At 70.8% G+C, this 88,596-nt stretch carries 73 protein-coding genes, 1 other RNA gene and 5 pseudogenes (1 of these 79 cut by a window edge); 37 read left to right on the top strand and 42 right to left on the bottom strand.

Annotated elements, in window-relative coordinates; all coding sequences use genetic code 11:
* Nucleotides 1–286: 286 nt before the first annotated feature.
* Together ACWD1U_RS06605 and ACWD1U_RS06600 are read left to right on the top strand one after the other, a co-directional pair.
* Nucleotides 287–1,306 (top strand): ATP-binding cassette domain-containing protein, encoded by a 1,020-nt coding sequence (locus ACWD1U_RS06605; protein ID WP_451104990.1) that lies wholly within the window; start codon nt 287–289, stop codon nt 1,304–1,306.
* Nucleotides 1,303–2,118, top strand: coding sequence for an ABC transporter permease (locus tag ACWD1U_RS06600; protein ID WP_451104988.1), 816 nt, complete (start codon nt 1,303–1,305; stop codon nt 2,116–2,118). The genes ACWD1U_RS06605 and ACWD1U_RS06600 overlap by 4 nt, the downstream gene beginning before the upstream one ends.
* Before the next feature lie 20 nt (nt 2,119–2,138).
* Here the strand turns inward: ACWD1U_RS06600 and ACWD1U_RS06595 are convergent, their stop codons facing one another.
* Nucleotides 2,139–5,453 (bottom strand): BTAD domain-containing putative transcriptional regulator, encoded by a 3,315-nt coding sequence (locus tag ACWD1U_RS06595; protein WP_451104986.1) that lies wholly within the window; start codon nt 5,451–5,453, stop codon nt 2,139–2,141.
* 489 nt (nt 5,454–5,942) lie between these two features.
* On the opposite strand from ACWD1U_RS06595, the gene ACWD1U_RS06590 reads away from it, so the two are divergent.
* Nucleotides 5,943–6,743 (top strand): site-2 protease family protein, encoded by an 801-nt coding sequence (locus ACWD1U_RS06590; protein WP_451104984.1) that lies wholly within the window; start codon nt 5,943–5,945, stop codon nt 6,741–6,743.
* 19 nt (nt 6,744–6,762) lie between these two features.
* Here the strand turns inward: ACWD1U_RS06590 and ACWD1U_RS06585 are convergent, their stop codons facing one another.
* From ACWD1U_RS06585 to ACWD1U_RS06575, 3 genes are all read right to left on the bottom strand, one after another.
* Nucleotides 6,763–6,942: a hypothetical protein gene (locus ACWD1U_RS06585; RefSeq protein ID WP_381043243.1), complete on the bottom strand. Its 180-nt coding sequence runs from the start codon at nt 6,940–6,942 to the stop codon at nt 6,763–6,765.
* A 74-nt stretch (nt 6,943–7,016) separates the two neighbouring features.
* Nucleotides 7,017–7,736: an NADPH-dependent F420 reductase gene (gene npdG / locus ACWD1U_RS06580; RefSeq protein ID WP_451104982.1), complete on the bottom strand. Its 720-nt coding sequence runs from the start codon at nt 7,734–7,736 to the stop codon at nt 7,017–7,019.
* 33 nt (nt 7,737–7,769) lie between these two features.
* Entirely contained in the window at nt 7,770–8,843 is a 1,074-nt protein-coding gene (locus tag ACWD1U_RS06575) for a sialidase family protein (protein WP_451104981.1), read from the bottom strand.
* A 118-nt stretch (nt 8,844–8,961) separates the two neighbouring features.
* On the opposite strand from ACWD1U_RS06575, the gene ACWD1U_RS06570 reads away from it, so the two are divergent.
* Nucleotides 8,962–9,564, top strand: a complete 603-nt coding sequence (locus ACWD1U_RS06570) for a hypothetical protein (RefSeq protein ID WP_451104979.1) — start codon at nt 8,962–8,964, stop codon at nt 9,562–9,564.
* A 70-nt stretch (nt 9,565–9,634) separates the two neighbouring features.
* Here the strand turns inward: ACWD1U_RS06570 and ACWD1U_RS06565 are convergent, their stop codons facing one another.
* Nucleotides 9,635–9,865: a hypothetical protein gene (locus ACWD1U_RS06565; RefSeq protein WP_451104977.1), complete on the bottom strand. Its 231-nt coding sequence runs from the start codon at nt 9,863–9,865 to the stop codon at nt 9,635–9,637.
* Nucleotides 9,866–9,923: 58 nt separating this feature from the next.
* On the opposite strand from ACWD1U_RS06565, the gene map reads away from it, so the two are divergent.
* Nucleotides 9,924–10,781: a type I methionyl aminopeptidase gene (gene map, locus ACWD1U_RS06560; protein ID WP_451104975.1), complete on the top strand. Its 858-nt coding sequence runs from the start codon at nt 9,924–9,926 to the stop codon at nt 10,779–10,781.
* Between the two features lie 157 nt (nt 10,782–10,938).
* Nucleotides 10,939–11,586 carry a biliverdin-producing heme oxygenase gene (locus ACWD1U_RS06555; RefSeq protein ID WP_451104973.1) on the top strand — a complete coding sequence of 216 codons (648 nt, stop codon included), beginning with the start codon at nt 10,939–10,941 and terminating at the stop codon, nt 11,584–11,586.
* Nucleotides 11,587–11,956: 370 nt separating this feature from the next.
* On the opposite strand, the gene ACWD1U_RS06550 is transcribed toward ACWD1U_RS06555, so the two are convergent.
* Entirely contained in the window at nt 11,957–12,601 is a 645-nt protein-coding gene (locus ACWD1U_RS06550; RefSeq protein WP_451104971.1) for a PhzF family phenazine biosynthesis protein, read from the bottom strand.
* 105 nt (nt 12,602–12,706) lie between these two features.
* Here ACWD1U_RS06550 and ACWD1U_RS06545 point away from each other — a divergent pair.
* Nucleotides 12,707–13,149: pseudogene (locus tag ACWD1U_RS06545) on the top strand (FTR1 family protein); the annotation flags it as partial.
* Nucleotides 13,112–14,104: a hypothetical protein gene (locus ACWD1U_RS06540; RefSeq protein WP_451104970.1), complete on the top strand. Its 993-nt coding sequence runs from the start codon at nt 13,112–13,114 to the stop codon at nt 14,102–14,104. The pseudogene ACWD1U_RS06545 and the gene ACWD1U_RS06540, both read left to right, overlap by 38 nt.
* A 24-nt stretch (nt 14,105–14,128) precedes the next feature.
* Here the strand turns inward: ACWD1U_RS06540 and ACWD1U_RS06535 are convergent, their stop codons facing one another.
* On the bottom strand, nt 14,129–14,863 hold the full coding sequence (locus ACWD1U_RS06535; protein ID WP_451104968.1) for a bifunctional DNA primase/polymerase: 735 nt from the start codon (nt 14,861–14,863) through the stop codon (nt 14,129–14,131).
* A gap of 209 nt (nt 14,864–15,072) precedes the next feature.
* Here ACWD1U_RS06535 and ACWD1U_RS06530 point away from each other — a divergent pair, with 209 nt between their 5' ends.
* Nucleotides 15,073–15,939, top strand: a complete 867-nt coding sequence (locus ACWD1U_RS06530) for a glycerophosphodiester phosphodiesterase (protein WP_451104966.1) — start codon at nt 15,073–15,075, stop codon at nt 15,937–15,939.
* Here the strand turns inward: ACWD1U_RS06530 and ACWD1U_RS06525 are convergent.
* Entirely contained in the window at nt 15,909–16,550 is a 642-nt protein-coding gene (locus tag ACWD1U_RS06525) for a TetR/AcrR family transcriptional regulator (protein ID WP_451104964.1), read from the bottom strand. The genes ACWD1U_RS06530 and ACWD1U_RS06525 overlap by 31 nt on opposite strands.
* Nucleotides 16,551–16,656: 106 nt before the next feature.
* On the opposite strand from ACWD1U_RS06525, the gene ACWD1U_RS06520 reads away from it, so the two are divergent.
* The gene (locus ACWD1U_RS06520) at nt 16,657–16,863 is read left to right on the top strand and encodes a DUF6243 family protein (RefSeq protein WP_451104962.1); all 207 of its coding nucleotides are present in this window, start codon (nt 16,657–16,659) and stop codon (nt 16,861–16,863) included.
* A gap of 161 nt (nt 16,864–17,024) precedes the next feature.
* Here ACWD1U_RS06520 and ACWD1U_RS06515 read toward each other — a convergent pair whose 3' ends face one another.
* The 3 genes from ACWD1U_RS06515 to ACWD1U_RS06505 form a co-directional block, all read right to left on the bottom strand.
* A complete protein-coding gene (locus ACWD1U_RS06515; protein WP_451104961.1) occupies nt 17,025–18,029 on the bottom strand; it encodes a small ribosomal subunit Rsm22 family protein in 1,005 nt (334 codons plus the stop codon).
* A gap of 324 nt (nt 18,030–18,353) precedes the next feature.
* Nucleotides 18,354–19,550 (bottom strand): serine hydrolase domain-containing protein, encoded by a 1,197-nt coding sequence (locus ACWD1U_RS06510; protein WP_451104960.1) that lies wholly within the window; start codon nt 19,548–19,550, stop codon nt 18,354–18,356.
* The gene (locus ACWD1U_RS06505; protein ID WP_451104958.1) at nt 19,481–20,800 is read right to left on the bottom strand and encodes a multidrug effflux MFS transporter; all 1,320 of its coding nucleotides are present in this window, start codon (nt 20,798–20,800) and stop codon (nt 19,481–19,483) included. Before ACWD1U_RS06505 ends, ACWD1U_RS06510 begins: the two co-directional genes overlap by 70 nt.
* Nucleotides 20,801–20,885: 85 nt before the next feature.
* Here ACWD1U_RS06505 and ACWD1U_RS06500 point away from each other — a divergent pair, with 85 nt between their 5' ends.
* Together ACWD1U_RS06500 and ACWD1U_RS06495 are read left to right on the top strand one after the other, a co-directional pair.
* Nucleotides 20,886–21,920 carry a Gfo/Idh/MocA family protein gene (locus tag ACWD1U_RS06500; RefSeq protein WP_451104956.1) on the top strand — a complete coding sequence of 345 codons (1,035 nt, stop codon included), beginning with the start codon at nt 20,886–20,888 and terminating at the stop codon, nt 21,918–21,920.
* A gap of 112 nt (nt 21,921–22,032) precedes the next feature.
* Entirely contained in the window at nt 22,033–22,791 is a 759-nt protein-coding gene (locus ACWD1U_RS06495) for an SDR family oxidoreductase (protein ID WP_451104954.1), read from the top strand.
* 276 nt (nt 22,792–23,067) lie between these two features.
* Here the strand turns inward: ACWD1U_RS06495 and ACWD1U_RS06490 are convergent, their stop codons facing one another.
* The 3 genes and pseudogenes from ACWD1U_RS06490 to ACWD1U_RS06480 form a co-directional block, all read right to left on the bottom strand.
* Nucleotides 23,068–24,210, bottom strand: coding sequence for a D-alanyl-D-alanine carboxypeptidase family protein (locus ACWD1U_RS06490; RefSeq protein ID WP_451104952.1), 1,143 nt, complete (start codon nt 24,208–24,210; stop codon nt 23,068–23,070).
* A 74-nt stretch (nt 24,211–24,284) separates the two neighbouring features.
* Nucleotides 24,285–24,398 (bottom strand): annotated as a pseudogene (locus tag ACWD1U_RS06485) (aldo/keto reductase); the annotation flags it as partial.
* A 6-nt stretch (nt 24,399–24,404) separates the two neighbouring features.
* Entirely contained in the window at nt 24,405–24,731 is a 327-nt protein-coding gene (locus ACWD1U_RS06480; RefSeq protein ID WP_451104950.1) for a nuclear transport factor 2 family protein, read from the bottom strand.
* Between the two features lie 158 nt (nt 24,732–24,889).
* On the opposite strand from ACWD1U_RS06480, the gene ACWD1U_RS06475 reads away from it, so the two are divergent.
* Nucleotides 24,890–25,447 (top strand): DoxX family membrane protein, encoded by a 558-nt coding sequence (locus tag ACWD1U_RS06475; protein ID WP_451104948.1) that lies wholly within the window; start codon nt 24,890–24,892, stop codon nt 25,445–25,447.
* A gap of 56 nt (nt 25,448–25,503) precedes the next feature.
* Nucleotides 25,504–25,887, top strand: a complete 384-nt coding sequence (locus ACWD1U_RS06470) for a MazG-like family protein (protein WP_451104947.1) — start codon at nt 25,504–25,506, stop codon at nt 25,885–25,887.
* A 566-nt stretch (nt 25,888–26,453) separates the two neighbouring features.
* On the opposite strand, the gene ACWD1U_RS06465 is transcribed toward ACWD1U_RS06470, so the two are convergent.
* The 4 genes from ACWD1U_RS06465 to ACWD1U_RS06450 all read right to left on the bottom strand — a co-directional run bounded on the left by ACWD1U_RS06465 (nt 26,454) and on the right by ACWD1U_RS06450 (nt 31,132).
* Nucleotides 26,454–28,196 carry an HNH endonuclease gene (locus ACWD1U_RS06465; RefSeq protein ID WP_451104945.1) on the bottom strand — a complete coding sequence of 581 codons (1,743 nt, stop codon included), beginning with the start codon at nt 28,194–28,196 and terminating at the stop codon, nt 26,454–26,456.
* Between the two features lie 35 nt (nt 28,197–28,231).
* On the bottom strand, nt 28,232–29,449 hold the full coding sequence (locus tag ACWD1U_RS06460) for a hypothetical protein (protein ID WP_451104943.1): 1,218 nt from the start codon (nt 29,447–29,449) through the stop codon (nt 28,232–28,234).
* Entirely contained in the window at nt 29,449–30,870 is a 1,422-nt protein-coding gene (locus ACWD1U_RS06455; RefSeq protein ID WP_451104941.1) for an N-6 DNA methylase, read from the bottom strand. The genes ACWD1U_RS06460 and ACWD1U_RS06455 overlap by 1 nt, the downstream gene beginning before the upstream one ends.
* A 73-nt stretch (nt 30,871–30,943) precedes the next feature.
* A complete protein-coding gene (locus tag ACWD1U_RS06450; protein WP_451104939.1) occupies nt 30,944–31,132 on the bottom strand; it encodes a hypothetical protein in 189 nt (62 codons plus the stop codon).
* A 326-nt stretch (nt 31,133–31,458) separates the two neighbouring features.
* Between ACWD1U_RS06450 and pglW the strand changes: the two genes are divergently transcribed.
* Together pglW and pglX are read left to right on the top strand one after the other, a co-directional pair.
* Nucleotides 31,459–36,153, top strand: coding sequence for a BREX system serine/threonine kinase PglW (pglW, locus tag ACWD1U_RS06445; protein WP_451104937.1), 4,695 nt, complete (start codon nt 31,459–31,461; stop codon nt 36,151–36,153).
* A gap of 75 nt (nt 36,154–36,228) precedes the next feature.
* Nucleotides 36,229–39,954: a BREX-2 system adenine-specific DNA-methyltransferase PglX gene (gene pglX / locus ACWD1U_RS06440; protein WP_451104935.1), complete on the top strand. Its 3,726-nt coding sequence runs from the start codon at nt 36,229–36,231 to the stop codon at nt 39,952–39,954.
* Here the strand turns inward: pglX and ACWD1U_RS06435 are convergent, their stop codons facing one another.
* The gene (locus tag ACWD1U_RS06435; RefSeq protein WP_451104934.1) at nt 39,955–40,623 is read right to left on the bottom strand and encodes an ATP-binding protein; all 669 of its coding nucleotides are present in this window, start codon (nt 40,621–40,623) and stop codon (nt 39,955–39,957) included.
* Nucleotides 40,624–40,815: 192 nt separating this feature from the next.
* Here ACWD1U_RS06435 and ACWD1U_RS06430 point away from each other — a divergent pair, with 192 nt between their 5' ends.
* The 5 genes from ACWD1U_RS06430 (at nt 40,816) to pglZ (ending at nt 50,537) form a co-directional block, all read left to right on the top strand.
* The gene (locus ACWD1U_RS06430; RefSeq protein WP_451104932.1) at nt 40,816–41,700 is read left to right on the top strand and encodes a helix-turn-helix domain-containing protein; all 885 of its coding nucleotides are present in this window, start codon (nt 40,816–40,818) and stop codon (nt 41,698–41,700) included.
* 35 nt (nt 41,701–41,735) lie between these two features.
* Nucleotides 41,736–41,897, top strand: a complete 162-nt coding sequence (locus tag ACWD1U_RS06425) for a DUF397 domain-containing protein (RefSeq protein ID WP_451104930.1) — start codon at nt 41,736–41,738, stop codon at nt 41,895–41,897.
* Between the two features lie 146 nt (nt 41,898–42,043).
* Nucleotides 42,044–43,489, top strand: coding sequence for an ATP-binding protein (locus tag ACWD1U_RS06420; protein WP_451104928.1), 1,446 nt, complete (start codon nt 42,044–42,046; stop codon nt 43,487–43,489).
* 192 nt (nt 43,490–43,681) lie between these two features.
* Nucleotides 43,682–47,608: a BREX-2 system ATPase PglY gene (pglY, locus tag ACWD1U_RS06415; RefSeq protein WP_451104927.1), complete on the top strand. Its 3,927-nt coding sequence runs from the start codon at nt 43,682–43,684 to the stop codon at nt 47,606–47,608.
* 34 nt (nt 47,609–47,642) lie between these two features.
* A complete protein-coding gene (gene pglZ, locus ACWD1U_RS06410; protein ID WP_451104925.1) occupies nt 47,643–50,537 on the top strand; it encodes a BREX-2 system phosphatase PglZ in 2,895 nt (964 codons plus the stop codon).
* A 52-nt stretch (nt 50,538–50,589) separates the two neighbouring features.
* On the opposite strand, the gene ACWD1U_RS06405 is transcribed toward pglZ, so the two are convergent.
* Entirely contained in the window at nt 50,590–51,642 is a 1,053-nt protein-coding gene (locus tag ACWD1U_RS06405) for a CBS domain-containing protein (protein WP_451104924.1), read from the bottom strand.
* A 7-nt stretch (nt 51,643–51,649) separates the two neighbouring features.
* Nucleotides 51,650–53,458, bottom strand: a complete 1,809-nt coding sequence (locus ACWD1U_RS06400; RefSeq protein ID WP_451104922.1) for a GmrSD restriction endonuclease domain-containing protein — start codon at nt 53,456–53,458, stop codon at nt 51,650–51,652.
* A 258-nt stretch (nt 53,459–53,716) separates the two neighbouring features.
* On the opposite strand from ACWD1U_RS06400, the gene brxD reads away from it, so the two are divergent.
* A complete protein-coding gene (brxD, locus tag ACWD1U_RS06395; protein WP_451104920.1) occupies nt 53,717–55,021 on the top strand; it encodes a BREX system ATP-binding protein BrxD in 1,305 nt (434 codons plus the stop codon).
* Nucleotides 55,018–57,147, top strand: a complete 2,130-nt coding sequence (locus ACWD1U_RS06390; protein WP_451104919.1) for a DEAD/DEAH box helicase — start codon at nt 55,018–55,020, stop codon at nt 57,145–57,147. Before brxD ends, ACWD1U_RS06390 begins: the two co-directional genes overlap by 4 nt.
* A 42-nt stretch (nt 57,148–57,189) precedes the next feature.
* On the opposite strand, the gene ACWD1U_RS06385 is transcribed toward ACWD1U_RS06390, so the two are convergent.
* From ACWD1U_RS06385 to ACWD1U_RS06320, 14 genes and pseudogenes are all read right to left on the bottom strand, one after another.
* The gene (locus ACWD1U_RS06385; protein ID WP_451104917.1) at nt 57,190–57,972 is read right to left on the bottom strand and encodes a hypothetical protein; all 783 of its coding nucleotides are present in this window, start codon (nt 57,970–57,972) and stop codon (nt 57,190–57,192) included.
* Nucleotides 57,973–58,020: 48 nt separating this feature from the next.
* A complete protein-coding gene (locus ACWD1U_RS06380) occupies nt 58,021–58,485 on the bottom strand; it encodes a hypothetical protein (protein ID WP_451104916.1) in 465 nt (154 codons plus the stop codon).
* Nucleotides 58,486–58,505: 20 nt separating this feature from the next.
* Nucleotides 58,506–59,783 carry an MCE family protein gene (locus ACWD1U_RS06375; protein ID WP_451104914.1) on the bottom strand — a complete coding sequence of 426 codons (1,278 nt, stop codon included), beginning with the start codon at nt 59,781–59,783 and terminating at the stop codon, nt 58,506–58,508.
* Nucleotides 59,780–61,099, bottom strand: coding sequence for an MCE family protein (locus ACWD1U_RS06370; protein WP_451104912.1), 1,320 nt, complete (start codon nt 61,097–61,099; stop codon nt 59,780–59,782). The genes ACWD1U_RS06375 and ACWD1U_RS06370 overlap by 4 nt, the downstream gene beginning before the upstream one ends.
* A complete protein-coding gene (locus ACWD1U_RS06365; protein WP_451104910.1) occupies nt 61,096–62,211 on the bottom strand; it encodes an MCE family protein in 1,116 nt (371 codons plus the stop codon). The genes ACWD1U_RS06370 and ACWD1U_RS06365 overlap by 4 nt, the downstream gene beginning before the upstream one ends.
* Entirely contained in the window at nt 62,208–63,368 is a 1,161-nt protein-coding gene (locus tag ACWD1U_RS06360; RefSeq protein WP_451104908.1) for an MCE family protein, read from the bottom strand. Before ACWD1U_RS06360 ends, ACWD1U_RS06365 begins: the two co-directional genes overlap by 4 nt.
* The gene (locus ACWD1U_RS06355; protein WP_451104906.1) at nt 63,365–64,402 is read right to left on the bottom strand and encodes an MCE family protein; all 1,038 of its coding nucleotides are present in this window, start codon (nt 64,400–64,402) and stop codon (nt 63,365–63,367) included. Before ACWD1U_RS06355 ends, ACWD1U_RS06360 begins: the two co-directional genes overlap by 4 nt.
* On the bottom strand, nt 64,399–65,640 hold the full coding sequence (locus tag ACWD1U_RS06350; protein ID WP_451104904.1) for an MCE family protein: 1,242 nt from the start codon (nt 65,638–65,640) through the stop codon (nt 64,399–64,401). Before ACWD1U_RS06350 ends, ACWD1U_RS06355 begins: the two co-directional genes overlap by 4 nt.
* Nucleotides 65,641–65,648: 8 nt before the next feature.
* Nucleotides 65,649–66,464 (bottom strand): MlaE family ABC transporter permease, encoded by an 816-nt coding sequence (locus ACWD1U_RS06345; RefSeq protein ID WP_451104902.1) that lies wholly within the window; start codon nt 66,462–66,464, stop codon nt 65,649–65,651.
* Between the two features lie 3 nt (nt 66,465–66,467).
* Nucleotides 66,468–67,238 carry an MlaE family ABC transporter permease gene (locus ACWD1U_RS06340; RefSeq protein WP_451104900.1) on the bottom strand — a complete coding sequence of 257 codons (771 nt, stop codon included), beginning with the start codon at nt 67,236–67,238 and terminating at the stop codon, nt 66,468–66,470.
* On the bottom strand, nt 67,235–68,182 hold the full coding sequence (locus ACWD1U_RS06335; RefSeq protein WP_338778093.1) for an ABC transporter ATP-binding protein: 948 nt from the start codon (nt 68,180–68,182) through the stop codon (nt 67,235–67,237). The genes ACWD1U_RS06340 and ACWD1U_RS06335 overlap by 4 nt, the downstream gene beginning before the upstream one ends.
* A gap of 187 nt (nt 68,183–68,369) precedes the next feature.
* Nucleotides 68,370–69,470 (bottom strand): RNA polymerase sigma factor, encoded by a 1,101-nt coding sequence (locus tag ACWD1U_RS06330; RefSeq protein WP_451104898.1) that lies wholly within the window; start codon nt 69,468–69,470, stop codon nt 68,370–68,372.
* Nucleotides 69,471–69,524: 54 nt separating this feature from the next.
* Nucleotides 69,525–70,556: a lytic murein transglycosylase gene (locus ACWD1U_RS06325; protein ID WP_451105046.1), complete on the bottom strand. Its 1,032-nt coding sequence runs from the start codon at nt 70,554–70,556 to the stop codon at nt 69,525–69,527.
* A gap of 212 nt (nt 70,557–70,768) precedes the next feature.
* Nucleotides 70,769–71,518 (bottom strand): annotated as a pseudogene (locus ACWD1U_RS06320) (LacI family DNA-binding transcriptional regulator); the annotation flags it as partial.
* Nucleotides 71,519–72,233: 715 nt separating this feature from the next.
* Here ACWD1U_RS06320 and ACWD1U_RS06315 point away from each other — a divergent pair.
* The 7 genes from ACWD1U_RS06315 (at nt 72,234) to ACWD1U_RS06285 (ending at nt 77,491) form a co-directional block, all read left to right on the top strand.
* Nucleotides 72,234–72,359 carry a hypothetical protein gene (locus tag ACWD1U_RS06315; protein WP_451104896.1) on the top strand — a complete coding sequence of 42 codons (126 nt, stop codon included), beginning with the start codon at nt 72,234–72,236 and terminating at the stop codon, nt 72,357–72,359.
* Nucleotides 72,353–73,429 carry an HD domain-containing protein gene (locus ACWD1U_RS06310; protein ID WP_451104894.1) on the top strand — a complete coding sequence of 359 codons (1,077 nt, stop codon included), beginning with the start codon at nt 72,353–72,355 and terminating at the stop codon, nt 73,427–73,429. The genes ACWD1U_RS06315 and ACWD1U_RS06310 overlap by 7 nt, the downstream gene beginning before the upstream one ends.
* Nucleotides 73,426–74,631 carry an MFS transporter gene (locus tag ACWD1U_RS06305; RefSeq protein WP_451104892.1) on the top strand — a complete coding sequence of 402 codons (1,206 nt, stop codon included), beginning with the start codon at nt 73,426–73,428 and terminating at the stop codon, nt 74,629–74,631. The genes ACWD1U_RS06310 and ACWD1U_RS06305 overlap by 4 nt, the downstream gene beginning before the upstream one ends.
* Before the next feature lie 89 nt (nt 74,632–74,720).
* A complete protein-coding gene (locus ACWD1U_RS06300) occupies nt 74,721–75,884 on the top strand; it encodes an adenosylhomocysteinase (RefSeq protein ID WP_451104890.1) in 1,164 nt (387 codons plus the stop codon).
* 439 nt (nt 75,885–76,323) lie between these two features.
* Entirely contained in the window at nt 76,324–76,584 is a 261-nt protein-coding gene (locus ACWD1U_RS06295) for a hypothetical protein (RefSeq protein ID WP_451104888.1), read from the top strand.
* A 9-nt stretch (nt 76,585–76,593) separates the two neighbouring features.
* The gene (locus tag ACWD1U_RS06290) at nt 76,594–77,064 is read left to right on the top strand and encodes a hypothetical protein (protein WP_451104887.1); all 471 of its coding nucleotides are present in this window, start codon (nt 76,594–76,596) and stop codon (nt 77,062–77,064) included.
* Entirely contained in the window at nt 76,952–77,491 is a 540-nt protein-coding gene (locus ACWD1U_RS06285) for a hypothetical protein (protein WP_451105044.1), read from the top strand. Before ACWD1U_RS06290 ends, ACWD1U_RS06285 begins: the two co-directional genes overlap by 113 nt.
* Before the next feature lie 62 nt (nt 77,492–77,553).
* Here the strand turns inward: ACWD1U_RS06285 and rnpB are convergent.
* From rnpB to ACWD1U_RS06270, 3 genes and pseudogenes are all read right to left on the bottom strand, one after another.
* An RNA gene (gene rnpB / locus ACWD1U_RS06280) (RNase P RNA component class A) lies at nt 77,554–77,970 on the bottom strand.
* A gap of 115 nt (nt 77,971–78,085) precedes the next feature.
* Nucleotides 78,086–78,802 (bottom strand): annotated as a pseudogene (locus ACWD1U_RS06275) (DMT family transporter); the annotation flags it as partial.
* An 82-nt stretch (nt 78,803–78,884) separates the two neighbouring features.
* On the bottom strand, nt 78,885–79,715 hold the full coding sequence (locus tag ACWD1U_RS06270) for a helix-turn-helix domain-containing protein (protein ID WP_451105042.1): 831 nt from the start codon (nt 79,713–79,715) through the stop codon (nt 78,885–78,887).
* 120 nt (nt 79,716–79,835) lie between these two features.
* Between ACWD1U_RS06270 and ACWD1U_RS06265 the strand changes: the two genes are divergently transcribed.
* The 4 genes and pseudogenes from ACWD1U_RS06265 to ACWD1U_RS06250 form a co-directional block, all read left to right on the top strand.
* On the top strand, nt 79,836–80,591 hold the full coding sequence (locus ACWD1U_RS06265; protein ID WP_451104885.1) for a MerR family transcriptional regulator: 756 nt from the start codon (nt 79,836–79,838) through the stop codon (nt 80,589–80,591).
* Nucleotides 80,588–81,166, top strand: coding sequence for a hypothetical protein (locus ACWD1U_RS06260; protein ID WP_451104883.1), 579 nt, complete (start codon nt 80,588–80,590; stop codon nt 81,164–81,166). The genes ACWD1U_RS06265 and ACWD1U_RS06260 overlap by 4 nt, the downstream gene beginning before the upstream one ends.
* 44 nt (nt 81,167–81,210) lie before the next feature.
* Nucleotides 81,211–81,993, top strand: coding sequence for a peroxide stress protein YaaA (gene yaaA / locus ACWD1U_RS06255; protein WP_451104882.1), 783 nt, complete (start codon nt 81,211–81,213; stop codon nt 81,991–81,993).
* 16 nt (nt 81,994–82,009) lie between these two features.
* A pseudogene (locus ACWD1U_RS06250) lies at nt 82,010–82,269 on the top strand (keto-deoxy-phosphogluconate aldolase); the annotation flags it as partial.
* On the opposite strand, the gene ACWD1U_RS06245 reads toward ACWD1U_RS06250, so the two are convergent.
* From ACWD1U_RS06245 to ACWD1U_RS06235, 3 genes are read right to left on the bottom strand one after another with little or no spacing between them, the layout of a single operon-like run.
* Nucleotides 82,244–83,656 carry a bifunctional RNase H/acid phosphatase gene (locus ACWD1U_RS06245; protein WP_451104880.1) on the bottom strand — a complete coding sequence of 471 codons (1,413 nt, stop codon included), beginning with the start codon at nt 83,654–83,656 and terminating at the stop codon, nt 82,244–82,246. The pseudogene ACWD1U_RS06250 and the gene ACWD1U_RS06245 sit on opposite strands and share 26 nt — an antisense overlap.
* 19 nt (nt 83,657–83,675) lie before the next feature.
* Nucleotides 83,676–84,419 carry a zinc ribbon domain-containing protein gene (locus ACWD1U_RS06240; RefSeq protein ID WP_451105041.1) on the bottom strand — a complete coding sequence of 248 codons (744 nt, stop codon included), beginning with the start codon at nt 84,417–84,419 and terminating at the stop codon, nt 83,676–83,678.
* Nucleotides 84,416–85,270, bottom strand: coding sequence for a Nif3-like dinuclear metal center hexameric protein (locus tag ACWD1U_RS06235; protein ID WP_451104878.1), 855 nt, complete (start codon nt 85,268–85,270; stop codon nt 84,416–84,418). Before ACWD1U_RS06235 ends, ACWD1U_RS06240 begins: the two co-directional genes overlap by 4 nt.
* A gap of 199 nt (nt 85,271–85,469) precedes the next feature.
* Here ACWD1U_RS06235 and ACWD1U_RS06230 point away from each other — a divergent pair, with 199 nt between their 5' ends.
* The 3 genes from ACWD1U_RS06230 to ACWD1U_RS06220 all read left to right on the top strand — a co-directional run bounded on the left by ACWD1U_RS06230 (nt 85,470) and on the right by ACWD1U_RS06220 (nt 88,397).
* Nucleotides 85,470–86,699, top strand: a complete 1,230-nt coding sequence (locus ACWD1U_RS06230; RefSeq protein ID WP_451104877.1) for a hypothetical protein — start codon at nt 85,470–85,472, stop codon at nt 86,697–86,699.
* A gap of 96 nt (nt 86,700–86,795) precedes the next feature.
* Nucleotides 86,796–86,960 carry a hypothetical protein gene (locus ACWD1U_RS06225; RefSeq protein WP_451104875.1) on the top strand — a complete coding sequence of 55 codons (165 nt, stop codon included), beginning with the start codon at nt 86,796–86,798 and terminating at the stop codon, nt 86,958–86,960.
* Nucleotides 86,961–87,182: 222 nt separating this feature from the next.
* On the top strand, nt 87,183–88,397 hold the full coding sequence (locus ACWD1U_RS06220; protein WP_451104874.1) for a polysaccharide pyruvyl transferase family protein: 1,215 nt from the start codon (nt 87,183–87,185) through the stop codon (nt 88,395–88,397).
* A gap of 37 nt (nt 88,398–88,434) precedes the next feature.
* Here ACWD1U_RS06220 and ACWD1U_RS06215 read toward each other — a convergent pair whose 3' ends face one another.
* A protein-coding gene (locus ACWD1U_RS06215) for a class I SAM-dependent methyltransferase (protein WP_451104873.1) crosses the window boundary here: on the bottom strand, nt 88,435–88,596 show its final stretch. Its footprint extends 615 nt past the window's final position; 162 of the gene's 777 nt are visible here — the last part of the coding sequence; its start codon lies off the right edge, out of view; its stop codon occupies nt 88,435–88,437.

The following is an 88,596-nucleotide window of genomic DNA, read 5'->3' as shown; positions in this document are numbered from 1 at the left end:
CAGGTCGCGTGGCCTGGTGCCGTGCATCGCAAGGCGCCGGAGTGCCCTGGTAGCGGAGCTACCTGGGCATTTCGGCAACGCGGCGAGGCGCGGTGCCAGGCCACGCGACCCGGGCGGGCATAGTGCAAGGACCCCTAAGCCGGCGCCGCTCTCGCGGAGGTGGTTGCTCGCCGTAGGGGTTCCTCAAGTGATGGTTGCGGTGGTCGTCGGCTGGTTGTCTGTGGTGTCGGCGGTCTGTCGGTGGCCTGTCGGTGGATTGTCGGTGGGCCCTGACACCGTCAGGGCCATGACGCGAATCGACAAGAACACCGGCGGCGCCGCTGTCACCGTGCGGGGGCTGGTGAAGCACTACGGCGAGACCAAGGCACTGGACGGGGTCGACCTGGAGGTGCGGGAGGGCACTGTGATGGGGGTGCTCGGGCCGAACGGGGCCGGGAAGACGACCCTCGTACGGATCCTGTCCACCCTGCTCGCTCCCGACACGGGCCGGGCCACAGTCGCCGGCTACGACGTCGTACGGCAGCCCCGGCAGCTGCGGCGGGTGATCGGCCTCACGGGACAGTACGCCTCCGTGGACGAGAAGCTCTCGGGCTGGGAGAACCTGTACATGATCGGGCGGCTGCTCGACCTGCCCCGCAAGGACGCGCGCAGCCGGGCCGACGGGTTGCTGGAGCGCTTCTCGCTGACCGAGGCGGCCAAGCGGCCGGCGGCGACCTACTCCGGGGGCATGCGGCGGCGGCTGGACCTGGCGGCGTCGATGATCGGACGACCGGCCGTGCTCTTCCTGGACGAGCCGACCACCGGGCTCGACCCGCGCACCCGCAACGAGGTGTGGGACGAGGTGAAGCGCATGGTCGGCGACGGGGTCACCGTGCTGCTCACCACCCAGTACATGGAGGAGGCCGAGCAGCTCGCCTCCGAGCTGACGGTCGTCGACCGCGGCCAGGTCGTCGCAGGCGGGGCCATCGAGGAGCTGAAGGCGAAGGTCGGCGGCCGGGCGCTGCGGATCCGGCCGGCCGATCCGACGCATCTGCGGCCCCTGGCCGCCGCGTTGGACGAGCTGGGCATCACCGGGCTCGCCACCACGACCGTGGACGCGGACCGGGGTGACGTCCTCGTGCCGATCCTCAGCGACGAGCAGCTGACCGCCGTGGTCGGCGCGGTCACCTCGCGCGGCATCACGCTCTCCGCCATCACCACCGAACTGCCCAGTCTGGACGAGGTGTTCCTGTCCCTCACCGGCCACCGCGCCAGTGCCCCGCAGGACGCCGTGCCCGCCGAAGACCTTCAGGAGGCCGCCGTATGAGCGCCGTGACCGTCAACGACGCCGAGGGCGACGCCCGTATCCCGCTGCGGGGCCACCTGCGCCACACCGGGGCCCTGATCCGCCGCAACCTGCTGTGGATCCGCAAGGACCCGGAGTCGATGGCCGACGCGCTGCTGATGCCGGTCATCTTCACCCTGCTGTTCGTGTTCGTCTTCGGCGGTTCGATCGGGCAGGCGCTGGGCGGCGGGCAGGACCAGTACGTGCAGTACGTGATCCCCGGCATGATCGCGATGATGAGCATAACGCTGTCCCAGGGCGTCGGCACCGGCTTCAGCCAGGACTTCAACTCCGGTGTCATGGACCGCTTCCGGTCCCTGCCGATCGGGCGCGGTTCGGTGCTGTTCGCGAAGATCTCGGTGGAGCTGCTGCGGATGCTGTTCGCGACCGCCGTGCTGATGATCGTGGCCGTCGCGGTCGGGTTCGAGATCACCAACTGGCCGGGGCTGTTCGCGACCGTCGCCCTGTCCACGGCCTTCGCCTCGTCGATCATGTGGGTGTTCCTCACCCTGGGCGTCATCCTGAAGAACGCGCAGTCCGTGCAGGCGATGGGCTTCCTGGTGCTGTTCCCGCTCCAGTTCGGCTCGTCGATCTTCGCGCCGACGACGTCGATGCCGGGCTGGTTGCAGGCGTTCACCGACTACAACCCGCTGTCGACACTGGCGGACGCCGCGCGCGGTCTGATGGTGGGCGGGCCGGTCGCGCACGACCTGTGGGTGACGCTCGGCTGGTCGCTGGCGATCACCGCCGTGATGGCGCCCGTCGCGATCCACAAGTTCCGCACGAAGAACTGACCGGACGGGCCGGATCCGCGTCACAGCAGGGCGGTGGCCTCCTCGGGGGAGAGGCCCCCGCCCTCCGCGTACGCGGTCTCGTACGCCGGGTCGCCGAGCAGCGCCCGGGCCTGCCGCTCCGCCTGCTCGCGGGTCTCGCGCTCCTGCCGCTGGGCGACATGGCCGGGCGGCAGCAGGGCGTCGGCGGCACCGAGGCAGCGGGCCGCGTCCTGGGCGCGGTGCCCGCCGTCGAGGCTGGTCAGGGCTCTGGCGCCGAGGGCCAGGTACACCGCGCGCATCTGGGGTGCGATGGCCGCCGAGAGCGGGTCCCCGGCTCGCTCCAGTGCCTTCCGCGTCCGGTCCAGGCAGGCCTCGTGTCGGCCCTCCGCGGCGTCCAGCCACGCCTCCGCCCCGAGGATGAACGAGTCGAAGACGATGAAGTGGGCGATCCGGAAGTCCTCGCGCAGCCGCCGCAGTTGCTCGCGCGCCTCGGCCGTGCGGCCCGTCAGGCCCAGCCGGCCGGCGAGGAACAGGCGGGCTGCGGGCATGGCCCCGCTGTGCGAGTCCTCATGCTGGGCGATCACCTCGCGCAGCAGCCGCTCCCCACGCTCCCCCTCTCCCGCCTCCAGCAGCGCGCTGCCGAGGCGGGCGCTGAGCACGGCCGCCTGGGCGCGGGCGCCGAGACGTTCGGCGTGGGCGATGGCCGCCTCGTAGTCGGCGGCGGCCCGGATGTAGTGGCCCTTGCGTTCGTGGGCCTCGGCGCGGGCGGAGAGGGCCTCGGCGGTGCCCCAGGCGTCGCCGAGTCGCCGGTAGATCTCCAGCGACTCGTCCGCGTCCCGGGCGGCGTCGCCCGCCCAGTCGGTGCGGTTGGCGAGGAAGTTGGCCCGCATCTGCAGGCCGGAGGCCAGCTCCCATTCGAAGCCCGGGGTCTGCCGGCAGGTGCGGATGGAGGCGTCGATGACGGTCCGCAGCCGGTCCATGTCGCCGGTCAGCATCACGGCGAAGAACCAGAGCAGGCCGGGGAGCCGGCAGTTCTGCGGCAGGCCCGGTTCGTAGGTCCGGGCGATGGTGCGCAGCTTCTGCTGCGACCGCGGGTTCTGCCAGGCCTCCAGTTCGGTGTCCATGCAGGCCAGATGGGCCAGATGGATCCCGCGCCGGGCCTCCCGCAGGATTTCGCCGGTCATCGGGGGCGGGGCGTCGGTGCAGCGCCGCCACACCGGGGCGGCGCTGCGGACGGGCTCGGTGAAGGGGTCGGGACCGAGGGCCATGACCTCGCGGCACCAGTTACGGGTTTCGATGCGCAGGTCGCGCATCCGCCAGTACCAGACGAGGGACAGGGCGAGGCACAGCGCTTCCTGTTCGTCGCGCAGGGCGACGGCGTGACGCAGGGCGGTGCGCAGGTTCTCGTACTCCCGCTCCAGCCGGCGGATGGCGGCGAGCTGACCGGAGCCGCGCAGCAACGGGTCGGTGGTACGGGCGAGTTCACGGAAGTACCTCAGGTGCGCGCGCTCGGCCTCGGCACGCTGCCCGGACTCGTCCAGCCGTTCGGCGGCGTACTCGGCGACGGTCTCCAGCAGCCGGTAGCGCATCTCACCGTCGGGCGACTCTCCGGGCGGCGCGGCCACGACCAGGGACCGGTCGACGAGCGAGCCCAGCGCCTCCAGGGCGACCGGGCCGCACACCGCCTCGGCGGCGGGCAGGTCGCAACCGCCCGCGAACACCGACAGCCGCCGCAGGACGTCCCGTTCGTCCTCGTCGAGCAGGTCCCAGGACCAGTCGACGACGGCTCTGAGGGTCTGCTGGCGGGGCAGGACGGTGCGGCTGCCGGAGGTGAGGAGGCGGAAGCGGTCGTCGAGCCGGTCGGCGATCTGGCGCGGGGTGAGCATCCGCAGCCGGGCGGCGGCGAGTTCGATGGCCAGGGGCAGGCCGTCCAGGCGCCGGCAGATCTCGGCACAGGCCTCGGGGTCGTCCTCGACGCGGAACCCGGGCCGGGCCGCCGCGCCCCGGTCGGCGAGCAGCCGCAGCGCGACCGGCTCGGGCAACGGCTCCACCGGGCGCAGCAACTCCCCCGGAACGCCGAGGGGTTCGCGGCTGGTGGCGAGGACGGTGAGGTCCGGGCAGCGCTCCAGCAGTTCCTCGGTGAGCCGCGCGGCGGCGTCGGCGACGTGCTCGCAGTTGTCGAGGATCAGCAGCATGCGGGGCCTGGAGCAGTGCTCGGCGAGCCGCTCGACGGGGTCGTCCAGCCGGTCGGCCATGGCGGCCCGGATGCCCTCGGCGCCGGCGCTGTACAGCACGGTCTCGCGGGCGCCGACGGCGGTGAGCACGGCCTCGGGTACGGCGCCCGGGTCGTCGACCGGGGCCAGTTCCGCCAGCCACACCCCGCCGGGCATGACGTCCCGCACGGTCTCGGCGGCCTCCTGCGACAGGCGCGTCTTCCCGGCGCCGCCGGGCCCGAGCAGGGTGACCAGCCGGGCCACCGCGAGGTCCTCCCGGATGGTCTCGATGTCGGTTTCGCGGCCGATGAAGGAGGTGAGCCGGGCACGGATGTTGCCGGGGGCCGGGGTGGCCGTCGGGGCCGGGGAAGCGGCAGCGGGGCCGCTCCCCTGGGGGCGGGTACCACAGCCGTCCGGCGCCTGGAGCAACTCCAGATGCAGCGCGCGCAGTTCGGGCCCCGGATCCGTGCCCAGCCGGTCGGCGATGAGCCGTCGCACGTCCTCGTAGGCGGCGAGGGCCTCGGCGGTGCGGCCGGCGTGGCGCAGGGCGCGCAGGCGCAGGGCCTGGAGGGGCTCGTCCAGAGGGTGCTTGTCGCACAGGGCGGTCAGTTCCGGCAGGGACTGCTCCGCCTGGCCCAGGGCGAGGGCGGCGGTGTGCCGGGCGCGCAGCGCGTCCAGGCGGCGGGCGTCCCGGCGGGCGGCCTCGGCGGTGCGGTCGGGCAGGTCGGTGAGGACCGGGCCGCGCCACAGGGCGAGGGCGTCGTCCAGGACCACCGCGGCCTTGGCGGGGTCGCCGTCGGCCAGGGCCCGCAGCCCCTCCCCGGCCAGCCGCTCGAAGCGGTGCAGGTCGATGTCGTCGGGCGCGGCCGTGAGCCGGTATCCGCCGTCGACGGAGGCGACCGCGTCCGCCCCGAGCGCCCGCCGCAGACGCCCGATCAGCGCCTGCAGCGCCCCCGGTGCGTCGGCGGGCGGATCCCCGCCCCACACCTCGTCCACGAGCATCCCCACGGGCACGGTGCGTCCCGCCCGCAGGGCGAGCACGGTCAGCAGTGCACGTAATCGCGCCCCGCCGACCGTGACGACCGTGCCGTCGGTGCGGAGCGCCTGCGTGGTGCCGAGGATGCGGTAGCGCACGGGGTCCATTGTCTCCGTTGGTACGAGGGCAGGTCACGGCGGTCGAGGACGCGCCGGGCGTTCACGGACCGGCGGCGGTGAGCGAGACGCGGCCGGGCGGGTGCCGGGACCGGGCAGCTGCGGCGGGCCCGGTCCACGAGGCGAGCGGCCGGGACGGGACGGGGCGCGGTGCGTCGGCCGGTCACTGTACTCGGCCCCGGAGGCCGGGCCACGCGATCAGGACGGAAACACCCGGCCGGGACGCCGGGCACCGCGCAGCAGCCGGTCGCGGTCCCCGGCCCGCTCCGTCCACCGGGGCGCCGTTCACCCACGCCGCCGCCCCGGCCGGGCCGGCCGGCCGCGGCCCCCGCAGCACTCCATCTGCCAGTCCTCGTAGATCACGTGCCAGAGCCCCATGCCTCCACCCTCTCCGGAACCGACCGCCCCGCGCGAGACGTTTTCCCCCTGCGCCCGGTACCGTCGGGCCGTCCCACCGCGTGTCCGAGACCAGGGAGTCCGATGACCACCGTCACCAGCCGCCACAGCGAGCGGCGGATCAGTCCCGTCTTCGTCGGGATCCTGGCCGTGACGGCGGTCACGGGATGGGCGACCTGGACCGGGTTCGCGGAGCAGCCCGGAGTCGCCGTGTTCCTGTTCGTGACGGCGGCGTGGATCGTCTCGCTGTGTCTGCACGAGTACGCGCACGCGCGTACCGCCCTGCACAGCGGCGACATCTCGGTCGGCGCGAAGGGCTATCTGACCCTGAACCCGCTGAAGTACACGCACGCGCTGCTCAGCATCGTGCTCCCGGTGATCTTCGTGATCATGGGCGGGATCGGTCTGCCCGGCGGCGCGGTGTTCATCGAGCGCGGGCGGATCCAGGGGCGCTGGAAGCACAGTCTGATCTCGGCCGCCGGTCCGCTGACGAACGTCCTGTTCGCCGTCGTCTGCACCGCGCCGTTCTGGCTGGACGCGCTGGACGGCGTGCCGAGCGACTTCCGGTTCGCGCTGGCGTTCCTGGCGCTGCTCCAGGTGACGGCCGCGCTGCTGAACTCCCTGCCGGTGCCGGGCCTGGACGGCTACGGCGTGATCGAGCCGTGGCTGTCGTACGGCGTCCGGCGTCAGGTGGAGCCGTTCGCTCCGTTCGGTCTGCTGTTCGTGTTCGCGCTGCTGTGGCTGCCCGCGGTGAACGGCGCGTTCTTCGACGTGGTCGACGCGATCCTGAAGTCCCTCGGGATCAGCGACTTCGAAACGTACTGCGGTCAGGCGCTGTACCGCTTCTGGCAGGGCTCGAACGAGTTCTGCTCGGCCGCCCCGTGACGGATCAGCCCGTGACGGATCAGCCGGTGACGGACTTCTGCTGCTTGGCGCGCTTGACGTAGTACCAGCACATGTTGGACGACAGGCCCGCCAGCAGCACCCACACGATCCCCAGGAAGCTGCCCCGCGTGAAGGAGACCACCGCCGCGGCCACGGAGAGGACGCAGACGATGAGGGCGTAGAGGGCAAGGCGGGGCATGGCGGTCGGCTCCTGTCGGGGGACACTGCTGGCACTGCTGGTGCCGTCCAGTGTCCCCCATGCGCCTCACCGGCTCACACGTCGGTCACTCGGAGCCCCGCGTGCGCCTTGTAGCGGCGGTTGACGGAGATCAGGTTCGCCACCAGGGACTCCACCTGGTGGGCGTTGCGCAGCCGGCCGGCGAAGACGCCGCGCATGCCGGGGATGCGCCCGGCGAGGGCCTGGACGATCTCGACGTCGGCGCGGACCTCGCCGAGCACCATGACGTCGGTGTCGATCTCGTCGATCTCCGGGTCCTGCAGCAGCACGGCCGACAGGTGGTGGAAGGCGGCCGTGACGCGGGAGTCCGGCAGCAGGGCGGCGGCCTGCTCGGCGGCGCTGCCCTCCTCCGGCACGAGCGCGTAGGCGCCCTTCTTGTCGAAGCCGAGCGGGTTGACGCAGTCGACGACGAGCTTGCCGGCCAGTTCCTCGCGCAGGGACTCCAGCGTCTTGCCGTGACCGTCCCACGGCACGGCGACGATCACGATGTCGCTGCGGCGCGCGGTCTCGGCGTTGTCGGCGCCCTCGACGCCGTGGCCGAGCTCCTCGGCGGCGGCCCGGGCCCGGTCGGCCGCCCGGGAGCCGATGATCACCTTCTGCCCGGCCTTGGCGAGCCGGTAGGCCAGGCCCTTGCCCTGCGGCCCGGTCCCGCCGAGCACCCCGACGACGAGTCCGGAGACGTCGGGCAGGTCCCAGGGGTCCTTGGCGGGGGCCTTCTGGGCGTTGTCGGTGACAGCACTGTCGGTAGAGGTCATGGCCCAGACTCTACGTCCGCCGCGGTCATCGGCTCAGGTCAGCTCCGTCACGGGCACCCGCCGGAAGGTGATCGTCTCGTAGGCGCCGAAGTCGCCGGTCTCGTACAACAGCCCCACGGTGCCGGCGTCGATGCGTACGAGGTCGGAGTACGCGGCGGGCAGGCCGTCCACCGGGTACGCCGGTCGCCAGGTGGTGCCGCCGTCGGTGGAGACGCGGATCGTCATCAGGGCGCGGAAGCCCGGGTCGGCGGGGCCGGAGTACAGGAGCAGGTCGGGGTCGCGGAGCCGGAGGACGGCGGCCTGGCACACGGGAGCGGTGAGACCGGCCTGCGGGCGGAAGGGCTTGAGCAGGCTCTGACCGCCGTCGGCCGAGTGGGCGTCGGCTCGGGTGCCGGGCGAGGGGGAGTCGTTGCGGGTGTTGAAGTACACCCGGCCGTCGGGCAGTTCGGCGGCGGTGGTCTCGTTGGCGTTGATGTAGCCGTCGGTGTCGTCGTCGACGTAGCCGATCCGCCAGGTCACGCCCGCGTCGTCGCTGAGCAGGCAGTGGCCGCCGTTGTACTTGCCCTCCGTGCCGTTGTCGGCGCCGGTGGGCGGCAGGGAGTGGTTGGCGGGGACGACGATCCGGCCGGTGCGCAGCCGGAGGGCGTGGCCGGGGGTGGTGGCGTACCAGCGCCACTCGGGCCGCTTGGTCTGCCGGGTGATCTCCCTGGGCGCCGACCAGGTGAGGCCTTCGTCGTCGCTGTGCTGCACCCACACGCGGCGTCCGTCCGCCGCGGTCACCTTGCCCCGCCGGATGGCGTCCTCGGTGGCGAGGGCCCCGTTGCGCACGTGCACGAGGAGGACGCGGCCGGTGTCGAGGACGACGGGGGCCGGGTTGCCTGCGAGGGCGTCGCCGTTCTCCGCGGCTACCTGGAGCGGTCCCCAGGTGCGGCCGCCGTCCGTGGAGCGCTTCAGGACGATGTCGATGTTCCCGAAGTCGTCCCGGGAGCCGACCCGGCCCTCGCAGAAGGCGAGCAGGGTGCCGGTGCCGGTGGCGACGACGGCCGGGATGCGGAAGCTCGCGTAGCCCTCCCGCCCGGCGCGGAAGGGGACGCTGGTCTCGGTCATCGGCAGGTTCCTCCGGTCGTTCGACGACGGAACGGGTGACCGGTCCGCCTACCCAGGCCGGGCGAATGCGGGATGAACTCCGCGTCACGAGTGACCCGCTGCGGCAGGATGCGGGCGCATGGATGCGGTACGGGTCGCGCTGCTGCGGGAAGTGCTCGCCGGGACGGAGTGGCTGGGGGCCACGCGGCGGTTCGCCGGGGCCCTGCGGGCATCGGTGGTGCCGCACGGGGGCGGGCTGCTGCTGGTCGGCACGCCGGAGTACGAGCCGTGGCATCTGGCGGCGCACCTGGTGGACGAGGCCGCCTGGTCGGGCACGCCGGAGCTGGCCCCGACGCTGGTGCGGCACGATGCGCGCCCCTCTGATCCGGCGCACCTCGCGGTCGGTCTCGGCCGGCTGGAGGCGGCCCGGCGCGGCGAGACACTGCTGGTGGTGACCCCCGAGGCCCCGGGCGCCCCCCTGCTGGAACGGGTCTTCGACGCCCGCCGCGCCGGGGCGACGATCCTGACGCTCGGGCCCGGCCAGGGCGAGCTCCCGTCCATGTCCCACGAGACGCTGGCGGTCCCCGACGGTTCGGAACTGGACCTCGACACGGTCCAGCACCTGGTCAGCGCGGCGGCGGGCGAGAACGCCGTGCCCGCGCCGCGGGGGCGCCGCCGCCTGCGGGACCGGGTGGCGAGGCTGGTGGAACACCTGACGGCCCCGCCGCCGGCACGCTGGTGACGCCGGGACACGACCCGGGCGTGACGACGCCCGGGGCGGCACCGGCCGCGGTCCCGGGCGTCCGGACGGGTCAGGTCTCCTCGCGGCCGCCCGCCGGGGCGTCGTGCCACTTGGGGTCGTTCTCCCACTGGAGGTTGCGTTCGCGGGCGGTCGCCATCGCGTGTTCGGCCTCGGTGCGGTTCGCGTACGGGCCGAAGCGGTCCTTGTTGGGGCACTCCGGCCCCTCCTCGACCTTCTTGTGCTCCAGGCAGTAGTACCACTCGCCCGGCTTGCCGACCGTCCGCTTCTTGAACAGGGCCATGACCAGCTCCTCTCGCCACCGACATGTTCCCCCACAGCCGCTGGTTAGACTCGCTGGCATGTCTGGCCAGTCGCTGCTCGTCCCTGGGGAGCTGTCCCCCATCCGTTCCGTGCCCGGAAACATCCGCCGCCCCGAGTACGTCGGCAAGCCCGCGCCGACGCCGTACACCGGACCGGAGGTGCAGACGCCCGAGACGATCGAGGCGATGCGCCTGGCCGGCCGGATCGCCGCCCGGGCGATGGCGGAGGCCGCGAAGCTCATCACCCCCGGGGTGACCACCGACGAGCTCGACAAGGTCGCGCACGAGTACATGTGCGACCACGGCGCCTACCCATCGACCCTCGGCTACCGCGGCTTCCCGAAGTCGCTGTGCACGAGCGTCAACGAGGTCATCTGCCACGGCATCCCGGACTCCACCGTCCTGCGCGACGGTGACATCGTCAACCTCGACGTGACGGCGTACATCGGCGGTGTGCACGGCGACAACAACGCCACCTACCTGGTGGGCGACGTCGACGAGGAGTCGCGCCTGCTGGTGGAGCGGACCCGGGAGTCCCTCGACCGGGCGATCAAGGCGGTCAAGCCCGGCCGGCAGATCAACATCATCGGCCGGGTCATCGAGTCGTACGCCAAGCGCTTCGGCTACGGGGTGGTCCGGGACTTCACGGGCCACGGCATCAACTCGTCGTTCCACTCGGGCCTGATCATCCCGCACTACGACAGTCCGCACGCGACGACGGTCATCCAGCCCGGGATGACGTTCACGATCGAGCCGATGCTGACGCTCGGGACACACGAGTACGACACGTGGGACGACGGCTGGACGGTCGTGACGAAGGACCGGAAGCGGACGGCGCAGTTCGAGCACACGCTGGTCGTGACGGACACGGGCGCGGAGATCCTCACGCTGCCCTAGCGCCCGGCGTACGCCGGTTGACGGGCCCGCTCTCCTCGGAGGGCGGGCCTTCCTCATGAGCGCCCCGGGTTTTTACCGACACCGCGTCGGGAAGTGTACCGACAACCGATCGGCGAGGTCAGTCGACTCAGGTAGTCCGACCACAGGAAGTTGACCCATGGATTCCTTCTCGACGCTCATCCGGACCGCCTCCCGCGAGCAGCACGAGGAGGTCAGGGGCTCGACCTTCATGAGCGACCTGCTGGGGCACAAACTGGGGGTCGACGCGTTCGCGCGCTACACGGAGCAGCTGTGGTTCGTGTACGACGCGCTGGAGTCGGCCGCCGAGCAGCTGGCCGGGGATCCGGTGGCCGGCCCCTTCATCCGCCCGGAGCTGTTCCGCATGGCCGCGCTGGAGCAGGACCTGGAGTATCTGCGGGGCCCCGGCTGGCGCGCGTCGGTCAGTGCCCTGCCGGCGGCGCGGCAGTACGCCGAGCGGATCACCCACTGCGTCCGCACCTGGCCGGCCGGCTACGTCGCCCACCACTACACGCGCTACCTCGGCGACCTCTCGGGTGGGCAGATCATCCGCGACACGGCCGAGAAGGCGTGGGGTTTCCCGAGGAAGGGCGACGGCGTCCGCTTCTACGTCTTCGAGCAGGTCCCCAACCCGGCCGCGTTCAAGCGGGGTTACTGGGAGCTACTGGACGCGGTGCCCGGTGACGAGCTGGAGCGGCAGCGGATCGTGGCCGAGTGCAAGCGGGCGTACGGGCTGAACAACGCGGTGTTCCAGGCGCTGGGCGAGGAGTTCCCGCTGTCGGCGTAAGGGGTCCGGGGCTCTCTCGCGCACGGCGAAGCGCGGTTCCGGCTCGGAAGAGCGTCGGGCCTGGCCTGCTCGGATGTCGAACGGGCCGTTGCGGCGGACCGCGCCGCCCAGTCGATGTCGGCGGTCTCGGCCTCGAGCTCACCGGCGTACGGCCCGCACGCCACGTGGTGGTCGTCGCGGTACCCCGTGCCGTCGTCGTCGGCGGCCGTCGCCGCACCTGTGGCGGTGACGGCGGCGGTCAGGGCGGCTACGGCCAGAGCGGATCGCATGCGCGTGAGAATCCCCCTGCGGTGGTCGGTCACGCCCGGAGGTCCCCGTTCGGCACCGCGCACGCACGCGGATCCACCCCTACGGCCGCGCTCCGCCCGGGTCAGCGTTCGAGGTGGACCCGGCCGCCGACCTCGGTCCATCCGCCCGGCTGGGGCGCGGTGAGGATCTGCGAGCCCGCGCCCTGGGTGATGTTGAGGGCCCGGCCCAGCCGGTCGGTGAGCAGCAGGGCCGCCGCCCCGGTCGCCTCGTCCTCGTCGATGCCGTCACCCCGGCCGGGGAAGGCCCGGGCCCGGATCCGCCCGGCGGGCTCGTCCTCCCACGCCCAGGCGTACACCCACTCCCCCGGCGGCGGCACGGGCAGGTCGTCGACCTCGGCGGCGCTGCCGAACTGCCGCAGGGTGCGCGGGGGCACCCAGTCCGCTCGCGCCTCGATCCAGCAGAACTCCCCGTCCTGCCGGGTGCCGACCACCCCTGCGGGGGTGACCAGTTCGGGCACGTCCAGCAGCCAGGCCGTGCCGACGCAAGGGTGCCCGGCGAAGGGCAGCCGCAGGGTGGGCGTGTAGATGTCGATCACACCGCGCTCGGGGTCGTCGACGAACACGGTCTCGCTGAACCCGACCTTGGCGGCGAACGCCTGCCGGTCCTCCCGTTCGGGCATCACGGACCCCTCGCGGACGACCCCCAACTCGTTGCCGTATCCGCCGTTCGGCCCGCAGAAGACGCGCAGCACGTCGTAGTCAGTCACGGGGGCATTCAAGCACCGAGCGGGTGACCGCCGAGCCCGGGGCGGCGGGGACGGAGGAGCCGGGGGGCAGGACTTGTCCTGGTACCCGGTACGGGCAGCCGCCCGGCGAAGTTCTTCACGTACACCGGCGGGATGCTGGTCGTCGTGGCGGCGGGCGTCCCGGCCTACGGCTTCCACGACCTCCAGGAGGCCGACTTCCTTCCCGGCCTCACCGACAAGGCCTTCGACACCTCCGGCACGATCCCTCCGGACAGCTGGTACGGCACCCTGCTGAAGGGCGTCTTCGACTTCCAGCCCGACCGCACCACTCTCCAAGTCACGGTACGGGCGCTGTACTTGATCCCGACCCTGGTCCTGTTCCTCGCCCCGGCACGACCACGACGACACCGGTGGGTGACAGGGTTTGACGGCGTCACCGCCGAGGCTGCGCGCACGGCACCCCACCCCGGCCCGGCCGCCGGGGGCACCCGGTAGGGTTCGCCTCCGGAAAGGGGAAGGTGAAGGAACCCGATGAGCAGGGATCGCGACCCTCGAACGCTCCGCAGGCCCGCCCGGAGCGCCCTCATAGCAGCCTCGGTGACCGCTTTGTCGCTGACGGCCAGTGGATGCGTCGTCGTGCACGGCGAACGGGAGATCCTCCCGTCCACCACCCGCGCCGAAGCCGCCAAGGCACTCCAGGAGTTCACTACCGCGTACAACGACGCCGACAAGGCCTACGACGGCTCCCTGGACGCCGACCGCACCACCGGCGCCCTCGCCGACATCGACTCGGCCCGCCTGAAGGCCGGCAAGGCGAACAACCCGGACGGCAACCCGAACCACACCCCGCTGAAGCTGACGGACGCGAAGTTCACGATCCCGAAGAAGGCCGGCTGGCCCCGCTGGTTCCTCGCCGACGCGGCCGGCAACAAGGGCGGCTCCGCCCGCTGGCTGCTGGTGTTCACCCGCAGCAGCCTCGACGACCCGTTCCAGGTGGCCTACCTGACGCTCGTCGCCCCGGGCAAGGTCCCGCAGTTCGAGAAGGACGCGGACGGCTGGGCGGAATCCGTCCCCGTGAAGGCGACGGACCTCGCCACCGACCCCGGCGAGCTGAGCCGGTCGTACTCGACGTACCTGCAGAGCGGCGGAGAGACCTTCACTGACGGTCCGCACACCAGCCAGTGGCGTTCCCTGCGCCAGAAGAACGCCAAGAAGCCGGGCATGGTCACCCAGTACATCGACGAGCCGCTGACGAACGGCGACTACGCGCCGCTGGCGCTGCGCACGACGGACGGCGGGGCGCTCGTGTTCTTCACCACGCGGCACTACGAGAAGCAGACGGCCCACGCGGGCACGTCGGTCCCCTCCCCGAACAAGGACGTCCTCGCGCTGACGAAGGGCGAGATCAAGCAGTCCCTGACGATGGAGTTCGTCTCGAACGAGGTGGCGCTGGACCCGAAGGGCCCGGGCAAGGTGACGATCCTGGGCAGGATCCAGGGCCTGACGTCAGCGGAGGGCTCGTAGATCGGGCCCCCGTTCGGGAACACCTCAGTGGCGCGGGGGCCAGCCGGCCCCCGCGGGGCCGGTCTCCTCCACGGCATACCGCGCACAGACCTCCGTGAGCGCCTCCAGCAGGGTCAGCGGATCCGGCAGCGGATGCTCGGGCCCGCGCACCCACCGCACGGACTGGTCCTCCCCCGGCAGCCGGGCCGGCGGTACGAGGACGTAGGAGCCGCGACAGTGCCAGCGCAGCCCGGGGTGTTCGTCCATCGTCTCGGGGTGGCAGTCCAACTCGCAGGGCCACCACTCGTCCTCCTGCTCGGGCGTACCGCGGGTGAGCGTGAAGAACAGCATGCGGCCGTCGTCGCTCTCGGCGACGGGCCCGACCTCGACGCCCTCGGCCAGCAGCCGCTCCAACGCGTCGCGACCGGCATCGAGGGGCACGTCGAGGACGTCGTGCACCATGCCGGTCGCGGTGATGAAGTTGGCCTGCGGCTGATGGCGGGCCCAGCGCTCGATCTGGGGGCGATCGGTGGTGGACTGCGTCTGCCAGGCGAAGGACACCGGGTGCCGGGCCGGGGTGGGACAGCCGACGCGGTCGCAGGAGCAGCGGTATCCGGCGGGGTGGGCGGCGGGCGCGAGGGGCAGTCCCGCGTCGGCGGCGGCGAGCAGCAGGTCCTCACGGCCGCCGTCCCCGGCGGTCTCCTTCGGCCGGCGTCCGGCGCGCAGCCACTGGGTGAGTTTGCCCTGCAGGCCGGTCCGGCCGCCGAACTCCGCGCTCATCTATCCCCTCGCCTCGCCGTCGTGCGGAACAGCATGCCCTATGGTCCCATCTTCCCGCGCACCGGGGGGCCAGTGCCCACATCCGGGGCATGAGGGCCGAGACTCGTACCGGTGGGGCGAGGCATATGCCCACGGGACGAGGTGTACTCCGCACCGTGATCGGGTGTCATTGCCCGCTTTGCCAGGACATGGCGCCCTACCGTGGTCGCATGGTCACATGGATCGCGCTGATGGGCCTGGCCTCCGCGGTGTCCGTGGTCTCACTGACCCTGACGGGACCAGGCGGTCGCGCTCCGGCCCCGCTGGAGTGGGGCGCGGGCCCCCTGACGGTGGCGGCGCTCCCCCGGATCACCTACGTCGCCCACCGCGGCGGCGCCCGTGAGGTCCCCGAGAACAGCATGGCGGGGCTGATGACCGCCTACGCGCGCGGGACGGCGCAGGTGTTGGACTTCGACACCCGGCTGCTGCGCGACGGCACACCGGTGGTGTTCCACGACGAGACCCTGAACCGCACCACCTACCTGGGCGGCGAGGTGTCCGGCCTGGACGCCCGGGAGTGGCGGGGCGTACGGCTGCGCCCGAAGGACGCGCTGCCCGGCAGCTGGCGCTCGGAACGGCCGCCGACCGTGGCCGAGGTGCTGGATCGTTTCGGCGGGCGGATCGTGCTGATGCTGGAGGCGAAGGACCCGCGCGGTCTCGACCGGCTGGCCGCCCTGATCCGGGCCCGCGGCCTGACCCGCTCGGTGTTCGTGAACTCCAACGACCCGGAGGTGGCGCGCCGCGTCCACCGCCTCGGCCTGCTCACGCAGTTGTGGCGCTCGGCGCGGCAGCTGCGCACGGACCGCCCGGAGCGCTGGCGGCCGTTCGTGGACCTGCTGGACGTGGACCACCGGGCGCGCGACGCGGATCTGCGGCGGGCGGTGAGGTCGGGCATCCCACGGGTGTGGGCGCACACGGTGGTGACGGACGCGCAGCGGGACCGGGTGCTGGAGCTGGGCTGCGACGGGGTCATCACGGACGCGCCGGGGCGCCTGGCCCGGGCCGCTCAGCGGGGCGCGAGGCCGTACAGGGCGTAGTCGACGAGGGTGTCGGTGTACTCGTAGGAGATCGGGCCCGTGCGCTGGAGCCAGCGCTGGGCGAGCGGGGAGATGAAGAACTCCAGGGCGATGCGCGGGTCGATGCCGGGGCGGACCTGCCCGGCTTCCTGTGCGGCGCGCAGCCGGCCGATGTAGAGGTCGAGCGAGGGCTGCATCAGCTTGGCCACGAGCTCGCGCCCGAGCTGCTCGTCGACGACGCCCTCGGCGGCCAGCGCTCGTGAGGGCGCCTCGAACCTCGGGTCGCGCAGTTGGTCGACGGTGGCGCGCAGGACGCCCTTGACGTCGGCGGCGAGGTCACCGGTGTCCGGGAAGGCGTACGGCACCGGGCCCGCCTCCCGCACGGACTGCTCGGCCAGGTCCAGGAACGCCTCCATCAGCACGTCCGCCTTCGACGGCCACCACCGGTAGATCGTCTGCTTGCCGACGCCGGCACGGGCGGCGATGCCCTCGATGGTGGTCTTCGGGTAGCCGACCTCCACGACGAGCGCGAGGGCGGCGTCGTAGATGGCGCGGCGGGACTTCTCGCTGCGGCGGGTGGAGTCGGGTGCGGGCTTGCCGGGAGTGGACCGGGCGGACTTCTGGACGGCCATGGGACGAACTTATCAGGTTGACAAGACGGAGCGTCTCGCGAACAGTGATGCCGACACACGAGACGAACCGTCTCGTCACGGCGAGGATGCGGGGAAGGAGCCCGAGATGGCCCGAGGCGGAGCCGGAAACATGCTGGGGGTCGGCGGATCGCGCCGGAACCTCGGCCGCGAGGCGCTGCGCGGCGGCGGCCGGGGCGGCCCGGTCGGCGGCGGTCTCGATCCGCAGGCCCAGAAGCGCGAACTGCTGCGCACGCTCCGGGAGAAACGGCAGCGGCAGCGCCAGGAGGGTGGTGCGGGCGACCGGTCGTCGTAACCTCCCCGCCCGGGAGAGACCGTGCCCCCGCGGCGGCCGCACGGGCGATCCTGCTGCGCCGCGCCGACCTGGTCGCCGCTACGAGGCCTGGGCGGCGGCAGCCGGCGACACCTTCCGTATCGCCGGCAGTGCCGACCAAGCCCTCGGTATCGCCGTCGGTCTCAGCGGAACCCGGCCGGGGGGTCGCAGGGCGGCCAGGCGTCTCCCCAGTCGGCGTCCCGTGCGGCCTTGTACAGGTCGCCGTGGCGCTTGGTGACGGTGGTGCGGCGCAGGGACGGTTCGGTCTCGCACAGGTCGAGCAGGACCTGGCCCTTGCGGATCTGGGGGCGCCGGACGACTCGGGAGGAAGCCTGTTCGACGGGGAAGCGGGCGGCGGCGACGTAGCTGAACTTCTCGTCCTCGTAGGCCAGGGAGCCGCCCTTGACCTGGCGGTGCAGGGAGGAACGGCTGACCCGGGCGGAGAAGTGGCACCAGTCCGTGCCCGGGGCGATGGGGCAGGCGGCGCTGTGCGGGCAGGGGGCCGCGATGTGGAAGCCGGCGGTGACCAGCCGGTCGCGGGCCTCGATGACGCGGGCGTAGCCGTCCGGGGTGCCTGGTTCGACGATCACGACGGCCCGGGCGGCGGCCGCCGCGGCGTCGACGAGGGCGGTGCGGTCGGCCGCGGTCAGTTCGTTGAGGACGTAGGAGACGGTGACGAGATCAGTGCTCTCGAGGGTGAGCGCCGCTCCGATCCGAGAGCGCTGCCACCGTACGTCCCGCAGGGCCGGGTGCGCCGCGGCGATCTCCCGGCCGAGAGCGAGCGCGGGCTCGGCCCAGTCGAGCACGGTGACGGGCCGCTCCCCGTCCCAGGTCGCGCTCACGGCCCAGGCGGCGGCCCCGGTCCCGCCACCGACGTCGGTGTGCCCGCCGGGCACCCACGCGGGCACGGTCTCCGCGAACGCCTCCAGCGCCGACCGCACCGCCTCGAAGGTCGCGGGCATCCGGTAGGCGGCGTAGGCGGCGACGTCGGCGCGGTCGCGCAGGATGGGAGCGTCGGTCGGGGTGGCCCCGCGGTAGTTGGCGATCAGCCGCTCGACCGCCTGCGAGGCCTGCCGGGGCGGAAGACCGTCGAGCAGACCGGCGAGGGCGGCGCGGAGGGATTCGGCCGGGGGTGCGGGGACGTTCACCCGGCGATTCTACGAGGGGCGGATCGAGAGCGACGCGTCGCCGAGAGAGCGACGTCCGCGGTCGTGGGCGCCGCTCGCGGTGGAGGCGCTGAGAGCGGAGAGCAACGCTCACCGTGGCAAGCAACGCTCACCATGGAGAGCCACGCTCGCCGTGGCAAGCAAGCTCACCATTGAGGGCACCCGCCCACCTTCATGAGCATCGCTCAGCCTCGTGAGCGGTGCTCACCCTCATGAGCATCGCTCAGCCTCATGAGCGGTGCTCTCACCACTCTCCGCCGAGCACGCCGCTCACCCGAGAACGCCGCTCGCCCGAGAGCCCCGCTCTCACATCCCCCTCACGGCCCGAGCCACCCGTGTCCCCGCCGCCGCCCTCGGCGCGCTGTCCGGGCGTCGGCGGCGGGGGTGGACCGCGTTCGTGAGGAGGATCAGGAACGTGTCCGTCGCCGGGTCCAGGACGAGGGACGTGCCCGTGAAGCCCGTGTGGCCCGCCGCGCCGCGACCCGCCAGGTCGCCCATGAACCACGGCTGGTCGAGGGAGAAGCCGAGGCCCGGCGAGGTGAAGAGGAGCTCGACGAAGTCGGGGCCGAGGATGCGGGCGGGGCCGTAGGAGCCGCCGGCGAGGAGGGTGCGGCAGAACACCGCGAGGTCCCGGCCGGTGGAGAACAGGCCGGCGTGGCCCGCCACACCTCCGAGCGCCCAGGCGTTCTCGTCGTGCACCTCGCCCCGCAGCATCCCCCGGTCGGCCTTGGCCCACGGCCGCCGCTGGTCCTCCGTCGCCGCGGCACCCGGGCACGGCCCGAAGTCCGTCGCCCTCATGCCCAGCGGCCGGGTGATGCCGTCGCGGAAGAGGACGTCGAGCGTGCGGCCCGTGACGCGTTCCAGGACGTGCTGGAGCAGGAGCATGTTCAGGTCGGAGTAGCGGTACGCGCCGGGCGTCCCGGTCGGCGGCTCCGCCTGGAGCACCGCGAGTCGCTGCCCGTCGTCGGCGCAGTCGTACAGCGGGAGTTCGGGCCGCAGCCCGGAGGTGTGGGTGAGCAACTGCCGTACGGTGATGCCGTGCCGGGCGGCGGCCGTGAAGTCCGGCAGGTACGCCCCCACCTTCGCGTCGATGCCGAGTGTGCCGCGCTCGATCTGCTGCACGGCGGCCACGGACGTGAACAGTTTGGTCAGGGACGCCAGGTCGAAGGGCGTGCCGACGGTCATCGGGACCCGCTCCTCGGCGGGCAGTTCCACGCCGGCGTCGGTGGCCTCGTCGTAGGCCGCGTAGCGGACGGCCCAGCCCGCCGCCTCCTGGACCGCGATCACGGGGCCGCGTCCGACGACCAGGACCGTGCCCGGCGCCCAGGGACGCTGCCCGGTGGTGAGGACGTGGACCTCCCGGACGAGCTGCCGCAGCTCCGCGGGGTCGAGTCCGGCCCGCTCCGGCGTGCCGTCGCGCAGTCTCGGTGCGCTCAGCTCTCCGCTCCCTCCTCCGGGGCCGCCGCGCTCGCGCGCCTGCTCTCCGTCTTCCAGGGTCGGCACATTCCCATGAAGCAGGCCAGTGCCACCAGTGCGGCGGCCAGTTGGACGACGGCCATCGGGAGGGCCGTGTCCTCGCCGGCGACGCCGACGAGCGGGGAGGCGACCGCGCCGATGAGGAACGAGGACGTGCCGAGCAGGGCGGAGGCGGAGCCGGCTGCGTGCTCGGTGCGCATCAGGGCGAGCGCCTGGGTGTTGGGCAGGGTGATGCCCATGGCGGACATCAGCACGAACAGCGCGGCGGCGACGGGCGCCAGACCGACCTCGCCGAACACGCCGAGGGACATCAGCAGCAGCGCGGTCGCGGCGGTGATGACGATGGCGAGGCCGATCGCCAGCACCCGGTCCAGGCTGACCCGGCCGACCAGGACCTTGCCGTTGATCTGGCCGACGACGACCAGCCCGATCGAGTTGAGGCCGAACAGCAGGCTGAAGGTCTGCGGTGAGGCGCCGTAGATCTCCTGGATGACGAACGGGGACGCCGAGATGTAGGCGAACAGCGCCGCGAAGGAGAAGCCGCCGGTGAGGGTGTAGCCGGCGAAGGAGCGGTCGGCGAGCAGGGAGCGCATCGAGCGCAGGGCCTCGCCGACGCCACCGCTGTGGCGCTGCGCGGGCTCGAGGGTCTCGGGCAGCTTCGCCCAGACCAGGGCGGCGATCAGCACGCCGATGACCGTGAGGACGGCGAACACGCCCCGCCAGTCCGTGACGCGCAGGACCTGTCCGCCGATCAGCGGCGCCACGATCGGGGCGACCCCGGAGATCAGCATGAGGGTGGAGAAGAACCGGGCCATGGCCATGCCGTCGTAGAGGTCGCGGACGACGGCCCGGGCGATGACGATCGCGGCGGCGCCCGCGAGGCCCTGGGCCAGCCGGAAGACGACCAGGAGTTCGACGGTGGGGGCGAGCGCGCACAGGACGGTGGCGGCGACGAAGACGGCGAGTCCGGCGAGCAGCGGGCGGCGGCGCCCCCACCGGTCGCTCATCGGCCCGACCACGAGCTGTCCGAGGGCCATGCCGGCCAGGCACGCGGTGAGCGTGAGCTGGACGGTCGCGGCCGGCGCGTGCAGGGAGCGGGTGACCTCCGGCAGGGACGGGAGGTACATGTCCATCGCCAGGGGCGGTACGGCGGTCAGGCTCCCGAGGAGGAAGGTGACCAGGAGCCCGGTCCGGCGGCGCGGTGCGCGGTCGGGCCGCTCGGTCCCGGCTGCGGCCTCCTGCGCGGTGCTCGATATGGACGCCCCACCGTCGGGCATGAGTCCCTCCCTCTGCGAGTCGATCGCCACCTATGCTCTCAGCTCGTACGGAGTGCTCGGGGTCACGAGGCGGAGGCGGGGCGGAATGACGGCGGACACGGTGCGGTGGGGGATCCTGGCGACCGGCGGGATAGCGGGCGCGTTCACCGCGGATCTGATCGACCTGCCGGACGCGGAGGTCGTGGCGGTGGCGTCCCGGTCCGAGGAGTCGGCGAAGGCGTTCGCGGAGCGGTTCGGGATCCCCCGGGCCTACGGCGACTGGAACGCGTTCGCGCAGGACGAGGACATCGATGTCGTCTACGTCGCCACCCCGCACACGGCGCACCGGACCGCCGCCGGTCTGTGCCTGGCTGCCGGGCGAAACGTGCTGTGCGAGAAGCCGTTCACGCTGAACGTGCGCGAGGCGGAGGAACTCGTCGCGCTGGCGCGGGAGCACGGGCGCTTCCTGATGGAGGCGATGTGGATGTACTGCAATCCGCTGGTGCGGCGGCTGAAGGCGCTGGTGGACGACGGAGCGATCGGTGAAGTGCGCAGTGTGCAGGCGGATTTCGGGCTGGCCGGGCCGTTCCCGCCCTCGCACCGGCTGCGGAACCCGGAGCTGGGTGGCGGTGCGCTGCTCGATCTGGGCGTGTACCCGGTGTCGTTCGCTCATCTGCTGCTCGGGGAGCCGTCGGACATCACGGCGCGAGCGGTGCTCTCGGACGAGGGCGTCGATCTCCAGACGGCAGCGGTGCTCTCGTGGGAGAGCGGCGCTCTCGGTTCGGTGCACTGCTCCATCGTGGGCGGTACGGCGACCTCCGCCTCGGTCACCGGCTCGAAGGGCCGCATCGACATCGAGCACGGCTTCTTCTTCCCGGACCGTTTCGTCCTGCACCGGGACGGCCGTGATGCCGAGGAGTTCGCGGCCGACCCGGCGGACGGGCCCCGCAACAGCCTGCGCCACGAGGCCGCCGAGGTGATGCGCGCCCTGCGCGCCGGTGAGACCGAGTCCCCGCTCGTACCGCTCGACGGCACGCTCGCCGTGATGCGGACGCTCGACACGATCCGGGGCCGCGTCGGCGTCCGCTACCCGGGCGAGGCCCCGGACGAGGACCTCACGGCGCAGCTCACGCCGGCCTGAGCCCCTGCTCTTCCATCTCCCTCACGTAGGACACGGCCGTCGTGACCGGCATCCACTGCCGCGTCACGTACGGCACGGTCCCGGAGCTGCCCCTCCCGTACGCTGCGGGCCCATGCATACGAAGCGAAGTGGAATCGCGGTGGTGACCGGGGCGGGCTCCGGCATCGGCCGGGCGGTCGCCGTGGAACTGCTGCGCGCGGGCTGGTCGGTGGCGCTGGCCGGCCGGCGCGTCGGGACGCTGGAGGAGACGGCGGCCCTGGTACCCGAGGGCGCGGCTCTGGCCGTACGGACGGACGTCTCACGCCCCGAGGACGTCAGTGCCCTGTTCGCCGTCACCGTCGAGCGCTTCGGCCGGGTCGACCTGCTGTTCAACAACGCGGGCACGTTCGGGCCCGGCGGCGTGCCGGTCGAGGAACTGCCCTACGACGCCTGGCGGCACGTGGTGGACACCAACCTCAACGGGGCGTTCCTGTGCGCGCAGGCGGCGTACCGGCAGATGAAGGAGCAGGATCCGCAGGGCGGCCGGATCATCAACAACGGCTCGATCTCCGCGCACGCACCCCGTCCGCACTCGGTGGCCTACACCGCGACCAAGCACGCGCTGACCGGCCTGACCAAGTCGCTGTCGCTGGACGGGCGGCCGTACGGGATCGCCGTCGGGCAGATCGACATCGGCAACGCGGCCACCGACATGACGGCCCGTATGCAGACGGGAGCCCTGCAGGCGAACGGGGAGGTCGCCCCGGAACCGGTGATGGACGTCTCCGACGTGGCCCGCACGGTGCGGCACATGGCGGAGCTGCCGCTGGGGGCGAACGTGCAGTTCGCGACGGTACTGGCCACGGCGATGCCGTACGTCGGACGGGGCTGAGCCGGCCGCGGCGGTAGTCAACGCGTCAACCTACACAAGCGGAATGCCAACCTCCGGACCATTGCGGCCGGTCGGGCGCTTATGCTCAACTCTCCTGCACCAAAGCTTCACACTTGGGGCAGAGGGCTTCCGTCGGCCACCTCCAGGGGGAGGCGGCAGTCGTTCCACCACACCGGGTGGGGGTGGACCCCGCGTGGGATCGCGGAGTACGCACCGGTGGGCGTGGAACGACTGCCGCGCACGTCGAGGACCGGCGCCGCACGGCCGGTGGGGACGTCATGCGCGGTGCCGTCCCGTCGCGGGTCCGGGTGCCCTGCGCCGGCGCAGCGCCCAGGCCCCGCCCGCCAGGAGCGCGACCGCCGTGCCGGCGCCTTCCACCAACCGCCCCGCCGAGGGGCCGTGGGTGGCCGCCCCGGCGGCGACGGACCCTCGCGTCGCTGGCGGCCCCGCCCCGTGCCGCTCGCTCACCGGCTCGACCAGCATCCCCACGGCCGGCGCCGACGCGCGGTGCGCGAAGCCCCAGTCGAGCAGGGCTGCCGCCTCCTCGTAGACGGCGTCGAGCCTGTTGCCGGGGTGCATGACCGTGACGAGCAGGGTGCGCCCGCCGCGCCTGGCGGCTCCGGTGAAGGTGTTGCCGGCGTGGGTGGTGTAGCCGTTCTTGACGCCGATCAGCCCCGGATACGCCCGCAGGCCCCACGCCCCGTCCAGCAGCCGGTCGGTGTTCTGGATCTGGAACGCCTTCCTGCCGCCGGCCGGGAAGTCGGCCGTTCTCGTACGGCAGTAGGCGCGGAAGCCGGGGTCGCGCAGCCCGTGCCGGGCGAAGAGCGTCAGGTCGTACGCCGAGGACAGCTGCCCCGGGTGGTCGAAGCCGTCCGGGCTGACCACGTGTGTGTCCAGGGCCCGGAGTTCCCGCGCCTTGGCCTGCATCTCGGCGACGGTTCTCGCCACACCGCCGTTCATATGGGCGAGGACGTGCACGGCGTCGTTCCCCGAGCGCAGGAAGACGCCCTGCCACAACTGGTCGACGGTGTACGTGGCCCCGGCCCGGATACCGACGAGGCTCGAGCCCGCCGGGACGCCGGCGAGGTCGGCGTCGGTGACGGTGTGCCGGCTGCTCCGCGGGAACCGGTCGAGCACCGTGTCGGCGAACAGCATCTTCAGCGTGGACGCGGGCGGCAGCCGCCGGTGCGCCCGGTAGGCGGCCAGCACCTCACCACTGTCGTGATCGGCGACGAGCCAGGAGCGGGCCGTGAGCCTCCCGGGCAGTCCGGTGGTGCTGCCCACCTGCACCGCGTCGCGGGCGAGGCGGTCGCCGCCGATCACGGTGCCGGCGGCGGAAGCCGGTACCGCGGCGGCCACCGGGGCGGCCAGGGCGAGGGCGAGCACGGAACGTCTGGACAGCCGGGCTGAGTCACGCATTCAGCGACGTTACGAAGCCGAACCGCGCCGGCGTGCACGGAACGTTCAAAGACTGGCCCAAGGTCACGCAAGGGTCACCTTCCGAGCAGCCGGTCGACCTCGGCCAGCTGCTCGCCGGTCAGTGCCCCCTTCTCCAGTGCTCCCGCGTTCTCCTCCGCCTGGACGACCGAACGGAATCCGGGGACGGGGTTCTTTCAGGCCTGGCCGGTCTCGAAGCGGGAGATCCGGCCGTCGTCGTCCACGGTGAAGCTCCACCGGGTGCGCATCTCGCCCCAGGTGTCGTTGTTGTAGCGGGCGATGAGGCAGCGGCCGCCGTTGGACTCGTTGTCGACCTCCAGGTGGCCGTGCGAGGAGAAGATCTCCCGGTCGACCCAGTCGGCGAGGTCGCGGTCCGTGCCGTCGTCCGCCATGGTCGCGCCCGGCGCGAGGAGTTCCATGAAGCTCCCGCGGTCGTGGTTGTTCACGGCGGCCACGAAGGCACGGACGGCCGGATCGCTGAGGCGCGTGGTCTGAATCGTCATGCGAGCCAGCCTCGTCCCGGCCCCGCGCCCGCGCCACCCGTGCCACCCGAACGGCGCCCCGGGCGGCTCCGCCGGGTGTCGCCCGCGGCCGGCGGTGCGACGGTGGAGACGCGACGAGGAGTGTCCTTCTGTCCCTGCTGTCTGCTCCGGGAGACGACGTGAGGCGTGACGACCGACATGATCTGGGCCTGCTGTTGCTCCGCCTCGGGACGGGCGGTGTCCTGGCAGCCCACGGCGTGCAGAAGCTCTTCGGCTGGTTCGGCGGGCACGGCATCCAGGGGACCGGCCAGTTCATGGAGTCCGTCGGCTACGTCCCCGGCAAGGCGAGTGCGACGGCGGCGGGCCTCGCGGAGACGGGCGGCGGCGCGCTGCTGGCCCTGGGCCTGGCAACCCCCGCCGCGGGCGCGGCGGCGGCCGGCGCGATGGCCGGCGCGGCGGCGGTGCACGCCCCGAACGGCTTCTTCAACCAGGGCGGCGGCTACGAGTACGCGGCGGCACTCGGCCTCACCGCCGCGGGCCTGGCCGTCACCGGCCCGGGCCGCCTCTCCCTGGACCACGTCCTCGGCCACGCGGCGAACCGGAGCTGGATGATCCCGGCGGCGTTCGCGGCGACGGCGGCGGGGACGGCGGCGGTGGTGGGGGCGCGCGCCCGGCGGCTGCGGAAGGCGAAGGAGGGCGAGCAGGACCCGCTGTTCGAAGAGGAGTACATGGAGTAGAGCGGGACCGGGAGAGGCAGGGGGCACTGTCGTACCCACGTGGCACGCTGCCCTCCATGAGCGATCACACGCCGCCCGCGCCCGAGCTGTGGGCATCCGTCGACACCCTGTGGGAGTGGCTGGACTCCCACCGCCCGATCGAGGGCCGCGAGGGCATGCTGCTGCGCATCCTGAAGCTGTCCGAGGAGGTCGGGGAGGTCGCCGAGGCGGTGATCGGCGCGACCGGCCAGAACCCGCGCAAGGGCGTGACGCACACCTGGGACGACGTGCAGGCGGAGTTGTGCGATGTGGTCATCACGGCGTTGGTCGCGCTGCGCACGCTCACGCCGGAGGCGCGGGAGGTGTTCGAGCGGCATCTGGAGCGGGTACGGAAGCGGTCGCTGGCCCTCGGCACCGCGGTGATCCGAACGACCCCCATGACCTCGTCTGGCGGGCCCTGAACGCGAACGCAGCGAAGACGATCCGGCCGACGCCGTCCGGGCACTGCTGAGCCTCGCTCGGTCGGCCGCCAGCAGAGCCGTCGCTACCCTCGCCGCCCACGGCACGACGGCCGGCCACTGGGTGTTGGTTTACGGTGTTCCACCACGTCGTCTGCGACGGATGGTCCCCCTGTCGTGGCCGTCACCAACTGGCTGAGCCCCCCGTGCGACGGACAGAACGACCTTGTCCCGCCCGCGCCCAGCGCGAACCGCCTTCACCGCGACCGCTCCGACATCGTCGGCACCCTGCGTGATGCCGTACTCCTGCGCGCCCGACTCGACCAAGCCGAAGCCTTCAGCGACCTGGTGAAGCAACTCGACGATCACGGTTCCGGCGGCAGACGACGGCACCGGACATGCTGGTATGCCGATGGACTCGCAGTCCGCGCCTGTAGCGCTGACCTGCTGGGCCCGGCCCTCCGGTTCTTCGCGACCGCCCGGCGACCGCGAGGCTGCCGCCCACCGAGCCCTTGTCGATATCCAAAGCGGTGGTCTGAAGGGTGCCCGTCACCAGGTCGGTCACCTTGTCATGGGTGGGACGCGGGAAGAAGCACATGTGATCCGTGCACTGCGCTGTAGCGGTTCCTTCCGCAGAGTCCTCGGTGGTACTCGACGTACTGCTCGTCGATTTCGTGTTCGGCGTGGCGTCGCAACGTGCCGATGAGCTCCTCGTCCTTGCTCCGCCGTATGTTCCAGTCCTCATCGATGAAGATGGCCAGCGTGTCGAACTGAACGTGGTGATTGGGGCACAGGCACAGCAAGTTGGATAGCGTGTCCGGTCCGTTGTGCGGGTTTCCGAGCCCTCTTATGTGCGCAGCCTCGCTGTAGTGGCTGAAACGTGTCTCCAGCCGGAGCCCACACACCTGGCACTGATGCCGGTGAAGCATTTTGACCCTGTCCACCAGACGCTGGTCCCTGCCGGGGCGCGACACCACAACCTGGCGGCGGCCCTCATGCCGAGCGGACCGCCCACTGCCCTTGCGGTCATCGTCATCCGCGCCGCTGGCGTGCGCGTACCCGCCCAGGCCGACTCGTTCCAGAAGTTCCTCCTGGTCGACATCCTTGAGATAGGTGGTACACAGCAGGCCGATCGCTTCGGCACGGGCCAGCGGCTGTCGCAGAAGTCGCGCCGCCTCCCGCCCGAGCCCGGCCCGAGCCCCCGACTCGACGGAGGCTGCGATCGACACCGGATCCCGGCGTTCCGAACCCTCCCGGCGTTCGGAACCCTCGACTTCCCACAGCCCGCTGCCGCAGAGGTGCCGGAACGGATACTCGAGTGACACCGTTACGTCTGGCGAGCCGAACTCCTGCAAGATGGGTTCGAGATGTCGCTGGTAGACGTCCGAAGGCGCCAGACGACCCTGCCCTGACACCAGGCGGCCGATCGCCCACAACAGAGTGAGGGATCTGTGGCGGGTGGGTCGCCCCACCGCGACATCGGCGTGAAGGGTTCCCAGTGCACGCAGGAGGTCCCCCCGCCCCATCCTCGCCACGGGAGCAACGAGTCCTTCACCACTGCTGGGCCGCCCCGCTTCGGCAGGTGCCCCTCCGCCGAGTTTTCCGTCCAGCAGAGCCAGGTGGCGACGGCGCTCCGCGGCCCTGACGAGGGTGAGGCTGCGCAGCGGCGGCGTCATCGCCAGAGCGGCCAGGAGCGGTTCCGCCGGCACCTCGAACTCGTCGACATCGCCCAGAGCCATGATGTGCTCCCAAGTGCTGCCAGTCTCCTCATCGACCCCCCAGACCGCCGCTGCCAGGTCACGGTTACGGAGGAGTCCCAGGATCCGGGCCTTGGCGACGAAGGTGTTCTGCGCGTAGAAGAGGACCTCGTCGCCGACTTTCCGGTCGCGGAGCGCGACGGCCTTGGCATTCCCCGTCTGCTGGGTGGGGGTCGAACCCCACAGCCGTGCCACCCCGTCGGGGAAGATGCGGCTCAGTTCCTCCGCGTGCGCTCCGAGTGCATGGTCGTACTGCGAGAGCCGGATGCCTCTGCGGACCGAGTGGTCGAAGTGTTGTGGACCGCGCATCCGGGCGCCGCCTCGCGGCTGCAAAACCCATTGGACCGAGTCGGACCCGATATGCCCGCCCGAGCCCCCTGGGCGCCGACCGCTCATTCCCGTACTGATGTCGAACATGGTCTGATCACCGTGGCCGTTCCCCATGGTGATCAGGTTTTCACATAACCAGGAGCCCTGGTATGGGACTTGGACAACAGCCGCGCCCCGAACAGGGTTCGTCAGCACCTTCACCCTCATGCTGAGCCGGTCGATCAAGATGATGTCCTGTGGACGCCCGCTGGCAGTTCACGTCAGGAGGGAGATGTCTCGGACAAGTCACCGGAGAGGAAACGTCCGAGCAACTGTCCTCGCACTCTGCCCAGTTTCTCGCTTTCCATCTGAGCGATGCGCGACCTTTCGTGCAGGCGTTCAGCGAGCTTCGCGAAGTGCTGACGGACCTCCCGCGGAGGCCATCTCAACGTGGTCGCACCAAGTACTCGCCGACTGATTTCCCGGCCGGCCGATCCCTGGGCCGCAGCAGCCAGTTCCGCACTGCGAAGGCGGATGTCATGCAACAACCAGTATGCGTCCGCCGCTGAGGAAGGTCTGAGTACGAGGACATTGCGGCCTGGGATGACCGGGCCTGCGCACATGACAGCCCGGACACCGTCCTCCCGGGAGGCCAGCAGAAGGGACTCCGGATCGCACACGGCCCCTGCCTGATCGGAGCGAATGCGGTTCTCCGTCCTGTACAGACGAGCCGAACCGCTCTGCAGGACATCTGCGGGAGCCACGAAGGTGATGCCTTCCGACGCGGGCATGTCCTGGTGATCCGGGTGTGGACGTGGCGCTACGCCTGCTTGCATGGTCACCAGAGTTCCCAATGGGTGTTCCGGCCAGTCTGCGCCGTAGCGCGTTTCAGCGACGAACCGCGCCTTGGCCAACGCCGTCGCAGAGTCGGAGATCCGATGGTTCGTCAAAATCTTCTCATCAAGCAGTCGCACCCCCCGCAAGAACGCCGAACGGGGTCCGGCGGGAGGCAGAGGCACCGGCAGGTCGCGCAGCACCGCCAGACCCAGCGTCCGATGCAGCGTGGATCCCGTGGCCCGCCGCTCGCACCAGTCACGCACTTCCGGCGACCCGAGCCACACATGGAGCCATGCCGCGTCGTCGGGCTCCATCACGCGGATGATCCCGATGGTCCTGGCCGCGTTCCAGCCGTGGAACGCGGGCGATACGACCGCCGTGTCGCCCACGCGTCCCACGAGGACAACGACGATGTCGCCTACCGCCAGCTGGCTGCGCTTGTTGGCTTCGTGGACGGGGCGGCTGATCCTTCGCGGAGCGACCGGGTGCAGGATCCCGTCCTGTACGTCGGCGGCCCGGATCATGCCCACTCCGTCTTCCGCGTGCTCGCCGGGGCGTGTGATGCCGTATCCGACGACATGCACGGTCGGCAGGTCTCCCAGCGGCAGTACACGCCAGCCGGCGGGAAGACGACTGAGCCGCCGTTCCAACAGCTCTGCCATCACCACCCCCTCAACAGTTCGCGCAATTCGTCGTCGAGGCGACGGGAGGTGGCGAAAAGTTCGAGCAGTTCGTGAGTCAGTCGGGCAGCCTCTCCCTCGGCATCGGCGGACACGAGTTCGGCGGGGGGTGCGCCCACATGGTGTGAAGGCAGTACGTCGTGGTCCTTCGAGGCGATCTCGGTCACCGACACCGACCTGCACCAGCCGGGTTCGTCCTCATACCGCGTGCCGTGTGGTGCCCCGCGCCAGGCCGCGTAGGTCGCAGTGATGCGCTCCCTGGCCTCGTCAGGCAGGGTGCGTCGTCCTCGGCCGATCGTGGCGGCGGTCTCGCGGGCGTCGATCAGCAGGATCTGTCCCGAGCGGTCGGTATGCCCCCAGGTCTGATGAGGCTTCTTGGTCCTGCTGAAAAGCCACAGGCTGACCGGGTTACGGACGTGCGGGACAAGGCCGGCGGGCAGTTCGACCACACAGCTGAGGAGGTCGGCCTCCACCATCCGGGCACGGATGCCGCGCTCGGCCGGCTTCGCCGTGGTGGCGGCGCCCGTAGGGAGAAGGAGAGCTCCGCGCCCGGCGGGGCTCATCTTGCTCGCCACATGCTGCGCCCAAGCGAAGTTGGCGTTGCCTGCTGGGGGCATGCCGTATGCCCAGCGGTGGTCGTAGTGGGAGTAGCCACCTTCGTCCCATCCGGACTGGTTGAAGGGCGGGTTGGCGACAACCACGTCGAACGCCTTGTCCCGGAACCGGTCGTCGGTCAGGGTCGACGAGGGTCCGTCGAGGCGTGCGTATGCGTCGTGCACGGCGAGGTTCATCGCCGCGGCCTGCATGGCAACCCGGCTCGCGTCCTGTCCGTACAGGCCCAGTTCGCGGGTCCGGCCGCCTCTGGCTTCGACGTACTGGTGGGCCTGCAGAAGAAACCCTCCCGCTCCGCAGACGGGGTCGTAGACCGACTCCCCCGTGTGGGGCTCCAGCAGTCCGATCAGTAGACGGGTGATGGCCTGCGGCGTGTAGTACTCGCCGCCCTTCGCCTTCGTCTGTGTCAGCTCCAGGCACGCCTCGAAGAGCTTTGCCGTGTCGCGTGCCGCGGCCACGCAGTCGATCAGCGGGGCCAGCGCGTGCCTCCTGACGCCCTGAAGACCGGGCGGCCCTTCCAGCCGGAGGTACTCGTGCTCCCAGTACCGGAGGCCGCGCTGACACTCCGACACGACTTCGTAGGCGTCCCAGTCCCATGGGGCCTGCCGGATGCGGTCCCACGCCTCCGCGGCACCTCTGCGCTCGCCCCACTCGTCGGCACGTTCGGCGTCGGCCTCGTGGCGGAGGAGGATCAGGAGCATGAGGAGGAACAGAGCGTCCTGAGGTGCCAGCGCCCCGCGCAGGGCGTCCAGCGCCCGCTTTGGTGACAGACCGCCTGACGCTTTCTCCACTCTTGACTCCCGCCTGCGCATGTATGCCCGAGAGACCTAACGACCCCGGTCCGCCCATCATGCCTGGCTGGGCTCATTCGGGATGCACGTAGGTCACGGCCATGAAGGTCACGGTGAAGGCCGCGACGAAGACGCCCCCGCCCAACATCACGGCATCGTCCACGACGTTCGTACGCGCCAAACGCCAGAAGGCTGCCGTCAGCCCGCAGATCACAGCCACCGCCACGGCGAACGCCACCCTGCGAAAGCGCTTCCGATCCATTCCCCGTTCTCCTCCCATAAATTGCCAAAGCAGCACAAACTAGCGGGCGGCGGCCCTCGCCCGTCCTCGCCTGCACCACAGTAGCTCATGCAGCAGTCCGCTTGTACGCGTTACAGCAGTCCGTTTGGTCAAGCTCTCACGCAGCATTAGTAGCGCCGAATGCTGATTCACCACTTCCAAAGCGAGCTCGCCGAACAGACCCGTGGGCGCCAAGCCCTTTCTGACCCCTGCACCCCCGTCCTCCCGCACCGCTACGATCTCTCCGGGGGCTTTTGCTCGCTGAGCAGCAGCAATCGGTACAGAGCGACACGAAGCGGGGATGACACATGCGGGACGGCCGGTGGACCGCGGTCACCGACTCCGAGTTCCAGCATGAACACCGGGGCCTGGAGGCCATCCGCGAGAAGCTCCCGGACAACGACCCGTGGCGGGCCTGGTCGAACTTCACCTTCACGGCCCACACCGGTCACGTCAGGGAAGTGGACCTGCTGGTGATCGCCCCGGGCGGGGTCCATCTGATCGAGCTGAAGGACTGGCACGGCTCCGTCGAGTCCCGCAACGGCACCTGGCTGCAGACCCAGCCCAGCGGCCGGCAGATCCCCCACGGCAACCCGCTGCACCTGGCCAACAAGAAGGCCAAGGAGCTGGCTGCGCTGCTCAAGCAGCACGGCGAGAAGGTCTGGGTCTCGGAGGCCGTCTGCTTCACCGACTCCTCCCTGCGCAACCGGCTGCCCGCCCACGACCGCAACGGCGTCTTCACCGTCCACCAGCTCACCGAGATGCTGAAGGAGCCGCCGAAGGACGAGTACCGCCGGATCGATGCCGCGCGCTCGCGCCGGATCAAGACGGCCCTGGAGCGCATCGGCATCGCGCGCAGCGACGCCGAGTACAAGGTCGGTCCGTATCTGCTCAGCCGGAAGTCGTTCGACTCGGGCCCGACCTGGGCCGACTACCTGGCCCAGCACAGTGAGCTGCCGGAGGCCGCCCGCGTCCGTGTCTATCTGCGCGAGCGGGGCTCCGACGCCGAACTGCGCGCATCCGTCGAGCGCGCCGCGCGCCGTGAGGCCGCTGTACTGCGCCACTTCCGGCACCCCGGTGTCGTCCAGCTCAAGCAGTACGACCCCTCCGGGCACTCCGCGGGCCCCGCGCTGATCTTCGACTTCGATCCGCGGACCCTGCGCCTGGACGAGTACCTGATCCAGTACGGCGAGAAGCTGGACATCCTCAGCCGGATGGCGCTGGTGCGCCAGCTCGCCGAGACGGTGCGCTCGGCGCACGGCCGGCGGATCTTCCACCGCACCCTGGCGGCCCGCGCGGTCCACGTCATCCCGCGCGGCCGTACCCGCCGGGGCGACGCCGAGAGCGAGACCGGCGCCTGGTCCAGCCCGCACCTGCAGATCTCCGACTGGCAGGTCGCCGTCCAGCGCAGCTCCGAGCACGGTGTGGCCGGCAACGGCGAGCGGTTCGCCCCCACGACCTTCTCGCGCGCGGGCGCGCATCTCGCCGAGGGCGCGGACCCGTATCTGGCCCCGGAGCTGACCGCGCTCAGGCCCGACCCGGTCGCCCTGGACGTGTACGGACTGGGCGTACTCACCTATCTCCTGGCCACCGGCAGGCCCCCGGCCGCCAGCCAGGCCGAACTGGTGGCTCGCTACGAGGCGGGCGAGGGCCTGCGCCCCAGCTCCGTGGTGGACGGCCTCTCCCCGTACATCGACGAGCTGGTGCAGGCGGCCACCGCCTACGACGTCTCCACGCGGCTGTCGTCGGTGGACGACTTCCTGGAGATGCTGGAGGTCGTCGAGGCGGACCTGACCGAGCCTGCGACGACCGAGGCCCCTCGCCCGGCCGAGCCCGAGAAGGATCCCCTGGACGCTGTCGCGGGCGATGTGCTGGCGGGCCGCTGGGAGGTCAGGCGCCGCCTCGGTACGGGCTCCACGAGCCGCGCGTTCCTGGTGCGGGATCTGACCGCCGGCCCGGATGTGCGCTTCTCGAAGTCGCTGGCGGTACTGAAGGTCGCGACGTCGGACAGCCGCGGCGAGGTGCTGCGCCGCGAGGCCGAGGTCCTGGGGCGGCTGCGCCCGGACTCCCGCGTGATCCGGCTGGTCGAGCCGGAGCCGCTGCGCATCGGGCCCCGCACGATCCTGGTCATGGAGTACGTCGGCGACGAGCGGGAGGAGGGCTCCGAGCCGTCCGCACCGGGCGCGAAGCGTCGGCGCCGGGAGGAGACGGTCGCCCGGCAGCTGCGCGAGTTCGGCCGCCTGTCCGTGGACCAGCTCGAGGCGTACGGGGACTACCTGTTCGGCGCGGTGGACTTCCTCGAGGGCGAGGGCGTGTGGCACCGCGACATCAAGCCGGACAACATCGCGATCCGTATCCGCCCGAACCGCACCCGCGAACTCGTGTTGATCGACTTCTCGCTCGCGGGCTACCCGGTGAACGAGACCGCGGCGGGCACGGACGGCTACCTGGACCCGTTCATCGGCACGCTCACCGACCGCTCGGTCTACGACGCGCACGCCGAGCGATACGCCCTGGCCGTCACCCTGCACGAGATGGCGTCCCGGGAGCTCCCCGTGTGGGGGGACGGCAAGGTCTCTCCGCGCCAGACCGCCCCGGAGAAGGAGCCGTACCCGAAGATCGCCGCCGACGCCTTCGACCCGGCGGTCCGGGACGGCCTGGTCGCGTTCTTCCAGAAGGCCCTGCACCGGGACGCCTCCCAGCGCTTCCCCGACCTCAAGCCGATGCGGGACGCCTGGAAGAAGATCTTCCTCGCCATGGACGAGGCGAAGCCCTCGTCCCGCCGCCCGTCACGGCATGCGGCGCCACCCGCACAGGGCGAGGCGGCGCAGTCCACTCCGGATGCCGCCATCCCGGAGGCCGAGGAGGAGAGCGCCGAGCAGCAGCGCGAGCGGCTGGCGGAGCGCGTCGACCGGGACACCCTGATCTCGTCGTCCGGCCTGAGCCCGGCCGCGGAGTCGTTCGTGTACGGCCTCGGCGTCAACACGGTCGGCGAGTTGCTCGACTACAGCCAGCGCCAGCTCGTCAACGCCCCCGGTCTCGGCGCCAAAACCCGCAAGGAGGTCCTGGGCCGCATCAAGCAGTGGCGGCTCAAGCTCGCGGAGAAGCCCGCCGCGCCGCTCACTCCCGAGGGCCGCAAGGCAGCGAAGGAGGAGCTGTCGGCCGCCGAGGCCGCGGCGGCCAGTGCGGTGGCGGCGAACGGCGGTGCCGGTGCGGATTCACTGCCGGAACGCGCGCTGCGCAGCGTCAGCCTCGACACCCTCGCCACGGTGTTCGTGCCGCCGCTGCGCAAGGACGGCTCGAACCGCAACGAGTGCGAGATGGTACGGCTGCTGCTGCGCCTGCCCAACGAGCAGGGCGTACTGCCGTCGGAGGTCGGCGTCTGGCCGACGCAGACGGACGTCGCGCACGCGCTCGGGCTGTCGCGGGGCCGCATCCCTCAGATGCTGAAGAACCAGCGGACCCGCTGGAAGAAGCACCCGGCGGTACGGGCGCTGCGCGCCGAGGTCCTGGACCTCCTGCACGACCTGGGAAGGGTCGCTTCGGCGGCGGAGATCGCGGACGCGCTGACCGTGCGGCGCGGCACGCAGCTCCAGGAGCGCGATCAGCGCCGGGCGCTGGCCCTGGCCGCCGTACGGGCCGTCGTGGAGGTCGAGCAACTCGTCCCGGAGGAGGCCGAGTTCCAGCACGCCCCGAACCGCGACGCGGCCGACGAGAGCATGGGCGCGGGCCTGCTGGCGCTGGAGGTGTGCGCGGATGACGCGCCGGACACGCCGTCCGCGCCGGGCCTGCTGCACTACGCCCAGCGGCTCGGACGTATCGCCGACGGCATGTCGGAGCTCGACACCCTGCCGACGGCGGCGACCGTGGTGGCCGAGCTGGGCGCCGTACCACCGCCGAGTGCGGCGGTGCAGTGGGACGACCGGCGCATGGTGGAGATCGCGGTTGCCGCCTCCCGCCACGCCGCCGCGACGCCCCGCCTGGAGATCTATCCGCGCAAGCTGCCGCTGGTACGCGCGCTGCGCCTCACCCAGGCCGGCCTGGTACCGCTCATCCCGGGGATGCCGGAGGCCGAGCAGCCGGGTCTGACGGCCGACGCCGTCCACGAGCGGGTACGGGCCCGCTTCCCGGAGCTGCTGAACGAGCGCGGCGGCCGTGCCCTGCCCACGGGCGGCCCGCTGACGAAGGCCCTGCGGGAGGCCGGCTTCGACTTGGTGCTGTCGACGCGCAAGAGCACGGGGACGCTGCGCTACCTGCCGAGCAACCCGGACGGCGCGTCGATCTACCTGTCGTCGGACGCCCGACGACAGCCGACGGGCACCGTCTCCGCGCACCGCTACTCCGACGACCCGGAACTCGCGGCGGCGGGTACAGCCGAGGACCGGTTGAAGGCCTCGGCCCGGCGGGACGGCTTCCGCGTACTGACGGTGCCGACGGAGTGGGCGCGGGATGCGATCGACGAACTCGGGCGGGAGGACTTCGCCGGCGGGGCCGTCGTGGTGTCGGTGGCCGAGCTGTTCATGCGGGCGCTGCACGAGTTGGTCGACCCTCGGCCCAAGCCCACCTGGGAGACGATCCTGCGGGCGGATGTGGCGAAGGCCGGGACGCCGGGGGCGATGAAGTTCGCCGAGTACGCGGGGACGGCGTGGGGACTGGTGGAACCTCGGATCGGGGAACTGCTGGTGCCGGGGGGCGCGGACTCTGGGAACAGTGACGGCGGGGGCAGGTCGGCTGCTCCGTTGCTGCTGACGGACGCCGGGGTCTTCGCCCGGTACGACGCGATGGGTGTACTGGAGCGGCTGGCGGAGCGGTCGCGGGGTGGTGGCCGCGCGCTGTGGCTGCTGTGTCCGCAGAGCGACCCGGCCCGGCCGCCGCGGCTGGGGACGGCGGCTGTGCCGTACCAGTCGGGGCTCGGTGAGTGGATCGTGCTGAATGAGTTCTGGGTGCGGAACGCGCACCGCGCGAAGCCGGAGAGGGCCGGGGCCGGGGGCCTACGGGGATGACGCGCTGAGCGCGTGTGCCGCATGTTTCGGAGCCGCTCGCGTGTGGGTGGGGATGACGACAGGAGACGTGACCAAGTGATCGACCGCAAGTCCAAGGCACTGCTGACGGACCTGATCAAGCAGGTGAAGGCGGTCGAGGTCGACCTCGGCCAGCAGGTAGGGGACGGCGAGACCGTCCTCAAGCCGCTGCGCACGGAGTACGGCAAGCTGCAGAAGGCCGACCCCAAGGGGAGCCCGAAGTGGGAGGTCTGGCTGGAGGAACGGCTGGCCGAGCTGCCGGAGGAGCGTGCCGAGCGGGTACGGGCGGCGGAGGCGGTCGCTGGGCGGCTGCGGGCCGAGTACGACCAGGCGTTCAAGCTCGGTCGTACGGGGGCGACTTGGAGCGCGTGGCTGGACGAGCGGGTCACGCAGGTCGCGGTGGCGTGGGTGCTGGGCACGGTGTTCGTACGGTTCTGCGAGGACAACCGACTGATCCCGGAGCCGTACCTCACGGGCCCGGATGCCGAGCGGCGGGATCTGGCGGAGGCCCGGTACCGGCAGTACGTCGAGGAGGAGCAGGACCCGACGTACCGAGGGTGGCTGGAGCGGGCGTTCGCGGAGCTGGGCTCCGGGCAGGCCGGCAAGTTGCTGTTCGACAAGCGGCGCAACCCGCTGTACCAGATCCCGGTCTCGCACGACGGGGCGCGGGCGCTGGTGGAGTTCTGGCGGGAGCGGCGGGAGGACGGGGAGCTTGTTCACGACTTCACCGACCCGCTGAACGAGGACGGGACGAAGGGGTGGGACACGCGGTTCCTGGGTGATCTGTACCAGGATCTGTCGGAGGCGGCCCGGAAGACGTATGCGCTGCTCCAGACGCCGGAGTTCGTGGAGGAGTTCATCCTCGACCGGACGATGAACCCGGTGGTGCGGGAGTTGGGCGGGCGCTTCGGCGAGCTGAAGATGATCGACCCTACGTGTGGGTCGGGGCACTTCGTGCTGGGCGCGTTCCGGAGGATGGTGCGGCTTTGGGCTGAGCGGGAACCTGGGCGGGATGTGCATGAGCGGGTGCGGGATGCGTTGAATTCCGTGCACGGGGTGGACGTCAATCCGTTTGCGGTGGCGATTGCTCGGTTCCGGCTGCTTACCGCCGCGATGGCGGCGGCGGATGTACGGACACTAGCGGAGGCTGGGCGATACGACTGGCCGATCCATCTAGCGGTGGGCGACTCGCTGATCAAGGCCAGGCAGCTTGAACTGACTTTGATCGGCGAGGATTCGGGGGATCCGCTGGCAGAATTCGCGTACGCCACGGAGGACGTGCATGAACATCCGGGGATTCTGGAGCAGGGGCGGTATGACGTAGTGGTGGGGAATCCCCCTTACATCACAGTCAAGGACAGGAAGTTGAATGGGTTGTACCGCGACCTATACGCCTCCTGCGCAGGAAAGTATGCACTATCCGTTCCATTTGCTGAACGATTCTTCCAGCTGGCGAAGGTCGGAGAACCTGATGGCCGAGGGTACGGCATGGTCGGCCAGATCACCGCAAACTCCTTCATGAAGCGGGAGTTCGGGAACAAGCTGATCGAAGAGTACTTTGCGCACAAGGTTGAGCTGACGGAGGTTATTGACACCTCAGGGGCTTACATCCCGGGACATGGCACGCCCACTGTTATTCTGGTAGGCAAACGCCGAATCGGCAGTGGACGTTCCGAGACCATCCGTACGGTTCGTAGCGTTCAGGGCGAGCCTTCAGCCCCAGAGATCCCGGAACGGGGACACGTGTGGCGAGCTATCGTTGCGCAGATAGACGACCCGGGCTCCGTCAGCCAATGGGTCTCTGTGGATGACTTGGATCGCCCCCGCTACTTCGGGAAACAGCCTTGGATTTTGGCCGACGGCGGCCTTGAAATGGTAGAGAAGCTCGCCGGTAACTCGGTGCAACCCCTAGCGCGCAAGTCGGCAGCCATTGGCATGACAGCACTTACCCTCGAGGATGACGTATTCCTCGTGCCTGAAGCAGTGTCGTCACGGCTCGAATTCAAGGATGACTGCGTTCACCTCATTAACGGTGACGAAGTTCGCAACTACTCCTTCAGCTCACCCCAGTACGTAGTCATGCCCAGAACATGGGACGGTCGCGAACGGGAGCTCAGCCCAGAGGCGGTACGTTATCTCTGGCCCTATCGAACCAACCTGCGGCGACGCCTCTACTTCGGCAAGATCCCAGAAGAACGCGGACTCCGCTGGTTCGACCTAGGCATGTTCTTTGCGGATCGTCACCGCGAACCCCTTTCGATCAGCTTTCCGTCTGTTACTACGCACAACCACTTCGTGCTGGACCGCGGTGGAAAAGTATTCAAGCAGTCCGCGCCGGTGGTCAAGCTGCCGAAGGGAGCGAGCGAGGAGGAGCACCTGCAGCTACTCGGAGTACTCAACAGCTCCAGTGCATGCTTCTGGCTCAAGATGGTGAGTCACGACAAGGGCATTCGCGGCGAGGGTGGAGGTTTCACCAGCGACGCTTGGGAACGTTTCTACGATTTCACCGGGACCAAGCTTCAGGAATTCCCACTCCCTAGGTCCTTCCCCACTGTTTTCGCGACGACCCTCGACGGTTTCGCACAACAGCTCATTGCGGTCACGCCGTCAACACTTGCCACTGAGACAACTCCCACCCCCTCTGCTCTCCGCGATATTCGCGGTAAGTGGCATTCTATTCGCGCCCGCATGATCGCTCACCAGGAGGAATTGGACTGGCAGGTGTACTCCCTCTACAACCTGCATTCCGAAGACCTCCGCGCGCCCGAGACCGACGTTCCCGAACTCGCCCTCGGTGAGCGGGCCTTCGAGATCGTGCTCGCTCGGCGGGTCGAGAAGGGTGAGGCATCCGACGAGTGGTTCAAGCGGCATGGGTCCACTCCCATCACCAAACTTCCCAACCACTGGTCCGACGCGTACAAGGAAACCGTCCAGAAGCGCATCGACGTCATCGAGTCGTCCCGCGCCATCGGCATGGTCGAGCGCCCCGAGTACAAGCGCCGCTGGGCGACGGAGGGTTGGGACGCACTCCAGGAGAAGGCCCTGCGCTCCTGGCTGCTCGACCGCATCGAGAACCGCGAACTCTGGTTCCAGGACGGCCAGCCAACGGTCCTCACCCGTGCTCAGCTCACCTCCGCACTCGCCCTCGACGAGGACTTCGTCTCCGTCGCCGAGCTGTACGCCCCCCGCAAGGAGCTGGCGACCGTCGTCGCGGATCTCCTAGCCAACGAGCACGTCCCCTTCCTCGCCGCCCTGCGCTACAAGCCCACCGGTCTGAGGAAGCGCGCCGACTGGGAGCACGTCTGGGATCTCCAGCGTCAGGAAGACGCCGCATCGGACGAGCCCGCCAAGCGGAAGATTCGGGACTCCATCCCCGTACCGCCGAAGTACACGTCTGCCGACTTCCTCAAGCCGTCCTACTGGCGCGCCCGTGGAAAGCTCGACGTTCCGAAGGAGCGGTTCATCTCCTACGCCACTGGCCCGATCTCCGGCACTCCGGACCTGTTCGGCTGGGCGGGCTGGGACCACCGTGAGCAGGCCCAGGCCCTCAGCACGTACTTCACGAACCACGACGAGCTGTCCGACGAGCAGATGACCCCGCTGCTCGCCGGCCTCCTCGAACTCCAGCCCTGGCTCAACCAGTGGCACGACGAGTTCGACGCCCTGTACGGCGGCTCCCCCGCGGCCTTCTTCGCGGGCTACCGAGCGACCAAGCAGGGCGAACACGGCCTGACCGACGACGACTTGCGCGCCTGGCGTCCCGGGAAGCCGACCAAGGGCTGATCACCCCGGCGTGCCCTCCCTTCTCTCCTGCGCGGAGGGCACGCCATCGACCCGCACGGTCAACGCTTCGGCCGCGTGTACCCGCAGCGCCGGGCCCTCGTCCAGTCCGAGTACAACGGCGAGTCCACCAGCCGCGTACGGCTCAGTGCGCACCGTACGGACAGTGCGCCATTCACCCAACACTCGCACTCGCTGCCCAGGTCGCACCATGACCGCCGCGACCTCCCGCCCCACGGGCTCGACCACGAGGTCCGGTGCCTTCAGCTCGGCCCACACGGTCTTCCCGATCCCACCCGCGCGCTCGTCCACTCCCCAGCGGTGAGCCAACGCCTCCACGAGCAACAGCCCGCGCCCGCCGGTCTCATCGTCACCAGGCGCCTGCACTTTAGGCCTGCCTGAGCCCGCGTCGCTGACTTCCAGCCGCAGCAGCCCGTCCGTCTGAAACCGCGCGATCCGTACACCCACTTGTCGGTCACTCGGCACACGTACACGCAGCGCATTGGTCACCAGCTCCGAGAGGATCAACTCTGCGCTGTCCAAAACGTCCTGGGCAACGCCCCAGTTTCTGAGTACGGCGTGCAGCATGGCGCGAGCCCGGGGAACGCTGGCGCGACTGCGCGGGAGCCGACAGGTGATCTCGTTGATGGATACGCTGGCCTGCTTGGTCATGGCGACTCCCGAGGGTTCGACGACGGTGGCGAAGTCCCCGCATTGCAGCTTCGGTTTGCGCTGCGTGCTCCTTCATCAGACTGAACGCCCAGAGACTCAACTCGCAACGTTGACAGGTGAACTTGAGGCCTTTCTCATCCTTTCGAGTGAGCTCCAGACGCAAGAGGACGCGACTCTGCTACAAGAGAGCTCATGAGCATGCGCGGTACGACCGACCGACCTTCCACCGTTCTCGGGCGACAGCTGGGCGACGAGTTGCGCAGGTACCGAGAGGCAGTGGGCCTGTCCACGACCGAGGCCGCGGAGGCACTCGACTGCACCAAGGGCAAGATCAGCCGCATGGAGAACGGCCGAGTCCTGGTCCGCACCCCAGATGTAGTCGCCTTGCTGCACGCGTATGGGATTACTGACCCCGAAACTCACGAGCGCCTCACCGTCCTCACGCGAGCGGCAAATCGCCGACGTCGCCAAGGCTGGTGGCACCAGTACGGGTCCGTACTCGGTGAGACCTACCGCGACCAGATCGAGATGGAGGCCATCTGCGACAGCATTCGCACGTACCAAGTCCAGTTGGTACCGGGGCTCTTGCAGACCGCAGAGTACGGACGCGCGGTAACGGTCGCATCGCGTGCCTGGCAGACGGCCGAAGAGATCGACCAGTTCGTTCAGGTGCGGCTCGCCCGACAGGAACGGCTCACCGGCGATGACCCCTTGGAGTTCTGGGCCGTACTCGCCGAAGGGGTTTTGCACCAGCAGGTCGGAGGGCCAAGCGTCATGCGCGATCAGCTCGACCACCTGGCGCGTATCGCCGAGCAGCCCAACATCACCGTTCAGGTGCTGCCGTTCTCGCACGGGGCCCACTCCGGTATGTTCGGGCCGTACCTGCTGTTGAGCTTCCCGCAGATGGCATCGCTCGACCTCGTTCTGACAGAGACGCCGACCGGCAACATGTGGATGGAGCAGGAGCCTGAAGTCGCGCACTACCGCGCGCTCTTCGACGACGCGCGGACGAGGGCACTGCCGCCTGCGGAGTCGCTCTCGCTGATCCAACGTGTAGCCAAGGAGTATCAGTCATGAGCCACAAGCCTGGTATATCGCCGAGCGTAGAAGCGATGTGGCGGACGAGTAGCTACAGCGGCGGACAGGGCGACTGCGTCGAAGTCGCCCACAACATCCCCACCCTCATCCCCGTCCGCGACAGCAAGCGCCCCGCCGGCCCAGTGATCGCCTTCGCCCCCCACGCCTGGCGCACATTCATCTCCCACCTGAGCTGAACCTAGCCACCTCAAGGCCAGCCCGCCCTTCACTGCCTTCCGTCACCCTTCCGCTCATCACTCACAGTCACCAACTCAATACTCGGATTCTCCATACTATGGTTCACTTGAGTATGTTCAACGCGAGCAAGCTCGAAAGGTGACCCATGCCAGGCTTCGTAGGCCGCACATCCGAGCTGGCCACGCTGAACCGCCACCTCGCCTGGGTCCGCGACGGCCGAGGCGACCAGCGTGGCCGGGCCCTGCTCCTGCGCGGCCGACGTCGCGTCGGGAAGTCGCGGCTCGTCGACCTCTTCTGTGAGCGCGCGCAGGTGCCCTACGTCGTCCACCAGGCCACCCGAGGCGAGGACGCCCAACGGGAACGGGCCCGCTTCCTCGCCGAGGTCCGGGACTCCTCCCTGCCCGACACCACCCTCCTCGCCGGCATCACCACCGTCGCCGAATGGGACACCGCCCTGCGCCAGCTCGCAGCCGTGCTCCCGGACGACTCCCCCAGCATCGTCGTACTCGACGAGCTGCCCTGGATGCTCGAAGGTGATCCGGTCCTGGAGGGCACCCTGCAGACCGTGTGGGACCGGGTGCTGAGCCGGAAGCCCGTGCTGCTCATCCTGATCGGCAGCGATCTGGCGATGATGGAGCAGCTCTCCTCCTACGGCCGCCCCTTCCATCAGCGAGGGGTCGAGATGGTTCTCGCGCCCCTCTCCCCCTCCGAGGTCATGGCGATGACCGGGCTCCCGGCCGCCGACGCCTTCGACGCCCACCTGATCACCGGCGGCCTGCCCCTGATCTGCCAGGAGTGGCAGGAAGGCGAGAGCCGCACCGACTTCCTCTCCCGCGCCCTCGACGACCCCACCTCCCCCCTCCTCGTGTCCGCCGAGCGGGCGCTCGCCGCCGAGTTCCCGACCGCCCTCCAGGCCAGGCACGTACTGTCCGTGATCGGCAGCGGCGAGCGGACCTTCGGGACCATCGCCGCGAAAGCCGGGGCGGCCGACCGGCCGCTCCCGCCCGGCTCGCTCACCCCCGCCCTGCGCACCCTCGCGGACAAGCGGCTCATCGCCGTCGACACCCCTCTCTCCACCCACCCCGGAGACCGCGACCGTCGCTACCGCGTCGCCGACCCCTACCTCCGTTTCTGGCTCGCCTTCCTGGAACAGGGCATCCCGGAGATCGAGCGCGGGCGCAGCCGGATCGTGGCCGAGGCGGTCGAACGCGGTTGGACCTCGTGGCGCGGGCGGGCGATCGAACCTGTCGTACGGGAGTCCCTCGCCCGGCTGCTGCCTGACGACACGTGGCCGCACGTGAGAGAAGTGGGCGGCTGGTGGCCCCGCACCAACAACCCCGAGGTCGACCTCGTGGGGGCAGACCGGGCACCGGCGCGCGAGATCGGGTTCGTCGGCTCGATCAAGTGGCACGAGCGCGGCTCCTTCGACCGTCGTGCCCTGGCAGCGCTGGCTCGTGACGCCCTGGCCGTGCCCGGTGCCGACGAGGACACTCCCCTGGTCGCGGTTTCCCGCTGCGGGTTCTCGGTGGACGGGCTGGCGGCGACGTACGGGCCCGAGCAGCTGATGGAGGCCTGGGGGTCCGCTGCGTGAGCTCCCTCCCCCATGTCAGACCCGCCCGATACGATCGAAGGCCGTCCCCACTCGTGTGAACAGCGGCGGACGGTGCCTCCGGGGCAGCGTGCGGTGCTGGGCATCGCTCGCCGTCCCGGTCGACGGGGGACGCGCCGCGCTGCCCGGTGGACGTAGACGTAGTACACGGAAAACAGGAGACGCGAGACACAGATGGCCCCGACCGCCGCCACAGCCCCCCTCCTCCGCGATGTCATCGACATCAAGACGTCCATCTCCACGTCCGACTTCGTCCTGAAGCTGGCCGAGGCCGTCACCAAGGAGGGCGCCGAGCGGGCGCTGCGGGACTACGTCGTCACCGAGCGTCTTCTCGAGAACTTCGACGAGGCGCTGAGTCTGATCAAGACCGCGCTGGACGGGCAGACGTCGAAGGCCGCGTATCTCCACGGCTCGTTCGGTTCCGGTAAGTCGCACTTCATGGCCGTGCTGCACGCCCTGCTCCGGGGTGACGAGGCCGCACGCGCCCGGACCGATTTCGATCCGGTGCTGGCCAAGCACGAATGGCTGAGCACCGACGGGAAGAAATTCCTGCTGGTCCCGTACCACATGCTCGGGGCCAAGTCCCTGGAGCAGCGGGTGCTCGGCGGGTACGTCAGTCATGTCAAGGCGCTGCACCCCGAGGCGCCCACTCCGCAGGTCTACCGGACCGACTCCCTCTTCGCGGACATCCGCGCGCTGAGGGATCGCATGGGCGACGACAAGTTCATCGAAGGGCTCGCCGGAGCCACGGCCGACGACGAAACCGCCGATGCCGACGACGAGTGGGGCGACTCCTTCGCCTGGACCCCGGCGCTCCTCGACACCGCTCTCGCCGCCGAGGAACTGGACGGCGCCGAGGTCAACCTCAACCTGGTCAACCCGACCACCCCGGCCGAGCTGCGCGCCAAGCTGGTGCACGACGCGAGCACCAGCTGGTTCCCCGGCTTCGCGAAGAACGCCGCCGAGGACGAGCACGGCTTCATCTCGCTCGACGCCGGCCTCGCCGTCATCGCCGAGCATGCGAAGTCGCTGAAGTACGACGGGCTGATCCTGTTCATGGACGAGCTGATCCTGTGGCTCGCCAACCGCATCCACGACCAGAAGTTCGTCTCCCGCGAAGCCGACAAGATCACCAACTTCGTGGAGGGCGCCGACTCGCGCCGCGCCATTCCGATCGTGTCGTTCATCGCACGGCAGCGCGACCTGCGGGAGCTGGTCGGCCAGGAGGTGTCCGGGGCGGCCGAGACAGCGATCCAGGACAGTCTCAACCTGGCCTCCGGTCGCTTCGACAAGATCACTCTGGAGGACCGGAACCTCCCGCAGATCGCCCACGCCCGTCTCCTGAAGCCCAAGGACGCGGAGGCAGCCGCCAAGCTCGACGCGGCGTTCGCGAAGATCAAGCGGGTCGGGCCGCAGGTGTGGGATGTGCTGCTGGGCTCCGACGAGGGGACGACCGGTGCCGACGAGGCGTCGTTCCGGCTGACGTATCCCTTCTCGCCCTCGTTCATGGACACGCTGGTCCACATCTCCTCGGCGCTGCAGCGCTCGCGCACCGGTCTGAAGCTGATGGGCCAGCTGCTGGCCGACCATCGCGACGACGCGACGCTGGAGCAGCTCATCCCGCTGGGCGACCTCTACCCGGTCATCGCGGACGGGGGCGACAGGCCCTTCGTCGACAGCCTGAAGGTGGAGTTCCAGGCCGCGGACAAGCTGTACCGCACCAAGCTGCGGCCCTATCTCCTGGCGATGTACGACGTCACCGAGGAGGACATCGAGCGCTACCGCCACCGCCGCGAGACCGTGACTGAACAGGGGCTCATCCAGCGGTGCAAGGCGTTCGTGGGCGACGACCGGCTGATGTGCACGCTCCTTCTGTCCGCGCTGGCGCCCAGCGTGCCCGCGCTGCGGGACCTGACCATCCGGCGGCTCGCGGCCCTCAACCACGGCTCGGTCATCTCCCCCATCCCGGGGGCGGAGGTCGGCGCCATTCAGTCGAAGGTCGACGAGTGGGCGTCGCGCTTCGCGGAGATCAAGCCCACGGGGACCAAGGCCAACCCGGGCGTACGGCTCGAGCTGGCCGGCGTGGACGTGGACTCCGTCATCGCCAATGCCAACGTCAACAACAACCGAGCCAACCGCCGCTCTCTCGCCAAGCGACTCCTCGCCGAAGAGCTGGGCATCGACCTCCAGGAACGGCTCACCGCGGACGAGCTGAAGTTCGTCTGGCGCGGCTCGAACCGCACGGTGGAGGTCGTCTTCGGCAACATCGCCGACCACGACGACCTGCAGGACCACGAGTTCGCCCCCAGCCAGGACGGGCTGTGGCGGTTGATCATCGATCTGCCCTACGACGAGGGCGAGTACGGGCCGCGCGAGGACGCCAACCGCATGGCCGACCTCCGTCGTCTTCCCGGCAATCGGCCACGGACCGTGGGGTGGATTCCCACGCATCTGTCCACTGGCCGCTTCCAGGACTTCCAGCGGCTGGTCGTCATCCACTACGCACTCGCCGACCAGCGGCGCTTCGACACCAGCTACGCCCAGCATCTGAACGCCGACAACCGGGCCCGTGCCAAGGCGCTGTTGGAAGACCAGCGCGAGACGCTCACCAAGACCGTGAAGGCGGCCTTCAAGCAGGCCTACGGCCTCGCGGCCAAGAAGCCCGGCGATGTGAACCCGGACTTCAACGGCCACCTGGAACCGCTGCCCGACGTGCCGGATCTGCGTGTCTCCATCGGGCAGTCCCTGCATGACGCGGTCCGGCACGTGGCGGGCAAGCTGTTGGCCCACCAGTTCCCCGCGCACCCGGACTTCGACCCCGACGGCACGGGGACCGTCGTCAAACTCGCCGACGCGCGGACCGTGTTCGGGCACATCCGCGACGCCTCAGAAGCCGGTGACCGGCAGGCGGAGATCCCGGGCAAGGAACGCGACCTCATGCGGCGCGTCGCCACTCCGCTGGGTCTCGGCCAGCAGAAGGAGGCGTACTTCCGGCTCTCCACTCGCTGGCCGGAGCACTTCGCCCTCCAGGCGCGCGGCGAGGCCGGCCCCGGTGATCTGAGTGTCAGTCGGCTCACCGAGTGGATCGACCGTCCCGCGCCGATGGGCCTGGAGCCGTTCCTCGCCAACCTCGTCATCGCGTCGTACGCGGAGATGGACGACCGGGTCTGGGTACGGGCGGGTGCGCTGCTCGATCCCTCGCCCGAACTGTCGGCGATCAAGCCGCAGGACGCCCTGCGTTCCCAGCCGTTGCCGGAGGAACACGTCTGGGAGGAGGCTGGACGCCACTACTGGGAGATCTTCGGTGAGGAGCCGCCCAGGCTCCGAAGGGGCCGGATGGTCGGGCAGTTCGCCCGGCGGATCACGGAGCGGGCCCGCACGTACCAGCCGCACGCGGCCGATCTGGTGGCGCAGTTGGAGAAGCACGCGACGCTGCTCGGCCTGGACGGCACCGACGAGTCCGGCCGACTGGCGATCGCCCGCCGGGCCCGGGACCTGCTGGACGAACTGCGCGGGCTGGATCAGGGCGCGGCCGGCGGTTCCGCGGCGGCCAAGCAGGTCATCTCCGCCTTCGCCGGCTTCGATCTCGGCGACGTGCCGACGAGCCGCTACGGTGCGTCGATCAAGCAGGCCGAGGCCGTCGCGGCTGCCTTGGCCACCGCGGCCTGGGACATGCTCAAGCTCGCGCCCAACTACGGGCCGCAGGGCGAGGCGGTGCTGGAGGAGTTGCGCGGCGCGGCGCGTGTCGATCAGCGCACCAAGGACCTCAAGGAGGCGCTGCGGGAGGCACGGCGGTCCATCGTCGCCGTCATCGAGCGCAGCCAGGCACACACCACCGACCCGCGTCGGGCGTACGCCGCGCCCACGCCGACCGAACCTCTCACCAAGCCCGACGCGATCAGCCTGAACAGCGACACCAGCCAGCCGCCCGTGCCCTCCACCCACCCTGGCACCGACAGCGGACGACGTGCGGGACGCCGCTCGGGCGGGGGCCGGACCACGGCTTCCCGTGCGCTGGCCGAGTTGCACGCCGACCTGGCCGAACTGGCGGCTGCCGAGCCCGACGCGGAGATCGAGATCAGCTGGCGGGTCGTGGAATGAGCGGGACGCGGCGAGCGAAGAAGGTGCGGGAACAGTGAGTACGGCGGCCGTGACCACCACCAGCGCGGTGCGGCTCAACGCCGCGACCATCACCCAGTACCTGGCATCGCAGCCCGGTCTCGGGCCGGGCAAGCGCCGGGTCGTACTGCTGCGCGCCGCGCCCTCCTGGGACTGCCCTGACGAGCTGCCCTGGGGTGAGCAGCGGCGGGCCAAGGTCGCGGCGGCACCCTCCCCTCTCGGCGTGTACGAGCTGCTCCTCGCGCACCAGAAGCCGTCGGCCACCGGTCCCGATGTGCTGGTGGTACTCACCGACCGAGAGGAAGCGGAGCTCGGACCCGATCTGCTGGCCAAGGTGCACCGGCAGCGGGTCAACGCCGTCGACACCTGGGACGTCGTACGGGAGGCGTTCGGTGCGAGCCGCTCGGACCACCGGCTGTTCGAGGAGAACTGGGCTGCCGAGGCGCTGCTGGACGCCGCTCCCCCGCACGGCGGATGGCCGAAGCTGGCGGGCGGTGTCCTGTCGCGGCATAAGGCGCTGTCCTCGCTCGCCCTGCGCAGGCTGGGAATCGGCCGCTACGACCCGGACGCGGAAACCGCCCGCGTCACAGCGGGCGGTGGTGATGAGCTGGACATCCACACCCTCCTGCGATGGTCCCTCGTGCCTGGCGGTCCTGAACGGCTCCTGGCGCTGCGCGCGCCCGAGCGGGCCGGGCTCGTGCAGTTCCTGGGCGAAGAGGAGCAGGCCGGACGCGCGGGGCAGGCCCTGCTCGCCCTCGTGACGGCGGAGCACGGGCCGGACGCCGTCGCGTTCGGACTGGTCTGCGCTGCGCTGTGGGGACACGCCGACGCCACGGCGGACGCGGAGGACTACCGGGCCCGAGGACGGGCCGAGCGCTGGTTCGGAGAGGAGCCGCCCGCCGAGGGTGAGCACCTGGACGCCCTCGCGGCGGCCTTCGGACGGTCCTGCGAGGAGTTCGTCTCCGCACTGCTGCTGACGGGACGGTCGGACAGCGACGAATCGGCGGCAGAGGCCCGGCGGCTGACCGGCTCCGTGCTCGACCGGGCGGCCGCCCTCGCGCGCCAGTTCGGAGCGGAACGGGCTGCAGGGACGAGTCCCGTACTGGCGGCAGGACTTGAAGCACGTTTCACGGCTGCCGGCGAGGCGCTGTCCAACGGCGCCCCCGAGCGCATCTCGCCCGCGGTGAAGGCCCTCAGCGAACACCGGCTCGCCCGGGATCCCGACAACAGTGTCCGTATCGAGCGGGTGCGCATGGCGCAGCGGCTGGCGCGTTGGCTCGCGACCGACCCGCCGGTGGAGACCGACACAGTGGCGGATGCCATCGCCCGTCACGTCACCGAGACGGGCTGGGTGGACCTGGCGCTGGAACACATCGAGTCGGGAGGTGATCCCGATCCGGCGCTGCGGTCCGCGTACGACGCTCTGTGCGCCTTGGCGCGCGAGCGTCGGCGCGAGATCGACCGGCACTTCGCCCAGGTGCTTGCCGCACGGTCGGCGACCGACCGTGGTCCCGGCTCGATGCTGGCCGTGGAAACCTTCCTCCCCGAGGTCGTCGCCCCGGTGGTGAAGGCCGGAGAGCGGAGAGTACTGCTCCTCGTGCTCGACGGGATGAGTGCCGCCATCGCCGCCGAGCTCGGCGAGCACCTGCGCGACCACTGGGTCGAGTACGACCCGTTGCCGGGAGCGAAGGGCACCCCACGGCGCCGCGCGATGGCAGCAGCGCTCCCCACCATCACGGCCGTGTCACGGACCTCTCTCTTCGCCGCGCGACTGATGAAGGGCACGCAGGCCGACGAGAAGAGGCTGGTCCCCGCTCACCGCTTCTGGGGCGGGGAAGACGTGGCGGTCTTCCACAAGGACGATCTTCGCGCCGAGAGCAGTGGGGAGCCTTTCGGGCCGGACCTGCACGACGCGCTCGTCGGCGACCGTACGCATGTTGCGGTGGTCCTCAACACCGTGGACGACCGGCTGGCCTCCGAGCAGAAACTCGGCGACGGTGCCTGGCGCCTGTCCGACATAGGCGGGTTGCGAGCACTGCTTCGGTCTGCCGCGGACCAGGGCCGTGCGGTGATCATCACCAGCGACCACGGCCATGTCATCGACCGGCGGGCGGCGCGGGTCGACGCCGGGGATGTGCGGTCCGCCCGGCACCGTGCCCCCGGCGGACCGCTCGCGGAGCAGGAGATCGTGCTGACGGGGCCTCGGGTTCTCGACCCGGAACCGGAGAGCGAGATCGTCGCCCTCTGGGACGCCGACTCCCGATACACGTCTCGCAAGGCCGGCTATCACGGCGGCGTATCGCTGGCCGAGTTCGCCATCCCGGTGCTGGCGTTCCTGCCCTTCGGAGCGAAGCCGCCGAGCGGCTGGCGGGAGCTGGGCGACCAGCGGCCGACCTGGTGGTCACTGACCCAGCAGAGGGAGAAGCAGCCGCCACGGGCCCACGCCGCCGCGGTCTCGGCACCTAGCCCGAAGAAGTCGCCCAGGAAGGCCAAGAGCGAGGCGGAACTTGCGAAGAGCCACGAGGCGCTGTTCGATGTGGCGTTGGTTCCCTCGACGTCCGAGGACGGTGCTCTGCTTTCCGCAGCCAGTGTGTCTCCAGAGGGTGCCTTGGTCGACGCCCTCCTGAAATCCGAGGTCTTTACGGCTCAGGTGCAGCTGTTGGCCCGTAAACCGGACCTCGCTCGGGTGGAAAAGGCCGTACACGCCCTGCTGGACTCGGGCGGCACCCTGCCGATGACCGCTCTCGCCCAGCGCGTCGGACTCCCCGCGAGCCGGCCGGCCGACGGCTTCGCCGCCGTACTCCGGCAGTTGCTCAATCACGACGGTGTCCAGGTACTGGAGACACTGCCGGACGGGCGGACCCTTCGGTTGCACACCGGACTGCTGCGGGATCAGTTCGAGTTGAGCTGAGCGGGAACAGTGGAGCCGACCCCGGAGTGCCCGGGGCCGGCTTCACCGAGCGTCAGGTGAGCTGCCGCAGCAGCCCCACGAACTGGCGCAGTTCCTCGCTCCGCTGCGGCGCCAGCGGCTCGGGCCGGAAGTGCGCGATCTGGTTGCGGATCTCGCGCACCCGATCAAGCTGGTGCACGAACTGGATGCGGTTCACCCCGGCCCAGCCCAGGGTCTGCCAGTTCTGGTCGGCCGCGGCGCACAGCGCCTCTTTGCGGTTTCCCTGCCTGGTGCGCTGATCACCGTCGAGCAGCATCACGTACTGGCCGAACATGAGGTCGGCGATCTTCCCCGTTTTCCTGTCGTTGGCCTGGACGGCACGGATGGCGTCCTCGTCGAGCTTCGCGCCAAGGCACTTACGCAACCGGAACTCGATCTCGCCGATGACGAAGAACGGCCATGCGGTCGCGTCGAAGCGCTGGGTGATGTCCGCTGCGGTGACGATGCCGCTGATGCGGCCGTTATGGGCTCTCACCAGCACGTATCCGTGCTCGCAGACGTTGGGGAGCATGGCGAAGAAGTCGTCGTGGGCGTGCGCGACCGGCGGGTCCTCCACGATCGCGTTGGCCAACGCGGCGTCCGCGCCCGTGGCGTACATCTTGGCCACCGAGCGCCAGGTGACGACGCCGGACACCGTGTACCGGTCCTCCAGGACCGGAACCTGGGAGTAGTTCTTCGTGTGCATGATGTACGTCGCCTCGGTGAGGTCCGAGGCAGGGGTGACCGAGTCGACCCCGGCGTGGGCACACGGCAGGTCTCCGATCCGGAACGGCTGCGCGGGCAGCGCACCGGGCAGCAGCCCGGCCTCGTCCTCCTGCTCCTCCTCGGCCGTGTCCCCCTGCTCCGCTGTTGCGGATTCCTGGGCGACGATGTGGATCTCGGACTGGCTGCCGCAGGTGGCGAAGTACGGCAGGGTCGCGAGACCGAGATCCTTCAGCCTCTGCTCGATGACCAGGATCGCCTGGTCGTTGCGGAACCGGGTGTTGAAGCAGGTCAGGAGTTCGACGAGGGGTATGCGGCGGCCTTTGAGCGCAAGCAGTTCGTCATCAGAGGGGTTCCTGAGCACGACCGCGTCACCCGGCCTTCGCGTCGCGGAAGACGGTGCGCTTGCCCATGGCTGACATGACCAGCTCCAGCAACTGCTTGGACCTGCTCGCGTAGAACTGCTCGAAATCGCCCGAGTGCAGCGTGGCCGGGTCGATGAGATGAGTGCCGATGACGTCGTCGAACCACTCGGGGCGCATGCCCGACTCGAGGGCGAGCGTCTTGAGGTATCCGGCGGGAGATCCGGTCATGCTCTTGCTGGCCCGCAGCGACAGAGGTGTCTTGTTGATGATCGAGTTCGCCCTGTTGCTGTAGTCCGGGTGGTTCTTGTCGATCCACGCCTTGGGGAAGATCTGTCGAACCTCCACGCTGTACTCGGCCAGGCGCGCCGCGTTCAGGGGCGCCTCGGTGAAGTACCAGTCCACCGCCCCCTGCTTGACGAGAAGGGCGTAAACCCCCTTGTAGGCGGCGCTGTTGCGTGTGCTCAGGGTGTCCAGCCGGTCATCGAGGAAGGCTGCCTCGGCGATGGTGTCGGGGACCACTTCGGCGTTGCCCCGCAGACGTTCGACGAGTTGTTCCACATCGCGGGTGAAGCGGCTCTCCGTCGAACCGCCGTACATCTCGCCGAGCACACCGCACCAGTACCACCGGGTGAGCAGTTCGTCGGCCGACTCGGTGTCGGTCTCGTCGCCCAGGATGGTCCGTACAGCGGCCAGCGGTACGAGCTGGGTGCGATACGGCAGGTCGGGTGCCCGCACGATGCACTGCTGCTCAAGGAAGGCCCCCACCCACTCGAAGGCCTCCGCCACGCGCGGAGCGAGCGAACTGAAGTCGGCGAGCGGCAGTTCCAGCAGGTCACGGCGCTTGCACGAGACCGCGGCCCGCGGCTCCTGCCGTTTGCGCTCCCAGGTTCGGACGAGCGCCACGGCCTGGAGGAAGTCACTGCTGCTGAGCCCGTCCTCGACGCCGGCCTCCATGCGTCCGAACACGGGGTACGACGCCGTCAGGCCCTTCTTGATGTCCAGCCACACGTCGGGGAGCTTGAAGTAGTCGCCGTGCCGGGCCAGGTACTCCTGGTTGCCCGCGTAGGTGGCCGTCAGCAGTTCGAAGACGTTGAGCGGCACACCGCCGGTGTTCACCCGCTCGAACACGGCACAGACCGCGTCCATGGTCGTCGAGGCCGCGAGCTTGATCATCGGCACCTGGAACGACTGCATGCGGCTGAGCACGTACTGCTGGAACTGCCCCCACAGCCCCCAGTTCGTGACGTCGACCTTGACGAACTCCTGGTGCCAGGCGTTCACACGCTGGGTGTCGAACACGAAATGGAGCGGGAAGTAACCCGCGGCGCACTCCCCCTCGACGGTGGTCAGGTCGATGGTGTCCCTGCGGTTGAAACCGGTCTTCAGGATCCGGTCCTCGGGCACGGACACGATGGCGTCGTCACGGTCGGCCGGCGACCCGATGGATTTGGCGATGTCGATGTAATACCAGCGCCTCAGTTCCTTGCCCCGGGCGTCCACTGTCTCGACGGGACGATCCCGATGCAGTGCCTGGAAGAGGGACGTCAACCGCTGCTGCCCGTCGAGCAGCAGGAGATCGGGCACCCTGGCCTGCGCGTCCTCGGCGCCCTTGAGTGTCCGGGTGCGGAACGGTGACGTGCCGTTGGTCTGCAGCGCCATCACCACGCCCAGCGGATAGTCGAGTGTCACCGTCGCGATGAGGGCCCTGATGCGCTCGTCGTCCCACTTCCACTCACGCTGGAAGTCGGGGAGCTGTAAGGCGCCGGAAGCGACGTCCGCGAGCGCGTCGCTGAGTTTCAGACTGTCGAGTGCCACGCTGTGTCTTCCCGTGTTGAACCTGAACGGTGAGTCGCCACCGGTCACTGGCCGTGAACCTGCCATTGCACCAACGGACTTGCGGGCAGTCAAGGCGGTCGACCGACGGACCGGTTCCCGGATGCCGGAACGTCCGGGGTCGGCTCAGGTGAGGGCCGGACCCGCCCAGCCGTGCACTTCACCGTGAGGGCATCCCGGTATCCGGCCAAATGGGAGACTGTCCGGGTGAGGACAGACAGCTCTGGTGGAAGCGGACCCGTGAGTGCCGCCCGGCGCCGCGGCGTGATCGATGCCCTGCGCCGAGGAGCCGTTCCGGAAAGCGGACTGGATCTGCTGGCGACCGGCCTCGACCGGTTCGGAACCGCACTCGACGCGGAACTCGATGCCGTCACGTCGGGAGCCTCGGTGTTCAAGGCGGTGCGAGGCGAGTACGGGTCGGGCAAAACGTTCTTCGCACGGTGGCTCGGTGAGCGTGCCAAGCGGCGCAACTTCGCCGTCGCCGAAATCCAGATCTCGGAAACCGAGACCCCGCTGCACAAGCTCGAGACCGTCTACCGCCGCCTCACCGAGCGGCTGGCCACGCCCGGATTCCCACCGAGCGCGCTTCGGCCGGTCGTGGATGCGTGGTTCTACGCCCTCGAGGAGGACGCGCTTGCTGCCGGAGCCCCCGAGGAGGAGCTGCCCGGCAGGGTCGAACAGCTGATGACAGCCCGGCTCATGGAGGTGTCCCGGCACGCCCCGTCGTTCGCCACGGCCCTGCGGGGCTACCGTGCCGCGGTCGAGGCGGGTGACGAGGCCACCGCCTCGGCCGTCATGGCCTGGCTGGGCGGGCAGCCCCACGTGGCCGCCGCTGCCCGCAGGGCCGCCGGGGTGCGCGGCGACCTCGATCACTTCGGTGCTCTTGGCTTCCTGCAGGGACTGCTCACCGTGCTGCGTGACTCGGGTCACTCGGGGCTTCTCATCGTCCTGGACGAGGTCGAGACCCTGCAGCGGGTCCGCTCCGACGCCCGGGACAAGGCGCTGAACGCACTGCGTCAGCTCATCGACGAGGTGCACTCCGGACGTTTCCCCGGCCTCTATCTGCTGATCACCGGCACTCCGGCGTTCTTCGACGGCCGGCAGGGCGTGCAGCGTCTGGCTCCGCTGGCCCAGCGGCTGGCCACCGACTTCACCACCGACCCACGCTTCGACAACCCGCGTGCCGTGCAGCTCAGGCTGCCCGGCTTCACCCAGGACTCACTCATCGGTCTCGGGCTGACCATCCGGGACCTGTACGCGTCCGGATCGGCCGCCGCCGAGCGCGTCAGAGAAGTAGCGGACGATGCCTACGTCGCCGACCTGGCCACGGCCGTCGGCGGGGCGCTGGGAGGCAAGGTGGGGGTCGCGCCCCGTCTGTTCCTCAAGAAGCTCGTCGGCGATGTCCTCGACCGTGTCGACCAGTTCGAGGACTTCGATCCGCGCAAGCACTACGCACTCACGGTGAATGCCTCGGAGCTGACCGAGGTCGAACGCAACGCCGCGGCAGCCACCAGCGCCGACGAGGTCGAACTGGATCTTCCATGAGCGACGTGGCGCCCGACCCGATGGACCTGCTTCACCCGGGGCTGGTTCACCATGTCGTGAACACCCTGGGCTGGCCCCGCCTGCGGCCTCTCCAGGAAGAGGCGATCACGCCCCTGACGGACGGCACGGACGCCGTGCTGATCGCACCCACCGCCGGTGGGAAGACCGAGGCTGCCTGCTTCCCCCTGCTGTCGCGCATGGCACAGGAGAAATGGGACGGCACCTCAGTCCTCTATGTGTGTCCACTGAAGGCGCTGCTCAACAACCTGCTCCCTCGGCTGGAGACGTATACCTCCTGGCTCGGGCGCACAGCCGCGCTGTGGCACGGCGATGTCACACACTCCCGCCGCAAGCGCATTCTGCGCGAACGACCGGATGTGCTGCTGACGACCCCGGAGTCCCTGGAAGCCATGCTGGTCAGCGCTAATGTCGACCATCGGGCGTTCTTCTCCGGGCTGCGGGCGATCGTCGTCGACGAGGTGCACGCGTTCGCGGGCGACGACCGGGGGTGGCATCTGCTGGCCGTGCTGGAACGGCTGGAGCGCGTGGCCGGGCGTCCGGTGCAACGCGTGGGTCTGTCCGCAACCGTGGGTAACCCGCAGGAGCTGCTCACGTGGCTGCAGGGAGCGAAGGCCGAGCAGCGCGCGGCGCGGGTCGTCGCCCCGCACCTGAGGGAGAAGGAACCGAAGCTCCCCCCTCCCGGGGACGTCCAGCTCGACTACGTCGGGTCCCTGGCCAATGCCGCGACGGTGATCGCGGCATTGCACAGGGGCGAGAAGCGGCTGGTCTTCTGTGAATCACGCAAGGAAGTCGAGGAACTCGGCGCGGCGCTGCGTGCGAAGGGTGTGACCACCTTTCTGTCCCACGCGTCGCTGTCCGCGGACGAGCGGCGGCGGGCGGAGGAAGCCTTCGCAGAGGCCCGCGACTGCGTGATCGTCTCCACCAGCACCCTGGAACTGGGCATCGACGTCGGCGACCTCGACCGGGTCGTCCAGATCGATGCACCGAGCACGGTGGCCTCGTTCCTGCAGCGCCTTGGCCGCACCGGCCGACGGCCCGGTGCCGGCCGCAACTGCCTTTTCCTGGCCACCGACGACGCCGGCCTCCTCACCGCGGCAGCACTGCTGCTGCTCTGGTCACGCGGCTGGGTGGAGCCGGTCATCGCTCCTCCGGAGCCCCGGCACATCGCCGCGCAGCAGATGCTGGCGCTCTGCCTCCAGGAACACCGGGTCGGCGACCGGCTGTGGCAGGACTGGTGGGGAGGCCTCGGTCCTTTCGGTCCTTCCGCCGAGCCGATCATGCGCTACCTGGTCGAGGAGGGCTTCCTGGACCGGGACGGCGAACTGCTGTTCATCGGCCCCGAAGCCGAAAAGCGCTTCGGCTACCGGCACTTCATGGACCTCACCGCGGTCTTCACCACCGCGCCGGAGTTCACTGTGCTGTCGGGCCGCACCGAGATCGGTACGACGGATCCCGCGCTGCTCACGGACGAGGTCATCGGCCCTCGCCGACTGCTGCTCGCCGGGCGCAGCTGGCAGGTGACGTACATCGACTGGTCGCGCCGCCGCTGCTTCGTCGAGCCAGTGGAAGGTGGCGGGCGGGCACGATGGGGTGGCATCGGCCTGACCCGCACCGCGTCGTACGAGCTGACACGGTCGGTCCGCGAAGTCCTGCTCGGCGGCACCCCGCCGGTCAGGGTCACCCGCCGTGCCGAGAGCGCCCTCGCTCGTGTGCGCGACGAGAGCGCCGAACTGGTGCACCGCGACGGCACCGTCATCATGCGGGGAGGGCACGACACCAATGTGCGGTGGTGGACGTGGGCGGGGCATCGCACCAACGCCACGCTGGCCGCCACCCTCTCCAGCATCGCCGACCCCCTACAGCGTCCTACGGACACATACATCCGGCTGCGCGAGGACATCACTGCGCAAGAATGGGCAAAGGCCACCGCACACGCCGCCGACCACCTGTGCCTCCCGGCGGTGGATCCTCGCGCGTTGGCCGGACTGAAGTTCAATGCGGCACTTCCGCCGCGGCTGGCCGAGGCGACGCTCGCAGCCCGGTTGGCCGATCTGAAGGGTGCCAACGCATCGCTTCGTGAAGCCGTAACGTTCACGACCAGGTGAGCCGAGCCGCGGTGGTGACGCCTGCCTCCCGCGGAGCTGCCCTCACAGCGCGTCCACCGCGCTCACCTTCCACCCGTCGCCCGTGCGGTCCATCGTCATCCGCACCCGGTTCAGGTCCACGCGGGACCCCGAGACCTGGGTGCTCTCGGTGACCTGGTTGACGAAGAGCAGGACCACGACCTTGTCGGGCGAGGCCGAGACGACGGAGGCGGCCGGGGCGCCGCCGGGGCCGGGGGCGGCGACCGCTGCCTTCACCACGCCGTGGTACTTCCTGGCCGTCGGGGTGACCACGGTCTTCGTGGTCTTGCCGTACTCGTCACGGAAGGCGCCGGTCAGGTGGGCGCGGGCCTTCGTGAAGTCCTTGTCCAGGTGGCGGTAGTCGTAGGACAGGACGATCGGGGCCGCTTTCCGGGCGGCCGCGAGCGCCTCGGTCCGGGCCGTCTCCGTCAGGCGGCCGTCGCGGTACTGCCATCCCAGGGCGGCGAGCGCGGCCAGGCCGACGACGAGCAGGGCGGCCAGGACCAGGGTGAGCAGCCTCCGACAGCCGCCGGGGCGGGGATCGCCCTGCTCTCGCGGCCCGTCCTCCTCGAACGAGTCCGGCGACGGCTCCGGCGGGTCGTCCCAGCCGTCCTTCGGGGCCTCGACGAGGACGGTGCGTCCGGCGGGGGGCCGCCCGGCCCGGCGCGGGGACTCCTCGTCGCCGGCCGTCGCCGCGCCCGCCTCGCGGTGGCCGCGCTCCGCGCGCTTCGCCGCCGCGCGGGCGGCCGCCGTCATCGTGCGGCGGGTGCCGGGACCGGGGGCGCGGCCGGTGGTCGTCTTCGGCATGGTGGTACTCCTCGTCGGTGCTTGTCGGTCGGCGGATCGGCCCGTGGATCAGCCGACGAACTCGACGTCGGACGTCAGCCAGCGGCCGTCCTTGTGTACGAGGTCGAGCTGGAGCCGGTAGGTGCGCGCCTCTCCCTCGGGCACGGCGGTGTTGGTCACCTTGCTGTCGGCGACCACCAGCACCCGGGCCGAGTTGTCGTCGGAGCGGACGATGCCCGCCTCCAGGACCTGGCCTTCCGACACGGACTTGTTCCGGGCCACCAGCTTCGTCAGCTGGTCCGTCTGCGCGGTGAACTGCTTCTTGAAGTCGCCGGTCGCGCCCGCCAGGACGTTCGCGCTGTCGCGGTCGTAGTGCCGGTAGTCGAGGGAGGTGAAGTTCAGTGCCGACTGGCGGGCCGCGGCCAGGATGCCCTGGCGTCGTTGGTCCGCCTCGCGCTGTTGGTAGAGGCCGAAGGACAGCCAGAGTGTCAGTGCTGTGGTGACGACGGTCGCCGCGACGAGTCCCGCCGTCATCGCTCCGGGGCGCACCGGCCTCATGCCACGGGGCCAACGAGCAGCCATTGCCACGACTCCTTTCCGAACGCGGCCTGCTGGCCGCCCGTCGAGCCGATCTCGACGTTCTTTCCGTCCGGGCCGGTGGTGGTGCCGGTCTCCGGGTCGTACGGGGTGACGTACGTCGCCTGGTTCGCGCCGCCGTCGGCTCTCGACGCGCCCGGGGCGTTCTGCGCGCCCCGTACCGACGACTCGCTGCCGCGCGGGAGCGTGCAGCGGGCGCCGGTGTTCGCCTCGCGGGTGCGGGTGTCCGCGGGATCGCGGCGTGCCGTGCCGTACCCCTGGGTGCAGGCCGGCGGGTCGTCGGCGTTCAGCACCAGGCCGAAGTGGGTGGTGCCGTCGCCCGGGACGACGGTGTAGCTGCCCGCGACCGTCAGCGGGAAGGTGACCAGGGCCTGCTCCACGCCGGGGAGGCGGGCCAGCGTGACCTGGCCGCCGCTGATCAGGTTGGCCAGCAGGACCGACAGCTCCGGCCCGGTCGACTTCAGCAGCGAGTTCAGCTCCTGCGCCGCCGGCCTCGCGTTGCCGATCAGCTTGCGCAGGTCACCGTCGCTGGCCTTCAACTGGGCCGAGAGCGCCGCCAGATCGCGCGCGAACGACTTGATCGACGATCCCTGGTCGGCCTGCGTCTTCAGGACTTTCCGTGAGTCCTCGATCAGGCCGATCGTCTCCGGCAGCGCCTCGGACGCCGACTCGACCAGGGTGTTGCCCGAGTCCACCAGGCGGCCCAGGTTCGGGCCGGTGCCGGCGAAGGCCTTGCCCAACTCGTCGACCGTGACCCGCAGGTCGTCCTTGCCGACCGAGTTCACCAGGCGGTCCAGGCTGAGGACCATGTCCGTCGTCGGCAGCGGCACCCGCGTGCTCTCGCGCGGGATCGTGCTGCCGTTCAGCAGGTACGGGCCGTGCGAGGTGCGGGGCTGGAGGTCGACGTACTGCTCGCCCACCGCCGAACGGTTCGCCACCACGGCCAGCGTGTCCGCCGGGATGCGCGGCGCCCCGTCCTTGATGTCGAGCGCGACCGAGACCCCGTCCGAGCCGGTCAGGCGCAGCGCGCCGACCTTGCCCACGGGCACCCCGCGATAGGTGACCTCGGCACCGGGGAAGACGCCCCCGGAGTCGGCGAAGTCGGCCCGCACGGTGTAGCCGCGGTCCAGGACCTCGTCCACCAGGCCCGTGTACTCGGCGCCGACGTACGACACGCCCACGGCGGTCATGGTGGCGAAGGCGATCAGTTGCGCCTTGACCGTACGCGTGATCACGGCTGGACCCCCTTCAGCATCAGCTCGGCGAGTTCGAGGTTGATCCCCTCGGGCCAGTCGCCCCCGGCGCGGTGGCCGTTGGAGCCGTAGCCGACGGTGCACACCGGCGGGCACAGCGGGTCGTCGCCGCCCGAGGGGGCCGATGGGCCCGACGGGGCCGACGGCACGCCCGGGCTGCTTGGCAGCGCGGAGGGCGTCGGCACACCCGGCACGTCCGGCACGTCCGGCACGTCCGGGAGATCTGGTACGTCCGGAAGGTCCGGGGTCTCGGGAAGCCCGGGTCCCTGGGGGCCCCCGCTCCCGCCGCCCGGCTCGTCCGTGAGGTTGCCGTAGATCCCGGCCAGATCGAGGTCCGCCGTGACGTGCAGGTTGACGTAGTCACCCTTGATGGCGTCCACCACGTTGCGCGGGAACGGGTACGTCGTCAGCAGCTCAAGGGAGTTGGGCAGGTCGCTGCCCGCCTTGTTGAGCTGTCGCAGGATCGGCCGCAGCTGCTTGAGGTTGGCGACCGTGTCGTCGTGCGAGGCGTTGATCACCTTGGTGCCGGTCCTGCCGAGCTTGGACAGGGCGGTGAGCATCCTCGTGAGGTCGCGGCGCTGGTCGGCCAGGACCTTCAGGGCGGGCGGCATCGTGTCGACGGCCTCGGCGATCGTCGTCTTCTCCTTGGCCAGCCGTTTGGCCAGCCGGTCCACGGCCTTCAGCGCGCGGACGATGTCCTGGCGCTGGTCGTCCAGGCCGCCGATGAAGGTGTCGAGCTCCTTGAGCAGGGACCTGACCCGGTTCTCCCGGCCCTCCAGGGCCTTGTTCAGCTCCGTGGTGATCGTCTTGAGCTGGGCGACGCCACCGCCGTTGAGCAGGGCGGACAGCGCGGACAGCACCTCCTCGACCTCCGGGTTACGGCCGCTGCGGGACAGGGGGATCACATCACCGTCGCCGAGCCGGCCGACCGGCGTGCCGTCCGGCGGCCTGGACAGCGCCACGTACTTCTCGCCGAGCATGCTGGTCTGCCGCAGCTCGGCGATGGCGTTGGCGGGCAGCTTCACCGAGTCGGCGACCCGGAGGCGGACCCGCGCGTGCCAGCCCTCCAGCTCCACCTTCTCCACCGCGCCCACGGTGACGTTGTTGACCTTGACCGCCGACTGCGGAACCAGGTCGAGGACGTCGCGGAACTCGACGGTGACGTGGTAGGCGTGGCCGTCGGCGGCGGCTCCGCCGGGGAGCGGGACGTCGTACCAGCCGTTGAACTCGCAGCCGGACAGCAGCAGCGTCCCGACGGCCGCCCACGCGACGGCCCCGCCCTTGCGCAGTGGCCTCATGCCCTCGCCCCCAGGATTCCGCCGAGGGTGCGGTCGACCGTGCCGGTGACCGCGGTGCCCTGGGGCACTTCGGGCAGGGAGTCGAAGAGGTCCCTCAGGTCCTTGCAGTCGGTCTTCTCGCCGGTCGTCTTCAGGATCGAGCACAGCAGCGACGCCGGATCCTGCGGATGGTCGGGGTTGTTGCGGGTGTCGAGGGTGCCCGCGGAGGGGTTGTAGGCGTTGTGCAGGTTCGACATGCCCGTCGGCGCGACCTCCAGCAGTTCCTCCAGCGCGGCGCGTTGGGTGACGAGCACCTTGGTCACCTTGCTCAGGCCCTCCACGTTCGACGTCAGCGACTTCTTGTTCTTCTTCACGAAGGCGGACACGTCACCGAGCGCCGTGCCGAGGTTCTTCAGCGCCGCCGCCAGGTCCTTCCGCTCGCCGGCGAGTTGCTCGGCGACCTTGGCGAGGCTGGTGTTGAACGACCGCACGCTCTTGTCGTCCGCCGCCAGCGCCGCGGTGAACACCTGGAGGTTGCGGACCGTGCCGAACAGGTCCGTGCGGCCGTCGGAGAGAGTCGTGACCGCCTCCGAGAGGTCCTCGACCATCTGGTGGACGTTCTTCCCCTGGCCGTCGAGGTTGTCGGCGCTGACGCCGAGCAGCCGTGACAGGGCGCCGTCCTTGTTGGCGCCCTCGGGGCCGAGCGCCTCGGCCGTGGTGTGCAGGCTGTCGAAGACGCGGTCCAGTTCGACCGGTACGGCCGTACGCGACTCGGGGATCTCGTCCCCGTCCCGCAGCACCGGACCGCTCCGGTACACCGGCAGCAGCTGCACGTAACGGTCGCTGACCACCGAGGAGTTGATGATCGCGGCCTGCGCGTCCGCCGGGACCTTGCGGCCGAAGTCGTACTCCAGCTCCACCCGCACCCGGCCGCCCTCCGGCGTGATCTTCTTGACCTCGCCGATCCGCACGCCCAGCACACGGACGTCCGAGCCGGGGTAGATGCCGACGGTGCGGGGGAAGTACGCCGTGACGCGGACCGGCTCGGTCCGCGGCCACAGGACGTAGGCGAGCGCGGCGACCAGGGCCAGGGCGGTCAGCAGGGCCAGGGGCTTCGTCCGGCGGTTGTTCACTGCGCGCCTCCCGTTCGCGGCACGACCGGGGCGGCGACCAGGTTCTGGACGTAGGAGTCGAACCAGCGGCCGTTGCCCAGGGTGTTGGTGAAGACCCGCACGTAGGGGGCCAGGAGCTTGATGCTCCGGTCCAGGTTGGATTGGTTGCGTTCGAGCATCTCCACCACGCGGTTCAGGCCCTTGAGCGCGGGCCCGATCTCCTTCTCGTTGTCCTGGACCAGGCCGGAGAGCTGGATGCCGAGCGCGGCGGAGGTCTTCAGCAGCTTGTGGATCGCCGCACGCCGCTTGCTGATCTCCTGGAACAGCTTGTCGCCGTCCTTGACCAGGGCGGTGAAGTCGCCCGACCGGTCGGCGAGTACGCCCGTCACGCCGTTCGCGTGGTCAAGGAGCTCCCGGAGGGCCTTGTCGCGCGAGGCCACCGTCCGGGAGATCTTGGACAGGCCCTTGATGGACGCCCGTACTTCGGAGGGGGAGTCCTCGAAGGTCGTCGAGATGGTGTCCAAGGCCTTCGCCAGCCGGTCGGTGTCGACCTTCTCCGTCGTGGTGGTGAGATCGCTGAACGCCTGCACGACGTCGTAGGCGGGGACGGTCCGCTTCAACGGGATCTCGCTGCCGGGCTCCAGCCGGCCCCGCCCCTCGGGGTGCAGGGCGAGGTACTTCGCGCCGAGGATCGTCTTGACCCGGATCGACGCGCCGGTCTCGGTGCCGAACTCCGGCTCGCCCTTGATCTTGAAGGTGACCTTGACGTGGTCGCCGTCCAGGTCGACCTCCTCGACCTTGCCGACCTTGACCCCGGCGATCCGCACCTCGTCGCCCGGCTTGAGACCGCCCGCCTCCGCGAAGGCGGCGCTGTACGTCTCCCCGTTGCCGATCACCGGCAGGCGGTCGGCGTTGAACGCGGCCACGGTCAGCAGCGCGAGGACGGTGAGTCCGACGGCGCCGATGACGACGGGGTTGCGCTCGCGGAAGGGGCCGAGGTGCGGGCGGCGGAGCCGTATCCTCGGCAGCTTCGGCGGCTCGACACGGACCTTGACCAGCGGCTGCGGACGCGGCGTGCGGCGCGGCAGGAGCCGTACCTTCGGCAGTCGCACGCGAGGCAGCTTCGGCGGGTCCACCCGCACCTTGAACAGCGGCTCCGGACGCTTCCTGCGGCTCATGCCCCGCACCTCGCCCTCGCCACGTGCATCTCGGGCGTGAGCACCTGCTTGGTCTTCGGCAGCACGATCCGGCCGTCGAAGTCGCACAGGTAGAAGTTGAACCACGAGCCGTAGGACGCCGTCCCCGTCAGCTCGTTGAGCTTGTTCGGCAGCCGCTTCAGCACGCCCTCCACGGTCTTCTCGTTGTCGTTCAGCGTCCCGGTGAGCTCGGTCAGTTCCGCGATGTCGTCCTTGAGTGGCGGACGCGCGTCCTTCAGCAGGCCCGAGGTGGCCTCCGTCAGATCGCCGATGCTCACCAGCGACTCCCCGATGGGCTTGCGGTCGGCGGACAGGCCCGAGATGAGCCGGCGCAGCTGCTTGAGCAGTCCGGAGAAGCGGGCGCCGCGCTTGTCGAGCGTCTCCAGCACGGTGTTGAGGTTGTCGATCACGGAGCCGATCAGCTTGTCGCGGCCGGCCAGCGTCGTGGTGAGCGACGCCGTGTGCGTCAGCAGGCTGTTGACGGTGCCGCCCTCGCCCTGGAGGGTCTTGATGATCTCGGTGGCGAGCTGGTTGACGTCCTTCGGGCTGAGCGCGGCGAACAGCGGCTTGAAGCCGTTCAGCAGCGCGTTCAGGTCGAGGGCGGGCTGGGTGCGCGCGAGCGGGATCGTGCCGCCGGGGCGCAGCCTGGTGCCGTCGCCGGCGCCCTCGGTCAGCGCGACGTACCGCTGCCCGACCAGGTTGCGGTAGCGGATGACGGCGCCCGTGCTAGTGAGCAGCGGCCGGTCCTGGCTGACCGTGAAGGTGACCTCGGCCAGCGTCCGGTCCTTGATCCGGATGCCCTCGACCTCGCCGACCCGCACTCCGGCCACCCGGATGTCGTCGCCCTCCTCCAGGCCGGTGACGTCGCTGAAGACCGCGCGGTACTCGTGCGCGGGGGTGAAGGAGATGTTCACGATGGTGGCGGCGAGCAGGGCCGTCGCCAGCACCGTCACCAGCGCGAAGAGACTGAACTTGATCAGCGGGGCGGCGGTCTGCCGGGCTCCTGTGGTGCTCATGCGACGCTCACCGCCGTCCCGCGCGCCATCGGCCCGAACAGCAGCGTCGCGACCGGCGGCACCTCGTCCGCGGGCACGCCCAGCACCGGCGCCACGAGCGAGCCGACGGCCCGCTGCTCGGCCCGGGTGGCGGAGACGCCGAGCGGGCCGCCCGAGGTCGAACCCGCCTTCTTGGAACCGTCGTCGAGGTGGGCGCCGGGCGCCGGCACCGCAGGGTGCGGCAGGTCACGGCAGTTGGGTCCCGACCGCTCGCGGTAGCGCGGTTCCTCACCCGGTTGGTACGCGCCCTGCGCCCGTACGACCTCCAGCGTGATGTGCATCTTGCCGCCCCGGAACGCCTCCTCGGACGCCTTCTCCTGCCGGACCAGGCCGGCCAACAGGCAGGGGTACTGGGGGGAGTAGCGGGCGAACAGCTCCAGCGTGGGGCGGGAGACCCGGCCGAGGGTGATCAGCCGGTCGCCGTTGGCGTCGAGGAAGTCCTCGGCGGTGCCCGCGACGGTGGCCGTGCTCTTCAGCGCCGCCGCCAGCCGGTCCTTCTGCTCGACGATCGTGCGGCTGGTGGTGACGGTGTTGCGCAGGATCTCCATCAGGTCGGGCGCCGCGTCGCCGTACATCTCGGCGACGTCGGCGAAGCGTGCGATGTCCTCTTTCAGGGACGGCAGGTGCGGGTTGAGGCGGCGCAGGTAGGCCTCCAGTCGCGTGAGGTTGTCGCCGATCCGGTCGCCGCGGCCGTCGAGGGCGGTGGCGAACGCGGAGAGCGTGGCGTTGAGCTTGCCGGGCTGCACGGTCCGCAGCACCGGCAGCAGATCGTTCATCAGCTGCTGGAGCTCGATGCCGACGCGGGTGCGGTCCTGGGTGATGACGTCACCGGCCCTGATGGGCCGGGCGGACGAGCGGGCGGGCGCGACCAGGTCGACGTACTTCTCGCCGAACAGCGTCTTGGGCAGCAGGCGGGCGTGCACGTCGGACGGGATGTGGGCGACGTGCTCCGGCTTGAGCGCGATGTCGAGCGTCGCCTTCGTCCCGTCCGCGTGCACCTCGCGCACCTCGCCGACCAGCAGCCCGCGCAGCTTGACGTCGGCCCGCGGATCGAGCTGGTTGCCGAGGCTGTCGGCCTCCAGCGTGATCCGCACGACCGGCGTGAACACCTGCTGGTAGACGGCGACGGACAGAGACAGCAGCAACGCGAGCACGGCGATGAAGACGACACCGTACAACCGCAGTCTCAGCACCCTCATCCGGCGGCTCACCCCGCGATCCGTACGGTCGTGCTGGCGCCCCAGATCGCCAGCGACAGGAAGAAGTCCAGGACGTTGATCGCCACGATCGAGGTCCGCACCGCGCGGCCCACCGCTACGCCGACGCCCGCCGGGCCGCCGCTCGCGTAGTAGCCGTAGAAGCAGTGCACCAGGATGATCAGGACGGCGAAGACCAGCACCTTCCCGAAGGACCACAGGACGTCCACCGGTGGCAGGTACTGCTGGAAGTAGTGGTCGTACGTGCCGGTGGACTGCCCGTAGTAGCCGGTGGTGATGGTGCGGGCGGCCAGGTACGAGGACAGCAGGCCGATCACGTACAGCGGGATCACCGCGACGAACCCGGCGATCATCCGGGTCGTCACCAGGAACGGCAGCGAGGGCACGCCCATCACTTCGAGCGCGTCGGTCTCCTCGCTGATCCGCATCGCGCCGAGCTGGGCGGTGAACCCGGCGCCGACGGTCGCGGACAGCGCGAGCCCGGCCACCAGGGGGGCGATCTCACGGGTGTTGAAGTACGCCGAGAGGAACGCCACGAAGTTGGAGGTGCCGAGCTGGTTGAGCGCGGCGTACCCCTGCAACCCCACTTCCGTGCCGGTGAAGAACGACAGGAAGGCGATCACGCCGACCGTGCCGCCTACCACGGCGAGCGCGCCCCGGCCGAAGCTCACCTCGGCGAGCAGCCGCAGGATCTCCTTCTTGTAGCGGCGCAGGGTGCGCCCCGTCCACGCCAAGGATCGGCCGTAGAAGGTGAGTTGGGCGCCCAGCTCCTCAAGGGACTTCAGTGGGCGGTCGATGAGTCTCATCGGCTAACCCCTCTGGGGGACGACCTGGAAGTACACCGCGGTCATCACGAAGTTGGTCACGAACAGCAACATGAAGGTGATCACCACCGACTGGTTCACCGCGTCGCCCACGCCCCTGGGTCCGCCCTTCGCGGTCAGCCCCTTGTAGGAGGCGACGATCCCGGCGATCGCGCCGAACACCAGGGCCTTGATCTCGGCCGCCCACAGGTCGGAGAGCTGGGCGAGGGTGGTGAAGGAGGCCAGGTAGGCGCCCGGCGTGCCGTTCTGGAGGACGACGTTGAAGAAGTAGCCGCCCGCCACGCCGACCACCGACACCAGGCCGTTGAGCAGCACCGCCACCAGCATCGACGCCAGCACGCGGGGGACGACCAGCCGGTGGATGGGGTCGATGCCCAGCACCTGCATCGCGTCGATCTCGTCGCGGATCTTCCGCGCCCCGAGGTCGGCGCAGATCGCCGTGCCGCCGGCGCCCGCGATCAGCAGCGCGGTGACGATCGGCGAGGCCTCGCGCAGCACGGCGAGCACGGAGGCGGCCCCGGAGAAGGACTGGGCGCCGAGCTGCCGGGTCAGGCTGCCGATCTGGAGCGCGATGACCGCCCCGAACGGGATGGAGACCAGGGCCGTCGGCAGGATGGTGACGCTCGCGACGAACCAGGTCTGCTGGATGAACTCCCGTGCCTGGAAAGGCCGTCGGGGGATCGTCCGCACGACGTCCAGCGCCATCGCGAAGAGGCTGCCCGAATGCCGCAGCGCTCCGACCGGTGACAGGCTCATGCGCCGGCCACCGCCTTCTGGTGGAGCTGGTCCTCGCGCCGTGCGATCGCCTGCCAGCGGGGCGGCCGGGTGATGCCCGGTCCCGGCAGCAGGCGGGGAGTCAGAGCCTGGCTGCCGGGAGACTGTGTGCTCTCGCCGTCGTCGCCGAGGGCGGCGAGCTCCTGCTCGACCTGGGCTGCGTCCTTCTCCTCCGCCATGCCGATCGGGCCCTGCATCCGGCCGTTCAGGAACTGCCGTACGACGGGCTCGTCGCTGGTCAGCAGCTCTTCGCGCGGCCCGAACATCACCAGCTCGCGGCGGAACAGCAGCCCGATGTTGTCCGGCACCTGGCGGGCCGAGGCGATGTCGTGCGTGACGATCAGGAAGGTCGCGTCGATCTGGGCGTTGAGGTCGACGATGAGCTGGTTGAGGTAGGCGACGCGGACCGGGTCGAGACCGGAGTCCGGCTCGTCGAACAGGATGATCTCCGGGTCGAGCACCAGGGCCCGGGCCAGCCCGGCCCTCTTCCGCATCCCGCCGGAGATCTCGCCGGGCAGCTTCTCCTCCGCGCCGATCAGCCCGACCATGTCCATCTTCTCCAGCACGATGCGCCGGATCTCGCTCTCGGACTTGCGGGTGTGCTCGCGCAGGGGGAAGGCGATGTTGTCGTACAGGTTCATCGAGCCGAAGAGCGCCCCGTCCTGGAACAGCACGCCGAACAGCTTGCGCACCTCGTACAGGTCGTGCTCGCGGAGCTTGGTGATGTCCCGGCCCTGGATCGTGATGGAGCCGCGCTCCGGCTTGAGGAGGCCGACGAGCGTCTTGAGGAACACCGACTTGCCCGTGCCCGAGGGCCCGAGCATGACCGATACCTCCCCGGCGGGCAGCGTCAGCGAGACGTCCTGCCAGATGACCTGGTGACCGAAGGACTTGGTCAGCCCTTCCACACAGATCTCGACACCCATCCGGTCCACCCTTCAGCCGTGCAGCAGCTCCGACATCTGCTCTACGGGGAGGGGCGGCGCGTCCGTCGCTCGAGTGGCGGATTTTTTTCGAGCGGGTTTCCGGAGGCCTCGGGCGGGTTTTCGGACGTTGCGGCGGACTTTTGAACGTTACGGGCGAGTCTCGGGCGCTACGGGCGGGTTTCGGGCGCTACGGAATCGGGCGCCCGGTGGGCTCGGGGAGCGAGGCGGGCGGTGTGGCGGGAGCCTTGGGAGCTTCCGGGACCGCCGGGGATGCCGGGGCCGCCGTGTCCGTCGGCACGGCGGAGGGCTCCACCGGCAGGCCGGGGACATCGGGCTTCGGGACGTCGGGCACCTGCGGGACCTCGGGCGCGGGCAGCGCGGGCAGCGGCGACACCGGGACAACCGGCACGTCCGCAACGTCCGGTACCTCCGGCAGCGACGGGACGGACAGTGGGAGGAACGATTCGCCGGCGGGGGACTCGGCCGCTCCGCGCTCGGCTGCCGCAGTTGTGGGCTCATTCCCCCCGGGCGTACGGCCCCCGCCACCGCCGTCCGGTCTCAACGTCTCCGCGCCCGGCGAGGCGACCGCGGGCCGAGGCGCCGCACCGCCCCCGCCTCCGCTGCCGTCGAGGGCGAACGGCAGCACGAACCCCGCCACCGCCAGGGACGCCGCCGTCGAGGCGACCGCCACGGACTGCGCCCTGCCGACTCCGCGCGGCCGTCCCCACCCGATCAGGAACAGCGCGACCCCGAGCGTGGCCGCCAGCGACTGCCGCAGCGTCCGCCGGGCCCGGGCCAGCAGCGACTCGACGGTCCGGTAGCTCAGCCCCATCCGGACGGCGACCTGGCCGACGTCCAGGTCCTGCGACTTCAGCCGCAGCGCCTCGGCCTGCCGCGCTGGCAGTTCACCACTGCGCACCGCCAGCCACTTCGCCTCGGCCCGGTCGCACACCGCCTCCTCGACGGGCACCGGGCCGGGGGCGATGAGCGTCGGGCTGGTACGGACCTCGGCCTCGCGGTTCACCTGCCGGTAGCGGTCGACGCAGATCCGCATCGTCACCGTCGTCAGCCAGGCCCCGAGCCGCTCGTCGTCCAGGTCGGGGCGCTCCGCGGCCCGCAGCATCGCCTCGTGCACCGCGTCCTCGGCGTCCTCCGCACTCATCGACCTGCGCCGGGCCACCTTGAGCAAATGCTCGCGGTGGCTCCACATGCGCCGCCACCGCTCGTCGGCGGCGTCCATCTCCGCAGGTGTATCTGCGGGCATGTCCGCAGGCATGTCCGTCGCCATGAGGGCCCCTTCGCGCTCGCCCACCGGTCTCGTGCTGTCCGGCGGTGGGCGACATTACCGCCCGGTATCGGCGGTTGTGGAGGGGGCGGCGGTCATCGAGTCCGCGTCGTTACTGGTGAGAGGGGCGCCACCGGTCAGCAGGTCGTCGCCGGGGAGCTCGATGTCCGGGTCGGGGACGGGGAGTCGTGGCTCGTCCGTCTTCTCGGGTTCCGAGGCCGGGCGGGTTCTGGTCGGGGCCGGGGAGGCAGGGGCCGACGGGGTGCGAGACTGCGGGGCACTCGGCCGGGCGGCGGGTGTCGGCGAGGCCTTCGGCTCGGTGGCCGGCCGCGACGACTGCGGGCGCGCGGAGGAGGACCCGGCGGAGGAGGACCCGGCGGAGGCGTCCGGCACCACCCGGTGCCCTTTTAGGAAGTACGCGTACCAGGCCCGGACCGTGCGCAGATAAGCCGTCGAGTGGTTGTAGCCGAGGATCGCCCGGTCCAGCTCGGCGGGGACGGACAGGTCCCGGCCGCCGGCACACAGATACCGTCCGGCGGCGAGTGCCGCGTCGAAGACGTTGTTCGGATCCGTCCGCCCGTCGCCGTTGCCGTCCGCGCCCCAGCGGGCCCAGGTCGACGGGATGAACTGCATCGGGCCGACCGCGCGGTCGTACGCCGTGTCCCCGTCGTGGGCGCCGCCGTCGGTGTCCCGGATCAGCGCGAAGGCCACGCCGTCCAGCCGCGGCCCGAGGATCGGCGCCAAGGTCGTACCGTCCGACGCCACCCTGCCACCGCGCGCCTGCCCCGACTCCACCTGTCCGATCGCGGCCAGCAACTGCCAGCGCAGCCGGCAGCCGGGCGCCTCACGCGCGAGCCGGTCCTCGGCCCGCCGGTAGGCGGCGAACACACTCGCCGGCAGCGCGCCATCCACCTCCGCTTTCGCACCAGGACCCGCGGGCTTCCCGGTCCGCAGCGGTGGCAGCTCGGTGCGGTACGGCGCGTCGCCGGACACGCTCGGTCCGTCCTCGGCGAGTGCCTGCCCGGCCGCCGGCGCGGAGGCCCGCGCCGGCACCACCCCCGGCGCCTGTGACGCGGTGAGCGCCGCCATCGCCGCCACTGCGGCCACCGCACCTCTGACGCGCTTGCCCCTGAGCCCTGCCACGTCCTGCTCCCCTCCCTGTGAGCTTCCTGTCGTCTGCTCTACGGGGGAGGGCGGTGGGTCCGTCGCGGGGTTTGCCTGCTCGGCCGTCGGATCGGGGGCGGCAGTCGGTTCGTCAGGGCGATTGGGTCTGTCCGACCCATGCGATGCGCGGGCGAGCGTCATCCGGCGGGGCGGGTGGACTGCCGTATCGCAAGGTGTGTCCGCACCTCCTTCAAGGGCTCCACGGTTTCCCCGCGCAGCATCGCCGCCATCGCGTCGATCCCCAGGTTGCCCAGCTCCTCGCCGTGCAGATCGACCGTCGTCAGGCCGGGCAGCAACAGACCCGCGACGTCGGTGTTGTCCATGCCCACGACGGAGATGTCATCGGGCACCCGCATGCCGAGCGCGGCGGCGGCGTGGTAGACACCGGCCGCGGCGATGTCGTCGTCACAGACCACCGCGCGGGGCGGTGTGCGATCGCTCAGCAGCTCGCGAGCCGTGTCCAGTGTCGGGTCGAACGTCTCTTCGAGAGGTATGGAGAGCTCGGTGACCCGCAGGTTCCGGGCGGCGGCCGCGAACCCGGCGTGCCGGGACCGGAAGCTGTACGACGTCCGCCGGTAGCGCAGGTGGCCGATCGAGCGGTGCCCCAGGTCGATCAGGTGCTCGACGGCCGTGCGCATGCCGCCCGCCACGTCGAGATCGACGACAAGCCGGTTCCGCGTGGACAGGGCCGGGTCGGAGTCGATGAGAACGGTGGGCACGGAGGGCGGCAGTTCATCGATCTGCCGGTCGTTCGGCGAGCAGATCATCAAGCCGTCGAACTGGTTCGCCGAGAGGACCCGTGCCATCGTCCCGCTGTTCCAGCTGGAACTCGCCACGACCGTCAGGCCGTGCTTCTCGGCCGCGTCATGGGCGCCGGCCAACACCTGCGCGAATAAGGGTCCTCAGATGTCGGGCACGGCCAGAAGTACCGACCCCGTACGTCCGACCCGGAGTTGACGGGCTGCTGCCTGAGGTCGGTAGCCGAGCCGTTCGCCGGCGTCCCGCACCCGTTTCTCCGTGGCTCTCGAGACACGCCTGCTGCCCTTTCCCGAGTACACCAGGGACACACTGCCTGGGAGACCCCGGCGAGCCGCGCCACGTCGCGAGCGGTGGGCCGTCGAGGCGCCGATGCGGTGCCGCGCTGGGACGGTGTGGCTGCCGCGGAGTCCGGGCGGTCTCTGTCGGGCACGCCCTCGCTACGGAACCCGGTGACCATGGACACCTTCCAAGGGAAAGCCGCTGCACCCCTGTTGCAGGGCACGCTGTAGTCGGTGACGTGCGGCACACACCGCGAGTAGAGGCTACCGCCCCGATCCCAAGTCCCAGGCCGTCGGCGTCCCTTCAGGCACCTTCACGGACGCAGAGCGACCCAAGAGGCTCGCGGCAGGCCATCGAGCAGGGAGCGACCGACGGTGAGGTTGGCTCGAAACGACTTGCCCAGGGCAGTGTTACGTATAACCTAGCTCCTCGGACACAAGGTCATTCGATTAACTCGTCCGATAGCGGGCCCTGGGTGACCAGAAGCCGCCCCGAGGGCCCGGTGGTCGCGCGCAACTGCTGATATCCCCCCCCACACGCCGCCTTCCATCGACAGGAGCTCTAGTGACGGACACCCTCAGCCCGGCCGCCCCAGTCGCCCCTTCGGGTGTCGGTATGCATCGCCTCGACCCCCGGATGCAGCAGGAACTGGCCCAGCAGTGGCGTGAGGAGTACGGGCGGCAGTGGTGAGGCTTCTCGACCGGGTCCGCGCACATGTCCTGGCCGACTTCGCCGCCGCCGACCCGGCGCACGACATCAATCACCTCGACCGGGTCGCGGCCCTGGCCGGAGACATCGCGGCGGAGCTGGGCGCCGATCCGTTGTCCGCCCAGGTCGCCGCCTACGTCCACGACTACCACCGGGTGGAGGAGGCCAGACAGGGGCGGCGGCCCATCCGCCCCGAGGAGGTCCGTACCGCCGTACTGGACGTGCTCCTACGGTGCGAGGTCCCGCAGGAGACGCATGGAACGATCCTGCACGCCATCGAGCTGACCGGGCGCTACCGCTTCGGCGGTGACGACCTCGACGGCGAGGACGTGATCGCCGCCGCGGTGCACGACGCGGACAACCTCGACGCGATGGGCGCCGTCGGCATCGGACGCGCCTTCGCGTTCGGTGGGCTCCTCGGAGAGCCGCTGTGGGAGCCCGGCGCCCAGCTGAAAGAGCTGTACGCAGAAGGCGAGACGTCGTCGGTCCTGGCTCATCTGTACGAGAAGCTGGTCCATCTCGAGAAGGACATGCTCACGGAGCCGGCCCAGCGCCTGGCCGCCGAGCGTGCCTTCCAACTGCACCGGTTCGCCGCCGAGTTCCGCTCGCAATGGGATGACGAGGACACCGGCTCCCGCCCCGGTGGTACCCGCGTCCACTGGGACCCGCTCACCCGCTTCCTGTCCGTGGCGCAACAGCCAGGGCCGGACGGCACTGTGACCCGCATCGGCTTCCGGGGGCACGTCCGGCTGGCCTTCGACGAAGAGGGACAGCCTGTGGAGGTGGACCTGATGGGTGCTCCGGAGGCTCTCACTCACTGCGTACCTCACGCGCAGCGCTCCCGGGCATGGATCGCGGACCCGGGAGGAGAGTGGCTGCTGGACGCGGAGGCCGATGTCGTGTGGATCAGCATCGGCAAAGCCCCTGTCCACCGTCGTCTCACCGCCGTCGGCGACATCGAGGTGCAGTTGCGCAAGGGCAGTCCGGCCGCGCTCCAGTTGCACCTGACCGAGGACGCCCCGAATTCCGTCGGCGGCAAGGACACCCCATGAGTTACGTGAGCCTACTGCGGAGTCCGCACGCAACCCGGCTGCTGGGGGGCACCCTCGTCGGGCGGCTGCCGAGCGCGATGGCCGCCGTCGCCATCCCCCTGGCACTGCGCGACGAAGGGGCACCGTATGCGTTCGTCGGGCTTGCCGTCGGGGCGTTCGCCATCGCCGCGGCCGTGGGAGGGCCCCTGCTCGGCCGCCTTGTGGACCATGTCGGCCAGCCCTTGGTGTTGCTGTCGACAGCCGTTCTGGCGGGCTGCGGGTTCCTTGTGATCGCAGCGGCCCCCGGCTGGCAGGACGCCGTCGTGGTCGGAGCGGTCCTGGCGGGAGCGGCGACCCCTCCGCTCGAGCCCTGTCTGCGGGCGCTCTGGCCGGACGTCGTCGACTCCGAGGAACTGGAGTCGGCCTACGCCCTGGATTCGGCATCCCAGCAACTGATCTTCGTGGGCGGGCCGTTGATCGTTGCCGGCTGCGTCTCCGTGGCCTCACCCGTGGAAGCCCTGTGGGCTGCTGCCCTGCTGGGGCTCGGGGGGGTCCTCGTCGTCGTCACGGCGGCTCCCACCCGGGCCTGGCGCGCCCCTGCCCGCCAGGCCGACTGGCTCGGCCCGCTGCGCAGCCACGGTCTCGTCGTCCTTCTGGTCAGCCTGACCGGTGTGGGCGTCGCCATCGGCACGCTCAATGTCGTCGTCGTGGCCTACGCGGAGGAACACCGGCTGCCCGGCGGTGCCCCGACGCTTCTGTCTCTCAACGCCCTCGGTGCCCTGGTCGGGGGACTGGCCTACGGCGCCGTACGCCGCTGGCCGGTCCCACCTGCGCGGCGGACCCTGCTGCTGACCGTCGGCCTGACGGTGGGCTATGGGCTCCTGTGCCTCCTGCCCGGGCCTCCGTTGATGTCCTGTCTGATGCTGCTGACCGGGCTGTTCCTCGCACCGGTGCTGACGGTCTCCTTCGTCCTGGTCGGCGAGCTCGCCCCGACAGGCACCGTCACCGAGGCGTTCGCCTGGCTCGTCACGCTGATGATCTCCGGATCGGCGCTGGGGTCCGCCGCCGTCGGGTTGATCCTGGAGCACGAGGGTCCGGCATGGGCGGCGGCGTGCGGCGTGCTGGGACTCTCCGTCAGCGTCCTCATCCTCCTGGCCGGGCAGTCACGGCTGGTCGCGGAGAGGCGTGCGGACGCCAAGGCGCCGACTGTTTCCACGGCATGAACCGCACCGTGACTCGATGCCACGGCCGGGTTGGCCGCGATCTCGTAAGCAGACAGTGACAGGGGGATGGCCCGGATGCCAACCATGGAATGGGCAGCCAGCAGTTGTCGTCTGCTGGCCGCAACAGCGACCGATTTCGAGCGGGAGCGGCCCTTCGCGGGGATGTGCGGATCGGAGCGGCGATCCATCTCGAACCCAAGACGGCGACCCTGCTCCTGGTACTGGCACGGGGCGGCGCGGACGTCATCGCGACGGGAAACCTCGGGACCACACAGGAAGCCACGCTGACCTCCCTGAGGGAGCAGGGGGTCACGGTCATCGGCGAGCGCACTGTCGACCCACAGGCCCAGGACGCGTGCCTGCGCCAGGTCCTCGCGACCCGGCCCGACCTGCTTCTGGACAACGGCGGCGACCTGTTCCTGCGCTACCTCGACGACCCCTACGAGAGTCTGCTGGGAGGTACGGAGGAAACCACATCGGGTCGGGCGCAGCTGGTGCCGGTGCGTACCCGGATCAAGCGCCCCGTGCTGGTGATCAACGACAGTCCCATCAAGCAGTTCGCGGAGAACACCCATGCGGTCGGGCAGAGTGTGCTGGAGTCATTCCTGCGCATCACCAACCGGGCCACCAACGGACAGCGTGTCACCGTCGTCGGATATGGCTCCTGTGGGCGTGGCATCGCCAAGAACTTCGCCAACGCACATGCGCGGGTGGCGGTGTGGGAGGTGGACCCGGTCCGGCGCCTGGAGGCGCTGTTCGACGGCTACGCGGTCCCCGACCGACCTGAGGCGCTGGCATCGGCCGACGTCATCGTGACTTCCACGGGAAACCCCGGCATTCTCAACGCGGATGACCTCGCCCTGCTGTCCGACGGAGTGATCCTGGCCAACGCGGGTCATCTCCCGTGGGAGATCGACGTACCCGGACTGCTTGCCCATCCCGCGGTCCTGAAGTGCACCGAGCCGACCGATGGATTACAAACCCTGCCTCTGAGCGGCGGCGCCCGCATCAACATCCTCGCCGAGGGCCACATGGTGAATCTGAGCGGGCCGCGTCGCCTGGGGAATTCCATCGAGTCCATGGACCTCGGATTCACCTTGCAGGCCCGCTGCCTGGAAGCCATCGCGACCGGCCGTGTCCCTGCCGACCAGTGCGTCGTGCCGGTCCCGCCCGAGATCGACGCCCGGGTGGCGCAGGCGTATGTGGCCCTGGCCGGCGGGGAGCGTCCACCCCATCACCGACCCGCGTACTGAACAGAGGAGTTGCAGTGAAGCAACCTGTGGAGACAGACAACGGCGTGAGTGACTCCCCCGATGTGGACCTTCTCTCCTGGAAGCGGGGAAGGCCCGCGGACATCGAGGGTCGCAGCAAGAAACTGTGGCTGCTGCCGGACGGCCTGTGCCTCGTCGAGATCATCCCCTCGCTGCGAAGCTGCACCTACGACCGGGACGAACTCGTCGAGGACACCGGCCCGTTACGGCTCGACTTCTACGAACGGGCCGCCGCGAAACTGTCAGGGTGCGGGGATCCGTACCGCCTTCTCATGCCGCCTGTCCGCCACCTGTTACGTGGCCGAGTACCACCCCGCGCCGCCGTTCGAGGTCATCGTCAAGAACCGCGCCGTCGGCTCCACGCTGGTGAGGCCCTGGCGGTGAACACCGTTCTGGGCGACTGGCTGCACCCCGTCGAGCTGTGGGACTTGCCTTCGTGGAGACGCTGCTGCTGGAGGAACGGAACAACGATGTGCGGGCATGCCTGATCTCGCCGGGCGCGATCGCCAACCTGGACGGGGACGCGGATCCCCACAAGATGACAACTCAGGCAGTCGCCAAGGGCGTCGCCTCGATCATCGACGACTTCCCCAAGGACCTGCTGGTCGGTGAGATCGAGATCAGACCGGCATCGCTGCCCGAGCCCCCTGTCGTCGGAATCGACCGGCTGCTGCACGTCTAGGAGGACCGCATGCTCTCCCTCGCACTGCCCAAGGGGTCTTCGCTCGAGCGGCGGACCCTGAGCCTGTTAGCGGCGGCCGGCCTGGAAGTGACCAGGCCCTCCGAACGCGCCTATAGGGGCACCATCGCCTACGGCGGCCCGATACGGGTCTTCTTCTTCAAGCCGCGGGAAATTCCTCTGGTCGTCGCGGACGGAGCGTTCGATGCCGGGCTGACCGGTGCCGACTGGGTCGAGGAAACCGAGGCCAAGGTCGAGAGCGTGGTGCCCTTCACCTACTCCAGGCCACGGACTCGCCCTGGCGGGTGGTGCTGGCGGTTCCGGTCCAGCACATGGCGCAGACCGTGCGGATCTCGGCCCCGGCACACGGATCGCCACCGAGTGCCCCACCATCGCCCGCCGGTTCCTCAAGGACGCGGGAATCCACGCGGAGGTGGTCCATTCCTACGGCGCCACCGAGGCGAAGATCCCGGAACTGGCTGATGCCATCGTGGACGTCGTCGAGACGGGTTCCTCGCTCGACCACAACGGCCTGCGGATCATCGAGACGATCCGCACCTGCACCCCGTGGCTCATCGCCGGCCCGCAGGCGTGGTGCGACGCCGGCCGGCGACGAAGGATCCAGGGGATGGCCCGACTGCTGGACGCCGCTCACGCGAGGTCCACCAGCGCGCTGCTGACCGTACGCGTGCCCGCGCACTGTCTGGACCGGGTAGCCCGCTCCATACCCGAGCGTTCCTGGCGCGTCGGGGCCGGCCTGCACGGCACCGACCTGGTTGTCGACCAAGGGCTGGCCCAGCGCGCCGGGCTGCCCGACACCATCGACCGTCTGCTGGAAGCGGGCGCACTCGATGTCACCCGGACCGACGGCGGCATGACCGTGTCGTCACTCCCCCAGCCACCACTGTGACGACCGATCTACCGTGGACACGCGCACCCCGCAGTGACGCTTTCCGAGGAAATAAAGAGCGGCAGACGAGTCGGGCTGTACGCCGGGTTCTGTTCCCGGGGTTCCTCGCGGAGCCCCGGGCGACGGCCATCCATCTAGGGCCGGCGTTGCCGCCGGCCTCGTGCGGTCTACCCGCGGACTCGGGCGGGCAGCCCTCGAACGTCCGCGCAGAGACACCCTTCTTTCGAAGAGGTGCCTCCTCTTGACCTTGCTCCGGGTGGGGTTTACCTAGCTGCCTGAGTCACCCCAGGCACTGGTGGTCTCTTACACCACCGTTTCACCCTTACCGAGGGCCGGAGCCCTCGGCGGTTTGCTTTCTGTGGCACTGTCCCGCGGGTCACCCCGGGTGGCCGTTAGCCACCACCCTGCCCTGTGGAGCCCGGACGTTCCTCGGGGAGCTCCCCGTCAGGGGGACTCCACGCGGCCGTCCGCCCGGCTCGTCTGCCGTGTCGACCATGGTACCGGGCGGGAACGGGGCCGCGGACCGGCGGCGGTCGCCAGGACCGAACCCGCGAGGATCAGGGTGAAGGCCGCGATGATGCCGGGGGTCAGGCGCTCGTCGAGGAACAGTGCCCCTGCCGCCACCGCCACCGCCGGGTTGACGTAGGTGATCACTGTCGCCCGGGTCGGGCCCGCCTCCTTGATCAGTTCCAGGAAGGCGACGAAGGCGATCGCCGTGCAGAGCACTCCCAGCCCGGCCAGGGCGGCCAGGACCTCGGGGGCGGGGACCGAGGACGGCCAGGTGAGCGCGGCCGCCGGGGCGTAGACGAGTGCGGCCAGAGTCAGGCAGAACGCCGTGAGCTGGAGGGAGGGGACCTCCTTCAGGCGCCGGGCGGCTATCAGGGGGGCCGTCGCGTAGCCGAGGACCGTCAGCAGGACCTCGCCGAGGGAGCGGGCGTCGCCGCCGGTCAGGTGCGGGACGGTGAGGACCGCTACGCCGCCCAGGCCCAGCGCGAGGCCTGTCACGCGGCGTACGCCGAGCCGTTCCGTGTCGCCGAAGAAGCGGGCGAAGACCACGCCGACGATGGGGACGCCCGCGATCAGCAGGCCCGCCGTGGAGCTGGACAGGTGGCGTTCGGCGTCCGTCAGCGTCCACCAGGGGCCGATGATCTCGATGCACGCGAAGGCCAGGAGGGGGCGCCAGTGGGTGCGGACCGTGCGGGCGAAGCCGCTCTGGCGCAGGGCGAAGGGGAGCAGGAGCGCGGCGCCCAGCGCGCAGCGCGTGAACACCACCATGGACGGGGACAGGGTCTCCACCGCCACCTTGATCATCAGGTAGGGGACGCCCCAGACCACTCCCATCAGGGAGAAAAGGAACCAGCCGCGTGCAGTCATACGGCGAGTCTCGGCCGCCTCACCCCGCCGCGTCTTGAACGCTGTTGCGGTACGCCGCCGGGGTCACGCCCAGCACCCGGCGGAACCAGCGGGTGAGGTGCGCCTGGTCGGCGAAGCCGACGAGGCCCGCGACCTCGGCGGGGCGCAGGCCGGTTTCCAGGAGGCCGCGGGCCCTGGCCACGCGGTGCTGGGCGAGCCAGGCGTAGGGCGGTACGCCCATCGTCGTACGGAAGGCGCGCAGCAGCTGGTAGCGGGACAGGCCCAGGTCGGCGGCGAGGTCGGCCAGGGAGGGGGGTTCCAGCAGCTCGTCCGCGAGGCGGTCGCGTACGGCCCGGGCGATGTGGCCGGCGCCGGGCACGGTGTCCTCGCTCGCCCGGGCCGTGGAGTGCCGGCGGGCCAGGGCCGTGAGCAGCCAGGGCAGCCGGGACTCGGCCTCCAGGGGGTCGGGGCAGGCGCTGATGTCGGTGTGGGCGGCGCGCAGGGCGGTGGCCAGTTCCGGGTCGTGCAGGACGGGGTCGCGGAAGTGCGGGGGGCCGCCGAGCGTGCCGTCTTGGAGTAGGGACGGCGCGGCGTACAGGGCCTGGTAGGCGTAGCCCTCGCAGGCGGCCGGGCCGCCGGTGTGCATCTCGCCCGGTTCCAGCACGACGATCGAGCCCGGGTAGGAGTGGACCAGCCCGCCCCGGTACGCGATGACCTCCGAGCCGCCGACCGTGACGCCGATGGTGAATTCGTGGTGGGCGTGCGGAGCGTAGACGTGCCGGTCGAAGTGGGCGGTGAGCAGGTCCAGGGGCGGGCCGCCCCGCCCCAGCCGCGCTCTGGCCCAGCGGGCCTGTTCCCGTATCCGCCCCAGTGTGCCCACCTCGTGCTACCTCCCCGCCTCACAGGGGATCGTGGCACACGATCACGGCCGCCGTCAGAAGCCACAGCCCGTCCTTGACCTTGCCGCGACGTCAACGTCTCTACTGGTCCCATGCGGATCGGAGAACTCGCCGGCGTCGTCGGTGTCACCACGCGGGCCGTGCGTCATTACCACCAACTGGGGCTGTTGCCCGAGCCGGAGCGGCGGGCCAACGGGTATCGGGAGTACGGGCTGCGGCATGCCGTCGTGCTGGCGCGGATCCGGCGACTGACGGAGCTGGGGCTGGGGCTCGCCGAGGTGCGGGACGTGCTCGCGGACGACGCTGGGAAGGACCTCGTCGAGGTGCTGACCGAGCTGGACGAGGATCTGGCACGGCAGGAGGAGGCCATCCGGGAGCGGCGGGGGCGGTTGCGGGCGTTGCTGGAGGCGGAGGGCGGGCTTCCCGCCGAGGGGCCGGTGTCGCCCGAGCTGGCCGCGTTGTTCGCCGGGACCGCGCATCTGTCGGGCTCGCCGATGGCCGCCAAGGACCGCGAGATCATCGCCTTCCTGGAGACGGCCATGCCGGCCGAGGCGGGCGAGCTGATGGTGGCGTCGGTCGGAGAGGCGCTGGGCAGTCCGGGAGCGGTGGCGCGGGCCGGTGAGGCCTACGCGCTGCTGGACGCGCTCGCCGACGCCGAGCCGGACGACCCGCGCGTCGGGCAGGCGGCCCGGGCGCTCGCCGGCTGCATCCCCCCGGGGCTGTTCCCGGAGGCCGGGGAGCTCGACCAGGACGACGGTTTCCTGCGCGCGTTCTACGACGACCTCGCCCCGGCACAGGCGGAGGCGATCCGCCGTACGCTGCACATCCTCGCCGAGGAGCGGCGATGAGGATCGCGCGGCTGCTGGTCCGGCACGAAGTGCGGGTGCTGGTGAGTCTCGTGCTGTGGGTGGCGCGGCGCACGCACGGCACGCAGAGCGGGCGGCCCTTCGGGTACGCGCGCGGGCAGGGCGCGATGATGGCCGGTGTCGCGTTCGTGTGCCTCGTCGAGACGGTCGCGATGTCCGTGCTGCTGCGGGACCTGCCGACCGTGCACGCGGTGTTCCTGTTCTTGGACGTGTACGGCGTCGTGGTCGTCGTCGGGCTGCACGCCTCGTCCGTCGTGCGTCCCCATGTGCTGGATGTGGACAACGGCTCGCTGCGGATCCGCCGGTACGTCCATGTCGATCTGCGGGTGCCGCTGGAGCGGATCGCCTCGGTGCGGCGTGAGCTGCGGATGACGCACGAGCGGGCCGACGGCGAACTGAACGTCGAGGTCGGCTCTCAGACCACCGTCACGCTGGAGCTGACCGAGCCGGTCACCCACGTCACCTTCTTCGGGCAGCGGCACGAGGTACGGGTCGTCCGTTTCCACGCCGACGACGCCGACGACCTGGTCCGCGCCCTCGGCCGAGCCCGCGTCTGAGGCCCCCGTACGCTGTCGGGCGGAGTTCGATCGAAGGAGTACGCGTGCTTGTCCTGTTGCCGCCGTCCGAAGGAAAGGCCCCCTCCGGCCGCGGCGCCCCGCTGAAGCCGGAGTCGCTGTCGCTGCCGGGCCTGACCGCCGCCCGGGAGGCCGTCCTCACCGAGCTGGTCGAGCTGTGCGCCGGCGACGAGGACAAGGCGCGCGAGGTGCTCGGGCTGAGCGAGGGGCTGCGGGGCGAGGTCGCGAAGAACGCGGAGCTGCGCACGGCGGGGGCCCGGCCGGCCGGGGAGATCTACACCGGGGTGCTGTACGACGCCCTGGGCCTGGCGTCCCTGGACGCCGCCGCCAAGCGGCGTGCCGCGCGGTCGCTGCTGGTCTTCTCCGGGCTGTGGGGAGCGGTCCGGGTGACGGACCGGATCCCGTCCTACCGGTGCTCGATGGGGGTGAAGCTGCCGGGTCTCGGTGCGCTGGGCGCGCACTGGCGTACGCCGATGGCGTCGGTGCTTCCCGAGGCCGCAGGGGACGGGCTGGTGCTGGATCTGCGGTCCGCCGCGTACGCCGCCGCGTGGAAGCCGAAGGGCGAGGTCGCCGGGCGGACCGCGTCCGTGCGGGTGCTGCACGCGCCGACGCGGAAGGTCGTCAGCCACTTCAACAAGGCGACGAAGGGGCGGATCGTGCGCAGCCTGCTGACCGTCGGGGCGGACCCGAAGGGGCCGGCCGAGCTGGTGGAGGCGCTCCGGGATCTCGGTTACGTGGTCGAGGCGGAGGCGCCCGTGAAGACGGGCCGGGCGTGGTCGGTGGATGTGCTGGTGGACGAGGTTCACTAGCGATATTCATCGCGGCCCGGCGCACGCCGCGGGCGGTACGGCGTATCCGCCGTCGCGATTCGGGGCCGCTCGGGCCGCTCCCGCAGGCGCGGTTGTGTCCCACGGAGCGGATTCGGCCCGGCCTCCGCCCCGGAATGTCCGGCGCTGCCGGACGTCGGTTGCGGGGGCGGGAGTTGGAAGCTGCCGCAGCACCCGGTCGCGGGGCGCGATCGGGAGCGGGTCGAGGCGCCGGTTCGTGAGCCGGCGGCGCTCAGCGCAGGTGGGACGTGTCGTTGAGGAGGCGGACGCTGGCGTTGCCGTCGGCGTAGTAGGCCACCACCGACAGGGACGCGGCCGACAGTTCCATGCGGAACAGGGACTCCGGCGGGGCGCCGAGGGCGAGCCGGACGAGGGTCTTGATCGGGGTCACGTGCGTGACGAGCAGAACCGTGCGGCCCGCGTACGCCGCGACCAGCTTGTCGCGGGTGGCGGCGATCCGGGTGGCGGTCGCCGCGAAGCTCTCGCCGCCGCCGGTGGGTTCGGCGTCCGGGGAGGCCAGCCAGGCGTTCAGGTCGTCCGGGTGGCGCTCGCGCACCTCGGCGAAGGTGAGTCCCTCCCAGGCGCCGAAGTCGGTCTCGCGCAGCCCGTCCTCGATGCCCACGTCGAGTCCGAGCCGTGCGGCGACGATCCCGGCGGTCTCCCGCGTACGGGCCAGGGGCGACGACACGACGGCCTGGACCGTCCCGCGCCGGGCCAGCAGCGCCGCGGCCCGCTCGGCCTGCTCCCGCCCGATGTCGGAGAGGGAGGGGTCGGTGCCGCCGCTCCCCGAGAACCGCTTCTGCGGGGTCAGCGGGGTCTCCCCGTGCCGGAGCAGCACGAAGGTCGCGGGCGCGCCCATGTCGGCGGAACCCCAGCCGGGAGTGGCAACGGTTTTGGCGGCACGGGCATCCGCGTCCGCCTTCGCGGTGCGGGAGACACCCTCGGCCTCGTCGGCCTGGGCGTCAGCGTCCGCCTGCGCGGCCTCGCCGCCCGGAGGGTTGGTCGCTTCGCGGGCCGGTGGAGGGTTCGTCGCCCTGCGGGCCGGTGGAGGCGCGGTGTCCGGCGCCGAGCCGGCCGACGTGGCGATCGTCCGTCCCTCCGCCAGAGCTCCACGCACCCGCGCCGCACCCGCCTCCGCGTCGCCGGGCGGCTCCGGCGGGGCCGCGGCTGCGGCGGCTCCGGCCTCGGCAGCCGGGCGCAGCTCAGCCGTGGACTCCGATTCCGACCACTGCTCCCCCCGGGCCCCCGCGTCCATCGCCTCGTTGGCCAGCCGGTCCGCGTGCTTGTTCCGGTCCCTCGGGATCCACTCGTAGGTGACCTGCCCGGGCGGGAAGACCCGGGCCGCGTCGGCGGCCAGGGGCTTCATGCCGGGGTGTTTGATCTTCCAGCGGCCCGACATCTGCTCGATGACGAGCTTGGAGTCCATCCGGACGTGGACGGTCGCGGCCGGGTCCAGTTCACGGGCGGCTCGCAGGCCGGCCAGCAGGCCGCGGTACTCGGCGACGTTGTTCGTGGCGACGCCGATGTACTCGGCGGTCTCCCGCAGGGTCTCCCCCGTCGCCGCGTCACTGACCACGGCCCCGTAGCCCGCGGGCCCCGGGTTGCCCCGCGACCCGCCGTCGGCCTCGACGATGAACTCCCGCACCGGCACGGCTCCCTGCGGCCTAGAGACCGGACTCGGACGTGCGCACCAGGATGCGGCGGCAGTTCTCGCAGCGGATCACCGTGTCGGGCGCCGCCTTGCGGATCTCGGCCAGCTCCGTGATGGCCAGCTCCTGCCGGCAGCCCTGGCAGCTGCGCGCGTACAGCTTCGCCGCGCCGACGCCGCCCTGCTGCTCGCGCAGCTTGTCGTAGAGCTTGAGCAGGTCGGCGGGGATCGAACCGGCGATGACCTCCCGCTCCTTGGTGACCGTCGCGACCTCGGCGTCGATCTCGTCGAAGGCGGCGTCGCGGCGCGCGGTCGCGTCATCGATCTTCGACTCGACGGAGGAGACCCGCTCGGTCAGTTCGGCCACCCGCTCCTGCGCGGACTCCCGGCGCTCCATGACCTCCAGCACCACGTCCTCCAGATCGCTCTGCCGCTTGGCGAGGGAGGCGATCTCGCGCTGGAGGTTCTCCAGGTCCTTGGGGGAGGCGAGGGCGCCGGAGTCCAGGCGCTGCTGGTCGCGGGTGGCGCGCTGGCGCACCTGGTCCACGTCCTGCTCGGCCTTGGTCTGCTCGCGGGCGGTGTCGCTCTCCTCGGTCTGGGCGGCCACGAGCAGGTCGCGCAGCTGGGTCTGGTCCTTGGTCAGCGACTCGATCTCGGCGTGTTCGGGCAGCGACTTGCGCCTGTGCGCGAGCTGCTGGAGGCGGACGTCGAGGTCCTGGACGTCGAGGAGGCGGATCTGGTCGGCGGACGCGGCGTTCAGTTCGGGGCTCCCGGGGGGTCAGAAGGTGATGAGGCCGCGTGCGCGGTCCAGGGGTCGGTGACCGTCTTCGAGACGTGGACGCGCAGGTCCCATCCGTGCCGGTCGGAGATCTCGTCGAGCTGGCTCGCGGCCAGCTCGCACCAGGGCCACTCGGTGGCCCAGTGCGCCGCGTCGAGCAGCGCGAGGGGGCTGTGGGCGCGGGCCTCCGACACCGGGTGGTGGCGCAGGTCCGCGGTGAGGAAGGCGTCGACCCCGGCCGCGCGTACGTGGTCGAAGAGGCTGTCGCCGGAGCCGCCGCTGACGGCGACCGTGCGCACGAGCGCCTCCGGGTCGCCGGCGACACGGATGCCCTGGGCGGTGGCGGGCAGCCGCTCGGCGGCGTGGGCGGCGAACTCGCGGACGGTGACCGGGTGGTCCAGGGCGCAGACGCGGCCCAGGCCCCGGCGGCCCTCGGGGTCGGTGGGGTCCGGCACGAGCGGCCCGGTGACCCTGAGGTCCAGGGCGCCCGCGAGGGCGTCGGAGACACCCGGGTCGGCGGTGTCGGCGTTGGTGTGGGCGACGTGCAGTGCGATGTCGTTCTTGATGAGGGTGTGCACGACACGGCCCTTGAAGTGCGTCGCCGCGACGGTCGTCGTGCCGCGCAGGTAGAGCGGGTGGTGGGTGACGAGCAGGTCGGCGCCCAGTTTCACCGCCTCGTCGACGATCTCCTGGACCGGGTCGACGGCGAACAGGACCCGTGCGACCTCCTGGTGCGGGTCGCCCGCGACGGTGCCGACCGCGTCCCAGGACTCGGCCCGTTCGGCAGGCCACAGGTTCTCCAGCGCGGCGATGACTTCAGACAGACGGGGCACGGGAGCAAGGCTACCCGCCTGATCTGTGGCGTTGCACCGCCACCGCCCGCTCCTTGCCCGCAAGGTCCCGGTCAGCACAATCGCCCCCTTTTCCTCAGGCGAATCGTTCCTGGAACACCCTTATGTGTGAAGTCGGAGCCCAGGGAATTCCCCGCCAGTGCGTGCGAAAACTACTTTCGTCACTGGAGGTGACCGAACGATGACTGCCTGTGCGATCGAGCCTTCGGCGGGACACGAGGACAGAGAGGGGACCGCGCCGGCACGCTGCACGCTCTCCGCGGACGGTGCCTACGCCGCCCGTCTCGCGTCGGCCGGCGACTGCTGGTTCCCGGAGCGCTGGACCCTGGACGGCCCCGAGCCCTACGCGGTGCCCTTGCCCCGCAACCAGCCGGAGGAGCCGGGCACCGAGGTGCAGCCGATGGGTGACGGGCGGGTCCTGATCCACCGGCTGGTGGCCGGGCGGCACGCGTTCTCGCTGCTTTACCCGACCGGGCCCGGCACCGGCGAGCTGCCCCTGGGCGCGGTCGAGTGCCCGGACGGCACCGCCCGGCTGCGGATGCTGCCGCCCGCCCCGGGCGGGGAGCAGGCGTACGCCCTCGCCGTCGGGCCGCGGTCCACGTCGGTGTGGCTGGTGGCGGGCGGCGCCTTCGGGCCGGAGCGGCTGGCGGAGCTGCCCGGCCGCTGCTCCGGCGGCGTGTGGCTGGACCGTACGGGACGGCTGCTGGCGCTGGACCGGGAGACCGGTGGGCGCACCAAGGCCGTCGTGGTGGACCTGGAGCGCGGCGGCGAGGTGTCGCCGCTGCTGCAGATCGCCGCCGAAAGCGACGACCGGCTGCTGCTCGCCGACCATGACAGCGGGCTGCTGATCGTCCGCTCGGACGCGCCCTCCCCGGGGCAGGGCCGTCTCGGCTGGGGCGTCCTGGGCAGCACGCTGCCGGTGCGCTTCCCGGAGTGCCTGCGGCTGCGGGGCTGCTCCGTCACGCCGTTCGCGATCCAGCCGGGGCAGGTGCTGACGCCGGAGAGCTGTGCGGTGGCGCTGCGGGTGGACGGGCCGGCGGGCAGCTGGGTCGGGGTGTGGCGGCCGGCGGAGCGGCGGGTGCATCATCTTCCGGCGCCCCAGGGGTGGCTGGCTGGCACGGGGCTGTGGACGGCGGACGGGGTGCTGCGGCTGCCGTACGCGACGGAGGACGTGCCGTGCGGTGTGGCGCAGGTGAGCCCGCCGCCGGCCACCGAGCCGGAGTCCGGCGGCACGCCGCCGCCGGAGCCGGAGCCGGCAGCCCCGGTTCCGGGACCTCCCGGGCACCCCGAGGAGGAGGAACCACCCGCCTCACCGGCGCGGCCTGCGCGGTCCACCCCGACTCCGGCCCCCTCGGCTCCCCGCCCCGTGCCCCTCCAGGAGGCGCCGTTGGGACGTCTTGTAACGAACTAGTGCCGGTTGGCGCGGCCGCCTGGATCGAGGGTGCGGGGTGCCGGTTAGACTCACCCGGCTGTAAAAAGATCATGTTGACGGGGTGAATTCCATCCGATGAGCGACGCCAGCACGAACCAGCGCACCGCCGACGTCCAGGAGACCTCCGCCGGCCACGGCCGGCACCGTGGTGAGATCTCCACGCAGGACAGCGAGACGGCTCCGCGCGGACGCCACCGCAAGCCGGTGGCGCAGACCCAGCAAGCCGGGACTGCGGCCTGACGGCACGCCAGTCACCAGACGGTGAACGGCCCTTCCTGTCACACGGCGGGAAGGGCCGTTCCATGTCTCTCACCCGGGGACCGACGCACAACCAGCCGAGGCGGACACCCGGCCGGCGGGACCGGGACGCCCTCGCGGCGATACGGACGTGTACGTTGGCCGATGGCCCGGGCCACATGTCGGCGGCGCCGGTGCCGGCAACGGCTAGGGGAACTGGAGCACATGGGACGCGTCGCCGTCATCACCGCGCCGAACATCGGGTACCGCAACACGGGCATGCTGACCGTCGACTTGGCGTTCGAGTCCCTGCGCCGGCGCGCGGGCGCCGGGTTCGACGCCACCTGGTACACGCTGCACACACCGGAGACCGTGCCACTGCGCGACTGTGCGCGCGGCACCGAGTTCCCGTTCCGCTTCCGTCCGCTGGCCGAGAACCTCGACACGCTCCGCGACCATGACGCGGTCGTCTTCTGGGGCGACTTCCTCCACACCCGCCACTATCTGGCGCAGGACGCGACGAACCGCCTGACGGACTTCGGGATCGCCGCGGACCGGGACGCCGCCCGGGCCCTGCTGAACCGCACCCTGCTGTTCGCGGACCAGCCGGACGAGCTCCTGGCGCGGACTGTCAGCTACGGCGGGACCATCCTGCACAACACGCAGTCCGACTACGAGGACGAGGAGTACGGTCCGCTGTTCTCCCGCCTGGTGAGGCAGAGCCACCGCATCTGGGTGCGGGACCCGCTCTCGGCGGCAAAGATCGCGCACCTGCGCGCAGACCGCACGACCGACTACTTCGGTTCGGACGCGGCGCTGCTGAACCGCCCGGGCGACCTGGGCCACCTCCCGGCCACGGACTGGTCGCGGTCGGTCCCCGACGGCGGGGCGATCGGCGTGTTCCTCGGCGCCCGTACGCCGGTCCCCGACTGGCTGCCCGCCTTCTGCCAGGGCCTGTCCGACCGTCTGGGCGCCCCGCTCGAGTGGCTGCCCTGGTTCGACCGGGACGTGCCCGCGGCGTTCGGCCACATCGCGCGGCGCCCGGGGGACCACACCATCGGCGACCTGATCGGGGTCCTCCCCCGCTACCGGCTGGTCATCACGGACACCTACCACCTGGCCGTCAACGCGTGGGGCGCGGGCACCCCGGCGGTGAGCGTCGGCGCGCCGGAGCCGACCCCCAAGACGCACGACGACTACCTGACGCTGAGCGACGTGAAGAAGCACGTCTTCCACATGGCGTACGACGCGACGGACTTCTACCTGTCCACCCAGGAAGGGCACGGGCACAGCTCCGACCGGCTGGTCCACCTCCTGGAGGGCGGCGGTGCCGAGGCCGTCGCGGCGCGCATCCGCGCCCACGCCGACCACTCGGCGACGGCGTTCACCGAGACACTGACCTCGCTGCTCGACCCGCCCCGCCCTGCCCTGGGCCCCTGACCGGCCGACCGATCCGGGTACTGCTCGCGGAGCACCCCTAAGGGAGGCCCGCGGCCAGGGCCGGCTCCGAGTCCCGCGCCCGCCGGAACAGGGCTGTCCACAGGAAGGACTCCCCGAAGCACTCCGACTGCACCGGCTCGTCCCGCATCCGCCGCAGCTCGACCTCGCTCAGCCCGGAGAAGATCTCCCGCAGCGCCTC

It is taken from the genome of Streptomyces sp. NPDC002788 (assembly GCF_053592115.1).
Note: the sequence above shows the minus strand (reverse complement) of the source record. Positions and strands in the feature narration are given on the sequence as shown.

Excerpts from the sequence above, each read along its gene's own strand:
- ACWD1U_RS06230 (WP_451104877.1), top strand. The coding sequence starts at position 85,470 with ATGACTGCCTGTGCGATCGAGCCTTCGGCGGGACACGAGGACAGAGAG.
- ACWD1U_RS06535 (WP_451104968.1), bottom strand. The coding sequence starts at position 14,863 with ATGAGCGCGGAGTTCGGCGGCCGGACCGGCCTGCAGGGCAAACTCACC.
- ACWD1U_RS06265 (WP_451104885.1), top strand. The coding sequence starts at position 79,836 with ATGCGGATCGGAGAACTCGCCGGCGTCGTCGGTGTCACCACGCGGGCC.
- ACWD1U_RS06325 (WP_451105046.1), bottom strand. The coding sequence starts at position 70,556 with ATGGCGGCGCTCACCGCGTCACAGGCGCCGGGGGTGGTGCCGGCGCGG.
- ACWD1U_RS06525 (WP_451104964.1), bottom strand. The coding sequence starts at position 16,550 with ATGGCCGTCCAGAAGTCCGCCCGGTCCACTCCCGGCAAGCCCGCACCC.
- ACWD1U_RS06385 (WP_451104917.1), bottom strand. The coding sequence starts at position 57,972 with ATGCCGAAGACGACCACCGGCCGCGCCCCCGGTCCCGGCACCCGCCGC.
- ACWD1U_RS06530 (WP_451104966.1), top strand. The coding sequence starts at position 15,073 with ATGGTCACATGGATCGCGCTGATGGGCCTGGCCTCCGCGGTGTCCGTG.
- ACWD1U_RS06380 (WP_451104916.1), bottom strand. The coding sequence starts at position 58,485 with ATGACGGCGGGACTCGTCGCGGCGACCGTCGTCACCACAGCACTGACA.
- pglW (WP_451104937.1), top strand. The coding sequence starts at position 31,459 with ATGCGGGACGGCCGGTGGACCGCGGTCACCGACTCCGAGTTCCAGCAT.
- ACWD1U_RS06330 (WP_451104898.1), bottom strand. The coding sequence starts at position 69,470 with ATGGCGACGGACATGCCTGCGGACATGCCCGCAGATACACCTGCGGAG.
- ACWD1U_RS06450 (WP_451104939.1), bottom strand. The coding sequence starts at position 31,132 with ATGGATCGGAAGCGCTTTCGCAGGGTGGCGTTCGCCGTGGCGGTGGCT.
- ACWD1U_RS06605 (WP_451104990.1), top strand. The coding sequence starts at position 287 with ATGACGCGAATCGACAAGAACACCGGCGGCGCCGCTGTCACCGTGCGG.
- ACWD1U_RS06435 (WP_451104934.1), bottom strand. The coding sequence starts at position 40,623 with ATGACCAAGCAGGCCAGCGTATCCATCAACGAGATCACCTGTCGGCTC.
- ACWD1U_RS06430 (WP_451104932.1), top strand. The coding sequence starts at position 40,816 with ATGAGCATGCGCGGTACGACCGACCGACCTTCCACCGTTCTCGGGCGA.
- ACWD1U_RS06540 (WP_451104970.1), top strand. The coding sequence starts at position 13,112 with ATGAGCAGGGATCGCGACCCTCGAACGCTCCGCAGGCCCGCCCGGAGC.
- pglY (WP_451104927.1), top strand. The coding sequence starts at position 43,682 with ATGGCCCCGACCGCCGCCACAGCCCCCCTCCTCCGCGATGTCATCGAC.
- ACWD1U_RS06480 (WP_451104950.1), bottom strand. The coding sequence starts at position 24,731 with ATGACGATTCAGACCACGCGCCTCAGCGATCCGGCCGTCCGTGCCTTC.
- ACWD1U_RS06335 (WP_338778093.1), bottom strand. The coding sequence starts at position 68,182 with ATGGGTGTCGAGATCTGTGTGGAAGGGCTGACCAAGTCCTTCGGTCAC.
- ACWD1U_RS06505 (WP_451104958.1), bottom strand. The coding sequence starts at position 20,800 with ATGCCCGACGGTGGGGCGTCCATATCGAGCACCGCGCAGGAGGCCGCA.
- ACWD1U_RS06520 (WP_451104962.1), top strand. The coding sequence starts at position 16,657 with ATGGCCCGAGGCGGAGCCGGAAACATGCTGGGGGTCGGCGGATCGCGC.
- ACWD1U_RS06595 (WP_451104986.1), bottom strand. The coding sequence starts at position 5,453 with ATGGACCCCGTGCGCTACCGCATCCTCGGCACCACGCAGGCGCTCCGC.
- ACWD1U_RS06340 (WP_451104900.1), bottom strand. The coding sequence starts at position 67,238 with ATGAGCCTGTCACCGGTCGGAGCGCTGCGGCATTCGGGCAGCCTCTTC.
- ACWD1U_RS06565 (WP_451104977.1), bottom strand. The coding sequence starts at position 9,865 with ATGGCCCTGTTCAAGAAGCGGACGGTCGGCAAGCCGGGCGAGTGGTAC.
- ACWD1U_RS06355 (WP_451104906.1), bottom strand. The coding sequence starts at position 64,402 with ATGAGCACCACAGGAGCCCGGCAGACCGCCGCCCCGCTGATCAAGTTC.
- ACWD1U_RS06585 (WP_381043243.1), bottom strand. The coding sequence starts at position 6,942 with ATGCCCCGCCTTGCCCTCTACGCCCTCATCGTCTGCGTCCTCTCCGTG.
- ACWD1U_RS06300 (WP_451104890.1), top strand. The coding sequence starts at position 74,721 with ATGGGCAGCCAGCAGTTGTCGTCTGCTGGCCGCAACAGCGACCGATTT.
- ACWD1U_RS06575 (WP_451104981.1), bottom strand. The coding sequence starts at position 8,843 with ATGACCGAGACCAGCGTCCCCTTCCGCGCCGGGCGGGAGGGCTACGCG.
- ACWD1U_RS06350 (WP_451104904.1), bottom strand. The coding sequence starts at position 65,640 with ATGAGGGTGCTGAGACTGCGGTTGTACGGTGTCGTCTTCATCGCCGTG.
- ACWD1U_RS06305 (WP_451104892.1), top strand. The coding sequence starts at position 73,426 with ATGAGTTACGTGAGCCTACTGCGGAGTCCGCACGCAACCCGGCTGCTG.
- ACWD1U_RS06260 (WP_451104883.1), top strand. The coding sequence starts at position 80,588 with ATGAGGATCGCGCGGCTGCTGGTCCGGCACGAAGTGCGGGTGCTGGTG.
- ACWD1U_RS06345 (WP_451104902.1), bottom strand. The coding sequence starts at position 66,464 with ATGAGACTCATCGACCGCCCACTGAAGTCCCTTGAGGAGCTGGGCGCC.
- ACWD1U_RS06370 (WP_451104912.1), bottom strand. The coding sequence starts at position 61,099 with ATGAGGCCACTGCGCAAGGGCGGGGCCGTCGCGTGGGCGGCCGTCGGG.
- npdG (WP_451104982.1), bottom strand. The coding sequence starts at position 7,736 with ATGACCTCTACCGACAGTGCTGTCACCGACAACGCCCAGAAGGCCCCC.
- ACWD1U_RS06570 (WP_451104979.1), top strand. The coding sequence starts at position 8,962 with ATGGATGCGGTACGGGTCGCGCTGCTGCGGGAAGTGCTCGCCGGGACG.
- ACWD1U_RS06490 (WP_451104952.1), bottom strand. The coding sequence starts at position 24,210 with ATGCGTGACTCAGCCCGGCTGTCCAGACGTTCCGTGCTCGCCCTCGCC.
- ACWD1U_RS06500 (WP_451104956.1), top strand. The coding sequence starts at position 20,886 with ATGACGGCGGACACGGTGCGGTGGGGGATCCTGGCGACCGGCGGGATA.
- ACWD1U_RS06225 (WP_451104875.1), top strand. The coding sequence starts at position 86,796 with ATGAGCGACGCCAGCACGAACCAGCGCACCGCCGACGTCCAGGAGACC.
- ACWD1U_RS06470 (WP_451104947.1), top strand. The coding sequence starts at position 25,504 with ATGAGCGATCACACGCCGCCCGCGCCCGAGCTGTGGGCATCCGTCGAC.
- ACWD1U_RS06290 (WP_451104887.1), top strand. The coding sequence starts at position 76,594 with ATGCTCTCCCTCGCACTGCCCAAGGGGTCTTCGCTCGAGCGGCGGACC.
- ACWD1U_RS06420 (WP_451104928.1), top strand. The coding sequence starts at position 42,044 with ATGCCAGGCTTCGTAGGCCGCACATCCGAGCTGGCCACGCTGAACCGC.
- ACWD1U_RS06590 (WP_451104984.1), top strand. The coding sequence starts at position 5,943 with ATGACCACCGTCACCAGCCGCCACAGCGAGCGGCGGATCAGTCCCGTC.
- map (WP_451104975.1), top strand. The coding sequence starts at position 9,924 with ATGTCTGGCCAGTCGCTGCTCGTCCCTGGGGAGCTGTCCCCCATCCGT.
- ACWD1U_RS06390 (WP_451104919.1), top strand. The coding sequence starts at position 55,018 with ATGAGCGACGTGGCGCCCGACCCGATGGACCTGCTTCACCCGGGGCTG.
- ACWD1U_RS06425 (WP_451104930.1), top strand. The coding sequence starts at position 41,736 with ATGTGGCGGACGAGTAGCTACAGCGGCGGACAGGGCGACTGCGTCGAA.
- ACWD1U_RS06220 (WP_451104874.1), top strand. The coding sequence starts at position 87,183 with ATGGGACGCGTCGCCGTCATCACCGCGCCGAACATCGGGTACCGCAAC.
- ACWD1U_RS06555 (WP_451104973.1), top strand. The coding sequence starts at position 10,939 with ATGGATTCCTTCTCGACGCTCATCCGGACCGCCTCCCGCGAGCAGCAC.
- ACWD1U_RS06360 (WP_451104908.1), bottom strand. The coding sequence starts at position 63,368 with ATGAGCCGCAGGAAGCGTCCGGAGCCGCTGTTCAAGGTGCGGGTGGAC.
- ACWD1U_RS06600 (WP_451104988.1), top strand. The coding sequence starts at position 1,303 with ATGAGCGCCGTGACCGTCAACGACGCCGAGGGCGACGCCCGTATCCCG.
- ACWD1U_RS06495 (WP_451104954.1), top strand. The coding sequence starts at position 22,033 with ATGCATACGAAGCGAAGTGGAATCGCGGTGGTGACCGGGGCGGGCTCC.
- ACWD1U_RS06460 (WP_451104943.1), bottom strand. The coding sequence starts at position 29,449 with ATGGCAGAGCTGTTGGAACGGCGGCTCAGTCGTCTTCCCGCCGGCTGG.